This is a genomic window from Chitinophaga barathri, assembly GCF_003807585.1.
Taxonomy (GTDB): domain Bacteria; phylum Bacteroidota; class Bacteroidia; order Chitinophagales; family Chitinophagaceae; genus Chitinophaga; species Chitinophaga barathri.
The window spans coordinates 115,344-230,686 of record NZ_RMBX01000014.1 but is presented as its reverse complement, the minus strand read 5'-3'; the positions used below and the strand labels follow the sequence as shown (position 1 = coordinate 230,686).

Annotated in this window: 98 protein-coding genes and 1 tRNA gene (2 of these 99 cut by a window edge); 57 read left to right on the top strand and 42 right to left on the bottom strand. The window is 51.6% G+C overall.

The window, feature by feature from the left end:
• The 10 genes from EG028_RS23695 to EG028_RS23650 form a co-directional block, all read left to right on the top strand.
• Positions 1-189: the final stretch of an ABC transporter ATP-binding protein gene (locus tag EG028_RS23695; protein ID WP_120518684.1), read on the top strand. The gene continues 1,575 nt to the left of window position 1, outside the view; 189 of the gene's 1,764 nt are visible here — the last part of the coding sequence; its start codon lies off the left edge, out of view; it ends in the stop codon at positions 187-189.
• A gap of 288 nt (positions 190-477) precedes the next feature.
• A complete protein-coding gene (gene atpB / locus EG028_RS23690; RefSeq protein ID WP_120518685.1) occupies positions 478-1,623 on the top strand; it encodes a F0F1 ATP synthase subunit A in 1,146 nt (381 codons plus the stop codon).
• 66 nt (positions 1,624-1,689) lie between these two features.
• Positions 1,690-1,953 carry an ATP synthase F0 subunit C gene (gene atpE / locus EG028_RS23685; RefSeq protein WP_120518686.1) on the top strand — a complete coding sequence of 88 codons (264 nt, stop codon included), beginning with the start codon at positions 1,690-1,692 and terminating at the stop codon, positions 1,951-1,953.
• 88 nt (positions 1,954-2,041) lie between these two features.
• The gene (atpF, locus tag EG028_RS23680) at positions 2,042-2,536 is read left to right on the top strand and encodes a F0F1 ATP synthase subunit B (protein ID WP_120518687.1); all 495 of its coding nucleotides are present in this window, start codon (positions 2,042-2,044) and stop codon (positions 2,534-2,536) included.
• A gap of 22 nt (positions 2,537-2,558) precedes the next feature.
• Positions 2,559-3,119 (top strand): ATP synthase F1 subunit delta, encoded by a 561-nt coding sequence (atpH, locus tag EG028_RS23675; RefSeq protein WP_120518688.1) that lies wholly within the window; start codon positions 2,559-2,561, stop codon positions 3,117-3,119.
• Positions 3,120-3,209: 90 nt separating this feature from the next.
• The gene (gene atpA, locus EG028_RS23670; protein WP_120518689.1) at positions 3,210-4,787 is read left to right on the top strand and encodes a F0F1 ATP synthase subunit alpha; all 1,578 of its coding nucleotides are present in this window, start codon (positions 3,210-3,212) and stop codon (positions 4,785-4,787) included.
• 491 nt (positions 4,788-5,278) lie between these two features.
• Positions 5,279-7,435, top strand: coding sequence for a TonB-dependent receptor (locus tag EG028_RS23665; RefSeq protein WP_120518690.1), 2,157 nt, complete (start codon positions 5,279-5,281; stop codon positions 7,433-7,435).
• A gap of 20 nt (positions 7,436-7,455) precedes the next feature.
• A complete protein-coding gene (locus EG028_RS23660; protein ID WP_123864776.1) occupies positions 7,456-8,103 on the top strand; it encodes a hypothetical protein in 648 nt (215 codons plus the stop codon).
• Between the two features lie 64 nt (positions 8,104-8,167).
• Positions 8,168-8,467: a winged helix-turn-helix domain-containing protein gene (locus EG028_RS23655; RefSeq protein WP_120518692.1), complete on the top strand. Its 300-nt coding sequence runs from the start codon at positions 8,168-8,170 to the stop codon at positions 8,465-8,467.
• 91 nt (positions 8,468-8,558) lie between these two features.
• Complete coding sequence (locus tag EG028_RS23650; RefSeq protein ID WP_120518693.1) at positions 8,559-9,404, top strand: class I SAM-dependent methyltransferase; 846 nt, start codon at positions 8,559-8,561, stop codon at positions 9,402-9,404.
• A gap of 1 nt (position 9,405) precedes the next feature.
• On the opposite strand, the gene pdxA is transcribed toward EG028_RS23650, so the two are convergent.
• The gene (gene pdxA / locus EG028_RS23645) at positions 9,406-10,485 is read right to left on the bottom strand and encodes a 4-hydroxythreonine-4-phosphate dehydrogenase PdxA (protein ID WP_120518694.1); all 1,080 of its coding nucleotides are present in this window, start codon (positions 10,483-10,485) and stop codon (positions 9,406-9,408) included.
• A gap of 108 nt (positions 10,486-10,593) precedes the next feature.
• On the opposite strand from pdxA, the gene rsmA reads away from it, so the two are divergent.
• The 4 genes from rsmA (at position 10,594) to EG028_RS23625 (ending at position 13,381) form a co-directional block, all read left to right on the top strand.
• A complete protein-coding gene (rsmA, locus tag EG028_RS23640) occupies positions 10,594-11,343 on the top strand; it encodes a 16S rRNA (adenine(1518)-N(6)/adenine(1519)-N(6))-dimethyltransferase RsmA (RefSeq protein WP_120518695.1) in 750 nt (249 codons plus the stop codon).
• Positions 11,340-12,266 carry an NAD(P)-dependent oxidoreductase gene (locus tag EG028_RS23635; protein ID WP_120518696.1) on the top strand — a complete coding sequence of 309 codons (927 nt, stop codon included), beginning with the start codon at positions 11,340-11,342 and terminating at the stop codon, positions 12,264-12,266. The genes rsmA and EG028_RS23635 overlap by 4 nt, the downstream gene beginning before the upstream one ends.
• Positions 12,267-12,426: 160 nt before the next feature.
• Entirely contained in the window at positions 12,427-12,900 is a 474-nt protein-coding gene (gene greA / locus EG028_RS23630) for a transcription elongation factor GreA (RefSeq protein ID WP_120518697.1), read from the top strand.
• Between the two features lie 91 nt (positions 12,901-12,991).
• Complete coding sequence (locus tag EG028_RS23625; RefSeq protein WP_120518698.1) at positions 12,992-13,381, top strand: HIT family protein; 390 nt, start codon at positions 12,992-12,994, stop codon at positions 13,379-13,381.
• A 1-nt stretch (position 13,382) separates the two neighbouring features.
• Here the strand turns inward: EG028_RS23625 and EG028_RS23620 are convergent, their stop codons facing one another.
• Positions 13,383-14,084 carry a response regulator transcription factor gene (locus EG028_RS23620; RefSeq protein WP_120518699.1) on the bottom strand — a complete coding sequence of 234 codons (702 nt, stop codon included), beginning with the start codon at positions 14,082-14,084 and terminating at the stop codon, positions 13,383-13,385.
• 162 nt (positions 14,085-14,246) lie between these two features.
• Positions 14,247-14,810, bottom strand: a complete 564-nt coding sequence (ruvC, locus tag EG028_RS23615) for a crossover junction endodeoxyribonuclease RuvC (protein WP_120518700.1) — start codon at positions 14,808-14,810, stop codon at positions 14,247-14,249.
• 66 nt (positions 14,811-14,876) lie between these two features.
• Here ruvC and EG028_RS23610 point away from each other — a divergent pair, with 66 nt between their 5' ends.
• Genes EG028_RS23610 through EG028_RS23600 form a run of 3 tightly spaced genes read left to right on the top strand, consistent with a single transcriptional unit; the run spans position 14,877 to position 17,399 of the window.
• Entirely contained in the window at positions 14,877-15,833 is a 957-nt protein-coding gene (locus EG028_RS23610; protein ID WP_162946611.1) for a lysylphosphatidylglycerol synthase domain-containing protein, read from the top strand.
• 10 nt (positions 15,834-15,843) lie between these two features.
• Entirely contained in the window at positions 15,844-16,638 is a 795-nt protein-coding gene (locus tag EG028_RS23605; protein WP_120518702.1) for a DUF3108 domain-containing protein, read from the top strand.
• A 59-nt stretch (positions 16,639-16,697) separates the two neighbouring features.
• Positions 16,698-17,399, top strand: coding sequence for a response regulator transcription factor (locus EG028_RS23600; RefSeq protein WP_120518703.1), 702 nt, complete (start codon positions 16,698-16,700; stop codon positions 17,397-17,399).
• Positions 17,400-17,473: 74 nt separating this feature from the next.
• On the opposite strand, the gene ruvB is transcribed toward EG028_RS23600, so the two are convergent.
• Entirely contained in the window at positions 17,474-18,502 is a 1,029-nt protein-coding gene (gene ruvB / locus EG028_RS23595) for a Holliday junction branch migration DNA helicase RuvB (RefSeq protein WP_120518852.1), read from the bottom strand.
• Between the two features lie 79 nt (positions 18,503-18,581).
• Between ruvB and EG028_RS23590 the strand changes: the two genes are divergently transcribed.
• The gene (locus EG028_RS23590; protein ID WP_120518704.1) at positions 18,582-19,562 is read left to right on the top strand and encodes a M20/M25/M40 family metallo-hydrolase; all 981 of its coding nucleotides are present in this window, start codon (positions 18,582-18,584) and stop codon (positions 19,560-19,562) included.
• Positions 19,563-19,596: 34 nt separating this feature from the next.
• On the opposite strand, the gene EG028_RS23585 is transcribed toward EG028_RS23590, so the two are convergent.
• Entirely contained in the window at positions 19,597-20,451 is an 855-nt protein-coding gene (locus tag EG028_RS23585) for an endonuclease/exonuclease/phosphatase family protein (protein ID WP_120518705.1), read from the bottom strand.
• Between the two features lie 143 nt (positions 20,452-20,594).
• On the opposite strand from EG028_RS23585, the gene EG028_RS23580 reads away from it, so the two are divergent.
• On the top strand, positions 20,595-20,975 hold the full coding sequence (locus EG028_RS23580) for a hypothetical protein (RefSeq protein ID WP_120518706.1): 381 nt from the start codon (positions 20,595-20,597) through the stop codon (positions 20,973-20,975).
• 36 nt (positions 20,976-21,011) lie between these two features.
• Positions 21,012-21,257 carry a hypothetical protein gene (locus EG028_RS23575; protein WP_120518707.1) on the top strand — a complete coding sequence of 82 codons (246 nt, stop codon included), beginning with the start codon at positions 21,012-21,014 and terminating at the stop codon, positions 21,255-21,257.
• A 151-nt stretch (positions 21,258-21,408) separates the two neighbouring features.
• On the opposite strand, the gene EG028_RS23570 is transcribed toward EG028_RS23575, so the two are convergent.
• The 4 genes from EG028_RS23570 to EG028_RS23555 all read right to left on the bottom strand — a co-directional run bounded on the left by EG028_RS23570 (position 21,409) and on the right by EG028_RS23555 (position 28,197).
• On the bottom strand, positions 21,409-22,908 hold the full coding sequence (locus EG028_RS23570; protein WP_120518708.1) for a serine hydrolase: 1,500 nt from the start codon (positions 22,906-22,908) through the stop codon (positions 21,409-21,411).
• A 148-nt stretch (positions 22,909-23,056) separates the two neighbouring features.
• Positions 23,057-26,194 carry a S41 family peptidase gene (locus EG028_RS23565; RefSeq protein WP_120518709.1) on the bottom strand — a complete coding sequence of 1,046 codons (3,138 nt, stop codon included), beginning with the start codon at positions 26,192-26,194 and terminating at the stop codon, positions 23,057-23,059.
• 122 nt (positions 26,195-26,316) lie between these two features.
• Positions 26,317-27,036: a LytR/AlgR family response regulator transcription factor gene (locus tag EG028_RS23560; RefSeq protein ID WP_120518710.1), complete on the bottom strand. Its 720-nt coding sequence runs from the start codon at positions 27,034-27,036 to the stop codon at positions 26,317-26,319.
• A 57-nt stretch (positions 27,037-27,093) separates the two neighbouring features.
• A complete protein-coding gene (locus EG028_RS23555) occupies positions 27,094-28,197 on the bottom strand; it encodes a sensor histidine kinase (protein ID WP_120518711.1) in 1,104 nt (367 codons plus the stop codon).
• A 202-nt stretch (positions 28,198-28,399) separates the two neighbouring features.
• On the opposite strand from EG028_RS23555, the gene EG028_RS23550 reads away from it, so the two are divergent.
• Positions 28,400-30,781, top strand: a complete 2,382-nt coding sequence (locus tag EG028_RS23550) for an outer membrane beta-barrel family protein (RefSeq protein ID WP_120518712.1) — start codon at positions 28,400-28,402, stop codon at positions 30,779-30,781.
• Positions 30,782-30,877: 96 nt separating this feature from the next.
• On the opposite strand, the gene leuS is transcribed toward EG028_RS23550, so the two are convergent.
• A complete protein-coding gene (leuS, locus tag EG028_RS23545) occupies positions 30,878-33,655 on the bottom strand; it encodes a leucine--tRNA ligase (protein WP_120518713.1) in 2,778 nt (925 codons plus the stop codon).
• 170 nt (positions 33,656-33,825) lie between these two features.
• Between leuS and EG028_RS23540 the strand changes: the two genes are divergently transcribed.
• The 4 genes from EG028_RS23540 (at position 33,826) to EG028_RS23525 (ending at position 37,093) form a co-directional block, all read left to right on the top strand.
• Positions 33,826-34,698, top strand: a complete 873-nt coding sequence (locus tag EG028_RS23540; RefSeq protein ID WP_123864774.1) for a cell division protein FtsX — start codon at positions 33,826-33,828, stop codon at positions 34,696-34,698.
• Positions 34,699-34,718: 20 nt separating this feature from the next.
• Positions 34,719-34,967 (top strand): DUF3098 domain-containing protein, encoded by a 249-nt coding sequence (locus EG028_RS23535; protein ID WP_120518715.1) that lies wholly within the window; start codon positions 34,719-34,721, stop codon positions 34,965-34,967.
• Positions 34,968-35,034: 67 nt separating this feature from the next.
• On the top strand, positions 35,035-35,829 hold the full coding sequence (locus EG028_RS23530) for an undecaprenyl-diphosphate phosphatase (RefSeq protein ID WP_120518716.1): 795 nt from the start codon (positions 35,035-35,037) through the stop codon (positions 35,827-35,829).
• Positions 35,830-35,848: 19 nt separating this feature from the next.
• Entirely contained in the window at positions 35,849-37,093 is a 1,245-nt protein-coding gene (locus tag EG028_RS23525; RefSeq protein ID WP_120518717.1) for an outer membrane beta-barrel protein, read from the top strand.
• Positions 37,094-37,096: 3 nt separating this feature from the next.
• Here EG028_RS23525 and EG028_RS23520 read toward each other — a convergent pair whose 3' ends face one another.
• Both EG028_RS23520 and tsaE read right to left on the bottom strand, forming a co-directional pair.
• Complete coding sequence (locus tag EG028_RS23520) at positions 37,097-38,314, bottom strand: alanine dehydrogenase (RefSeq protein ID WP_120518718.1); 1,218 nt, start codon at positions 38,312-38,314, stop codon at positions 37,097-37,099.
• Between the two features lie 47 nt (positions 38,315-38,361).
• Complete coding sequence (tsaE, locus tag EG028_RS23515) at positions 38,362-38,823, bottom strand: tRNA (adenosine(37)-N6)-threonylcarbamoyltransferase complex ATPase subunit type 1 TsaE (protein WP_120518719.1); 462 nt, start codon at positions 38,821-38,823, stop codon at positions 38,362-38,364.
• A gap of 297 nt (positions 38,824-39,120) precedes the next feature.
• Between tsaE and EG028_RS23510 the strand changes: the two genes are divergently transcribed.
• Genes EG028_RS23510 through EG028_RS23500 form a run of 3 tightly spaced genes read left to right on the top strand, consistent with a single transcriptional unit; the run spans position 39,121 to position 43,776 of the window.
• The gene (locus tag EG028_RS23510; protein WP_120518720.1) at positions 39,121-41,229 is read left to right on the top strand and encodes a heavy metal translocating P-type ATPase; all 2,109 of its coding nucleotides are present in this window, start codon (positions 39,121-39,123) and stop codon (positions 41,227-41,229) included.
• Between the two features lie 39 nt (positions 41,230-41,268).
• Positions 41,269-41,874 (top strand): trimeric intracellular cation channel family protein, encoded by a 606-nt coding sequence (locus tag EG028_RS23505; protein ID WP_120518721.1) that lies wholly within the window; start codon positions 41,269-41,271, stop codon positions 41,872-41,874.
• Positions 41,875-41,877: 3 nt separating this feature from the next.
• Complete coding sequence (locus EG028_RS23500) at positions 41,878-43,776, top strand: RecQ family ATP-dependent DNA helicase (protein ID WP_120518722.1); 1,899 nt, start codon at positions 41,878-41,880, stop codon at positions 43,774-43,776.
• 37 nt (positions 43,777-43,813) lie between these two features.
• Here EG028_RS23500 and EG028_RS23495 read toward each other — a convergent pair whose 3' ends face one another.
• From EG028_RS23495 to EG028_RS23445, 11 genes are all read right to left on the bottom strand, one after another.
• Complete coding sequence (locus EG028_RS23495) at positions 43,814-44,860, bottom strand: Gfo/Idh/MocA family oxidoreductase (protein ID WP_120518723.1); 1,047 nt, start codon at positions 44,858-44,860, stop codon at positions 43,814-43,816.
• A 7-nt stretch (positions 44,861-44,867) separates the two neighbouring features.
• A complete protein-coding gene (locus EG028_RS23490) occupies positions 44,868-45,236 on the bottom strand; it encodes an SdpI family protein (RefSeq protein WP_120518724.1) in 369 nt (122 codons plus the stop codon).
• A 308-nt stretch (positions 45,237-45,544) separates the two neighbouring features.
• Positions 45,545-47,101, bottom strand: a complete 1,557-nt coding sequence (locus tag EG028_RS23485) for a helicase HerA-like domain-containing protein (RefSeq protein WP_120518725.1) — start codon at positions 47,099-47,101, stop codon at positions 45,545-45,547.
• Between the two features lie 32 nt (positions 47,102-47,133).
• A complete protein-coding gene (locus EG028_RS23480) occupies positions 47,134-47,580 on the bottom strand; it encodes a hypothetical protein (RefSeq protein WP_120518726.1) in 447 nt (148 codons plus the stop codon).
• Between the two features lie 22 nt (positions 47,581-47,602).
• Entirely contained in the window at positions 47,603-48,442 is an 840-nt protein-coding gene (locus EG028_RS23475) for an MBL fold metallo-hydrolase (RefSeq protein WP_120518727.1), read from the bottom strand.
• A 141-nt stretch (positions 48,443-48,583) separates the two neighbouring features.
• Positions 48,584-49,918: an MFS transporter gene (locus EG028_RS23470; protein ID WP_120518728.1), complete on the bottom strand. Its 1,335-nt coding sequence runs from the start codon at positions 49,916-49,918 to the stop codon at positions 48,584-48,586.
• Between the two features lie 37 nt (positions 49,919-49,955).
• A complete protein-coding gene (locus EG028_RS23465) occupies positions 49,956-50,573 on the bottom strand; it encodes an ABC transporter ATP-binding protein (RefSeq protein WP_120518729.1) in 618 nt (205 codons plus the stop codon).
• Positions 50,557-51,357 carry an acyl-ACP--UDP-N-acetylglucosamine O-acyltransferase gene (lpxA, locus tag EG028_RS23460; RefSeq protein WP_120518730.1) on the bottom strand — a complete coding sequence of 267 codons (801 nt, stop codon included), beginning with the start codon at positions 51,355-51,357 and terminating at the stop codon, positions 50,557-50,559. The genes EG028_RS23465 and lpxA overlap by 17 nt, the downstream gene beginning before the upstream one ends.
• Before the next feature lie 4 nt (positions 51,358-51,361).
• Positions 51,362-52,777 carry a bifunctional UDP-3-O-[3-hydroxymyristoyl] N-acetylglucosamine deacetylase/3-hydroxyacyl-ACP dehydratase gene (locus EG028_RS23455; protein WP_241559203.1) on the bottom strand — a complete coding sequence of 472 codons (1,416 nt, stop codon included), beginning with the start codon at positions 52,775-52,777 and terminating at the stop codon, positions 51,362-51,364.
• Positions 52,778-52,845: 68 nt separating this feature from the next.
• A complete protein-coding gene (lpxD, locus tag EG028_RS23450) occupies positions 52,846-53,901 on the bottom strand; it encodes a UDP-3-O-(3-hydroxymyristoyl)glucosamine N-acyltransferase (RefSeq protein ID WP_120518731.1) in 1,056 nt (351 codons plus the stop codon).
• A 91-nt stretch (positions 53,902-53,992) separates the two neighbouring features.
• Positions 53,993-55,219: an HD domain-containing protein gene (locus EG028_RS23445; RefSeq protein WP_120518732.1), complete on the bottom strand. Its 1,227-nt coding sequence runs from the start codon at positions 55,217-55,219 to the stop codon at positions 53,993-53,995.
• A gap of 275 nt (positions 55,220-55,494) precedes the next feature.
• Here EG028_RS23445 and porX point away from each other — a divergent pair, with 275 nt between their 5' ends.
• From porX to EG028_RS23415, 6 genes are all read left to right on the top strand, one after another.
• Positions 55,495-57,048: a T9SS response regulator signal transducer PorX gene (gene porX, locus EG028_RS23440; protein WP_120518733.1), complete on the top strand. Its 1,554-nt coding sequence runs from the start codon at positions 55,495-55,497 to the stop codon at positions 57,046-57,048.
• Positions 57,049-57,065: 17 nt separating this feature from the next.
• The gene (locus EG028_RS23435; RefSeq protein WP_120518734.1) at positions 57,066-57,383 is read left to right on the top strand and encodes a hypothetical protein; all 318 of its coding nucleotides are present in this window, start codon (positions 57,066-57,068) and stop codon (positions 57,381-57,383) included.
• A gap of 6 nt (positions 57,384-57,389) precedes the next feature.
• A complete protein-coding gene (locus EG028_RS23430) occupies positions 57,390-58,151 on the top strand; it encodes an MBL fold metallo-hydrolase (RefSeq protein WP_120518735.1) in 762 nt (253 codons plus the stop codon).
• A gap of 76 nt (positions 58,152-58,227) precedes the next feature.
• Positions 58,228-59,091 carry a ComEA family DNA-binding protein gene (locus EG028_RS23425; RefSeq protein ID WP_123864773.1) on the top strand — a complete coding sequence of 288 codons (864 nt, stop codon included), beginning with the start codon at positions 58,228-58,230 and terminating at the stop codon, positions 59,089-59,091.
• Between the two features lie 15 nt (positions 59,092-59,106).
• Positions 59,107-60,249, top strand: a complete 1,143-nt coding sequence (locus EG028_RS23420) for an acyl-CoA dehydrogenase (RefSeq protein ID WP_120518737.1) — start codon at positions 59,107-59,109, stop codon at positions 60,247-60,249.
• Positions 60,250-60,560: 311 nt separating this feature from the next.
• Entirely contained in the window at positions 60,561-62,189 is a 1,629-nt protein-coding gene (locus EG028_RS23415; protein WP_120518738.1) for an NADP-dependent glyceraldehyde-3-phosphate dehydrogenase, read from the top strand.
• Between the two features lie 232 nt (positions 62,190-62,421).
• Here the strand turns inward: EG028_RS23415 and EG028_RS23410 are convergent, their stop codons facing one another.
• Positions 62,422-62,928: a helix-turn-helix domain-containing protein gene (locus tag EG028_RS23410; RefSeq protein WP_120518739.1), complete on the bottom strand. Its 507-nt coding sequence runs from the start codon at positions 62,926-62,928 to the stop codon at positions 62,422-62,424.
• Positions 62,929-63,025: 97 nt separating this feature from the next.
• Between EG028_RS23410 and EG028_RS23405 the strand changes: the two genes are divergently transcribed.
• Both EG028_RS23405 and EG028_RS23400 read left to right on the top strand, forming a co-directional pair.
• Positions 63,026-63,901, top strand: coding sequence for a c-type cytochrome (locus tag EG028_RS23405; protein WP_120518740.1), 876 nt, complete (start codon positions 63,026-63,028; stop codon positions 63,899-63,901).
• Positions 63,902-63,928: 27 nt separating this feature from the next.
• Positions 63,929-64,504 carry a cupin domain-containing protein gene (locus EG028_RS23400; RefSeq protein ID WP_120518741.1) on the top strand — a complete coding sequence of 192 codons (576 nt, stop codon included), beginning with the start codon at positions 63,929-63,931 and terminating at the stop codon, positions 64,502-64,504.
• Positions 64,505-64,623: 119 nt separating this feature from the next.
• Here EG028_RS23400 and EG028_RS27795 read toward each other — a convergent pair whose 3' ends face one another.
• The 6 genes from EG028_RS27795 to EG028_RS23370 form a co-directional block, all read right to left on the bottom strand.
• Positions 64,624-64,821 carry a DUF2267 domain-containing protein gene (locus tag EG028_RS27795; RefSeq protein ID WP_185096830.1) on the bottom strand — a complete coding sequence of 66 codons (198 nt, stop codon included), beginning with the start codon at positions 64,819-64,821 and terminating at the stop codon, positions 64,624-64,626.
• 10 nt (positions 64,822-64,831) lie between these two features.
• Complete coding sequence (clpX, locus tag EG028_RS23390; RefSeq protein WP_120518742.1) at positions 64,832-66,073, bottom strand: ATP-dependent Clp protease ATP-binding subunit ClpX; 1,242 nt, start codon at positions 66,071-66,073, stop codon at positions 64,832-64,834.
• A gap of 203 nt (positions 66,074-66,276) precedes the next feature.
• A complete protein-coding gene (clpP, locus tag EG028_RS23385; RefSeq protein WP_120518744.1) occupies positions 66,277-66,993 on the bottom strand; it encodes an ATP-dependent Clp endopeptidase proteolytic subunit ClpP in 717 nt (238 codons plus the stop codon).
• Positions 66,983-68,353, bottom strand: coding sequence for a trigger factor (locus EG028_RS23380; RefSeq protein ID WP_120518745.1), 1,371 nt, complete (start codon positions 68,351-68,353; stop codon positions 66,983-66,985). The genes clpP and EG028_RS23380 overlap by 11 nt, the downstream gene beginning before the upstream one ends.
• A gap of 533 nt (positions 68,354-68,886) precedes the next feature.
• Complete coding sequence (locus EG028_RS23375; protein ID WP_120518746.1) at positions 68,887-70,050, bottom strand: hypothetical protein; 1,164 nt, start codon at positions 70,048-70,050, stop codon at positions 68,887-68,889.
• 2 nt (positions 70,051-70,052) lie between these two features.
• Positions 70,053-70,451, bottom strand: coding sequence for a hypothetical protein (locus tag EG028_RS23370; protein ID WP_120518747.1), 399 nt, complete (start codon positions 70,449-70,451; stop codon positions 70,053-70,055).
• A 372-nt stretch (positions 70,452-70,823) separates the two neighbouring features.
• On the opposite strand from EG028_RS23370, the gene EG028_RS23365 reads away from it, so the two are divergent.
• The 10 genes from EG028_RS23365 (at position 70,824) to EG028_RS23320 (ending at position 86,340) form a co-directional block, all read left to right on the top strand.
• A complete protein-coding gene (locus EG028_RS23365) occupies positions 70,824-71,426 on the top strand; it encodes an RNA polymerase sigma factor (protein WP_162946613.1) in 603 nt (200 codons plus the stop codon).
• A 73-nt stretch (positions 71,427-71,499) separates the two neighbouring features.
• On the top strand, positions 71,500-72,681 hold the full coding sequence (locus EG028_RS23360; RefSeq protein ID WP_120518749.1) for a FecR family protein: 1,182 nt from the start codon (positions 71,500-71,502) through the stop codon (positions 72,679-72,681).
• A gap of 343 nt (positions 72,682-73,024) precedes the next feature.
• On the top strand, positions 73,025-76,417 hold the full coding sequence (locus EG028_RS23355; RefSeq protein WP_120518750.1) for a TonB-dependent receptor: 3,393 nt from the start codon (positions 73,025-73,027) through the stop codon (positions 76,415-76,417).
• Between the two features lie 14 nt (positions 76,418-76,431).
• On the top strand, positions 76,432-78,459 hold the full coding sequence (locus EG028_RS23350; protein ID WP_120518751.1) for a RagB/SusD family nutrient uptake outer membrane protein: 2,028 nt from the start codon (positions 76,432-76,434) through the stop codon (positions 78,457-78,459).
• Positions 78,460-78,479: 20 nt separating this feature from the next.
• Positions 78,480-79,202 (top strand): DUF3823 domain-containing protein, encoded by a 723-nt coding sequence (locus EG028_RS23345; protein ID WP_162946614.1) that lies wholly within the window; start codon positions 78,480-78,482, stop codon positions 79,200-79,202.
• 71 nt (positions 79,203-79,273) lie between these two features.
• The gene (locus EG028_RS23340) at positions 79,274-80,551 is read left to right on the top strand and encodes a glycoside hydrolase family 71/99-like protein (protein ID WP_120518753.1); all 1,278 of its coding nucleotides are present in this window, start codon (positions 79,274-79,276) and stop codon (positions 80,549-80,551) included.
• A gap of 12 nt (positions 80,552-80,563) precedes the next feature.
• Positions 80,564-82,795 carry a GH92 family glycosyl hydrolase gene (locus EG028_RS23335; RefSeq protein ID WP_241559204.1) on the top strand — a complete coding sequence of 744 codons (2,232 nt, stop codon included), beginning with the start codon at positions 80,564-80,566 and terminating at the stop codon, positions 82,793-82,795.
• Positions 82,796-82,812: 17 nt separating this feature from the next.
• A complete protein-coding gene (locus EG028_RS23330; RefSeq protein ID WP_120518755.1) occupies positions 82,813-84,831 on the top strand; it encodes an alginate lyase family protein in 2,019 nt (672 codons plus the stop codon).
• On the top strand, positions 84,828-86,045 hold the full coding sequence (locus EG028_RS23325; protein ID WP_120518756.1) for an alpha/beta hydrolase family protein: 1,218 nt from the start codon (positions 84,828-84,830) through the stop codon (positions 86,043-86,045). The genes EG028_RS23330 and EG028_RS23325 overlap by 4 nt, the downstream gene beginning before the upstream one ends.
• Positions 86,046-86,106: 61 nt before the next feature.
• Entirely contained in the window at positions 86,107-86,340 is a 234-nt protein-coding gene (locus EG028_RS23320) for a hypothetical protein (RefSeq protein ID WP_120518757.1), read from the top strand.
• 248 nt (positions 86,341-86,588) lie between these two features.
• Here the strand turns inward: EG028_RS23320 and EG028_RS23315 are convergent, their stop codons facing one another.
• The 10 genes from EG028_RS23315 to EG028_RS23270 form a co-directional block, all read right to left on the bottom strand.
• Complete coding sequence (locus EG028_RS23315) at positions 86,589-88,829, bottom strand: DUF4838 domain-containing protein (RefSeq protein WP_185096829.1); 2,241 nt, start codon at positions 88,827-88,829, stop codon at positions 86,589-86,591.
• Positions 88,830-88,837: 8 nt separating this feature from the next.
• A complete protein-coding gene (locus tag EG028_RS23310) occupies positions 88,838-91,708 on the bottom strand; it encodes a tetratricopeptide repeat protein (protein ID WP_162946615.1) in 2,871 nt (956 codons plus the stop codon).
• A 74-nt stretch (positions 91,709-91,782) separates the two neighbouring features.
• Complete coding sequence (locus EG028_RS23305) at positions 91,783-93,282, bottom strand: glycosyltransferase family 2 protein (protein ID WP_120518760.1); 1,500 nt, start codon at positions 93,280-93,282, stop codon at positions 91,783-91,785.
• Positions 93,283-93,304: 22 nt separating this feature from the next.
• Positions 93,305-94,747 (bottom strand): glycosyltransferase family 2 protein, encoded by a 1,443-nt coding sequence (locus EG028_RS23300; RefSeq protein WP_241559205.1) that lies wholly within the window; start codon positions 94,745-94,747, stop codon positions 93,305-93,307.
• The gene (locus EG028_RS23295) at positions 94,747-95,898 is read right to left on the bottom strand and encodes a HEAT repeat domain-containing protein (protein ID WP_120518761.1); all 1,152 of its coding nucleotides are present in this window, start codon (positions 95,896-95,898) and stop codon (positions 94,747-94,749) included. Before EG028_RS23295 ends, EG028_RS23300 begins: the two co-directional genes overlap by 1 nt.
• Positions 95,899-95,953: 55 nt before the next feature.
• Positions 95,954-96,334, bottom strand: coding sequence for a response regulator transcription factor (locus tag EG028_RS23290; RefSeq protein ID WP_120518762.1), 381 nt, complete (start codon positions 96,332-96,334; stop codon positions 95,954-95,956).
• A gap of 211 nt (positions 96,335-96,545) precedes the next feature.
• Positions 96,546-97,793 (bottom strand): OmpA family protein, encoded by a 1,248-nt coding sequence (locus tag EG028_RS23285; protein ID WP_120518763.1) that lies wholly within the window; start codon positions 97,791-97,793, stop codon positions 96,546-96,548.
• Positions 97,794-97,804: 11 nt separating this feature from the next.
• Positions 97,805-98,725, bottom strand: a complete 921-nt coding sequence (locus EG028_RS23280; RefSeq protein ID WP_120518764.1) for a hypothetical protein — start codon at positions 98,723-98,725, stop codon at positions 97,805-97,807.
• 82 nt (positions 98,726-98,807) lie between these two features.
• On the bottom strand, positions 98,808-99,632 hold the full coding sequence (locus EG028_RS23275) for a helix-turn-helix domain-containing protein (RefSeq protein ID WP_123864771.1): 825 nt from the start codon (positions 99,630-99,632) through the stop codon (positions 98,808-98,810).
• A gap of 237 nt (positions 99,633-99,869) precedes the next feature.
• A tRNA-Leu gene (locus tag EG028_RS23270) sits at positions 99,870-99,951 on the bottom strand.
• Positions 99,952-100,389: 438 nt separating this feature from the next.
• Between EG028_RS23270 and EG028_RS23265 the strand changes: the two genes are divergently transcribed.
• The 4 genes from EG028_RS23265 (at position 100,390) to EG028_RS23250 (ending at position 105,893) form a co-directional block, all read left to right on the top strand.
• A complete protein-coding gene (locus tag EG028_RS23265) occupies positions 100,390-102,624 on the top strand; it encodes a RelA/SpoT family protein (protein WP_120518766.1) in 2,235 nt (744 codons plus the stop codon).
• Positions 102,625-102,695: 71 nt separating this feature from the next.
• Positions 102,696-103,958 (top strand): adenylosuccinate synthase, encoded by a 1,263-nt coding sequence (locus EG028_RS23260; RefSeq protein ID WP_120518767.1) that lies wholly within the window; start codon positions 102,696-102,698, stop codon positions 103,956-103,958.
• Between the two features lie 96 nt (positions 103,959-104,054).
• Positions 104,055-104,594, top strand: a complete 540-nt coding sequence (locus EG028_RS27790) for a hypothetical protein (RefSeq protein ID WP_162946616.1) — start codon at positions 104,055-104,057, stop codon at positions 104,592-104,594.
• A 99-nt stretch (positions 104,595-104,693) separates the two neighbouring features.
• Positions 104,694-105,893, top strand: coding sequence for an anthranilate synthase component I family protein (locus EG028_RS23250; RefSeq protein ID WP_241559206.1), 1,200 nt, complete (start codon positions 104,694-104,696; stop codon positions 105,891-105,893).
• A 53-nt stretch (positions 105,894-105,946) separates the two neighbouring features.
• Here the strand turns inward: EG028_RS23250 and EG028_RS23245 are convergent, their stop codons facing one another.
• Positions 105,947-106,867, bottom strand: a complete 921-nt coding sequence (locus EG028_RS23245; RefSeq protein WP_241559207.1) for a TIGR01777 family oxidoreductase — start codon at positions 106,865-106,867, stop codon at positions 105,947-105,949.
• 158 nt (positions 106,868-107,025) lie between these two features.
• Here EG028_RS23245 and EG028_RS23240 point away from each other — a divergent pair, with 158 nt between their 5' ends.
• The 5 genes from EG028_RS23240 to EG028_RS23220 all read left to right on the top strand — a co-directional run bounded on the left by EG028_RS23240 (position 107,026) and on the right by EG028_RS23220 (position 113,040).
• Positions 107,026-108,540: a hypothetical protein gene (locus EG028_RS23240; RefSeq protein ID WP_123864770.1), complete on the top strand. Its 1,515-nt coding sequence runs from the start codon at positions 107,026-107,028 to the stop codon at positions 108,538-108,540.
• A gap of 15 nt (positions 108,541-108,555) precedes the next feature.
• On the top strand, positions 108,556-109,536 hold the full coding sequence (locus tag EG028_RS23235; RefSeq protein WP_120518770.1) for a DUF6427 family protein: 981 nt from the start codon (positions 108,556-108,558) through the stop codon (positions 109,534-109,536).
• Positions 109,537-109,735: 199 nt separating this feature from the next.
• Positions 109,736-110,428 (top strand): phosphoribosylformylglycinamidine synthase subunit PurQ, encoded by a 693-nt coding sequence (gene purQ, locus EG028_RS23230; RefSeq protein ID WP_120518771.1) that lies wholly within the window; start codon positions 109,736-109,738, stop codon positions 110,426-110,428.
• 55 nt (positions 110,429-110,483) lie between these two features.
• Entirely contained in the window at positions 110,484-110,933 is a 450-nt protein-coding gene (locus EG028_RS23225) for a protein-disulfide reductase DsbD domain-containing protein (protein ID WP_120518772.1), read from the top strand.
• Between the two features lie 100 nt (positions 110,934-111,033).
• Positions 111,034-113,040 carry a protein-disulfide reductase DsbD family protein gene (locus tag EG028_RS23220; RefSeq protein WP_120518773.1) on the top strand — a complete coding sequence of 669 codons (2,007 nt, stop codon included), beginning with the start codon at positions 111,034-111,036 and terminating at the stop codon, positions 113,038-113,040.
• A gap of 97 nt (positions 113,041-113,137) precedes the next feature.
• On the opposite strand, the gene EG028_RS23215 is transcribed toward EG028_RS23220, so the two are convergent.
• Positions 113,138-114,046, bottom strand: a complete 909-nt coding sequence (locus EG028_RS23215) for a hypothetical protein (RefSeq protein ID WP_120518774.1) — start codon at positions 114,044-114,046, stop codon at positions 113,138-113,140.
• A 157-nt stretch (positions 114,047-114,203) separates the two neighbouring features.
• Here EG028_RS23215 and EG028_RS23210 point away from each other — a divergent pair, with 157 nt between their 5' ends.
• Together EG028_RS23210 and EG028_RS23205 are read left to right on the top strand one after the other, a co-directional pair.
• Positions 114,204-114,887 (top strand): response regulator transcription factor, encoded by a 684-nt coding sequence (locus tag EG028_RS23210; RefSeq protein ID WP_120518775.1) that lies wholly within the window; start codon positions 114,204-114,206, stop codon positions 114,885-114,887.
• Positions 114,888-115,098: 211 nt separating this feature from the next.
• A protein-coding gene (locus EG028_RS23205) for a sensor histidine kinase (RefSeq protein WP_120518776.1) crosses the window boundary here: on the top strand, positions 115,099-115,343 show its 5' end (the start). 1,084 nt of this gene lie beyond the right edge of the window; 245 of the gene's 1,329 nt are visible here — the first part of the coding sequence; it begins with the start codon at positions 115,099-115,101; its stop codon lies off the right edge, out of view.

Genomic DNA, 115,343 nt, shown 5'->3' with positions numbered 1-115,343 from the left:
AAACTGATCGCCGGCCGCACCGCCATCGTGATCGCGCACCGGCTGAGCACGATCAGCAAAGCGGACCAGATCATTGTGCTGGATAAAGGGGAGATCCGGGAAATGGGGAACCATGAGGAGCTGTTGCGGATGGAGGGGTATTATCATAAACTGTACACGATGCAGTTTCAGAAAACCCAAAGTGTATAATTCCTGAGTGTGTATCTTCTACACTAAGTTTGAAGCGCCTGTTATGTTTGGCGAAAACCCAAAGTGTGTATCTCCTACGCTAAGTTGATTGCATATTATAATATCTTAATAGGAAGAGTGTTTGCCGGCTGGTATGCTGCGGGCCGCTCCTCGTTGGACGGCCTAAGATGCTGATGTATAGCCCTTTAGCAGTGGTCGCATAATTCCACATGATCCTCGTCAGTTTTTTCATTCCCCGCTACTATTTAATATAAAATCGGTTACCTTTGCACAAAATTTCAGAAAACGGTGATTTCCTTGACTCGGTTCAAATATAAGCTGGTAGCCCTGATAACGGTGTTTTTAATGGCCGTTTCCGGCGCATTTGCCACGGCCAATGAAGGCCATGACCCCCATGCTGAAGGCGGGCACGAAGAAAAGAAAGGTTTTAACGCGAAGGAGGTGATCCTTGGCCACGTAAAGGACGCGCACGACTGGCACCTGCTGAGCGTGGGCGATTTCCACCTTACCATGCCCCTGCCGGTGATCATTTACAACCCCGCACGCGGTACTTCCATGTTTTCTTCCTCCAAATTTGAGCATGGTCATAAATCCTACGAGGGTTACCGTATAGTGGACGCCCACTACCTGGAAGCTAATCACCTGAGCCCCAAGCTGTATACCGAAGGCAAGATCATCGCGGTGGACGCAAATGACCAGCCTACCGGCGAAAAGATCTACGATCTGTCCATGACCAAAAATATTACCTCCATGATACTGGCGGCCCTGCTGCTGGTGATCCTGATGCTGAATGTGGCCAAAGCCTATAAGCTGCGCGGCAGCCGCCAGGCGCCCAAAGGCTTCCAGAGCCTCATTGAGCCGGTGATCATTTTCATGAGGGACGAAGTGGTAAAACCGAACATCCCCGGTGGTAAAGCCGACAGGTATGTTCCTTTTATCCTCACCATCTTCTTTTTTATCCTGATCAACAACCTGCTGGGCCTGCTGCCGGGCTCCGCGAACGTGACCGGTAATATCGCCGTTACCTTCGCGCTGGCGCTCATCAGCTTTGTAGCCATGATGGCTGCTACCAACAGGCATTTCTGGGGCCACATCTTCAACCCCCCGGTACCTGGTTTCGTGAAACCGATCCTGGCGCCCGTGGAGCTGATCGGTGTGTTCACCAAACCCATATCACTGATGGTCAGGCTGTTTGCCAACATCCTGGCGGGCCACATCATCATCCTGAGTATCATTTCACTGGTGTTCATCTTCGGTACGCTGAACAGGGGCATCGGTTACGGCTTCCTGCCCGTAACAATCGCGTTCAACATCGTGATGATGCTGCTGGAACTGCTGGTGGCGTTTATCCAGGCTTTTATCTTTGCGAACCTTACCGCGGTATTCATCGGCCAGGCAATGGAGCACACCGGGCATCATGACGAACATCACTAGTCAATAGTGACGGGCATCATACACTGACAACTGTTTAATCTTTAATTTCAAATACACAATTTCATTATGGCACTTTTAACTGTTTTAATGCAGGCTACTGAAGCTGCTTCTACAGGTCTGGCACAGGCTGGTGGCGCAATCGGCGCTGGTATCGCTGCTATCGCTGCTGGTATCGGTGTAGGTAACATCGGTAAGAGCGCACTGGAATCCATCGCTCGTCAGCCCGAAGCTGCTAACGACATCCGTGCGAACATGATCCTGGCAGCTGCGCTGGTAGAGGGTGTTGCCCTCTTCGGTGTAATCGCTGGTCTGCTGGCGGTAGTTCTGTAAGAACAAACTTATTACTGCATCCGGCGCACAGGGCAATGGATGCAGTAATTCTTATCATTCGTAAAGAATAAAACTTAAATACTGATATATGGATTTGTTGATGCCTGAATTAGGCTTATTCTCCATTTCACTGCTGATCTTCATTATCGTTTTCCTGATCCTGAAGAAGTTTGCCTGGAAACCCATCCTCGCCACCCTGAAGGAGCGTGAAGATTCTATCACAGATTCCATCGCTACCGCTGAGCGCGTGAAAGAGGAAATGGCACAGATGAAAGCCGAGCACGAACACGTACTGGCCGAGGCAAAAGCAGAACGCAGCAAGATATTAAAAGAAGCGAAGGAGCTGAAAGACCAGATCATCAGCGAAGCCAAAGCGCAAGCACAGGCTGAAGCCAAAAAGATCGTACAGGACGCTTCCGTTGCTATCGAAAACCAGAAACTGGCGGCCCTCACCGAAGTGAAGAACCAGGTGGGCAACCTAGTGATCGAAGTGGCGGAGAAAGTACTGCGCAAAGAACTGTCAGACAAAAAAGCACAGGAAGCCTATATCGGTCAACTGGCGTCTGAAATCAAAATGAACTAATTAACCGGCTGAATAAAACATTATGCAGAATCCCCGTTTAGCAACCAGATACGCTAAATCGCTGATAGACCTGGCGGTGGAGAGGAACGAGCTGGATGCAGTGCACAGCGATATACTGCTGTTGCAGGCGATCACCCGCAGCAATGCGGACGTGGTGGCTTTGCTGAGAAGCCCGGTAATTAAAGCCGATAAAAAAATAAAGATACTGGGCGCCATCCTGGATGGCAAGATCAGCGGTATTACCACTGGTTTTATCCGCCTGCTGGCGATCAAAGGAAGGGAAGCAGTACTGGCTGAAATAGCCGGTGAGTTCATCAGGCAATACAATGCGATCAAACAGATCACACAGGTAAAACTGACCTCCGCCGCTCCCCTGGAGCCCGCATTGCTCAACATGATCCGCGAGAAAGTAGAAACATCCACAGGGCGCAAGATACAGCTGGAAACAGCCGTAAATCCCGACCTGATCGGCGGTTTTGTACTGGAGACAGGCAACAACCTGTTCGACGCTTCTGTGCTCCGCGACCTGATGGACATTAAGAAACAGTTCCTCAAGAACATCTACGTGCCCGAGATCAGATAATTGTATTTAACAGCAGCCGCTGCGTATCCGCAAAGCTGTTGTCGTTATATTTAGTTTAAACCTTAACGACTCTTTTAAAAAAGCATAACAATGGTTGACATTAAGCCAGATGAAATTTCGGCGATATTACGCCAGCAACTGAGCAACTTCAACGCCTCCGCAGAACTGGAAGAAGTTGGTACCGTGCTGTCAGTAGGTGACGGTATCGCCCGTGTATATGGTCTCAACAACGTACGCTCCGGTGAGCTGGTTGAATTCGAGAACGGTGTAAAAGCCATCGTGTTGAACCTGGAAGAAGACAACGTGGGTGTGGTATTGATGGGTTCTTCCGCAGGTATCAAAGAAGGCGCCACCGTACGCCGCACCAGGCAGATCGCTTCCATCAAAGTGGGCGAAGGCATGGTAGGCCGCGTGGTGAACACCCTCGGCGAACCGATCGATGGTAAAGGCCCCATCTCTGGCGAATTATATGAAATGCCCCTGGAACGTAAAGCTCCCGGTGTAATCTACCGCGAACCCGTAAAGGAACCGCTGCAGACAGGTATCAAAGCGATCGACGCGATGATCCCCATCGGCCGTGGCCAGCGTGAGCTGGTGATCGGTGACCGCCAGACCGGTAAAACCGCCATCTGCGTGGATGCTATCATCAACCAGAAAGAATTCTTCGAAGCCGGCAAACCGGTTTATTGCATATACGTAGCGATCGGCCAGAAAGCATCCACCATCGCAGGTGTGATGAAAACCCTGGCAGACAACGGCGCTCTGGCTTATACCGTGATCGTAGCCGCTTCTGCATCTGAGCCCGCTCCGCTGCAGTTCTACGCTCCGTTCGCCGGCGCAGCCATCGGTGAGTTCTTCCGCGACACCGGCCGTCCCGCACTGATCATCTATGATGACCTGTCCAAACAAGCCGTGGCTTACCGTGAGGTATCCCTGCTGCTCCGCCGCCCCCCCGGCCGTGAAGCATATCCCGGTGACGTATTCTACCTGCATAGCCGCCTGCTCGAACGCGCCGCGAAGATCATCGCGCGTGACGACATCGCTCAGCAGATGAACGATTGCCCCGAATCTATCAAACACCTCGTGAAAGGCGGTGGTTCCCTGACGGCCCTGCCGATCATCGAGACACAGGCCGGCGACGTATCCGCATACATCCCCACCAACGTGATCTCCATTACCGACGGCCAGATATTCCTGGAAGGTAACCTGTTCAACGCAGGTATCCGCCCGGCTATCAACGTAGGTATCTCCGTAAGCCGCGTAGGTGGTAACGCACAGATCAAATCCATGAAAAAAGTATCCGGTACCCTGAAACTGGACCAGGCGCTTTACCGTGAAATGGAAGCGTTCTCCAAATTCGGCGGTGACCTGGATGCGGCTACCAAATCCGTACTGGACAAAGGTGCCCGTAACGTGGAAATCCTGAAACAACCCCAGTTCAGCCCGTTCAGCGTTGAGAAACAGGTAGCTATCATCTACCTGGGTACTAACGGTCTGCTGCGTGAAGTGCCCGTGAAAAACATCCGCGCTTTCGAAGATGCCTTCCAACACGAAATGGAAGTGCGCCTGCCGGAAGTACTGGGTGAATTCAAAAAAGGCAACCTGCCCGAAGATGGCATCAAAAAAATGATCGCCCTGGCAGACGAACTGAAACCCAGATTCGCTTAATAGCATTTTTGCTGTCAATATTAAAAGCCTCCCGCGCAAACGGGAGGCTTTTTTGTACCCCCCAAGCCCCGTTTTTCCTGAAATATCTAAAAAACAGTTTTACTCTTATAAATGTATGGTCTGCCTACCTGTATTTGAGATAATAAATTCATAATCAATTACAAATACTTTACTCTCCTTTCTACTAATCTACTGACATCCTACTGCCATCCTCCGACGATCCTCCGACCGTGTTCGGTCGTAGCAAGGGTTTGAGGTACTTTGGTCGGAGGATCGTCGGAGGATGGTCGGAGGATGGCCGGAGGATGGGCGAGGTTTTCGCTGATCCTTCCGCCGTTTTCACCGGGTTTTTGCCCCCGTTTACCTAATAGTTCACCCGAAACTATTTGATAATCAATGCCAGCCTGTTTTCACTACCCGCCGGTTTTAACAGATCGTTAGGTTTATATTATAAACTAGTCTACTTTTGATATGCCATTTAATCTAACTGTATGCTCAAGCCATTTGCCATTTGTTTCCTCATTCTTCTCCCTATATTTTTACGGGCCCAATCGGTCACCGTAAAAGGGAAGATCACCGATGCCAAAAAACGGCCCCTCGCCGGTGTCAACATCGCCATTAAAGGTTCCTACGACGGCACCACCTCTGCCAAAGACGGCAGTTTTTCCTTTACCACCTCCGCCACCGGGGAACGCATCATCACCGCTTCCCTCACCGGCTTCCAGACGCTTGAAATCAAAGCAGAACTGGGCGCCCTCCAGGACTTTAACCTCGTACTGAAAGAAACCGTGAACGAACTGAAAATGGTGACCATCTCCGCCGGCAGCTTCGAAGCCAGCGACGAAAAGAAAAACACCATGCTCAAACCCCTGGACATCGTGACCACCGCGGGGGCAAACGGCGATATCGTAAGCGCGCTTAAAACCCTGCCCGGCGCACAGCAGGTAGGGGAAAAAGAAGGGCTCTTCGTGCGCGGCGGCACTGGTACGGAAACGCAGACCTTCATTGACGGTATGCTGGTGCGGAATCCTTTCTCCACCGGTATGCCGGACTTTGCCGCCCGCGGCCGTTTTTCGCCCTTTCTTTTTAAAGGCACTACCTTCAGCAGCGGCGGTTATTCCTCGCTCTACGGCCAGGGCCTCTCCAGCGCGCTGATCCTCGAATCCACCGATCTGCCCGAGCGCTCATCCTATTCACTCGGCGTGATGACCATCGGCGGCAGCGTGGGTGTGGACAAACTTTCCAACGATAAAAAGAAAGCATACGGCTTTGAAGTGGACTACGCGAACCTCAGCCCGTATTTTAAACTGGTAAAACAGAAACAGGAGCCCGTGGTAGCCCCCCAGAGCCTCAACTTCTCCACCAATTACCGCCTGAAAACCTCGAAGACCGGTATGCTGAAACTTTTTGTGACCGGCAGCTGGAACAAATTCGGCTTCCTCGGCGAAAGCCTGGAGTACCCGGGGGAAAAGGAAGAATTCAGGGTCGAGAACAAATACATTTACACGAACGTAAGCTGGAAAGAAAGCCTGGGCAACGGCTGGCGCATCCAGCTGGGCAGCTCTTTCAGCACAAACCGCGACAAGATCTACATGGACACGATCAACAAATCGCCGCAACCCAGCCGTGTGAACGCACGCCAGGACTTCTCTCAGTTCAGGGCAGTGCTCAGCAAAAACCTCGGCAAGTTCTCCATGCTGCGCGTGGGCAGCGAGTTCCAGTATGCGGATGAAAGAAGCGCGCTGAACAATATGCACGCGGACTATGTGGACAGCTACAGCGCCACTTTCGCGGAAGCGGATATTTATTTCACGCCGCGTTTTGTAGGCCGCTTTGGTACCCGCTTTGAATATACTTCCGTGCTGAAAGCCGCGAACATCGCGCCGCGCGCGTCCCTTGCCTACAAGCTGGACGCGAAAAGCCAGGTGGCCTTCGCCTACGGCGAGTTTTACCAGAAACCGGAGCAGCAGTACCTGCGTTTTTTCCGTGACCTGAACTACCAGCGGGCTACGCACTACATTGCCAGCTACCAGCGCGTAACGGAGTTTTTCACCTTCAGGGGTGAAGTGTTTTACAAAGAATATCACGACCTGCTTAAAACCGTTCCTTCTTTCAACAATAACGGTACCGGCTATGCGAAAGGCGCGGAGCTGTTCTGGAGGGACCGGAAAAGTATTAAGAACGTGGACTACTGGGTGTCTTACTCCTACCTGGACACCAAACGCGATTACCTCAATTATCCGTACGAAGTACAGCCGGACTTTGCCGCCAATCATACCGCATCGCTGGTGTACAAACATTATATTCCTTCCGTGCAGCTGAATATCGGCGCCACGTATACATTCGCCACCGGCAGGCCGTATTACAATCCAAACCGCCCCCGGAGCGAGTTCATGCAGGACCGCACGCGTACGCTGAACACACTGGGCCTGAACGTGAACTATCTCACCACTATCGGGAAAGGGTTTACGGTATTTGTGCTGAGCATTACGAACGTGCTGGGCAACGACCAGGAGTATGGTTTCCGTTATTCTTCAGACGGCCTGAGAAGAAACATGGTAGGCCCGATGGCGCCGCGTTTCTTTTTTGTGGGCATGTTCATGAGTTTTGGTATAGACCGCAGGCAGGAAACGATCGACAGACAATAACATCTTAAAACCCGACTAATATGAAAAGGATCCTTTTTTCTTTAATGGCTGTGGCCGGCACCATCTTTACCGTACAGGCGCAGAGCGACCAGTACAAAAGCGCCATGAAACAGCAGGTAGCTTTGCTGGACAGTAACAGTACGTTTACCGTAGGCGGCATGCAGCAGCTGGCCAATACTTTTGAGCGCATTGCGGAAGCCGAAAAGACACAATGGCTGCCTTATTACTATGCCGCTTATTGCCGCGTGAACGAGGCGTTTATGACTGAAAACAAAAGCAAAACAGACGAGATCATCGACAAATCCGTGCTGAATATCGAAAAAGCGCAGGCGTTAAAAGGCCCTGATTCCGAGATCTCCTGCATCCTTTCCCTGATCGCATCCGCCCGCATTGGGGTGGACCCGATGACCCGCGGTATGAAATACGGCCCCGAATCCGCAGAGCTGCTGGAAACCGCGCAGAAACAAAACCCGGAAAATCCCCGTGTGTTCGTATTGAAAGGCCAGAGCGCGATGTACACGCCTGAAGCATTTGGCGGCAGCAAAACAAGGGCGAAAGAGATGTTTGACATCGCGCTGAAAAAATTCGCCACTTTCAAACCCGAAAGCGACATCGCGCCAAACTGGGGCGAAGGATATGTAAAAGAGCTGATCAAACAGGTCCAATAATTTTATTACTTTACGGGCAGTACAACCTACTGCCCGTAATTTTCATAACACCAAACAACTGTTGATGGACTTTAAAGAACTGGACCCGGTATTACATTCCCAATTGAGGCTGGCAGTGATGTCTGTACTGATCAGTGAGCAGGAAGCGGAATTCACCTACCTGAAGGAAAAGACAAACGCTACGGCGGGCAATCTCAGCGTGCAGATCAACAAGCTGAAAGAAGCTGAATATATCGAAGTGATCAAACAGTTCCGCGACAATTACCCGCAGACCATTTGTAAGATCACGCCCAAAGGCGAAGCGGCATTCCAGGCATACGTTAATTCCATTCAATCTTATCTATACGCAGGCAAAAGAAAGTAATCGTGTTCCATAACTGAAAACGGGATGCAGCGCAGTTTGTTAACTTCATCGTCCGCGCGGCGCATATTTGTATACCCATAAAGGACACAGGATGGAACTACTTGATCAAAAACTCAAAGTGGCGCCCACAGCTGCTGTAGTGCTGTTACAGGCCCGCCCGCTCTACACCTCGGGGCTTACCGCCCAATACTTCTCCATGCTCGATTTCGGGGACGTCCAGGAAATTTCAGGAGAGATCGGCAAGATCTTCAAAGACTTTACGGAAATAGTGATCTACCGCAAAAAGTTCGTCCGTCACCTGCTGGATCAATATCTACAGGATGGCGTGCCGGTGCAGGTATGCATCATGGGCGCCGGGCTGGACCCGCTTTCCCTCTGGCTCCAGGAAAACTACCGCGCAGCCATCAGCGGCATCTACGAGGTGGACAGCTCGCATCTTGATTTAAAATCATCGTTATACAACAGGCTTTTGCCTGATCCATCCATTGTTCATTTCATTCAGGCGGATATCACAGATACCCTGCATCTGCTGGATAAGCTCCGGGATGCGGGGTATTCTCCCGATAAGCCCACCATTATTGTATTTGAGGGGCTTATCCATTACATCCCGGATGAGCTTTTCCTGAACACGATGCAGGTGTTCCGCACGCCGAACAAGACCAATGTGGTGGTGATGGATTACATGTTGCCGGAAGATTATATCCCGGAGCATACGCTGCCCATGTATGGGGCGGTGAAGGCCAAAATAGAAGCTTTTATAGACGGGAAGTTCTATACCTACAGCAGGCCGCAGGTGTTCCGCCTTATTTCCGTATTACGCGGCGATGTAGCGGGAGTGGATTCCCTGCAGGACATTGAATTTAAGCTGAACGGCCGCAACGAGCTGTTCTATGAGGAAGGGGAAGGATTTATGGAAATGGTTTCTTTTTACCTCTAGTTTATACCGCGCCTTTTTCGGAGATCAGTTCTGTTTTCTTCAGCGGGTTACGGGTATTTTCCGCGTATGTTCTCCGCTTTTCGATCACATCGAGGCAGGTGAATACCGCCTGTCTGAAAGAAGCTTCGTCCGCGGTGTTTTTACCGGCGATATCGAAAGCCGTGCCATGGTCCGGGGAGGTGCGCACGATGGGCAGGCCCGCCGTGTAGTTCACGCCTTCGCCGTTTGCCAGTGATTTGAATGGGATCAGGCCCTGATCGTGATACATGGCCAGCACGGCGTCAAAGCTGGTGAACATTTCGCGGGCAAAAAACGCATCGGCGCTGTAGGGGCCGAAGGCGAGGATGCCGTTATGTTTGGCCTGCCTGATAGCGGGCGTGATGTGTTTGATCTCTTCGTCGCCTATCAGCCCTTCGTCTCCCGCATGCGGGTTCAGCCCCAGCACGGCGATCCTCGGGTTATCTATGCCAAAGTCCTTCACCAGGCTGTCTTTCATGATATTCAGCTTGCTGAGGATGTTTTCTTTAGTAACATACTTCGCTATTTCGGCAACGGGTACGTGCTCGGTAAGCAGGCCCACGCGCATGTTTTCGGCGGTCATGAACATCAGCACGTCTTTGCTCTGGAAAGCGTTCTGGAGGTAAGGGGTATGACCGGTGAAGTCAAAATCCTTGCTCTGGATGTTCTTTTTGTGGATGGGGGCGGTCACGAGACCTTCTACCTGCCCGTCTTTCAGGCATTCGATGGCTACGGCCAGCGAGCGGGCGGCGTATTTGCCACCGGTCTCGTTCAGGATGCCCGGGATGATCTGCACTTCTTCCTCCCAGCAGTTGAACACGCTCACCTGTTTGGGATTGAGGCGGGTGAAGTCCTTTATGGACTGGTAATTGAAGTTGTTTTCATTGAGCAGCTTCCGGTAAAAATTGATCGTTTTGTTCGAGGCAAAGATCACCGGCGTACAAAGTTCGAGCATTCGGTTGTCCGCGAAGGTCTTGATGATGATCTCCATGCCGATGCTGTTCAGGTCTCCAACTGATATCCCGATCACGGGGCGGTTCGTATGTGAAGTGGCTGTGCTCATATGTTGTACGGGTAAAAGTATCAGACAAATATACGGTGAATAGTTGACAGATTACCGGGCGGGGGCAAACTGGCAAGGATTCCTTAAATTTGCAGCTTATTCCATTTCATGTATACGCTCAAGAAGTCATTAGGTCAGCATTTCCTCCGGGATGAGAACATGTGCAGGCAGATTGTGGATGCCCTGCCCGTAGAGGAAGGCATGCAGCTGCTGGAGGTAGGCCCCGGTGCGGGCGCCATCACGAAATACCTGCTTGAATTGCCCGTGCAGTTCAAGGCAGTGGAGCTGGATGCGGAAAAGGTGCGGTACCTGGAGCAGACCTATCCCGCTATCCACGGGAAGCTGATCAATGAAAATTTTCTCGAGATGAAACCTCCCTACGAAGGGCAGTTTTCCGTCATCGGCAACTTTCCTTACAATATCTCCACGCAGATCATGTTCCAGGTATTGGAATGGAAAAGCCAGGTGCCGGTGGTAGTGGGCATGTTCCAGAAAGAGGTGGCGCAGCGTATTGCGGCCAGCCATGGGAATAAAGAATACGGTATCCTGAGCGTACTGCTCCAGGTGTACTACAAAATAGAATACCTGTTTGAAGTACATGAAAACTGCTTCAACCCGCCGCCAAAGGTCAAAAGCGCCGTCATCAGGCTCACGAGGCTGGAGAAACCGCACGAGGTGAAGAACGAAAAGAAGTTCAAACTGCTGGTAAAAACCGCGTTCGGCCAACGCCGCAAACAGCTGCGCAACCCGCTGAAAGGCCATTTCAACAAAGAATATTTACAGGAACCGATATTTACAAAAAGGGCAGAAGAACTTTCCGTAGCGGATTTTGTAGCCCTGGCTGAACACATGTTATGAGCAAAAAAGTATTAATCACCGCCAAAGTTCACGAATACCTGATCAACGAACTGGAGGCCAAAGGTTACACTGTCAACTACCAGCCTTCCATTACCTACAACGAAGTGCTGCAATCCATTCACGATGTGAACGGCCTGATCGTTACCACCCGCATTAAAGTAGACAAAGCTGTGATAGACCGCGCCGGCCCGCTGGAGTGGATCGGCCGCCTGGGCTCGGGCATGGAGCTGATAGACGTGGAATACGCCGAAAGCAAAGGCATTCATTGCGCCAGCAGCCCCGAGGGCAACCGGGAAACGGTGGGGGAGCAGGCAGTGGGCATGCTCGTCATGCTGATGCACAACCTGCTGAAAAGCAGCCTGGAATTGCGGGAGAACATCTGGGAGCGGGATGGCAACCGGGCCTGGGAGCTGGGTGGCAAAACCGTTGCCATCATCGGCTACGGCCATACCGGCAGCGCCTTTGCGCGCAAGCTGCGCGGCTTCGACATGCGCATCCTGGCTTATGATAAATACAAGAAGGATTTCGGGAACGAATCCGTGGAAGAGGCGGATATCGAAACGGTGTTCCGCGAAGCGGATGTGGTGAGTTTTCACCTGCCGCTGAACGACGAAACGCGGCATATGGGGAACCTGGAGTTTTTCAGTTCCTTTGCCAAGCCCATATACCTGCTCAATACTTCCCGCGGCAAAGTGGTAAGCACGGCGGACGTGATTGCGGCACTGGAAAACGGGACGCTGGCAGGCGCCGGGCTGGATGTGCTGGAGAATGAAAAGCTGGACACTTTCGGGGAAACGGAGAAACAGCAGTTCCGTTTTCTGCTGGACCATCCGCGGGTGGTGATCACTCCTCATATCGCGGGTTATTCGCATGAAGCGAGTATCAAAATGGCGAAAGTGGTGCTGGAAAAGCTAAACGTTTAGCAGGCCGGGAAGTCTCTATATTAGCGATTTTTATATGTGAAACAGGGTGTAGAGGCTACAACATATTTTCGTTATATTTGCGATAATCATACTGAATTGACGTCTTTGCGCAAGCGGGGGCGTTAATTTTTTTTTCTTTATACTAAATCAAAACAAGGTTATGTCTGGCGTAAATTATGTAACCAAAGAATCCCTTGAGCAAATGAGGACTGAGCTTACGCAACTCAAAACCAAAGGCAGGGCTGAGATTGCCAAGGCAATTTCTGAAGCGAGGGAAAAGGGGGACTTGAAGGAAAATGCTGAATATGATGCTGCCAAAGAGGCGCAAGGTCTTCACGAGGCTAAGATCGCCGTACTGGAAAATGTTATTGCCAACGCCAGGGTAGTGGAGGCCGATGAGATTGATACCTCTAAGGTTTCCGTTTTGTGTAAGGTGACCATTACCAACCTGGGTACCAAAAAAACGATGACCTACCAGCTGGTGTCCGAAAAAGAAGCGGACCTGAAGCTGGGTAAAATTTCCGTGACCTCACCTATCGGCAAGGGGCTGCTGGGCAAAAAGGTAGGAGAAGAAGCGGATGTGGTGGCGCCGAATGGTACCATGAAGTTTAAGATCGATAACATCACCGTATAGACGTACGGCGCTGAATATTGAAAAGGCCCCGTTTGGGGCCTTTTTTTATGGGGATTTATAACGTAGCTTAGTTGTTGCTTAATCAATTATCATGACCATTTTTTCCAAGATCATCAAAGGCGAGATACCGAGTTACCGCATTGCAGAAAACGATCACTTCTACGCCTTCCTGGATATCTTTCCGCTCATGGAGGGTCATACGCTGATCGTGCCCAAAGTGGAAACCGATAAGTTTTTTGACGTAAGCGACGAGCTGATGGCCGAGTGGCTGTTGTTTGCCAAACCCATTGCCAAAGCCATAGAAAAGGCGGTGCCCTGCAATCGTGTAGGCATGTGTGTGGTAGGCCTTGAAGTGCCGCATGCGCATATGCACCTGGTGCCCATCAATTCTGCTGATGATCTGAACTTTACGCGTGCCAAACTGAAATTGAGCCCGGAGGAGTTTAAGCAGGTACAGGAGCGGATAATAGCGGGATTGTAATTTACAAGGTCGTTACATAGAATTTGAAACCGATGCCGTGGAGTGTCTCCAGCTTCACGTCCTTATCGTCCAGGAAGTGTTTTCTGATCTTGGTGATAAAAACGTCCATACTCCTTCCCAGGAAATAATCGTCTTTACCCCAGACATGGTACAGGATCTCTTCGCGTTTGAGGGTTTTGTTGGCATTTTCACAAAAGAACTTCAGCAGGTCCGCTTCTTTCTGGGTGAGGCTGGCTTTGAGTTTGCCGGCTTTATCCATGAGTTTCAGCTCTCCGTAATCGAATGTGGTTTTGCCCACGGTGAAGGTGGTGCGTTTGTCTGCGTTCAGGGGTCGGGTACGTTTGAGGAAAACCTCTATGCGCAGCAGGAGTTCCTGCATGCTGAAAGGTTTTGTTACATAGTCATCCGCGCCATGTTTGAATCCGCTGATCTTGTCTTCGTCCTGTGATTTGGAGGTCAGGAAAAGAATAGGAATAAGGTCGTTACGCTGCCTGATCTGTTTGGCCAGTTCAAACCCGTTCTTTTTGGGCATCACTACATCCAGCAGGCATATGTCGTACAGGCTTTTTTGAAACGTTTTCCAGGCAATTTCACCATCAGAGCAATGCGTCACTTCGTATCCCGATTCTTCCAAACGTTTTTTGGTAATTGCACCCAGGTTATAATCATCCTCCACTAGTAATATTCTAGCCTTCGTATCCATCTACGAAAAATATTAGGGGTGATAAAAGGAATAAAATTTCATTTGTAACGTTGCAGTTTGCGCTTTACGGTACTTTTAAAGCGCCTCAGCCTTAATTTAGTTCAAAATAAGTACATTTTCTCAATTAACAAACATCGGCCTCCCTCTTTTGTTCAATTGATGCTACGGCTTGCAAACCCTTTCCGGATGCTGCTGAAGGAATTTATCCCAGCCTTTTGATTTGCTGGCAGTTGCGAGCGGGCTGGTTTCCTGGAAGTGATGACACACCGCTACAGCCAAAGCATCCGTGGCATCAAGGTATTCGGGTTGCTCACTGAATTTGAGTATCCGCTGCAGCATCTGCCAGACCTGCTCCTTATTAGCATTACCATTACCGGTAATCGATTGTTTAACTTTTTTGGGGGAATATTCAGACACGCTCAGCCCCGCCTGCATGGCCGAGGCAATCGCCACGCCCTGGGCTCTCCCGAGCTTGAGCATACTCTGCACGTTTTTTCCAAAGAAGGGAGCTTCGATAGCGCAACTAACAGGTTTGTGTTGGCCGATGAGACTGATCATCCGGTTGTGAATAGCCTGGAGCCGCTCGTAATGGTCTTTCTTGGGATTCATTTTAAGCACGCCCATTTCAATGATCACCAGCTGCTGCCCCGTAACGGCAATCAATCCATATCCCATGATGATGGTCCCGGGATCTATGCCAAGAATTATTTTCGTATTGTTTGCCAAGCGGAGACTATTTTTGCCAAAACTCTGAAACGTCTGAACAAAAGTACCAAAATAATCCTCAATTACGTGCTGGGCGGAGCGTTGTGCATCTGGTTAACCTTCGCCATCTACCAACAGGTGCAGAACCAGCAGAACCTGCCTGCGGCCTGGACCCATATGAAGGAAATGGTACTGGAACGGGGCTGGAAGCTGCTGATACTGGTGGTGATCATGATGTTTGCCAACTGGGGGATCGAGGCCCGGAAGTGGCAATTGCTGGTAAAACCCCTGGAGGAGGTTCCGTTCAGAATAGCTTTCAGCGCCATCCTGAGCGGCGTTTCCCTTTCGGTGAACACCCCGAACCGTATCGGGGAGTATGGCGGGCGCATCCTTTACCTCCGCAATCCCAACAAACTGAAAGCCATTGCGGCCACCATCGTGGGCAGCTTCTCCCAGTTGATCATCACCATCGTTTTCGGGATGATAGGGTTTATTTATTATATTAATAAATATGGACTTACTGGCCGGAGCGGGTATTTTAAGCCTGAAACGGCTGAGAAATTACTGTTAAGTATACTCACGGTCATTTGTGTGCTCGTTTTTATCCTTTATTTTCGGTTGCGGATTATTGTTACCCTGGTGGACAAAATACCCTGGCTCCGGAAGATAAAGGTGTTCATACAGATCATTGCCCGATATTCCCCGAAAGAACTGGAGAAGCTGCTGCTCCTGAGCGCAGTGCGTTACCTGGTGTTCTCGGCACAATATTTGATTTTATTATATGCGTTGGGCGTGTCATTTGTATGGTGGCAGGGCTTCCTGATGATCAACGTGATCTATATTGTAATGGCGGTGTTACCCACTATCGCCATCGCGGAGATCGGGCTCAGGGGAAGCGTCAGCCTCCATTTTCTGGGGATGCTGAGCACCAACACTGCCGGTATTCTGGCCGCCACCGTAGCCATTTGGCTGATAAACCTGGTATTACCCGCTGCCATCGGCAGTATTTTGCTGCTGGGGGTAAAAATTTTCAAGGACAAATAGCGATCGATCGATGAAGTATTTTCTATTGTTATTTTGCGGGTTAACTTTTTTAGCCACAGGCGCAGCCGCGCAGGACAACTTCTGCGGCATCTCCAATACCAGCTTCAAAGCGGGGGAATCCATCACATTCAAGGTATTCTACAACCTCGGCAGCGTTTTCGTAGGCGCCGGCGAAGCCACCTTTACCTCCAAACTGGAAAAGTATAACGGGAAAGACGCCTATCACGTAGTAGGCGAAGGCCGCACCTACCGCACTTACGACTGGATCTTCAAAGTGCGCGACAAATACGAAAGTTATATCGATACGGCCACCATGCTGCCGATGCGTTTTATCCGCAATGTGAGCGAGGGCGGCCATACGATCTACAACAACGTGGGTTTCAACCGCGAATCCAACACGGCCACCAGCACAAACGGCACCTTTAAAGTGCCCAATTGTATCCAGGACGTGATCAGCGCCATCTATTACGCCCGGAACATCGATTTCTCCAAATACAAACCGGAAGATAAAATACCCTTCACCATGTTCCTGGACGATGAAGTGTATAATATCTATATCCGCTACCTCGGCAAGGAAGAAGTAGCCACCCGCTACGGCACCTTCAGGGCCATCAAATTCAAGCCCCTGCTCATCAAAGGCACCATCTTCGAGGGCGGGGAGCAGATGACCGTATGGGTGAGCGACGACGGGAACAAGATACCCCTGCGGGTGGACAGCCCCATCTCCGTGGGCAGCATCAAGGTGGACATGATCAACTACAGCAACCTCCGGCATGCCATGAGCTCCCTTGTCAAGAAAAGATAGCCCGGAACCGGGTTTCATCTTTATCCGTTATATTTGTTGCAGCTTAAAATCATTTAGATATGGAAGAACGCAAACCAAAGATCCTGCTGGCGGAAGACGATACCAACCTCGGCATGGTATTGAAAAATTACCTGGAGCTGAACGATTACGACGTGGAATTGTGCAGGGACGGCATCCTGGCGCTCGCCGCTTTCCGCCGCGAGAAGTTCGACATCTGCCTGTTGGATATCATGATGCCCAATATGGACGGTTTTAAGCTGGCCGAAGAGATCCGTGATGTGGACCCCGATATCCCCCTTTTCTTCCTTTCCGCCAAAACCATGAAGGAAGACATCATACAGGGTTACAAGCTCGGGGCGGACGATTATATCTCCAAACCCTTCGACAGTGAGCTGCTGCTCCTCAAAATAAAAGCCATCCTGAAACGCAACCAGGAGCTGAACAATAAGGAAGAAGAGCAGTTCGAGTTTAAGATCGGGCAATATCATTTTAATTCAAGGCTCCGCACCCTCAGCAAAGCCACGGACAGCCATACGCTTTCCCCCAAGGAAAACGAGCTGCTGCATATGCTCTGCGAGCACAAAAACGACCTGCTGCCGCGCGAAGTGGCCCTCAAGAAGATCTGGGGCAGCGACACCTATTTCAACGGCAGAAGCATGGACGTATACATCGCCAAGCTTCGGAAATACCTGAAAGACGACTCAAATATCGAAATCGTGAATATACACGGCAATGGCTTCAGGCTGGTCGTGAAAGATTAAGAGAGAAAGAAGTTTAAAAGAAAAAAGCACCGGAACTCCGGTGCTTTTTTTATGTCTTTATAGGAAGTGCTCCTTTAGAACAAAAGGTTCGATCCGCCTTTCAGCGGGGTCTTACCCAGGTGCGTATACGCTTTTTCCGTCACCTCGCGCCCGCGGGGCGTACGTTTGATAAACCCTTCCTGTATCAGGAACGGCTCGTACACTTCTTCCAGCGTGCCGGCTTCTTCCCCCACGGCCGTGGCGATGGTGGTAATGCCTACCGGGCCGCCTTTAAAGTTTTCGATGATAGTATTCAGGATGCGGTTGTCCATTTCATCCAGTCCATATTCGTCCACGCTCAGCGCTTTGAGGCTGAACTGGGCAATTTCCAGGTCTATCACCCCATTGCCTACCACCTGGGCAAAGTCGCGCACGCGGCGCAGCAGGCCGTTTGCTATACGTGGTGTGCCACGGGAGCGGCGCGCTATTTCAGCCGCGGCATCGGAGGTGATCTTAGAGCCCAGCAGCCCGGCGGCGCGCCAGAGTATCTTTTGAAGCGTAGCGGCGGTGTAATATTCCAGGCGGCTTTTGATGCCAAAACGGCTCAGGAGGGGTGCTGTGAGCAGGCCGGAACGGGTGGTGGCGCCCACGAGGGTGAAAGGGTGGAGGTTGATCTGAACGGAACGGGCGTTGGGGCCTGAATCGATCATGATATCTATGCGGTAATCCTCCATGGCGGAGTACAGGTATTCTTCCACGACGGTGCTCAGGCGGTGTATCTCATCCACGAATAACACGTCATTTGTTTCCAGGTTGGTGAGCAGCCCGGCGAGATCCCCGGGTTTTTCTATCACCGGGCCTGAAGTTTCGCGGATATTTACGCCCAGCTCGTTTGCCACAATACGGGAAAGGGTGGTCTTGCCCAGGCCGGGAGGGCCGTGGAACAGGATGTGATCCAGCGCTTCGCCGCGCATTTTAGCTGCTTTGATGAAAATTCTGAGGTTCTCAATGATCTGCTCCTGCCCGGAGAAATCCTCGATCTCTTTCGGCCGGATACTGTTCTCGAATTCCTTCTCAGCAGCACTCAGCCGGTTCTCATCGGGTCTTAGGTTTGAATTGGACATATCTTGGCCTTTCATCTTCAAAAGTAATGAGAAATTGTAGAGGATATTTCCATTATTTTTATCGAAATCTTTATCAGCCATGAAATTAAGCGCACTATGCCTCTTAGGCGCCCTGGCGGCGGGAATCATGCCCGCACAGGCGCAAAAGATCAGCGAAACGGAAGTGAGCCGCATCATCAGCACTTTAGCCGCAGATAGTATGCAGGGCCGCATGACCTACACACCGGGAATAGAAAAAGCATCCCTGTTTATAGAAGATGAATTCAAAAAAGCAGGCCTGCAGCCGCTTCCCGGCGAAAAAGACTTCCGCCAGCGGTTTGCCACCAGCGGCCGGAAGGTAGTTTCACTGGATTCCGCCGCCGCCGCGACCGACCCGAAGTTTCTCCACAACGTGGCCGGGATGATCAAAGGCAGCAGCAAACCGGATGAATACGTAATCTTCTCCGGTCACTACGATCACATCGGTATCCAGAAAGCCGTGGAGGAAGACAGCATTGCCAACGGCGCGGACGATGATGCATCGGGCGTTACGGCGGTGATCCTCCTGGCGAATTATTTTAAAGAACATGCGCCTGAGCGCAGCGTGATATTTGTGGCGTTCACAGCCGAGGAGATCGGCGGTTTCGGCTCCCGTTATTTTTCCAAACAGCTCGATCCTGCAAAGATCGTGGCGATGTTTAATATTGAAATGATCGGGAAAGAGTCCAAGTTTGGCCGCAACAGTGCATTTATCACCGGTTTTGAAAGATCCGATTTCGGGAAGATATTGCAGGAAAACCTGAAAGGCTCCAGCTTCCAGTTCCACCCGGACCCCTACCCGGAGCAAAGGCTCTTTTACCGGTCGGACAATGCTACGCTCGCGCGCCTCGGGGTGCCCGCCCACACTATTTCCACCACGCAGATAGATAAGGATACGCTGTACCACAGCGTGAACGATGAAGTGGAATCGCTGGACATGAAAAATATCGCGGATATTATTGAAGCAATTGCCATCAGCTCCGGCACTATTGTAGGAGGGAAGGATGCGCCGACGCGGATTGCGGAAGAAAAGAAGGATTAAAAAAAAGCCCCGGCATATCGCCGGGGCTTTTTCTTTATAAGGTGAGATTGGCAAATATCGAGTAGTGGTCCGAAGCGAACAGGCCTTTCCAGGTTTGTGTGATGGTGGCATGTTGCAGCACTTTCCAGGGGCCTTTCAGGAAAATGTAGTCGATCGGGTCTTCGGCGGTTTCATGCGCCTTGAAGCTGTTGAACGTGCAGTCCGGGCCGTAATGCGGTATTTTGCTGAGCGGTTTTGAATCTTTCAGGTGCAGCGGGTTCTGTTCATCCGTGATCACGCGGATGGGCTCGTCCGCCGGTGTGGCGTTGAAGTCGCCTGTGATCACCACGGGCAGTTTGCCGCTGATCTTTGCAATTTTTTCCAGCAGCAGTTTGGCGCTTTCGCGGCGCGCGATTTTACCGATGTGATCAAAGTGGGTATTGAAGTGGTAGAATTCTTTTTTGGTAATCCTGTCGCGGAAGCGGGCATAGGTTACGATGCGGCAGATGGCGGCGTCCCAGCCTTTGCTGCCGGTCACTTCCGGGGTTTCGGAGAGCCAGAAGGTATGTGATTGCAGCAGTTGGAGGCGGGTAGTATCATAAAAGATTGCGGAAAATTCGCCTTTTTTCTGCCCGTCGTCGCGGCCTACTCCTACAAATTTATATTGCGGAAGCCTTTGCGCGAGGTCATCCATCTGGTCCCAGAGGGCTTCCTGGACGCCCAGGAGCACGGGCTGGTGGAACAGTACCTGGGAGGCTACCTTATCTTTCCTGTTGGGCCAGGCGTTGATGCTGTCTTTCGGGTTGTTGTAACGTATGTTGAAAGACATTACGCGGATGTTGCGGTCTTGCGCCAGCACGGTGGTGGCGGCAAAGAGGCAAAGCAGCAGTGCTGAGGTGATCCTTTTCATGGGGGCCAAGTTAATAATTATACTTTTCAGAATCCATTCAAAAACCTGAGATATTATATAATTAACACGAGAAAGTCTCAGGGTAATTTTTGCGTGTCAATTCGGGAAGTCTTTAGTTTTGGCAGAGTGAAAAAATTCATCTTATGGAGAGATTTTCGTTTGACCTGCCGGCCAAGGATTATTGCCCGGTAAAGATCCAGGGCTACACATTTGAGGACGACCAGGGTTGTTTTCATGCGCACCTGCCCGGGTTGGACCTCACTGGTTACGGCGCTTCCAGACGGGAGGCCAAAGATTGCCTGGAGGTGGTGCTCCGGGCGTATTTTAAGGACATGCTGGAGAAAGGCTTGCTGGAGGAAGACCTTGCCGTCCGCGGCTGGACTTTCGGGGATGAACTGATCTGGCCGCCGCTGGATGACAATACCGGGCTGGAAGATATGCTGGAGCTGATCAAAAGCGGCTCGCCGGTACGCGGGTTCACCTGCACCCTTGATATGCCGCAACCGCAGGCATATGTTTCCTGAGCATTTAACCATTAGATCACCAAAACAATCATTACCATGAACAACCTTTCTTCATCCGGCGTCAGCCTGGATACCTTCCGTTCGTTCTTATTATCGAAGGGCTTTCAGTTCCGGTTTATTCCCGGCGGGTTTGAGAAATGGGCCCGCCCGGGGAAAGACAGGCCGGTTATCATCCGCATGTACCAGGACCCGGTGCCGCAGTTCATCGTGAGAACGGCATTGCGGGGCATATTGCTGCGGCAGGAAGAATTGCAGGCATTTATCGACCAGGAGCTGGCATAAAAAAAGGACTGCTTCAAAAGTAAAAACGAATGGGATTGATCATCGCTTAAATAAAAAATCGCGCCACCAGGTGCCCGAATAAATTAAGGTAAAAATTACTTTTGAGGCAGCCCTTTTTCAGGAACAATACGACCAGCATCTTGTTGACCGTTTAGTAATTGCTTTTTACAAAAACAATATCTTTTACCTCCGGCTCAAGGGCCGCTGCCATAGATATTATTCTCCCTTCTTTATTCATTTGAAAACGTAACCTGCCGCCAGGCACGCCGGCTCTGAATATGTCATAATTATAATGCCTGAAAAGTATAGGCTCATCATTATGGGCAGCCCGCAATGTATCGTTTGATAATGTGACCTGGACTTTTCCATAAGCGGGATGAATATATATCCCGGTATAGTCTGTCAATGGATGTGACAAGGGAACGACCGTTATTTCCGGTGCAGGCGCGGGCTTGTTCCCGCTGTTGTTGCGCTGGTACAGGGCAAGAAGTTCTTTGTTCCAATCTTTAAAAGGCAGCGTTAATAATTTATCGGCAATATAGTCACGGATGATCTCTGAAATAGTGGCGTCGAATTTATTAACCAGCACAACAATACCGATGCTATCGGTTGGATATAACGCGGTGGTGGATGAAAAAAGTGGAAGGTCGCCACCGTGCGTAGCCAAATAATGTCCGCGGTACGAACAAAGGTTCCAGCCATATCCGTAATCGCCAAAATAAATGTCCGGGTAGGCGGGCAAGCCCGGCCTGGGCCTGGACGGGTTGCTCACCTGGGGTGACGTGGCTTCTCTTATAAAACGGGCGGGTATGACCTGTTTATCCCTGTATTTCCCTTCGTGTATCAACGCAATCAGCCATTGCGCCATATCGTTGACAGAAGAATTGATACTGCCAGCGGGATTTGCGCCTGAATTGCTCATTTTACCGGGAATGATGGTATCATTTCTTACGGTATATCCTTTTGAATATTCAACCGCATTCTTCAGATCGGATATAAGGCAGGTAGTGTTGCGCATGCCCAGTGGATCAAGTATCTTTTCTTTCATACTTTGCTCCCACGATTTACCGGTAACTTTTTGCACAAAGCCGCCCAAAGCAGTATACATCAGGTTGCAATACTGGAATTTTTCCCGAAAGCCTGCGGAGGGTTCTAAAAACCGGATGCGGTACACAATACTGTCTATCGGTATGTCTTGCTTTGAATGTGTTAACCAGTCATGTCTCGGCAAACCGGTACGGTGTGCCAGCATATCCTTTATCGTTACATAACTGCTAAGCTGTTCGTTGTAAAATTCCAAAGCAGGAAAATAATTTCGTACGGGCCTGTTGATATCTATCTTATTTTCCTCCGCCAAAATACCGATGAGGCCCGCAGTCATCGCCTTTGTGCAGGATGCGATGGAGAATACGGTATTGGGGGTGACCGGAAGTTTGTTTTCATAGTCCCTGTATCCAAAACCTTTTAAATAGATCACTTTGTCTTTTTCTACGACAGCTACCGCAAGGCCGGCAACATGCCAGTCTTTCATGACGCGGGCTACTAAAGTGTCCAGCCCTTTTAACCTTTTGTCAATTTCGTTTTTTTGTGCAACCGAAATTTGGGAACAAATTAAAAGGCAGAACAAAAGTGAAAAAGTAAGTTTACTCATAACAATATCTCCTGAAGGTTATCGATAAATGTAAACATAAGCGCACCCTGTAGTGCCGCCCTTCTAAAGGCGTTGAATGAAATATGTGAATGGCCTGAATGCTTCACTGCCAACATTTCTGCAGGCACATTCATTCAAGCGCCCTGTTCTATTTCAGGTCTTTGAGTACTTCCTGTACGGCTCTTTCCAGCTGTGGGTCTTTGTTTTCCAGCCTGTCCGCAAAGGTGGTTTTTACATAAATGTCCGGGGCAACGCCTTCTTTTTCGAGGTTCTTGCCGTCGAGCGTGTAGCAGCCCCAGGATGGGAGGCGGTAGAAAGAACCGTCCACCAGGCCTTTGCCGGAAGTAAAAATGATCCAGCGGTAAGATTCTGTACCGATGATCTTGCCCAGCTTCAGCGCTTTGAAACCGGCGGCGGTCATTTCCGCGTCACTGAGAGATTGTTCGTTGATCAGGAGCACGATCGGTTTGCCGGCAGGTGCGAAGTTTGGCTGTGGTGACAGTTTTCCTTCACGGTATTGCCATTGCAGGTAGGGGCGTTGTGAGAGGAATTTCAGCACTTCATCATGTACGTTGCCACCGGTGTTGTAACGTAGGTCGAGAATGAGCGCATCTTTACTGCCCAGCTTGGCCGCCATATCGATGAGGAATTTTTCCAGCTCGAAAGTACCCATGTTTTTCATGCAGGTATAAGCCACTTTGTTGCTGCTGAGCTGGTCCACCCGTTTTTCGTTGCCCGCGATCCATTCATCATAGAGCTGGTTGCCGATAAAATAAGAAGGCTGTGGGTGCAGCTTTACGTCAAAAGTTTTACCGCCGCGCTCGAAGGAGAGCACCATCTCTTTTTCGAAAGAAGGACGGGTGAAGTACTGGTCGCGGCAGAGATTGGTTTCTACTGCGGTGCCGTTCACTTTGGTAAGAACATCGCCGGGGCGGATGTCTATGCCATGTTTGTCTGCACTGCTATTGGTTACGATGCGGTTTACTTTGTAAGGCTGCTGATTGTCGAACTCGATACCCGTTTCCATGGTACGGTAGCTCAGCGTAATCTTTTCTTCATCGCCGGAGCTGTTAAAGCCAAGGTGCGAGGAGTTCAGTTCGCCCAGCAGGTCGTTCAGCAGAATGCGCAGGTCCCCGCGATTATTGATGTATGGAAGGTAGCGGCTGTAATCGTCGCGGAGCTTGGTCCAGTTGGTGCCGTGGAAGTCTGCGTTGTAGAAATTTTCTTCCACATTGGCCCAGGTTTCATAAAATATCTGGCGGAACTCGGTGCCGAGGTTCCGGTAGAAAGACATGTTGATGTTGATAGCATCCAGTTTGTTGGCGTCCGGGTTCAGTTTGTTGATATTGCCGCCGGAAAGCGCATACAGTTTTCCGTCCACTTCACAAATAGTAGAGGCGCCTCTTTCAGTGCCGGCGATCTTATCTGTTTTGTTCTCTTCAAAGGGTTCGATGACGGTTTTCCACAGCGCGCCTTTTCCGTCTGCGTGATTGGAAAAGAAATAAACGGTGGATTTATCTCCTTTCTGTGAAATATGGTAGGGACCATATTGGCCGCCGAAGTCGGGGCTGATCTGTTCCGTGCGTTGCATGATCCTGTCTGCGTCGATGGTAATGGAACCGGTGACGGGTTGAGTTTTGGCGGCGGTTTTGGAAGTATCTTTCTTTTCTTCTTTTTTGAAAAGCTCGTCGAATTTATCCGCGCGGTAAGGCTCGTCCAGCTTTTCCAGCGGAATGCGGTATACCTTGGCGTTGCTCATTCCAAAGGGATAAGAAGGTTTGGTGCGTGAAGAGGTGAAATAAATATATTTTCCGTCGGGGGACCAATAGGGTGTGGTTTCTGTAACACCGGTATTGGTGAGGTTGGTGGTGGTATTTTTTTTCAGGTTGTGAACCAGGATGTCTGATTCAAAGTTGCGGTATGCGGTAAATACAATGTATTCATCATTGGGAGAGAAGCGGGGATCGGCATTCTGGAAGGCCCAGATCTCATCTTTCACCGCAGTTTTAGACTCAAGGGTTTTGAGGTCCATTACCCGCACTTCATCGCGCCCGCTGAGATATACAGCCTGTGTACGGGTTTTGTTCATAGTCAGCTGACGGTTATTGCGTTTGTCGCCGGTGAGTTGTTTTGCCGTACCGCTGCCATCTGCGGGAATGGTATACCAGTTCAGGTAGCCGTTGAGTGTTTGGTTAAACAGGAGGGTGCGGTTGTCCGCCAGCCACTGCACCTGCATGGCGCGTTCCGCGGGGCGGGAAAGCTGGCGTACGAATTTGCCTTCAATGTCTGATACGAAGAGTTCGCCACGTGAGATGAAGGCCAGTTTTTTACCGTCCGGGGAAACGTCGAAGTGGCTGATCCTGTCTTTTACTTCAAAGCCTTGTTCCTTGGGGAGTACCGGATTGCGGAAGAGTTTGACGGGGAGTTTTTCCGCTTTGCCCGCGGCTACGTCGTAGATCCATACCTGGTAATCCTTTTCGAACACCACTTTGCCGCCATTGGCATTGGCAAAGGGTCTTTTGATGGAGGTAGGGAAGCTGGTCAGGGCTTTTTTAGCGCCGTTGGCGAATGTATAAAGGTTGTATTCGCCGTTGGCTTCATCCGACGTGAAATAGATGTTGCCTTTGCGGTCTATGGTAGTCCAGAGGTCTTTGCCGCGATAGTCCGTATACCGTTTGTATGCCTTGGTAGCGGGTATGTAGGATTGAATATCCGGGTTGAAGTCCCCTTTGTAACGTTTACGGTTTGCCTGGTTGCTGCTTTCCCAGGTATCGTTGAAGAAGAGCTCGCCTGAGGAGGGATGCTCCACTACGTTGTGAATGAGGTTAAAATAATGGGGGAATATGCGCACGGGCGTACCGCCGTCTATGCCTACTTTGTAGCTGGTAGCATTGCCGGCGCGGCCGGAGGTAAAGTATACCGAGCGGGAATCCCAGCTCCAGGACTCCATCTGGTCGGACGCTTCGTGCATGGTAAGTTGTCTTACTTCCCCGCCGTCTATCGGAATCAGGAAGACGTCCGCATTACCGAACTGGTACGCGGTGAATGCGATCCATTTGCCGTCGGGCGATACTTTGGGAAGCGTTTCGTTCCCCTGCATGGCGGTAAGGCGGGTGGCGTGCGGGTTCTGGATATCTGCCTTCCAAAGGTCGCCTTCGAAGCTGAAGATCACCGTCTGGCCGTCGGGGGTGAGGGTCGGGTATGTGGTAAAATAGGCTTCTGTGGTCTGGGCTTTTGCGGGCAGGTACAGAGAGGCCGCCAATAGGGCTGGGAATAGAACTCTCATAAAGCTGGGTGATTTTAGTTAACGGGAAATTAAGAAGGAATCGGCGGATGTGGAAACCTTTCATCATGAATATTTAGCCGGGTGCGTATTCCAGGCCGGTGGGGGGCGACGGTCAATCTGGTTTACCGCCCATGCTCTATCAGCTGGAAAAAAGCCTCCCGGTATGTGTCGCCCACCGGAATTACGTCCGGGCCGACAAAAAGGCGGTTCCGCTCTATGCTGTCGATCTTTTCAAGTGCTACCAGGTAGGATTTGTGAACCCTGGCAAAATGCGGCAGCGGCAGGATGCTCTCCATCCGCTTCATGTTCTGGAGGGTGATGATCGTGTCCGTCAGGGTGTGTATGGCTACATAATCCTTCAGCCCCTCCACGTACCTGATCTCTGAAAGCATCACTTTTACCATTTTGCTGTCGGTTTTGACGAAGATAAAAGGAGGGATTTCAGTAGGCGCCTTTTCCTGTGGAAATTCGGACTGCTGAGGGCGTATGAGTGCGAGTGCCTTTTGAGCTGATTTATAGAACCGGTCGAATGCAATAGGTTTCATCAGGTAATCGATGGCTTCGTGCTCGTAGGAATCTACGGCATATTGGGAGTATGCGGTGGTCAGGATAGCCCTGGCCTTGCCATGAATAAGCCTCATGAACTGGAGGCCGGTAAGCTGCGGCATTTGTATATCCAGGAAAACCAGTTCAACCTCGCCGCGTTCAATCGCAGGCAAAGCTTCCAGCACATGCTGGTAAGTGCCGCAAAGCTCCAGGAAAGGGATTTTCCGGATGTAATCTTCCATTACATCCAGGGCAAGCAGTTCGTCATCTATTGCGATGCATCGGATCTTTTGCATGTATGATCTGATTTGCTGTTGTATTAAGCGCGGGGCATAACCCGGTGTTTTCCTTTGTCACCTGGCGGCACTTTGATGGTTTGCTTGTGAGGCAGACAGGTCCAGCTCCAGTTCACAAATGTAATGCGTTGGCGTATTACGTATATCAAGCTGGTATTTACCTTCGTACATCAGCTCCAGCCTCCTTCGGATATTGGGCAGGCCAATCCCGCCGGCCTGGTCTTTTAACGTGTTGCTGATCCTGTTTTGGACTATGAGATGCAGGCGCTGGCCGTCAACATTCACCTGTATCAGCACGGGGTCTTTGGGATCATACAGCTCGCCATGTTTAAAAGCATTTTCCACGAAGGCGATCAGCAACACCGGCACTATCTGTTGTGTCGTAACACTACCGCTCACAAGGAGGTCCACATAAATGGTTTCCTTGAAGCGCGCTTTTTGCAGGTCCACAAAACTGTGAAGATATTGCAGCTCCTTCTCCAGGGGAACCAGGCGGCCCTCGGAGTCATACAACACATATCGCATAACCTCCGACAGCTTTAAAATAGCATCGGGAGCCTTGGGGGACTGCTGGTAGGCAAGCGAATAGATGCTGTTCAGGGTGTTGAATAAAAAATGCGGGTTCAGCTGGGATTTAAGCAGGGCGAGCTCGGCCTTCGTACGCTGTATCTCCAGCTGCTGCCGGTCCCTTTTCATGCGAAACCAGTCTTCGATGAAAGGAATGACCGTGCCGGCCACAACCCAGGGAATCAGCCAGTAGAAGTTATCAATGTTATATTCGATTTTGTTGTAGTCCGAAGGATAGTTGCTGTAATTGAACAACGCGGGGGAGATCACCTGTTCCACCAGGTAACGTACCAGCGTGGCGCCAAGCCATATGATTACTGCCCATAAGAGCCACAAGCCATATTTTCGCTGACGCATAAAGCGGGGATACAGCCAGAAATAACAAACAGAAAAAATAGCAAGTTTCAGCAACACATAGCTTATACCAAAAAGTGCCAGGTTGTCCGGATAGCTCAAGCTCACTTCCCAGCGGATATTCAATATAGCGGCACCTCCCCTGAAATTGAGGTGGAACTGGAAAGTGGTAAGTATGAGCAGGACTATCAACGGGACGTAGATTGCCAGCTTTTTCCAGTTGATCCTTCGTGTATGCATTTCGCTCAAGGTGCTGTGTTTTATGCAAAATAACCTCCTCCGGGAGGCTTTCAAAATGGAATTTCGACCAACCTCCCTTTTGATCCGACCAACCGGAGGCGATGGGAAAATAAGCAGTTAGTCGTATTACCGGCAGGGTTGGTATAATACCCAGGGCAAGCGTGAACGGCTTCCGCCAATTTTACGGCACAACGAATCCCATATGAAATTTTTATCCTCTCTCCTTCTAAGCATTGTCTGCTGTACTGCCGCATCCGCTCAATTCAGGATCACAGGGACTGTCAGGACCGGCCCGGGTATACCGGCTCCCTATGCCACCGTCATGCTGCTGAATGCGGCGGATTCTATGCTGATAAAAGGCGCCGTGTGTGACAGCACAGGTCACTACATTATGGAAGGCCTTGCCACGGGGCAATACCTGGTGGCTGTTTCACAGGCCGGGTTTGCCAAAACCTATAGCGGGAGAATTGAACTCAACGGACACCGCACCTTGCCGGAGCTGCAACTGAAGCAGGCCGCTTCGCTGAAAGAAGTGGAAGTGCTGGCGAAGAAGCCTTACATCGAGGTATTCGCGGATAAAATGGTGCTTAATGTGGAGAATAACATCATCGCCACGGGAAACAGCATCTTTGAAGTGTTGAAGCGGGCGCCAGGAATCCGTGCGGACCAGCAGGATAACCTCCTGCTGATGGGCGCGCCCGGCACCGCTATCTGGATAGACGGCCGCCCTTCAAATTTTACCGGGGAAACGCTTACGGCATGGCTGAAAAGCCAGCCAGCGGACATCGTGAGTAAGATCGAGATTATCACTACACCGTCTTCCCGTTATGATGCGGGCGGTTCTTCCGGGATCATCAATATCCGCCTGAAAAAGAACATCCAGCAGGGGCTGAACGGAAATATATTCCTCAGCGGCGGCATGGGCAAATATCCCAAGGCGGGTTCCGGCCTCAGCCTGAATTACCGCAAAGGCAGATTTAACCTGTATGGCAACTACAATTACTATTTTTCGGAATCTTACAACCTGCTTACGCTTAACAGCGCCAATAAAGAAGGCGGGGAGCTGTTAAGCGAGAATTACTGGCATCCGTTCAGAAATTCACATTCCTTCAGGGCAGGCGTGGATTATATGCCTGATGATAAAACAACGATCGGCATCATTGCCAATGTATACCTGAACAATACAAACAGCCAGTCTGAAGCGGTGACGATAGACAAAGATCAGCGGAAACCTGAATCATCCCTGCTAACGGCCCTTACAGACCGTGCGGAACGCACCGGCAGCTATCGCCTGAATGCCAACCTCCAGCGAAACCTGGACACATTGGGCAGTTCCATAGCTGTGGATGCGGATATGGCTATCTACAACAAAACATTGTATGAAGGGATCCTGAATGATCTGAACTACGAACGTCTCGCGCAGTTGCGGAACCAGGCGCCCACAGACCTGGCTATCGTTTCCCTCAAAGCGGATTATACCCGTTATTTTGGCAAGGCGCTTAAACTGGAGACCGGGGTCAAAGCAAGCTACGTGCGTTCGGACAATGATTTTCGTTATGACTCGCTGCTCCAGGCCAAATGGACACCTGACGGGCTTCGGTCCAATCATTTTCAATATACAGAGCAGATACAGGCGGCCTATGCCTCCCTGAGCTACGATACCAAAAAATGGAGCTTCCAGGCAGGGCTTCGTGTAGAGCGTACGGATGCACGCGGGCTGAGCGTTACGCTGGATTCGCTGGTGAGCAGCCGGTATACCAATCTTTTCCCCACGCTGTACGTTATGCGCAGGCTCACGGAAGACCAGCAGATCACCTTCAGCTATGGAAAACGTATCGGCCGGCCGTCTTATCAAACCCTCAATCCTTTTGTACGCGCCATTGATCCGTATACTTTCATTGAAGGAAATCCTTACCTGAAACCCCAGCTCAATCATGTGCTGCAGCTAAGGCATAACTTTCAGAACTGGCTCTATACCACTGCATACTATCGTTATACAGAACACTACAGTGAGTCCATTCTCACCAGCGACCCCGTTACCCGGGTGATCCGCAACAAGACCGAGAACATCGGACACGGAGTGTATACCTATCTTTCGGTAACCATCGCACTGCCGGTCACGAAATGGTGGGAAATTGAAACTAACGCGGGATTCGGGTATGCGGGGTACACATCGGTGCTGCCCGGCAAAGAGTTCAAAAATAACGGCACGGGTGCGGAATTCTCTACTAATATGACTTTCACACTGCCCAATAAATTCCGTGTGCAGATTGGTGGGGATTATTCAACGGCTCAGCCGCAGGGCCAGTATCACAATCAGCCTGCTTATGGTGTGGATTTCGGAGTGCAGAAAAGTTTCTTTAAAGACAAAGGGAGCATCCGCGTAAATCTCAACGATGCTTTTAATACCCGCCGTTTTCGCGCGAATATTTACACAGATGCGGCCAGCGTGCTCTGGATCAACCGTTGGGAAGCGCGAAGGCTTAATCTCCAGCTGTCATGGAAGTTCGGCAATCAGCAGATCAAAAGCGCAAGATCGAGGAACACAGGGTCCAAAGAAGAGGAGAACAGGGTAAATCTTTAAAGTGACCGCGGAATTGAGTTTTGTACATCACTGATCAAACATAAAAAATCCCGGCTGAAGATCTTTCGGCCGGGATCCGTATCATTTTAACCAGGATCAGATCACAATATTGATCATCTTGCCGGGTACAAAAACAATCTTTTTGATGGTTTGCCCTTCCACCCATTTTTGAACGACCTCGTTGGAAAGTGCAATCTGGTGCACTTCTTCAGCTCCGGCGTCCAGGGAGATGTTGATAGTGGTGCGGAGCTTGCCGTTTACTGAAACAGGGTATTCCTTGGCGCTTTCCACGACGTATTTTCCTTCAAATTCAGGGAAGGCGGCGTCAAGAATAGAACCGCTGTTACCAATTGTTTGCCACAGTTCTTCGCTGACGTGCGGAGCGTAAGGCGCGAGCAGGATGAGTATCTGTTCGAGCACTGCTTTTTTATGGCATTTAAGGTCTGTCAGTTCGTTCACGCATACCATAAAGGCACTCACCGCAGTGTTGTAAGACAGCCGCTCGGTATCTTCTTCGATCTTGCGGATGGTTTTATGCAGGGTCTTCAGTTCTTCCGCTGTGGGCGCATCATTTTTCACGATCAGGCCTTTCTGCTCATCCATGAAGAGGCGCCAGAGTTTTTTGAGGAAACGGTGTACGCCCTCTATGCCTTTGGTTTCCCAGGGTTTGCTCTGCTCCACCGGGCCGAGGAACATTTCATACATCCTGAATGTGTCCGCACCGAACTTATCCACGATCATATCCGGGTTTACGGTATTAAAAAGACGTTTGCTCATCTTTTCAGACAACGTTCCGCAGATGTATTTACCATCTTCAAGTATAAATTGCGCACTGGCAAAGTCCGACCGCCATTCGCGGAAAGCTTTCGTGTCCAGCTCCAGGCCATCCACAATGTTCACGTCCACATGCAGCTCGTCTGTTTCGTATTTGTCTTTGAGGCCTGCGGATACGTACTGGTTAGTGCCACGCACGCGATACACCAGCCTGCTGCTGCCGGTGATCATACCCTGGTTCACCAGTTTTTTATAAGGCTCGTCGAACCCGATGAACCCCAGATCATACAGGGCTTTGGTCCACATACGGGAATAAAGCAGGTGCCCTACGGCATGTTCCGTTCCGCCAATGTAAAGATCCACCTGGCCCCAGTAATCGGAAATCTTCCGGTCGCAGAAGGCGGTATCGTTTTGCGGGTCCATGTAGCGGAGGAAATACCAGCTGCTGCCGGCGTAACCGGGCATGGTATTGGTTTCCCGGCGAAGAGAAGTGCCTGCGGAAGAAGGCAGGTTTACCCAATCGGTCACATTGGCCAGTGGCCCTTCACCTTCCTCACCCGGACGGTAATTTTCCACGTGCGGCAGTTCCAGCGGCAGCTCTTCCGCCGGTAATGCTTCGGGAACGCCGTTGCGGAACACGATCGGGAAAGGCTCCCCCCAATAACGCTGGCGGCTGAAACCCGCATCGCGCATGCGGTAATTGATCTGTTTTTTACCGATACCGAGGTTTTCTATCTTGCTGATCACCGCTTCTGTGGCGTCTTTCATCTCCATGCCGGTGATAAAGTCACTGTTGTACAGCTTGCCTTCCTTGGTAGGATTGGCATCTTCGCCGTTGAACGCGGGCCCCAGGATGTTCGTAACAGGGATGCTGAAGTGTTTCGCGAAATTAAAATCACGTTGGTCACCGCAAGGCACCGCCATGATGGCGCCGGTGCCATAACCTGCCAGCACGTATTCAGAGATCCACACGGGTATCTTCCTGCCGTCAAAAGGGTTCACGGCATAAGCGCCGGTAAAACAACCGGTGATCTGTTTCACTTCGGCCATGCGCTCGCGCTCGGAGCGGCTTTGTACGTATTCTTTATAGGCATTTACGGCCTCATGTTGTTCTGATGTGGTAATGCGTTCCACCAGGTCGTGTTCCGGCGCTATCACCATAAAATCCACCCCGAAAATGGTATCCGGGCGGGTGGTGTACACCACGATATTTTCCATGGAACCGGCCACGTTGAACTTGATCTCCGCGCCCTGGCTCTTCCCGATCCAGTTGCGCTGCATGTCTTTCATGGCTTCGCTGAAGGTGATCTTCTCAAGTCCTTCCAGCAGCCTGTCCGCATATTCCGTGATGCGCAGGAACCACTGGCGCATCTTTTTCTTGATCACGGGATGGCCGCCGCGTTCGCTTACGCCGTTGATCACCTCGTCGTTTGCCAGCACCGTGCCCAATGCGGGGCACCAGTTCACCTCGGCATGGGCGAGATAAGCCAGGCGGTATTCCATCAGTATTTCCTGCTGTTCTTCATACGTATACCCGTTCCAGTCATCGGCGCTGAAGCGGATGTGGCGGTCGCCGGGGCATTCGTGATGGATGTTGCCATCCGCTTCAAAAATGCGCACGAGCGTTTCCATGGGCTCGGCTTTGCCGGCATGACGGTTATACCAGCTTTCGAACAGCTGGAGGAAGATAAATTGCGTCCATTTGTAATACGAAGGGTCGCTGGTACGGAATTCACGCTCCCAGTCGAAGCTAAACCCGATATTATCCAGCTGGCTGCGGAAGGAATTGATGTTTGCTTCCGTGGTCACAGCGGGGTGCTGGCCTGTTTCCAGGGCGTATTGTTCGGCCGGGAGGCCAAAAGCGTCGTACCCCATGGGGTGCAGCACATTAAATCCTTTGAGGCGTTTGAAGCGGGCGTATATGTCCGATGCGATATATCCCAGCGGATGGCCAACATGCAAACCCGCCCCGGAAGGGTATGGGAACATGTCCAATACGTAACACTTGGGCTTGTTGCTGCTGTTACTGACCCTGTAGGCATTGGTTTTTACCCAATGTTCCTGCCATTTCCGTTCGATCTGCCTGAAATTGTACTCCATATGCGTAAAAAGCCCGGATTTCCGGGCGGTTATAGTAATTTAAGATTTTGCGCGTCATTTTCCAACCGGCTACATTTCTATATAATAAAAAATGTTAAAATACCGTTTGGGATGGCAAATGTAAACATAACTCCTAATTTTTATTATTTTCGCCCATAAACTAAAGAGGAATGGCTCAATCAGGGAAATCATCAGCAAAGAAATCGAAGCCGTCGTATATCTATTCAATCATTGGTGTTACACTGGTATTGATACTGCTCGGCGTACTCGGCCTTTTTATGATCAATGCCCGGAACCTCAGCCGTTATTTCAAGGAAAGCATTGAGTTACAGGTGTTTCTGCGCGAGAGTGTGAAAGACCAGCAGGCTAATCTGCTCAAAGATTCGCTCGCTGTGATGCCGTTTGTAAAGCAGATCGAATATGTGTCCAAAGACATGGCCGCGGAAAGGTTCAAAAAGGAAAACCCCGAGGAAAACTTCGCCGTGCTGGGCTACAACCCGCTGGACGCAAGCATCGACATCACCCTGTACGAGCGTTATGTACATCCGGACAGCCTGAAAATGATCGAGGATCATATCAAAAACCGGGTGGCCGTGCGTGAGCTGAACTATCCCAAAGCCCTGGTGACCCAGGTGCTGGACAAAGTACAGAAGATCGGGATGGTGCTGCTGGTGATCAGTATCGTAATGGCGATAGTCGTGCTTTTCCTGATAGACAATACCATCCGCCTGGCAATGTATAGCAACCGTTTCCTGATCAAAACCATGCAAATGGTGGGAGCTACCCGCTGGTTCATTGCCAAACCCTTTGATATGCGCAGCATCATCAATGGCGCCATTAGCGCCATCCTGGCCATTGCCACCCTGATAGCGCTGATGTATATGGCGGAATCCGCCCTGCCGGAACTGAAAGGCATGCGGGACTACGTGATGACCAGCCTGCTGTTCCTGGGCCTCATCGCCATCGGCATCGTGATCTCCCTGCTGAGCACGCACCGCGCGGTGATGAAGTACCTCAAACTGAAACTGGACGATTTATATTGATCAAAAGTTAACTTACGATAATGGCTAAAGAAATCAAACAAGGCGAACAACAACAAAGCCTCTTCGGGAAAATGAATTATCAGCTGATGCTGGCGGGCGTTGCCCTGATCGTGATCGGCTTTTTGCTGATGATGGGTGGCAGCAGCGATCCCAACCGCTTCGCGCCTGAAGAAGTATACAGCTTCCGCCGCATCACCCTCGCGCCGATCGTTATCCTGCTTGGCCTGGCCGTAGAGGTGTACGCTATCATGCGCAAACCCAAACAATAAACAGCACAAAAATCATTCGATCATACAGCGATGAGTACCTCATCGCTTTTCTTATTTTTTCAACACCATGAGCATCTTAGAAGCGATCATTATTGCGATTGTAGAAGGCGTGACAGAATTCATCCCCGTTTCTTCCACCGGCCACATGATTATAGCCAGCAGCCTGATGGGGATCAATAAAGACGAATTTACCAAGCTTTTTGAGGTATGTATCCAGCTGGGGGCCATCCTGGCGGTAGTGGTGCTGTACTGGAAAAAGTTCTTCAATTTCGGTAAACCGCAGTTTTACCTGAAACTTTTCCTGGGCGTATTGCCTGCGCTCATCCTCGGTTACCTGCTCGGCGACGTGATAGACGGACTGCTCGAAAGGCCCGAAGTAGTGGGCATCACCCTGCTGCTGGGCGGTATTGTGCTGCTGTATGTGGACAAATGGTTCAACGCACCCACCATAAAATCAGACGAGGAGATGGACTATTTTAAAGCCATCCGCATCGGGCTGTTCCAGTGCCTGGCGCTCGTACCCGGCGTGAGCCGCAGCGCGGCCACCATCATTGGCGGTATGCAGCAGAAACTTACCCGCCATGCCGCAGCCGAATTTTCCTTCTTCCTGGCTGTGCCTACCATGGCCGCCGCCACGGGATACAAACTGCTCAAACACCGTGATCTCATCCTGGGTTCCGCCGAGAATATCAAACTGCTGGTGATCGGCAATATCGTGGCATTTATCGTCGCTATGCTGGCCATCAGGTTTTTTATCGGGGCATTGCAGAAGTTCGGTTTCAAGATGTGGGGTTATTACCGCATCGTGGTGGGCATCATTATCCTTGGCGCCTTTTTTATGGGCTACCAGATGGAAGCTTAACGGAATTTAAAAAATATACATGAAGTCCCTGTACCTCACCTGTGCCTGCCTGTTGGCAGCCCTTTCCCTTGCCGCGCAGCAAAATTTCATACCCGGCACTCTGCTGCTCCGCAATGGGGACAGCATCCGTGGCCTTATTGATTACCGGAAGTGGGATGTAAGCCCGTTGCAGATCGTTTTCCGTGAAAACGGGGGAACGGAGAAAAACTATAAACCGGGGGACATCAAAGGGTTCCGCGTAGCGGAGAACGAAGAGCTCCACCTCTCCATCTCAGCCGTGCTGGACGTTACGAACGAAACCGTGAACGAACTTTCCGCTTCTTCCGCCCGTGATACCATTACAGGTGAGCATTTCTTCCGCGTCATGATGGACGGCCCTGTAAAACTGTTGCTCTACACCGACAGGAACAGCCGGGAGCATTACGCGGTGATGGAAAACGGCGATGTTACCCAGCTTGTAAAAAAAGAGGTTTTTATCGACAACCCGGAATCCGTCGATTACCATAAACTGAAGACCCATAATTTCTACCGCCAGCAACTTGTTAATATCGTCGGAAAGTGTGTGCCGGAGCATAAAATGCTGCGTATGGATTATTCAGAAAAGGCCATCCGCAAAGTATTGCAGCAATATGTTGCCTGCCGTTATCCCGGCGAACAGGTTACATTCAGGAAAGAAGACCGTCAAACCCGCGCCACTCTTGGCGTGATGGGTGGTGGAAGCCTGAACTTCACCAGGTTCACCGGCAGTCACCCGCTGGCAAATGGTAAATATGGCGGTAAAATTTCTCCCGTGCTCGGCCTCTTCCTGGACATACCCATTTCCCGCAACCGCCAGAAATTCTCCTGGAACAATGAGGTGGTGTATACCAGCCGCGCTATGGCGTCCAACTTCATGCGCAATGGCCTGAACTATAGTGTGGATGTGGACTTACAGTATATCCAGGTGCAGACGATGGTGAAATATACTTATCCGAAAGGAAACCTCCGCCCGTATGTGAATGCAGGCGTGGCAGGCGCAATCTCCATTGGGGGAAAAGACGAGCTGAGAAGGACGGGAGAATTCAATTCTTATATTCCGCCTGCTGAAAAAGCGCTGGACGGTGGCCGGGAGTTCATGCTGCCATTAATGGCGGGCGTGGGTGTACGGTACAATAAACTGCATGCGGAAGCCAGATTTGTTCTCCCGCATAACATCAGCCCGTTCCTGGCTTTGGACTCCCAGATTACGGGCGTGCAGCTGCTGGTGAGGTATACGTTGTTTTGATTCTCACCCTTTCACCGCCAGCAGCAGTTCCAGGTCGGTGTACTTTAATTTGAATTTTTCGCTGAGGTGGTAATTGGTGAGGGCGCCTTTGTAAAGGTAAATGCCGTTGCGCACGCCGCGTTTGATCCATACAAGGTTTTCGAAGCCGCCGTCATCCGCGGCTTCCAGCAGCAGGGGCATCAATACGTTGCTGATGGCTTGTGAAGCGGTGCCTGCAAAACCGGAGGGGATATTGGGCACGCAATAGTGGATCACGTCGTATTTTTTGAAGACGGGGTTTTCGTGGGTGGTCACCTCAGAGGTTTCGAAGCAGCCGCCGCGGTCGATGCTGACGTCCACGATCACGGAGCCGGCCTTCATGTTACTCACCATGCTTTCGGATACCACGATGGGCGTTCTGCCGCTTTGAGAAGAGAGGGCGCCAACGGCTACATCCGCATTGCGCAATTGCTCCGCCAGCACTTTCGGCTGGATCACGGAGGTGAATACACGTACGCCGATGTTATTCTGAAGCCTTTTCAGCTTATAGATATTATTGTCGAATACTTTTACGGAAGAGCCCAGTGCAAGGGCCGTACGGGCCGCAAATTCCCCTACAATACCCGCGCCGATGATCACGACCTTGGTGGGCGGGATACCTGTAACGCCACCCAGCAGGATGCCTTTGCCTTTATTCGAATTGCTGAGGTATTGCCCGGCAATGAGCATCACGGCGCCTCCGGCTATTTCACTCATAGCCCTTACGATGGGGTAAGTGCCGGAATCGTCTTTCAGGTTCTCGAATGAAAGAAGGGTGATACGTTTGTCCATCATCTTTTGCAACTGCTCTGCTTTGAGCACGGAGAGGTGGATGGGGGAGATCACGATCTGGTGCGGGCGCAGCAGCTCGATCTCTTCGTCGTTGAGCGGTGCGGATTTCACGATGATGTCCGCTTTGAACACTTCTTTTTTATCGTACACGATCTCCGCCCCCGCTTCGGAGTAGTCAGTGTCGTAGAAGTGAGAGCCGTCGCCGGCTTTGTGCTCTACCACTATGTGATGGCCATTGTTGCTAAGAATGCTGACTGCATCGGGTGTAAGCGCGATGCGGCTTTCCTGGAAGGAAGTTTCTTTGGGGATACCGATGAACAGCCTGGAGTTTTTCAGGGGTATATCCAGCGTTTCTTCCAACGGGGAATATGTAAATCCGGCACTCACAACAGTTTTTTGCCTTGGCTCCATAATCGTAGAAAATTGAGTGTGTTAGGTGCTTTCAAAGATACATTTATTTATTGCAGGGAAGGCGTAAATTCCCCCGGGTCGGCCGATCCGGCGATCAGCTTCCTGCGCTGGTCCGCCGTTACAGACAGGTATACATATACCGTATTCCCTGGCAGCAACTGCGTCACCACGTCCGGCCATTCCACAAAACAGATAGCGTCCGGATGGTAAAGACAATCTTCTACTCCTGCTTCTATGGCTTCTTCCAGGCTTTTCAGCCGGTAGAGGTCCAGGTGGTAAATGATCTTTTCCCGTTTGCGGGCATCTGTATACCGGTATTCGTTGATAATGGAAAATGTGGGGCTGGCGGTGGAGTCTTCCACCCCTTTTGCTGCGCAAAGGGCTTTTACAAAAGTGGTTTTTCCCACACCCATATCGCCATTCAATGCAAAAACCTGCTCATTGACGTAAGTTTCCCAGAATTGCCGGGCCGTTTCCGGCAGCTCCGCATGCGAAAAAGTAACTCTCATACGCTATAATCCCTGAATAAGCCATAAAATTAGCAATTCCGGCCCATTAATCCGTACGTCGTTCAACCGGCCTTTTAATTCCGTTTTTCCGGCAGTACGGCCCGCCCGGAATACCCGAAAAGCACCCTGGTTGCAATAATAATTCCCCTTTCGCGGAAGCCCCTCCCATGGCATTTCCTGCTATGGGAGGGGCTGTAAAAAGCACCGCCGTTGCAATAAAATCACTCCTTCTGAAGGGCGGTATGTGGTAATTTTGTATCGCATCCAGTTACCCCCGTGGAATAATTTGAAAAAGCTATGGAAACGATCAGTTGCAAAGTAAAAGGGATGAACTGCTCCAGCTGCGCCCTTACCATTTCCAAATACCTGGAGAAAAAAGGCATGGAAGATGTGGCCATCAGCGTGGCCACCGAGGAATTGAGCTTCAACGTTCCCCAGGGCGCCAATGCCGGGGACATCATCAACGGTATTAACAGTCTTGGCTACGAAGTAGTGCTGCCCAACCAGGGCGCGGGCACGAAGCCGTTTTATACTACGCTTGCGTTTAAATTCTGGTTCTGTCTTGTATTTACGGCCCCCCTGCTGTTGCACATGTGGGTGAGCTGGCACTGGCTGCACAATGCCTGGGTACAGCTGGCACTGACGCTGCCCGTATACATCGTGGGCATGCTCCATTTCGGCCGGAGCGCCTTCCGCTCCCTGCGCAACGGGATGGCCAATATGGACGTGCTGATCACCCTGGGCGCTACCGCGGCATTTGCGTATAGCCTTACGGGTACGCTCATGAACATGGGTGCGGATTATCTTTTCTACGAAACCGCTGCCGCCATTCTTACCCTGGTGTTCCTGGGCAACCTGCTGGAGGAAAGGTCCGTCAAATCCACTACCACCGCTATTGCGGAGCTGGCGAAGATGCAGCATACCGTGGCGAAAAAGATACATGTGAACGATAAAGGCCAGGAACACATAGACGAGGTGGACAACAGCGCCCTGCGTGTGGGCGACCGCGTACTGGTGAACACCGGCGACAAGATCCCCATGGACGGCACCATTTACTGGGGCAGCGGGCATGTGGACGAATCCATGATCACCGGCGAAAGCGGGCCCGTATCGCGGAATGAAAAAGAAAAGGTCATCGGCGGCACCATCCTGGACAGCGGCAGTATCAAGATGTATATTACCGCTACCGGCAAGGATACCGTGCTATCTTATATCATAGAACTGGTAAAACAGGCCCAGCACAACAAACCGCCCATGCAGAAGCTGGCGGACAAGATCAGCGGCATTTTTGTGCCCGCGGTGCTCGGTATTGCGCTGGTTACCTTCCTGGGCTGGTATTTTATCGGGGGCACAACGCTGGATGTAGCCATCATGCGCAGTGTAGCGGTGCTGGTCATTGCCTGCCCCTGCGCCATGGGCCTTGCCACTCCCGCGGCCGTGATGGTGGGCCTCGGCCGCGCCGCCCGCAATGGTATCCTCATCAAAGGGGCCAATACCCTGGAGTCTTTCCGGAATATCCGCCAGATCGTGTTCGACAAAACCGGCACGCTCACCACCGGCAAACTGCAGATAGGCCAATGGAAAACCATAGACCTGGAAGATGAAACCTTCCGTTCCCTGGTTTTCAGCCTCGAAAAATATTCTTCGCATCCCATTGCCCGCTCACTTACCGCTGCCTGGAAAGGGGTACCGGAAACGGCTTTACAGCAGGTGCGCGAACACAAAGGCGTGGGCATGGCCGCCAAAGACAAGGAGGGTAATGAATGGCGCCTGGGTTCCTACATTATGGCCAAAGACGCTACCACAGACGATACACACAGCATTTACCTGCTCCGCAACGACGCCCTGGCCGGCTGGGTCGATTTTATCGATGAGCTGAGACCGGAAGCGAAAAAAGTGATCGCGGACCTCAAAAACAGCGGTATCCGCACTATCCTCCTCAGCGGCGACATGCGGCGCAAATGTGAGCAACTGGCCGGTGAGCTGGGCATAGACGAAGTGTTCGCCGAGCAATCGCCGCAGCAGAAACTGCAAAAGATAGACGAGCTGATGTTATCCGCGCCTACCGCTATGGTGGGGGACGGCATCAACGATGCGCCCGCACTGGCAAAGGCTACCATCGGCATATCGCTGAGCGATTCCACACAGGTAGCCATGCAGAGCGCAAACGTGATATTGCTGAACAACCACCTGGGCGCATTGCCGCTGGCAATGGGGTTGGGCAAACATACTTATCTCACCATCAAACAGAACCTGTTCTGGGCCTTTATCTACAATGTGGTGGCCATTCCCGTGGCGGCGCTCGGTTTCCTGAACCCCATCGTGGGCGCGCTGATCATGGGATTGTCCGACGTTGTACTGGCCATTAACTCCGTCCGTCTCCGCTTCAAAAACGTAAGCCATTAAAATTTGTCGTTAATTCGTATATCATAATCGGTTTGCTGAATGATATACTGGTTTGACCTTATCGGTACGTTTGTATTCGCCATATCAGGGGCTTTGGCCGCCTGGGATAAAAAGATGTACCACGACATTTTTGGCGTGAGTTTCACCGCCTTCGTCACGTCCATCGGCGGCGGCACCATGCGCGACCTCATCCTGGGCGTACGCCCGGTGTGGGTAGGCGATAAGAACTACATCATTGCGATAGCCCTCGGCGTACTGGTCACGGTACTGTTCCGCGCGCGGCTGCTGCGTTTCCGCCGCTCCATCTTCCTGTTCGATACCATTGGGATAGGGTTTTACACGGTGATCGGTTTGCAGAAAGCGCTGCTGTACGGCGTGCATCCATGGGCCGCGGTCATCCTCGGCATGATCTCCGCTATTTTCGGCGGGGTGATCAGGGATATGATGGTGAACGAAATACCGCTTATCTTCAGCCGCCAGATTTACGCCACGGCCTGCCTCGCGGGTGCGGCGCTTTATATCGGCTTGCGGCATATCGGTGTGGATGAGGACTGGAATATGATCGCCAGCATTCTGCTGGTTATCGCGATCCGTTTAACCGCATTAAAAAAAGGCTGGTCTTTACCCTATTTACAGAAACATTGATCCATGGCTTCGGCACTTTCCATATTACACCGCTTCTGGGGTTTCCAGCAGTTCAGGCCCTTGCAGGACGAGATCGTTGCATCCGTTGCCGGTGGCCGCGATACGCTGGCATTGTTGCCCACAGGCGGGGGAAAGTCCATCTGTTTCCAGGTGCCGGCGATGATGAACGACGGGCTTTGCCTCGTGATCACCCCGCTGATCGCGCTGATGAAGGACCAGGTGGAAAACCTCAACAAACGCGGCATCCCGGCATTTGCCATCTACGCGGGCATGCAGGCGCGTGATGTGGAAAAGGTGCTGGCCCTGGCGCGTGAAGGGGAGATCAAATTCCTGTATGTGTCGCCGGAGCGGCTGCAAAGCCGCCGTTTCCGCTGGTATTGCGAAGTGCTGCCCGTAAAACTGATAGCCGTAGACGAAGCGCATTGTATTTCCCAATGGGGGTATGATTTCAGGCCGGCTTATCTGCAGATCGCCAGCATCCGCGAACAGTTTCCCGATGCGCCTATACTGGCCCTCACGGCCACGGCTACGCCAAAAGTAAAAGAAGATATCTGCGAAAAGCTCCAGCTGCGCGACCCGGCAGTGTTTGTGAAAAGTTTTGCACGGGCGAACCTTTCCTACAGCGTCTCTGAAGGTGAAAACAAACTCACCCGCATCCGGCAGATACTGGACCGTGTGCCCGGCTCCGCCATCGTTTATTGCCGGAACCGGCGGCAGACAAAAGAAGTAGCCAATCATCTTGCCGGGCAGGGCATCGCGGCGAGTTATTACCACGCCGGCCTCAGCAGCGCCGAGCGCTCCGCCCGCCAGGAATCCTGGATAAAAAACGACATACGCGTAATGGTCTGCACAAATGCCTTCGGCATGGGGATAGACAAACCGGACGTACGGATGGTCATTCATGAAGACCTGCCGGACAGCATCGAGGCCTATTACCAGGAAGCAGGCCGCGCGGGCCGCGATGAACAAAAAGCCTATGCCGTGATGCTGTATTCCGAGAGGGACATCACGGAGCTGGAAGCCCGCATCCCGCTTCAGTTCCCGGGTCTCGACGAGATCCGCGAAGTATTCCAGGCGGTAGTGAATTACCTGCAGGTGCCCAAAGGAACCGAAGGCGTGTATTACGATTTCGATATCAATGAATTTGTAAAACGTTTTTCCCTCAATATCACCACCACATTCAGCGTGCTGCGCATCCTGGAGCAGGAAGGCGTCTGGCAGCTCAGCGAAAGCGTGTATATCCCTTCAAGGGTTGAATTTGTAACCAACCGCGATGCGATGTACGAATATGAAACGGCCAATCCGCCCATGGAGCCGCTCATAAAAACGCTGCTACGTACCTACGAAGGCATCATTGACAATGCCGTTCCCGTCTTCGAAAAACAGATCGCGCGGATCATGCGCATAGACGAGCAGGACGTGATCCATGACCTTCAACTGCTGCACCGGCAGGCGATTATCCGGTATTATCCCCGCAAAGACAATCCCCAACTCAATTTCCTGGAAGAAAGAGTGGGTGCGCAGTTTTTACAGGTGAACATGGCCCGTGTGGAAGCCAGGAAAAAAGTAATGGAAACACGGATCGCCGCCACCGCCGCCTATGCGCGTAACAGCAATACCTGCCGCACACAGCAGCTGGTGGCTTATTTCGGAGAGAATGACGCAAAGCCCTGCGGCGTATGTGATGTATGCGTAAAAAGGTCGAAAGGGGAGGTGAAGGAAGGGGAATTCGGGAGACTGACCGCCGCCATCCTTGAAGCCCTGGAGGAAAAAAGAACCGTGCAGGCGCTGGTGGACCGGATAGATGCGGAGGAAAGCAGGGTGTTGGCCACCCTGCAGTTCCTGATCGCAGAAGGTTGTGTGTTGCGCGACGGAGATGGTATACTCTCCCTGAGAACCTGATCGCGCAAATGATATATTTTGCCGGGGCAATCGCGCTCTACAGCTCGATCACACGGCCTTCTTCGCTGCTTTTGAAGACAGCTTCAATTACTTTTACCACATTCAGACCGTCTTCCGGCGTTACCGGGTTCGGTTTGTTTTCGCGCAGCGCGGCATAAATGCCCTGGTAATAATCCAGGTAATTGCCATTGCCTCCCGGGAGGTATTCTTTTACGGTTTTGCCGTCTATTTCAGTGTGCAGCAATCCCCACTCGGCCGGTGATTCAGCGCCCCAGTCCGGCGTATCGGGCAGCACGCCCTTCATCAGCAGCGCTTCCTGGATGTCGGATTTGGATTTGATAAAAGAGCCTTTCCGGCCGTGAAGGATATATGCCGGCAGCGATTCCCTCACCAGGTAGCTGGATTTCAGGCGCACGCGCAGGGTGTCATAATACATCAGCATTTCAAAATAATCGTCCACCACGGAGTCTTTACGGATGATGCGCACATCGCCGAAAACGGCTTTGGGCATGCCGAAGATCGTGAGCGCCTGGTCGATGAGGTGGGAGCCGAGGTCGTACAATCCGCCGGTGCCTTTGGAGGCCACTTCTTTATGTGCTTTGTAGCTCAGTTCTTCCTTGAAGCGGTCGTAGTGGAACTCCACTTCCAGGATATCACCCAGCAGTCCGTCGTCCACTACTTTTTTCACGATCTTGTAATCGCTGTCGTAGCGGCGGTTTTGATACACGCTCAGCAGCAGTTTTTTAGAAGCCGCCAGCTGTATCAGCTCTTCGCCTTCCGCGGAAGTAACAGTGAATGGTTTCTCCACGATCACGTTCTTCCCGGCCATTAATGCGGCTTTGGAGTATTCGTAGTGTGTATAGTTGGGCGTATTCACCACAATCAGTTCCAGGTTCGGGTCCTTGAACAGGGATTGTACATCCGGGTATATTTTCACATACGGGTAACGCTGCTGCGTAAGATGTTTGCTTCGCTCCACCACTGCGGTGAGCTCAAAGCCCGGGTGCACGTGAATGAACGGGGCATGGAATGCGTACCCGCTGTGGCCGTAGGAGCATAAACCTGTTTTGATCGGTGCTGACATATCTGGATTATTTTTTCGGATTCCCTTCGTTATCAAAAAGTGATTTTAGTTTTCGCTCTGTAAAATAGATAGGAATTATGGTAGCTGCAAGTACCGGGAAAAGAGGAAGCAATACAATGAGTGCGGGATTGAGTGTATCGAAGTTGTACCCGGAAAACCAGAACAGGGGCGTTACCACCAGCATCATCACCAAACCGCTGATACACATGAGCCTGCCGGAGTATACCTGTGCAAAGTCCCACGCAGCCTGGCTTTTCATGGACCGTGGTGAACGGTAGCCGGCCAGTCGATTGATCCTCCGTGGAGGTTTTTTCCACATCCAGGCGCCAATGCCGCTGAAGACTAAGCCCAGCCCGACGATAAAAAGGATGATCATAACGATGTTTTTTTTGCTGAAAATGACGTTTTGTCCCCGCTTTGAAACCCTTCCTCAGCACGCCATACATCGGGCGGCTGATAGCATATTAACCGGGTCAACTCCGGATCAAGTCCGCCTCATCTCCACCTCAGCTCCGCCTTGCCTATATCTCTCCTATAGCTACCATAGCTGGTTCCCGGTATTACGGGGTAATTTCACAGTTATTCAGGTGCAAAAACGCAAAATACTATTATGTTAGTGATGCGGACCTTCTTAAACTATTGATCTTTAGTAGATTCCGAATAGCGAAAAGTTGTGTTTTTTGCTTAAAACCAGCTACTTTTTTTCCTGCTTTTCCCGCCAAGGCCCAAAGCACCCAGCAGGCTCCGGGTAATCACATTGGCGGCGGTCCTGCCGGCCTGCCTTGCGGCGGAGCTGGTTATAATCGTCTCCAGGAGGCCTTTTTCCTCTTTTGCCCTGCCTTTTTTGGCGGGGGCTTCCTCTTCTTCCGCTTTGGTACGCTCAGCAGCTTCTTCCAGTTTGGCGTTGAGTATCTCGTACGCGCTTTCGCTGTCTACTTCCGTGTTGTATTTTTTGACGAGTTTGGAATTGTTCACCAGCCCGTCCAGTTCGGAATCGTTGAGAATATCCATCCGGGAGCGGGGGCTTACCAGCATAGTGGCGGCCAGTGGCGTGGGCGTGCCTTTTTCGCTCAGGCAGGTGACCAGCGCTTCGCCGATTCCGATCTGGGTGAGCAATTCATCGGTTTTGTAGAAGTCGGAGAGGGGATAGTTTTCCGCCGTTTGTTTGATGGCCTTCCGGTCGTTTGCCGTAAAGGCGCGGAGGGCGTGCTGTACTTTCAGGCCCAGCTGCCCCAGCACGGATGCGGGCACGTCCATCGGGTTTTGTGTGCAGAAAAAGATGCCTACGCCTTTGGAGCGGATCAGTTTGATGATGGTTTCGATCTGCTGTAGCAGCGCATCGCTCGCTTCCTGGAAGATGAGGTGCGCTTCGTCTATGAACATCACCAGCTTCGGTTTATCCATATCGCCTTCTTCCGGCAGGGTGGCGTACAATTCAGCCAGCAGGCTGAGCATAAAGGTGGAAAAGAGTTTCGGGCGGTCCTGTATGTCCGTTACGCGCACAATGGAGATCTTCCCGCGCCCGTCTTCGCCGATATGCATCAGGTCGTCCACTTCAAAGGATTTTTCCCCGAAGAATACCGTTGCACCCTGCTGCTCCAGCTCAATCACTTTCCGCAGGATGGTGCCGGTGGAAGTGGTGGATATTTTCCCGTAGTCTTTTTCAAGTTCCTTTTTGCCCTCATCGCTCACGAACTGCAATACTTTTTTGAAGTCTTTCAGGTCGAGCAGGGGCAATTTGTTATCGTCGCAATATTTGAAGATCATGGCTACCAGGCCGGCCTGTGTATCATTCAGCTCCAGTATCTTGGAAAGCAGCACCGGGCCAAATTCCGTTACCGTGGCACGAAGGCGCACCCCTTTTTCATGGCTGAGGCTCAGCAGCTCCACGGGATAACCCGCGGCAGACCATGTGCCGCCGATCTTTGCATAACGCTCCTCTATTTTTGCATTGGAGGTACCGGGTGCGGCGATGCCGCTAAGGTCTCCTTTAATATCCATGAGCATAACGGGCACGCTGGCATCGCTGAGGCCCTCCGCGATCACCTGCAGGGTCTTGGTTTTGCCGGTACCGGTAGCGCCGGCGATCAGGCCGTGACGGTTCAGGGTTTTGAGCGGCAGCATTACATCCGCGCCCGTCACCACTTCGCCGTTCAGCATGGCGCAGCCCAGTCTAAAATGTTCGCCTTTGAAGGTATAGCCGTTTTTGATGTATTCGAGAAATGCTTCCTGGTTAGCCATGTGGACAGATTTTCAGTAATTAAGATAGGGAACTATTCTTCTTTCAGCAAGGTTTTGGCGCCTTTGATCGTGTTCTGCATCAGGTCCTGTACGTCGGTGATCTTCTTTTTCTCGGCTTCGAGATAGGCTTTTTTCTCGGGAGCGTTTTTATCCTTCAGCTCCATATCATAACCGGTCATCCAGGTGTTCATGGCGGCGGTGGCGCTGTCCAGCATTTTGCCGGTGGTGAAATATGCGGTGGTATCGGCTTTTTTGGCGGCAAGACTGTCTTTTATTTCATCCACGCGGGTTTTCAGCCTGCGGATGGTCATCATCTTGGCCATGCCTTCGTCGTGAATGGTCATTACCACGGCGGACAGCGAATCGATTTCCAGGGAGTCCTTCAGGGCTGCGGCGTTGGTTGCGGTGTTTCCGCCCTGGCAGGCGGCGAGTGCCATCACTGCGGCTACTGGCAGGATGCGGATGAGTAATTTTTGCATGGTTAAATGTTTTATGGGTGAATTACAATGAGCTTAACGGGAACGATTCCTTCAGCCGGATGCCTTTTTCTGTGCTTGACAGTGTACAGCATTCAATAGCGGGATCGTGTTCGAAATAAAGGACATACTGCCGCTCGTTTGCTTCCATGAGGAAACGTTTTTTTTCTTCGAGGGTGGTGAGCGGGAACATGTCGTAGGCCATTACATAAGGCAGCGGAATGTGCGCCGCTGAGGGCAGCAGGTCCGCCATATATACCAGCGTATGGCCGTTGTAGCGGATCTCGGGCAGCATCATGGCGTCCGTATGGCCAAAGGCGAAACGCACGCGCATGTGATCTGTAAAGGAAACGCCATCTTTTTCTTCAATGAAGTTCAACTGGCCGCTCTGCTGGATGGGCAGGATATTTTCTTTCAGGAAAGACGCTTTTTCCCTGTCATTAGGATTGGTTGCCCATTTCCAGTGAGATTCGTTGCTCCAGTAGGTAGCCTTTTTAAAAGCGGGAACGAGTTTGTCGCCCTGCCGTTCTATACTGCCGCCGCAATGATCGAAATGAAGATGGGTGAGGAATACGTCCGTGATGTCATCGCGGTGATAGCCGAGGGCTTTCAGTGATTTGTCCAGCGTATCGTCCCCATGGAGATAATAATGGCTGAAGAATTTTTCGTCCTGTTTATTGCCGATGCCGTTGTCTATGAGGATAAGGCGGTTGTTTTCTTCCATCAGCAGGCAGCGCATGGCCCAGGTGCAGAGGTTGTTCGCATCGGGCGGGTTCAGCTTCTGCCAGAGCGTTTTGGGTACTACGCCGAACATGGCGCCGCCATCCAGTTTAAAAAGGCCGGTATTGATCGTATGTAACTTCATCTGTTCAAGCTTATTTCCCGAAGGCCAAAATGGAACCTCCGGTTTCATCTGTTCAGGTTTATCCCGCGGGTGTTTGTCTGTTAATTCGTCCCGATGGACCTTTCGTCGGTCTGTCTCAAGGTCTTCGGATGGAATCTCGCGTTAAAGCTGCTCGGTTTCGTATACCGGCGCCTGCGGTTTTCCGTTTGCTAATCTACGTTGTTTCTGCAAAGCAGAAAAAAGCCAGATGAGCCCGATTGTGAAAAAGCCGATCAGCACCAGCACGGACGTACGCATGTTGTTCGTCATGTGCTCGATATAACCGAAGCTGAACACGCCGATGGCGATGGCCATTTTTTCGGTCACGTCGTAATAGGAGAAAAACGAAGCGGTATCGCGGGTTTCGGGTATCAGTTTGGCATAAGTGGAGCGGCTGAGCGACTGGATGCCGCCCATTACCAGCCCTACGGCCATGGCGAGGATATAGAACTGGCTTTCGGTGGTGATGTAATAAGCGCACAGGCATACGCCTATCCACAGTATCACGGTACAGATCAGCACTTTGAAGTTGCCAAAGCGGCCTGAAAGGCGCGCCATGCCCCAGGCGCCAAGGATGGCTACCAGCTGGATGAGCACCACGCAGATAATGAGGTTGGTGGATTCCATTTTCAGTTCCACGGAAGCGAAAATAACGGCCACCATCATCACGGTCTGCACGCCCATGCTGTAAAAGAAAAATGCGCGCAGGAACCGTTTCAGAACGGGCATTACGCGCACCTGCGCATATACTTTTTTCAGCTCAACAAAACCGTCTTTGAATACGCTGCCGGTATGCTCGCTGATGGCGGGTTTGGAAGCGGGAAGGCGTTTGAAGGTGATCTGCGCGAAGCCGAACCACCATACACCCACCAGCAGGAACGTGATCCTAACCGCCTGGGCGTCGTCCGGTATGCCAAAAGGCAGGAATGTTACCAGTGCGAAGCCGACCAATTGCATGAGCACGCTGCCCAGGTAACCAAAAGAAAACCCGCGCGCACTCACGCGGTCCTGGTATTCCGGCGTTGCGATCTCGGGAAGGTAGGAGTTATAGAATACAAGCCCGCCCCAAAAACCAATGGCTGCAAGCATTATGGAGAGCATTCCCGGTTCCAGCGGGTTGTCTTTTGTAAAAAAGAAAAGGGACGCGCAGGCCATCGAGCCCAGGTAACAGAAGAACCGCAGGAAGTTCTTTTTATTCCCCCTCGTGTCCGCAATGGAAGAGAGGATGGGAAGGCTGATGGCTATAATGAGGTAAGCGGCGGAGAGTACATAATCGTAGAGCACGGAGTTTTTCAGGGTTTTGCCGAAAAACACGACATCGTCTCCCCCGAATTTGGCACGGGTAACGCCGAGGTAATAAATAGGGAAAAACGTGGTAGTGATAACAAGGTTATACACAGAGTTGGCCCAGTCATACATGGCCCAGCCATTCACTACTTTTTTGTTTGGAATGCTCATAGGGAATTTTTAGTATTCACATGAATGATTAAAAGTACTATTTATAATCACTGATCTGTATACGTTCTTTGCAAAATCCATATTCGGCCTCATCGTTGGAGCTTACGATCACGAGCCGGTTGCCGCAGTATTCGCTTACCAGCCGCTGGTACAGCGCGATGCCGGAGGCGTCGAGGTTGGTGCAGGGCTCATCGAGGAGGAGCACCTGTACGTCTGAGAAAATAGCCAATGCAAGGCGGGCGCGCTGTTTCATCCCGGAGGAAAAATTGCGTACCTGTTTGCGCCAGGCTTTATCCAGCCCGACGATATCGGCGATTTCCCGGCTTTTGAAGCCGGGGAGGAAAGATTTGAAGTGGAGATGGAATTCGAAACATTCCTCCAGGGTAAATTCTTCCACCAGCTCCAGGTAGGGTGCCACGATGGCGCAATGGCGGAAGAATTGGTCCTGCGGGAGGATCTGTTCGTTAAAAAGGTATTGTACCTGGCCTTCGCTGTGGTGATGGTGGCCGCTCACGATCTGCAGCAAAGTGGATTTGCCGGACCCGTTCGGCCCCAGGATGGCGTAATGGCCTGTACCGGAGAATGTAAAGGTAAAACGACGGAATATCCAGTCGTAGTTGAACCGCTTGCCTACTTGGTTAAGCGAGATCGTCATTCGCCCTGGTGCTGTACCCTCTCATGATGCCGCGGCCGGAATCGCGGATGAAGGAGAGTATCTCGTCCCTTTCGTCCGTGGCCGGAAATTCGGCTTCAATGATGCGGATGGCCTTGGAAATATTGTTGCCTTTTACGAAAAGTATCCTGTAGATGTCCAGGATGTGGTTGATCTTGTCCAGCGAAAAACCGCGGCGTTTGAGGCCGATGGAATTTACGCCAACGTAGGACAGTGGTTCCCTTGCTGCTTTTACATAAGGGGGCACGTCTTTACGCACCAGCGAGCCGCCGGTTACAAAAGCGTGGTTGCCGATCTTGCAGAACTGCTGTACGGCTACCATTCCCGCCAGTACCACGTGATCGCCCACGGTGATGTGGCCCGCGAGGGTGGTGTTATTGGAGAAAACGCAGTAATCGCCAACGGTGCAATCGTGCGCAATATGACTGTAGGCCATGATCAGGCAGTTGTTGCCGATGGAGGTTTTCCAGCGGTCTTTGGTGCCCCTGTTCACGGTCACATATTCACGGATGGTGGTGTTATTACCAATTTCTACCAGGGTATCCTCGCCTTCAAATTTGAGATCCTGCGGAATGGCTGCTATCACCGCTCCCGGGAAGATGCGGCAGTTTTTGCCGATACGGGCGCCTTCCATCACGGTCACGTTGGACCCGATCCAGGTGCCTTCCCCGATCTCTACATTTTTATGAATAACAGTAAACGGATCAATTTTTACATTGGGCGCTACTTTGGCGTCCGGGTGGATGTATGTGAGCGGATGAATCATGCTGTTATTTTCCTTCGCGTTTAACAATTTGAGCAACCATGTCAGCTTCTGTGCATACCTTGTTGCCTACGAATGCCGTTCCTCTCATTTCCACCAGACCTCTGCGGATGGGGCTGAGCAGCTCCATTTTTAAAACCATCGTATCGCCGGGCAATACTTTCTGTTTGAATTTGCAGTTATCGATCTTCAGGAAGTAGGTATCATAGTTTTCGGGGTCCGGCATAGGGTTCAGCGCGAGGATTCCGCCTACCTGTGCGAGTGCTTCGCAGATCAGCACGCCCGGCATTACCGGGTTTCCGGGGAAGTGCCCCTGGAAGATCTGTTCATTGAAGGTTACGTTTTTCACGCCCACTACACGGGTATCGCTCAGCTCGATGATCTTATCTACCAGCAGCATCGGGTAACGGTGCGGCATGGTGCGCACGATCCGGTTGATATCATAGATCGGCGGCTGGTTAGGATCGTAAATGGGTACGTCCTTGTTGTGTTTGTTCTTTTTGATATATGCCTTGATCTTACGGGCAAACTCCACGTTGGAAGCGTGACCGGGACGGTTGGCAATGATATGCGCCTTGATGGGGTAACCGATCAGGGCAAGGTCTCCCACGATATCCAGCAGCTTGTGGCGCGCCGGTTCGTTGGGGAAGTGAAGTTCTGCGTTGTTGAGAATGCCTTCGCGCTGCTGTACCGCGATCTCTTCCCGGTCAAAAGCCTTGGCGAGGCGTTTCAGCTCTTCTTCTGAAATCGCCCTGTCCACCACCACGATCGCGTTGTTGATGTCTCCGCCTTTGATCAGGTTATTGGCCAGCAGGTATTCCAGCTCGTGCAGGAATACAAAGGTGCGGCAGGGGGCGATATCTTTTTTGAAGTCTTCGAGGCTCTTCAGGTTTGCGTGCTGGGTGCCCAGTACCTGCGAGTTGAAGTCGATCATGGCGGTGATGCGGTAGTCCACCGCGGGGAGGGCCACCATTTCCACTTTCTTTACTTCGTCGTAATAATTGATATTGGTGTCTATGGAATACCAGATCTTTTTGGCGTCCTGCTCCTGGATGCCCACTTCTTCGATCACTTCTATAAAAGGCATGGAACTTCCGTCCATGATGGGGATCTCGGGGCCGTTCAGCTCTATCAGCACGTTGTCCACACCTTTGCCCACCAGGGCGGCGAGGATATGCTCCACGGTGCTCACACGGGCGCCGTTGTGCTCCAGGGTAGTGCCGCGGGCGGTGTCTACCACGTAATCCACGTCAGCTTTTACGATCGGCTGGTCGGGGAGGTCTATACGTTGAAACTTGATCCCGAAGCCTGGCATTGCCGGCTTGAGCGTCATATTCACATGAGCGCCTGTGTGCAAACCAACACCTGATATGGTCACAGGACCTTGCAGGGTCTGTTGGTTCTGTTGCTGATTATCCATCATTATAACTTCGTATTCAATGCGTTAAAACTCCTTTCTATTCGCGAAATAGTCCAGGCGGAAAGCTTTGATTATACGCCGGCTTTTTCTGCCAGCAGTTGTTTCACCATGTCTTCCAGCTCTTTCACCCTTTTTTCAAGGTCCGGCAAATTTCTAAAAATTGCCTGACTTTTCAGTGAACTTTTATAATCGTAGGCGGGGGAACCCGTTAAAGACGTGTTGGGAGCGGTTATTGATTTTGAAAGGCCGCTTTGGGCGTTGATTTTGGTGCCGTCAGCTATCTGGATGTGGCCAACGATGCCTACCTGGCCGCCGATCACACAGTTTTTCCCAATCTTGGTGCTGCCTGAAACCCCTGTTTGCGCCGCAATTACGGTACTGTTGCCGATCTCCACGTTGTGGGCGATCTGGATCAGGTTGTCCAGCTTCACGCCGGAGTGGATCACGGTGGAGCCCATCGTGGCGCGGTCTATCGTGGTATTGGCGCCAATCTCCACATCGTCGTGGATGATCACGTTGCCCACCTGGGGCACTTTTTTGTAAGTACCGTCCGCCTGCGGGGCAAATCCAAAACCGTCCCCGCCGATCACGCAGCCGGCATGGAGGATCACGCGGTTGCCCGCCACACAGTTGTCATATACTTTCACACCGGGGTACAGCACGGAGCCGTTGCCGATCTTTACATTATCTCCAAGGTATACGCCGGGGTAGATCTTTACATTGTCTCCCAGCACCACGTTTTCACCGAGATAGGCGAAAGCGCCAATGAACACGTTCTGCCCCATTTTCACGGAAGCAGGCACATGGGAAGGCTGCTGGATGCCCGTTTTGGCTCCCGCGCCGACCATTTGCTGGTATTTCTCCAAAAGGAGGGCAAAAGCGCTGTAAGCATCCTTTACGCGGATGAGGGTAGGCTTGATGGCCCGCTCTATTTCAAGCGTATCGTTGACGATCAGGATCGAAGCCTGCGTGGTATAAATGAACTCCTCGTATTTGGGATTGGCGATGAAGCTGAGCATACCGTCCCCTGCCTCCTCTATCTTGGCGATATTGTGCACTTTCACTTCCGGGTCCCCTTCCAGCTTCCCGTTCAGTATGGTAGCCAGCTGTAATGCGCTAAATTGCATAATTATAAGTTGAAATGTTACCTTCCAGGCCGTCTCCGGATAATATGAATGTATTCCCTAACATGTTGAGTTCGTATAAAACGTTGTCAGCCTAGAATTTTGGATGACAAATGTAGAATTTTTTTATCGGTCTTGCCAAAGTATGCGATACAAGGGCATTATCGATAGAAGAAATGTCTCTCACTTGGCCATCCTTAAATAGAATGTTGATTTCCTCGTCGTCTGCGTCATAGGCTTTGAGGCTGGCGGTATCTGTAAAGACCAGATAATCCGCTTCCTCTTCCGTTAACCCCCAGCGTTTACGAACTTTTGCCCTATAATCCTCCACCAGCCCCGTTTCGAACGGCTCGTTGCTGAGTTGGACCTTAAAGAGCTCCCGGTTCACCAGCCAGCCGCAAAGGAGGCTGAGCACTCTGTCCGGGTGTTGGGTCCATACTTTGATGGCGCCCATGATATCATAGTCATCTAATAAGCAAAATTGGATCAGGCAATCCTGGTCTCTTTCAAATTCCTCCCGGCCAATGCGGTTATATAGAAAATAACGCAGGGCGGGGGATGCGAACAGTTCCGTACCTCTTCCGGCCAGTGTTTTGGCCCTCTGAAGCACTTTTACCAGCATACTTTCCGCGCTCAGCACGGTTTTATGAAGGTATACCTGCCAGTACATCAGCCGGCGGGCTACAATGAACTTTTCAATGGAATAGATCCCTTTTTCCTCCACCATCAGCTCCCCGTCATGAACGATAAGCATTTTGATGATCCGGTCGTAGCTGATCACTCCTTCGGACACCCCGGTATAAAAACTATCCCTGCTCAGGTAATCCATCCTGTCTACGTCCAATTGGCTGGAAACCAATTGATGCAGGAATTTTTTCGGGTACCGGTCGTTAAAGATCTCCAGGGTGAGGTCGAGCGCCCCTTTCATTTCCCCGTTCAGGGTCTGCATCAGCAGCTGGGAAATCTCCTCGTGCGATACACCCTCCACCAGCGTATGTTCCAGGGCATGGGAATATGGTCCGTGCCCGATGTCGTGCAATAATATAGCCATTTTCGCCGCCACTTCCTCTTCCCCGGTTATAACAACGCCCTTTCCCCTGAGTTCACTCAACGCGCAACTCATCAGGTGATAGGCGCCCATGCTATGATGAAAACGCGTATGCATGGCTCCAGGGTATACCAGGTGCGCCAGCGCCATCTGGTGGATACGCCGGAGGCGCTGATAGTATGGATGCGATATGAGGCTGAAAATCAATGGATGATCGATGGTTATGAACCCATATACCGGGTCATTCACGATCTTTCGTTTGCGGTCAGTCATTCGGATTTTTTATGAACAATCGGTACAAATCTACACCATTGAAGGTAACTTTTCCGATCACAAGGTATTACGTGACAGTTGATAATTTAACAAATTTTTTAATACACTGACGCGCGCCAGGGCCTTTACCCCTATCCAAACCCGCCTGTCGGGTACGATTTTTGACCAGTTTCAAATAAATCGCAATAAATCATAAATATATTCGTAATTCGTAATTGACAAACGGCACCCTGGCATTCCATATCAATCCGTTTCAACTTACGTAAAGGAACATCATGAATCAAATCAACATACTCTGGGTAGATGATGAAATAGAATCGCTCAAATCACAGATTATCTTCCTCGAAAGCAAAGGCTACCATGTTTCCGCCCTTACCAATGGCTACGACGCCCTCGAGTTCCTGAAGGAAAATATCGTGGACGTGGTGCTGCTGGACGAGTCCATGCCCGGAATTACCGGCCTGGAAACCCTCGGCAAGATCAAAGAAATGGACCAGCAGATACCGGTGGTGATGATCACGAAAAATGAGGCGGAAAACGTGATGGACGATGCTATCGGCTCCCAGATCACGGATTACCTGATCAAACCGGTGAATCCGAACCAGGTGCTCCTGAGTCTCAAAAAGATCATCGACAACAAACGGCTGGTGGCTGAAAAGACCACTACGGCTTATCAGCAGCAGTTCCGCACCCTTTTTATGGCCCTGAACGATAACCCGAACCATACAGAATGGGCGGACATCTATAAAAAACTGGTGTACTGGGAAATGGAAATGAGCAAAAGCGATGCGCCTGAAATGCTGGAAGTACTGCATTCGCAGAAAGCCGAAGCTAATACAGAGTTCGCCAAATTCATCAACCGTCACTACAGCAGCTGGATGCAGCCGAAAGCACAGGAAGCGCCGATAATGAGCCACACCCTCTTCAGCCAGAAGGTGGTGCCCCTGCTGGACCCTACCGTGCCCAACTTTTTTATCCTCATTGATAACCTGCGCTACGACCAGTGGAAGACCATCCAGCCTATCTTCGGCGAATCTTTCCGGCTCGTGGAGGAAGATACCTTTTACAGCATTCTCCCCACTTCCACCCAATACAGCCGCAATGCCATATTTGCCGGTATGCTGCCCATCGACATCGAAGCGAAATTCCCGGAGGAATGGAAAAACGATGACGAGGAAGGAGGGAAAAACCTGTACGAGGAAGCATTTTTCGCCGCACAGCTGGCCCGCCTGAAAATGGACCCGCGTTTTTCCTACACCAAAGTGACCAATCACGCGGACGGCCAGCATATGGTGAACAACATGCACAACCTGCTCAATTACCCGCTGAACGTAATCGTATACAACTTCGTGGATATGCTCAGCCATGCCCGTACAGAAATGGAAGTGCTCAAAGAGCTGGCGGGAGATGAAGTTTCCTACCGTTCCATCACGGCCAGCTGGTTCGAACACTCCCCGCTGCACCAGGCGCTCAAACGGCTGGCGGATAAAAAGATCAACCTGATCATCGCCACAGATCATGGCAGCGTACGGGTAAAAACGCCGGTAAAAGTGATCGGCGACAAACAAACGACGACCAACCTGCGTTATAAACACGGCCGCAACCTGAATTACGATCCCAAGGAAGTACTGGCCTTCCGGGATCCCCGCGATGCCGGGCTGCCGAAGCCGAATGTCAATTCTTCTTATATCTTTGCCCGCGAAGACGGGTATCTTTGCTATCCCAACAACTATAATTATTTCGTGAATTATTACCGCAACACCTTCCAGCACGGCGGTATTTCCCTCGAGGAGATGATTGTGCCGGTGGCGAGGATGGTAAGCAAATAGTATAAAAAGGAGACAATATGAATCTGAAGAGTACCCCCAACAACGTGGCGAAGCTGGAAAAGATATTTGAGGAGGCGAAGTATATTTTGCGGTACGAAAAAGGCACCTTCAATTCCGGCTTCTGTGTACTGGAGCACAAAAAAGTGGTGGTCATCAACAAATTCCTGAATATTGAAGGGCGCATCAACACGCTGATGGACATTCTCCCTTCCATTATTGTGGAAGAAGGTTTCCTGACACCGGAAAGCCAGAAACTGTACCGCCAGGTGATAGATAGCAAGACCGCCGGGGCAGCCGGTGAAGAAACTCCATCTTCAGAACCCGAAACAGAATAAGCAGCCGTGAAAGTTATTTTCCTTGGAACGGGCACCTCGCAGGGTGTGCCGGTGATAGCCTGCCCATGCAGCGTATGCGCCTCCCCGGACCCGCGGGACAAGCGCCTGCGCAGCAGCATCCTCATCCAGTCAGACGGGGGGAATATCGTGATAGATACCACGCCTGACTTCCGTTACCAGATGCTCCGCGCAGAGGTAAAACGCCTGGAAGCCGTCGTGATCACACATTCCCATAAAGATCATATCGCCGGCATGGACGATATCCGCGCCTTTAATTTTTTCCAGCAGCAGCCTATCGATATTTACGCGTCCGATTATTCGCAGAACGTGATCATCCGCGAATTTTCCTATGCTTTCGCGGATTTTAAATATCCCGGTATCCCGGAGCTGAACCTACGCACCATCCTCGACGATCCTTTTACGATCAATGACCTCACGTTTATCCCGATCAACGTGCTGCATCATAAAATGCCCGTGCTGGGCTTCCGCTTCGGCGATTTCACCTATATCACGGATGCTAATTACATTGCGCCGGAAGAAAAGGAAAAGATCCGCGGATCAAAGGTGCTGGTGCTGAACGCGCTGCGCCGTGAAAAACACATTTCCCATTTTACGCTCGAAGAAGCGATCGCATTGGGCAAAGAGCTGGAAGTGCCGCAGGTATACTTTACGCATATCAGCCACCAGCTTGGCTTGCATGCGGAGGTAGGCCCCACCTTGCCGGAAGGTATGGCGCTGGCGTATGATGGTTTGGAAGTGGAATTGTGAGATGATTTTTCTTCGCTGAAAATTTTTTCCGTTCAAAAATTAATCAGACATTCGGCGCAGATCAATACCATTGTTTGTGCCGAACCAATTTTTTGAATTCTCCAGGAAGGAGCGTTGGGGAATCGCCTGTTTGTTAAGCCTGATCCTGCTTGTACAGTTTTTACCTTCCGCATGGAATACCATTTTTTTTAAACCGCCTGTAGCGGATACTGCTGGTCTTAACCGCGTTGCCACGGAAGTGGCCGCATTGATGGAATCGGAGCGGGAAGCCGCCGCGATACAATACCGTACGAAGTGGAAGGACAGCAGCTACAGACGTGATCGCTGGAAAAACGATGCGCATTATGCCAGGTCCGGTTTTTACCGGGATGACGGAAGATTTGACAGGCGTAAGTTTTATCGCGACAGCGGGAGATTTCCCAATGGCGGTTATTATACAAAACGGCCGTATGAAAACCGTCCCTACGCAGCCCGGCATAATGGAGCCGGCAACAATTCATATGCAAACTCATACCGTTATCCCGACAAACGCTTACCTATCCCGGTGATCGATATCAACGCCGCGGATTCTGCGCAGTGGGAACGTTTGCCGGGCATCGGGCCAACGCTCGCAAAGAGGATTGTGGGCTTCAGGGACCGGCTCGGAGGCTTCTATTCTACCCGGCAGGTAGGGGAAGTGTATGGATTGGTGGATTCCGTATTTAATAAAATTCAACCGTTCCTCCGGCTGGGTGATGTTTCTCTAAGAAAGATCAGTCTCAACGATACAGATGATAAATCTTTGGCCCTACATCCATACATCAACACGAAACTGGCCCGGGTGATAGTACGGTATCGCAGTGCCCACGGGCCTTTCAGGGAGGTAGAAACGCTCCGTGCCCTCGCTTTGGTAGATGATTCCATTTATCGTAAAATTGAAAAATACTTAAAGATCAATTAAACCCAATTTCAGGTTATGAATTTTCAGCCCACGGACATGCAACAACAGATAGCCCAGGTGATCCGGGATTTCGGTAAAACTCATATCCAGCCCCACGTCCTGGAATGGGATGAAGAACAGATCTTCCCCAAAGAGCTTTTCAAAAAGATGGGTGAGCTGGGCCTCATGGGCGTGCTCGTGCCTGAACAATACGGTGGCTCCGGCCTCGGATACCTTGAATATGTGACCGTTATCAGCGAAATATCCCGTATCTGCGGCGCTATCGGGTTGAGTGTAGCCGCGCACAATTCACTTTGTACCGGCCACATCCTGCAATTCGGCAACGAAGAACAGCAACAAAAATACCTGCCCAAACTCGCCACCGCCGAATGGATCGGCGCCTGGGGGCTCACGGAGCCAAACACCGGCTCTGACGCTATGAATATGAAATGCGTGGCAAAAAAAGAAGGAGACGAATGGGTGATAAACGGTACTAAAAGCTGGATCACACATGGTAAAAGCGGTGATGTAGCCGTGGTGATCGCCCGCACCGGCGAAGTGCGGGACAGCCGGGGCATGAGTGCCTTCATCGTTGAAAGGGGTACGCCCGGTTTCAGCGGCGGCAAAAAAGAAAACAAACTCGGTATGCGTGCATCCGAAACCGCGGAAATGATCTTCGACAATTGCCGCATCCCGGCCGGAAACCTGGTCGGTAAAGAAGGAGAGGGTTTTATACAATCCATGAAAGTGCTGGACGGCGGGCGTATTTCCATTGCGGCGCTTTCCCTGGGCATCGCAAAAGGCGCGTTTGACGCATCCGTAAAATATTCCAAAGAACGCCACCAGTTCGATCAGCCGATCGCCAATTTCCAGGGCATATCTTTTAAGCTGGCAGATATGGCTACACAGATCGCCGCCGCCGAACTGCTTACCATGCAGGCGGCAGATATGAAAAACAGGCATCTGCCTATGACCAAACAAGCGGCCATGGCTAAATATTACGCTTCGGAAGTCGCGGTATCCGCCTCGAACGAAGCGGTGCAGATCTTCGGCGGGTACGGTTATACAAAGGATTTCCCGGTAGAAAAATTCTACCGCGATTCCAAATTGTGCACGATAGGCGAAGGTACTTCCGAGATACAGAAAATTGTTATTGCGCGGGAAGCGCTGAAAGAATAACGGGTTTATTGCAGCAATCAATAGTGGTCAAAATAAAAAAAGAGGGTTCGTCAGTAATGATGAACCCTCTTGTCGTTTACCCCTTCAGATTTTTTAAGCAGCCATGACAATTCGAATTGCTTGCTAATAAATAACCATGTAATTTGCAATCGGTTGCATGTTTCGGAATCAAAGCATTAACAAGTAAGAAAACAATATTAGTTTATCGTATCCAATATAAAATTGTTTAGCGCAAATTGTACTTTGCGACACATCATGAGCGCTGAATGCCAATAATATTATCCGTGATTTTTTATTAACTACCCTCGATTATGACCACTTTTGAAGAACAATTAGACCATCTTTTCCTAACCGAAGACGCCATTCCGGCGGAATTCAGGCTGCCGGCGGAGATTCACCAGCGGGAGTACCTTTCCGGCGGTGAAATGAAAACCTGGACCGGCGATGTGCACACCGTATTATCTCCCATCTGTATTAAAACCGCCAACGGTCTCGAACGAAAGGTGATCGGCTCGTATCCCCTCTGCGGCGAAGAAGAAGCCATGGCTTCCCTGAATGATGCTATCCTCGCTTACCGCGATGGCCGCGGGGAATGGCCCACCATGTCTGTAGCGGAACGTATTGCCTGCGTGGAAAAATTCACCGGTAAAATGATCGCCCAAAAACAGGAGGTCGTATCGCTGATCATGTGGGAGATCGGGAAATCCTACGCGGATTCTGTAAAGGAATTTGACCGCACCGTAGAATACATCCACGCCACCATCGATGCATTGAAGGACCTGGACCGCAAGTCCTCCGGTTTTGCCATAGAGCAGGGCATCATCGGCCAGATCCGGCGCAGCCCGCTCGGTGTGGTGCTGTGTATGGGCCCGTTCAACTACCCGCTGAATGAAACTTTCACCACGCTCATTCCCGCGCTTATCATGGGGAATACCCTGCTGTTCAAACCTCCGAAACACGGTACGTTATTGCATTACCCGCTGCTGGAAGCTTTCCGCGAATGTTTCCCGAAAGGCGTGGTGAATACCATCTATGGCCGCGGCAACGTGATCATTGCGCCGCTGATGGAATCGGGGAAGATCAATGTGCTTACGCTCATTGGTTCCAGCAAAGTGGCGAACCAGCTGAAAAAAATGCACCCGAAAGTGAACCGCCTGCGGGCCATCCTCGGCCTGGACGCTAAAAACGCCGCTATTATTACCGATAAGGCAGACATCGACCTGGCAGTGAAAGAATGTGTGCTGGGCTCGCTTTCTTTCAACGGGCAGCGCTGCACGGCCATCAAGATAATTTTCGTGCACAGCAGCGTGGCGGATGCCTTCCTGGAAAAAATGAGCGCAGCGGTAGGCAAACTGAAATTCGGTATGCCCTGGGAAAAAGACGTGTTCCTCACCCCGCTGCCGGAGCCACAGAAACCGGGTTATTTACAGAGTTGCGTGGCGGATGCGGTTGCCCATGGGGCGAAGGTGATAAACACGCATGGCGGGGCTGCAAATGCCTCTTTTGTGTATCCGGCCATCGTATATCCTGTGAACGAAAAGATGAAACTCTACCGCGAGGAGCAATTCGGACCGGTAATCCCCGTGATCCCGTTCGATAATATTGAAACGCCGATCAATTACCTGATTGAAGCGGATCACGGCCAGCAGGTGGCCCTCTTTTCCAACGACGCGGAAGAACTGGCGTCGCTGATAGACCCGCTGGTGAACCAGGTGAGCCGTGTGAACATCAATTGCCAGTGTCAGCGCGGGCCGGACATCTTCCCCTTCACCGGGAGAAAGGATTCCGCCGAGGCCACGCTCTCCGTTTTTGATGCGCTGAGGGCGTTCAGCATCCGTTCGCTGGTGGCTACCAAACAAACGGAAGAGAATAAAGCGCTGATCAATAAGATCGTCAGCGACCAATCCTCAAACTTTCTTTCAACAAAGTATATATTTTAATAAACTGTAAAGGCATTGGTTTGCTAACATTTAGCCGGCCAATGCCCTGTTTTTTGCATTTTTTTTGATATTTACACCTTAGTGTGATGGAAATGTGTAAACAGAAAGTTAAATTTGGGTTAATTACTTTCCTTACCAATTTATCAACCTAAACACAAAACAGAAAGATCGAGAAAATTTCTACTCCAAATGTGAAACCGCCTCAATCGAGGCGGTTTTCTATTGGGGGTGTTTAAGCCACTACGATGAATGCTTTCAGTTTTGCCGGAGGGTATCCGAACATCTTCTTAAACGCGGCGGAAAAATGATTGGGCGAGCTGTAGCCCAGGTGATCCGCCACCTCATTCACATTCAATCTTTTTTCCACCAGCATCCGCCGCGCAGCTTTCATTTTCATTTCCTGCACGAAACCAAATACGGTGTTTCCGAAAAGCTGCTTGAAGCCTCTCTTCAGTTTAAATTCATTCAGCCCGAAACGCCTGCATATCAGGCCCAGACTGAGTTCCGGGCACAGGTATTCCGTGCGCAGGTAATCTTTCACCGCCTGTAAGCGCTCTGCATCCACGATGGAAATGCGTTGCGTGCCGGCCGCCGTTACCTGGAAATGCATTAAAGCCTGCAGGGGGTCCCACAGCTCATTGTCTGATGTTTGTTCTTTGGTGAAGAGTGTAGCATGGTCTTTAAAGAACGCGTGGTTCGCGATCGCATTCAGCGCGTCGCGTTGTGTTTTTGGGGTCATAACTGTAAATCCGTTTTACGTATAATAATATCCGTTTGTCGTACTATCCACTGGGGTTGTGTGGTATAATTTTGACGCAACAAAAATAATCATAAACATGTTGCGGAAAATACTGAAATGGACGGGCGGCATCATCGGCGTATTGGTGGCGATCATTCTAATTTTTTATTTCACCATGTATATATTGGTGAATAACAAGAAAAGCAAACCGTACAACGTAGAAGTACGGATGATTGATATTCCTTCGGATTCCGCATCTGTGGCGGATGGAGCGCATATCTACGCTACAAAGGGCTGTGCGGACTGCCATGGTGACAATCTAGCCGGAAAAATTTTCATCGACGACGCCGCGCTCGGGATGTTGCCCGCGGCGAATCTCACCTTTGGTAAAGGCGGCCGCCCCGCATCTTATTCTGATCGTGAATGGCTGCTTGCAATGCGCCATGGGCTTAAGTCTGATGGCAAACCCCTGCTTATCATGCCTTCATATGAATTTTACAAAATGTCTGATCATGACCTCGCGAATCTTATTGCTTATCTCAAATCTGTGCCTGCAGTGGATCATGAATTGCCCGAACCTAAGCTGGGCCCGCTGGGCGTTGTATTGTCGGGTCTGGATAAACTTCCGCTGATACCGGCTGAAAAGATCGATCACCGGTATAAACCTACGCAGGCTGTGCAACGCGCCCCCACAGCGGAATACGGGCAATATCTTTCCATGTCCTGCACCGGCTGCCATACACCGGCTTTGAAGGGCGGCCCCAATCCTGTGCCGGGTGGTGTATACGCAAGGGATATCACTTCCACCGCGAACGTAGGTAAATGGTCGCTGAACGAATTCGTGACTGTGCTCCGTACGGGCAAAACGCCTGATGGCCGCGAGTTGCAGAACGAAGACATGCCCTGGAAAATGACGGCCAATTATACCGACGAAGAATTGCAGGCGCTGTATCTCTATCTCCAAACGCTGTAACCTCCCGGGGTTTTAAAACGTTCTATCATGGCTTTACCACGCACGATCAGTAATCCTTACATCGGAGACAAAGTAACTTTCCTCGAAACGACGGAAGAAACCGGCGGCTCGCACGTGACGGTGCTGGTGGAACTGGCGCCGGGCGGGAAAAACGGGCTGCATTACCATACCACCTTCACCGAACATTTTGAAGTAGTGGAAGGGGAGCTGGGCCTGCGGATAGGAAAAGAATTTCTTTTCCTGAGTAGGGGTGGCAGGGCGGATGTGCCGTTACACATACAACATCTCTTTTTTAACCCGAGCAGCAAACATCCGGTGGCTTTCAAAGTCACGATCAAACCGGCAAGGCAGTTCGAAGCCTGCCTGAGAGTTGCTTACGGGCTGGCGGTGGATGGGAAGGTGAATAAAAAAGGGATGCCTAAAAAGTTCAGTCACCTGGCGGTATTGCTGGAGTTGGGGGAAACTTACCTAACTTTCCTGCCGCATAAGCTCCAGGTATGGCTGTATAGTTTCCTTGCCAAAAGGGCGAAAAGGAAGGGTGCTTTTAAAGAACTGGAACAGTATTATAAACAACAAGAGACGCCCGAAGGCGTCTCTGCTTAAAAAATATATCAAATGCTTTTATTGATCATTTCTTTTTTGAGGAACCTGGGAGACCTGGTGTTTTGCTTCTTTTACGATGCATTCCGTTCCATCTTCCGGGCTGCCTAGCCTGATTGTTGTTAATCCAGGAAGTCGTCAGCAGCGTCCTGCTTTGATGCAGCGCTGCCTGCCATTCCTTCGAACCATGCATCCACATTGCCCGCGATCACAGGGGGCAATTTGCTTTTCACAAAATCCTTCACGGCTTCTATTGCTTTAACGGCCTGCTCGTCTGTAATGCCTGCCTTGTCTTTCAATTGTTGGATCAGCTCCTGCATGGGGTTTGTTTTAGGCTACTTTTAAGGTTACCAGTGTGCTCTTATCCAGTTTCTCCGCGCAATATTCGCGTGTGAGCACGAATGTTTTTTCGTTTGCCGAGGGAAGGTTGAACATCGCGTCCGCCAATACCACTTCGCAGATGGAACGGAGACCACGGGCGCCCAGCTTGTATTCCAGGGCCTTGTCCACGATATAGTCCACCGCGTCGGGTGTAATGGTCAGCTCGATGCCTTCTACCCTGAAAAGTTTTTTGTATTGTTTTACGAGGGCGTTGCGCGGTTCTGTCAGGATCGCGGCAAGGGCTTCCTTGTCCAGCGTATTCAGGTAGGTCACGATCGGCAGGCGGCCCAGCAGTTCGGGGATAAGGCCGAATTGTTTGAGGTCCTGTGAATTCACGTAACGGAGAATGTGCTTGCGCGCGTCTTCTTCCCTTTCTTTGTTCACGGTGAAGCCGATGGAGTGCGTCTGGATCCTGCGGGAAATGATACGGTCCACGCCGTCGAATGCGCCGCCGCAGATGAAGAGGATGTTCTGCGTATTCACCTTGATGAGCTTTTGCTCCGGGTGTTTACGGCCGCCTTGCGGGGGCACAAGTACTTCTGTGCCTTCCAGGAGTTTCAGCAGGCCCTGCTGTACGCCTTCGCCGCTAACGTCGCGGGTGATGGAAGGATTATCGCTTTTGCGGGCGATCTTGTCGATTTCGTCGATATACACAATGCCTCTTTCGGCTGCTTCCACATCGTAGTTGCACACCTGGAGGAGGCGGGTGAGAATGCTTTCAACGTCTTCGCCTACGTAACCGGCTTCGGTGAACACGGTGGCGTCCACGATGGTGAAGGGTACGTTCAGCAGCTTGGCGATGGATTTGGCCAGGAGGGTTTTACCCGTACCGGTTTCGCCCACCATGATCAGGTTGCTTTTTTCGATCTCCACATCATCGTCCGTAACTGTCTGATTGAGACGTTTGTAGTGGTTGTATACCGCTACAGCCAGTATCTTTTTGGCGTCATCCTGCCCGATCACATATTCATCCAGGAAGTGCTTGATCTCTACCGGCTTGGACACTTTGGGAACAAAATGGGAGGGAGTGGCCTTTTTGGTTTCTCCACCCGGGTTCAGTTCCTGTTCTATGATCTCCTGGGCGTTTGCCACGCAGTTTTCACAGATATGCCCTTCCGCACCGGCGATCAGTATTCTTACCTCGTCTTTGTTACGGTTACAGAAAGAACAGCGTATCTTGGATTCTTTCATCTAAATAATTTTAATATGAATGCTGAGTCCCTTACTGGGACCACAAATTTAAGCATTTTTTCGGGGGGAGTGCAAAAAGAAAACCCTATTCCCAGCAGGGGCAAAAATGGAATCAGGCATCTCCGGAAGGGCAGGAAAGGTATCATGACCGGTCCCCGGGAAGATGAAAATAAAACGTCCCGCCGGAGCGGGACGTTTCTGCATTATTGAGGATTATTTTCCGCGGCTTTTTTCTTCGGGTTCTTTTCCAGAACGTCGTCGATGATGCCGTATTCTTTGGCTTCGTCTGCGGTCATCCAGTAATCGCGGTCACCGTCTTTTTCCACACGTTTTACGGACTGGCCGCTGTGGGTGGCGATGATTTCGTTCAGCTCTTTTTTGAGTTTTACGAACTCGCGTGCGGTGATCTCGATATCGGAGGTCTGGCCTTCGGCACCGCCATGAGGCTGGTGGATCATCACACGGGCGTGTTTCAGCGCGGTGCGTTTGCCTTTGGTACCTGCCACGAGCAGTACGGCGCCGAAAGAGGCGGCCATACCGGTACAGATGGTAGCCACTTCGGGGCTGATGATCTGCATGGTATCATAGATGCCCAGGCCGGCGTATACGGAGCCACCAGGGCTGTTGATGTACATCTGGATGTCCCGGTTACGGTCGGCTGATTCCAGGAACAGCAGCTGGGCGGTGATCACGTTTGCCACGTAATCGTTGATAGGGTCGCCCAGGAAGATGATCCTGTCTGCCATGAGGCGGGAAAACACGTCCATCTGGGTAACGTTGAGCTGGCGCTCCTCGATAATATACGGCGTCAGAGAATTGATCTGATGTTGGTGGTGACGCGCGTAACTATCTACAACCAGGCTACTGATCCCTCTGTGCTGGATGGCATATTTCCTGAATTCGTTGTTATTAATGTTCATGATGGTGATGTTTATGAGGTAATTTAACAAAATCTTCGGCGGAAATTTCCTCTTCTTTTACGTTCACCTTGGTTTCAGCCCAATCAAACAGTTTTTGGGTGATCATTTCGCGATAGGTCTGATCCACATACTTTTCGTCCTGCAGGAGGCGCTCCAGGTAGCTGTCCAGCCACTCTGCCTGTTCGCCGCCGAGGCCGTAGTATCCCATGATCTTTGCACGGGCGCTTTCTTTCAGTTCCTCGAAGGAAACTTCCAGGGAATTATCGCGGATCAGTTTGTCGCTGATGAGGGTCCAGCGCAGCTGATGGTCGAAGCTCGGGTATTCGTGTTCGGCTTCCTCGGCTGTTTTCGGGTTTTCCCCGCCTTTCTGCAGCCAGCGTTTGAGGAATTCTTTAGGAAGCTCGATGGGTGTTTCGTGCACCAGGGTTTCGAACAGATCGTTGTGCATGTGGTTGGTAGCTTCCTGCTTCCAGTACTTGCCGATCTCTTCTCTTAGTTTTTCCCTGAATGCTTCTTCTGTTTTGATCTCCTGGCCGGGATATACTTCGTTGAAGAACTCTTCGTTCAGTTCTCTTTTTTCGATCAGCCCCACTTTGGTGATGGTGAGCTGGAAGTATTTGTCCAGGGCATCTTTATCAGTAGCCAGGCCCAGATCTTTCACGATGGCTTCGCCCTGTGTTTTATCAAAGGCTTTGGACAGCTGGATAACCAGGGTATCGCCGGCTTTTTTGCCCATCAGTTCTTTCTGGGTGGCTTCGGAGAAGGATTTTACCAGCAGGGAATTTTCTTTCTTTTCAGCGCCTTCGGCTACATGGCCTTTTGCGTCTGATTCCAGGAATTCCAGGCTGAGTACATTATTTTCTGAATCAATGTTTTCGGGATCGGACATTTTGCCGCCTTTCAGCTGCAGGCGCTCCAGCTCCTGGTTCACCACCACATCCGATACTACTACGTTATAGCGGGTGAGGGAAGTTTTGGAAAGAAGGGCGTTTACATCGAAAGAAGGCTTCAGGCCCACTTCAAACTCGAAATTATAGTCGGAAGGTGTCGCGTAATCAAGGGATTTGGCTTCTGTATCCAGAGACAGGGGCTGGGCGAAGATCTCCAGTTTTTCCTGCTGAAGGTAACCCATCAGTTCCTTTTCTACGGTTTTCAGCACCTCGTCCTGGAAAAGGGCCTGGCCGCTCATTTTTTTGATCATGCCGGCAGGAACCTGGCCTTTCCGGAACCCCGGAATGCTTGCATTCTTGGAAAAATGCTTTACAGCTTTCTCGAAATTGGGAAGGTAATCTTCCTGGCTCACTTTCACAGTGATCTTATCATTTAATAAACCAATGTTCTCTCTGGTTACGGTTGCCATTTGTTTTTTGTTAATATATTAAAACACAGAATAAATAAAGCTTGTTTATGGCTGTGAAGCACTAGTCTGCGAAGATTGTGCCACGGGGCCGGGAGCGGGAATTCCTGCCTTTTTAGCAGAAAACGTACGGGCGGGGGCAGACAAATTATCATTTTATGCCGGCCGGGAACCCGTTCCCCTGAGCTCCGCCGGTTGCTGTAAAGCGGTAGATATCAGCTGTTTGCAGAAAAATGCCACCACCGGCGAAGCGCGAAGATAGTGCGTTTATGCGAGATTTGAAGGGGGAAAAGGATTAGCGTAGCCTCCCTTCCTGCAGCCGGCAAGGGGCTAATGGAATATTAACCCGCATCAACTCCGGATCAAGTCCGCCTCATCTCCACCTCAAGTCCACCTTCCCTGTATCTCTCCTATAGCCACCATAGCAGGTTCCAACTACTACGCAGCAGAAATAAGGCTATTTAAAAATAGCAAGGCAAAATACTATCATGTCATGACCTCCCGTGCGACTGGTGGCGGCTTTCCGTATGTCGTTCCTAGTCCTTAAACGTCAGTTTTTCATTCCCAAAGCCCCAATTCAACCCAAAAAGCGCCAGGATCCTTGATTTATCCATCCCGAAATCACTGCCAAAGGCCCCGTTCAGGTAAAGGTCTTTGCCCACCCGGTAATTCAGGAACCCGATCACACGCTGCGATTGCAGATCGCCTTCCACCACGTAATTCCGGTGCACCGCCTCAAAACCAATGCTCAGCGGGTCAAATTCAAAGGACAGCCTGCCGCCCACATCAAAACTGTTGGAATTGGTGATAAAACCTTTTTCCGTGGTGTAGTTGTCATACATATACCGGGTATAGGCAGATATCGTCAGGTAGTTCTGTTTGGTGCTTTCGCCATGCGCGTTCAGCAGGAGGTTGAGCGACAGCGTGCTCCAGATGCCCACTCTCCCTGTTTTCCACGCCGTGTCCGCGATGCCGTAAGTGGCGTAAGCGCCCGCCAGGTCCCACTGAAAGGCCGGCTTCTGCGCGATATGATCTTCTATGGTCTGTCTCAGGGAATCGATCTTGTCGCCGGCCTCTTTTCTTTTCCTGGCGAAGTTCTTCGTGGCTTCGGCGATCTTTACCGGGTCGTCCCCCGCGGCTATAAAGTCCGGATCGTTCACCAGCGCGGCGATGCGCAACGACTGGTTTGCCCGGATATCGTTGATGATATTGTTCAGTTTTTCGCTGTGAGCCGATGAATAGAACCGGAGCAGCGTGGTCCTGAAACCGGCTGAAAATACTTTCTGCGTGGCGTCCGCGGTATCCGGCACCAGGTCTTTCTGCAAAAAGGCCACGGAGATATTCGTCATCTTCAGCGCGGAAAAAGGATTGGAGCGGTACACATCCGCTTTGGTAACGGGGTCTTCATGCCGGCGGATGCCCAGGAATTTATATGCATCCCTGTTCTTCGGCAAAGCCCACCAGTAAGGCGTAAACTCCGCCGAGTAATTCTGCGGCCAGCTGCTTCCTTTATCAAAGTTCTGCAAAATGCCCAGCCCGAACGCTTTTGGCGTAACGGGCGTTTCTATCAGGGTGGGAGAGATGTCCACGAGTTTAAACGCGCTGGATTGCGGCACAGCCTTATGGTCCGGTTCTTTTTCCTGCTGCGCGAAAAGCTGGCTGCCGCACATCAGCAGGAGCAGGGTGAATATTCTTTTCATGCTCAGCTCAGTTTAATGGTTTTGTGCAGCCAGATATCCGTGAAATCATCCAGCGCATCGATCTTCAGGTCTGCCTCGGGAAATTCTTTGTGGCCGTCTTTACCATCGTCCATCACATACCGCGCGGTGATCTTTTCAAATTCGATCTTGCGGGTTTCTTTGTCCGGCCAGAAAAGAAGGATATTGGTTACGATGAGCAGTTTATTGCCTTTGAGGCTGGCAGCGGAACCGATGGGCATCTGGATGATGTCTCCGGTAGCATCTTTGGATGCGCAGCCGGAAATAGGGAAACGGTCTGTGGAAGTGATGAGGAAACCGCGGGTGGTGGCAATGCCGTTGCTGGTAATGTCTACCGCGAGCCTGATCTGCTGCCCGCCGGTTCCTACTTTGTAAGAATCCATTTTGTAGGGTTTTATAGGTTGAAAGAAATTTAAAAAGAATATATCATATATATGCCGGTTGAAGGATTGGCGTGTACTTAACACACTTGTTGCTGAAGCCCGCTGGTGCCGGGAAAGGGTTACCGGGGTTAATCTTCCTGGCATATAAAGTTAATGATTTATAAGGTTTAAAGGGCTGCATTTACAGCTGCCGGCTGAATACCCACCTGTTGGTATTTTGACTTTTTTCCCTGATTTAGGTAAAAGGATTTAGCAAACCCTTGGTTGGTCAGTTCCTTTTATTTAGATTTACAACACAAGGGGATTTCTCCCTGTAATTCCATGTGACCAAAACGTATGCCGGGCCCGGCGATGGGCCTAAATTTCAACCAAATGAACAGTATCTCATCAGAATCGGCGTTATGCAGGCGGATGGCCGCTGGTGATGAATCGGCTTTCGCCAGCCTGTATGAACAATACCAGCCAAAACTGCATCTTTTTATTTATCCGCTTACCGGCTTTTCGCTGCCCGATACCCATGAAGTGATCCAGGATATTTTTATCAAACTCTGGCTCCGCAAAGAAACACTCGTGAACATCACGTCGCTGCAGGCGTACCTGTTCACCATGGCGCGCAACCGCCTGGCGGACCTCCGTACCCAACAGGCCCGGCAGCGCAAAGTGATCGGCTTGTTGCAACTGCAGCAGCCGGAAAGCCATTCGGACGTTCAGGAAAAACTCGAGCTACGCGAATATCACCGCATCGCGCGGGCCCTCATCAATAAACTGCCCAAACAGAAACGCCGCATCTTTATCCTCCGCAACGAAGAAGGCCTTTCGCTGGACGAGATCGCCGCCGAGCTGAACATCACCAAGTTCGCCGTGAAAAAACAGCTATACGAAGCCACCTGGTATCTCAAAGCCTGTCTCAGCACACATGCCGATCTGAAAATTCTTAGTATCATTCTCATATTCAGCATTTTACAAACACTCTGACACCGCTGGAAATTTTTTTTCCGCAAAAGGTGTTCTTTCTCTTTCCCCAACAGTCTTATTAGCAAGCAAGGTTATGAGCCAGGAAAAAATCATTTACTTACTGGACAGGTATGCTTCCGGCACAATGACCGAAGCAGAGCAAAAAGAACTGTCGATCTGTTTGCAGTCTATGGACGAGCCGGAGTTTAAGGCCGTAATGGACAGGTATGCGCAGACGGTGGAGCAGTCCGGTGTGCCCGGCCCTCCGGATGCTGTGCTCTTTGAGCAGATCAAGGAGCGGATCGCGGGCATGGAAGCGGAAATGCGTCCGGCCCGCCCACGTATACGTTACTGGGCTGCGGCGGCGGTGCTGCTGGTATTGCTGAGCGCAGGGGCTTACCTGCTTAACAGGCAACCGCAGCAGACCATCGCCGTGAAACCCGCCACGGACACCTTGCAGCACGAAATCGGCCCCGGTGGCAACAAAGCGGTGCTTACCCTGGCAAACGGCGCTACCATCTTGCTGGACGAAGCGGCGGACGGTACGCTGGCACAGCAGGGCGGCAGCAATGTCGTGAAGCTGGGCAACGGGCAGCTGGCTTACGTTGGCGGCACCGGTGAAACGGGCGGCAATATGTATAATGTCATTGCAACGCCCAGGGGCGGGCAATACCGCATTGCGCTGAGCGACGGTACGCAGGTATGGCTCAACGCGGCGTCTTCCATCCGTTACCCCGCCGTGTTCAGCGGAGACGAACGAAAAGTGGAGATCACCGGCGAAGCGTATTTTGAAGTGGCCAAAAACGAAAAGAAGCCATTTAAAGTGGCCATCAATAAATCAACAGAGATCAACGTCCTCGGCACGCACTTCAACGTAAATGCCTACGAGGACGAACAGGATATCAGGACCACCTTGCTGGAAGGTAAAGTGAGCATTTCCGTCTTTCAGAACCAGCAGGTGCTGAAGCCCGGCCAGCAGGGTACAGTGATCTACGGAAATACCGGCGGTTTCGTGAAAGTGCAGGACGTGGATACGGAAGAAGCTGTGGCCTGGAAAAAAGGTATGTTCTGTTTCAAAAATGCGGACCTGCGCACCGTGATGAGGCAGCTGAGCCGTTGGTACGATGTGGAAGTGGCTTACGAGGGCGGTAACAACGGAGCGGTGTTTGAAGGAAAGATACAAAGAGAATTAAACCTGTCCGACGTACTGGAAGCATTGCGGAAAAACAATGTGCAGTTTAGGATAGAAGGCAGGAGGATCATCGTAAAACAGTAATTATAAACCGATAAACGATACAAAAGCGTATTCCACTATTAGAGAAAAATTTGATCTAAAATCCAGTTATGAACCAATAATCATTTTCCACATCCGGCCTTATACGAAAAATCCGCCCCGTTATTAACGGGACGGACGGACCTTGTATGTTCTCAGCATACAGGGCCTGAAAGGCGTAAAAAAAGTCGCAAAACACATTTTTATCACCCAAATCGAAGTTATGAAATTAACTGCTTTGTGCCAAAACGAAGCCGGTGCGATATTCCAGTGTCTCAGACATGTTGCCGGCCTGTTCGTTGGGTCAACCAAAATGCTTCACAAGCGAAGTAAACTATGGGAGATTATGAAATTATCTTTTCTTCTGCTCACCGTCGCCTCATTGCAGGTTAGTGCCACCGGATTTTCGCAGCAGGTCACCTATTCCGGTAAGGACGTGCCTTTGAAGAAAGTATTCACGGCCATCGAAAAACAGGCCGGTTACGTTTTCTTTTACGATGCGGCCATCCTCGAAAATGCCAGGCCTGTTACCGTAAACGTAAAACAGGGAACCGTGGAAGCCCTGCTGGAAAACTGTTTCAGGGATCAGCCCCTGGAATATTTTATCAAACAGAAAACGGTATTCATCGTGCGCAAGCCGGAGGCGCCGGTATCCACTGCTTCTTCTCCTTCGCCGCCGGTAAAGATCACCGGTAAGGTAACGAGCGAAAAAGGCGAACCGTTGCCGGGCGTAACCGTACAGGTGAAAGGCACCGCCACCGGTGCGCTCACAGACGGGGAGGGCAACTTCTCCATCACCGCGCCCGACGCCAGAGCGACGCTGGTCATTTCTTTCATGGGATTCATTTCCCAGGAAGTGCCGGTAACCTCAGCTGCCCCGCTGGACATCGTATTGAAGGAAGACAATAAAAACCTCAACGAAGTAGTAGTGGTGGGTTACGGCCAGCAGCAGAAGGTGACCCTCACGGGCTCCGTCGCCACGGTGTCCAACAAAGAGATCGTGACCACCAAAAACCAGAATGTGCAGAACATGCTGACCGGTAAAGTACCCGGCCTGCGTGTGATACAGAATACATCCGAACCGGGTGACTTCACGAACCAGTTCGACATCCGTGGTTTCGGCGCTCCGCTTATCGTAATCGACGGTGTGCCGCGCGGAAACATCCAGCGGCTGGACCCCAATGAGATCGAAAGCATTTCCGTGCTGAAAGACGCTTCCGCGGCTGTGTATGGCGTGCGCGCGGCGAACGGTGTGGTGCTTATCACTACCAAAAGCGGCGGCACCAGCGGCAAAGCGCGCATAGATTACTCCATGTATTATGGCCTGCAGAAGCCCTCCGGTCTTCCCCGCCCGCTGGACGCCGTGGACCGTTTTACGATCTTCAACGAGCAGTCCATGCACAACGTGAACTCCCCCACCTGGGTGTTTCCCGAAGAGATCATCAAACCTTACCGCGACGGTACCAAACAAAGCACCGACTGGTACGGCGAAGTAATGCGCGATTATGCCCCGCAGTCTTATCACAACCTGAGCGTGAACGGCAACGCCGGCAAAAAGATCGATTATTTCATCAACCTTGGTTATACCCAGCAGGGCGGTTTCTGGAAAAGCAACAGCCTGAACTATAAAAGGTATAATCTGCGCACGAACCTGAATGCGCAGATCACAGACAGGCTCACCGCGTCGATCCGCCTGAACGCCATACTGGATCAGAAAGACAGCCCGTACCGCGATTCCTGGGAGATCTTCAAAAACCTCTGGCGCTCACATCCGGACGATCCTTATTACGCGAACAACGATCCGAAATATCTCTACCACAACCTCGCCGACTATCACCCCGGCGCGATTGCGGATGAAGAGCAGTCCGGGTTCAAAAAGCGTAATTCCAAAACCTTCATGAGCACTTTTTCCCTCGAATACAGGGTACCTTACATCGAAGGCCTGACGGCAAAAGGTATGTTCAGCTACGATGCCACCATCAACGACAATACCACCTATCAGAAAGAATTCTCTGTATACGAATACAACGACGCGGGCGGTATCTATGTTCCTTACAAGTATCACATCCCCAATACGCTGAACCGGAGTTACGCCATCCTGCCCGGCACGCTGATGCAGTTTTCACTGAACTACGTGAAAACACTCGCCAAGCTGCACAACATCTCCGTACTGGCGCTGTATGAAGAAAGCGAAGGCACGGGAGACAGCTTCTTTGCGCAACGCGAACTGACGATCCCTCTGCCTTATCTTTTTGCGGGCAACTCCGCTAACCAGATCGGTAATAACAATACCGGCAGCGTGTTCAAAAATGCGAACAGGGGCCTTGTAGGTAAAGTACACTACGATTACAACTCCAAATACCTGCTGGATTTCAGTTTCCGCTACGATGGTTCCTCCCGCTTCCCGCCCGGCAAACAATGGGGCTTTTTCCCCGCGGTATCCGCCGGCTGGCGTATTTCAGAGGAGGCATTTATGAAGAACAACAAATCGTTTGCTTTCATAGACAACCTGAAGATCCGTGGGTCTTACGGTGAAATGGGTGATGACGGCGCTTCTTCTTTCCAGTTCATCACCGGTTACGATTATCCCGCCAGCGGCGGTAACTCACAGGCGCTGGCCGCGGGTTACCTGTTTGGCGACAAATGGGTAAGCTCCCTGGGCTTCAGGAACTCACCGAATATGAACATCACCTGGTACAAAGTACGTACGCTCAACCTCGGCCTGGACGCGAATTTCTGGAAAGGCCTGCTGGGCGTATCCGTGGACGTGTTCCGCCGCGACCGCCAGGGCCTGCTGGCCAACAGGCTGCTGTCCCTGCCCGGTACCTTCGGCGCCAACCTGCCGCAGGAGAACCTGAACAGCGATATGAACAAAGGATTTGAGGTGATGCTGACGCATAACAATAACATCGGCCGCGACTTCAAATACAACCTGAGCGCAAACGTTGCCCTCACCCGCGCCATGCGCAAATACATCGAAAGGGCGAGAGACGGGAACTCCTACAGCAACTGGCGCAACAACTACACGAACCGTTACAACGACGTGTGGTTTGGCTGGGGCTATAATGGCCAGTACGGCTCTTACGAAGAGATCGCGAAATATCCCGTGTACACCGGCCGTTCCGTGCTGCCTGGCGATTACATCTACGAAGACTGGAATGGCGACGGCGTGATAGATGACATGGACCGTCACCCCATCGCGACCACGGTGAACCCGACCGCGGCAGACTTCATGGACAAGGACAGCTATCCGCTGATGACCTTCGGCCTCACCATGGGCGCTGAATACAAAGGTTTTGACCTGAACCTGTTATGGCAAGGCGGCGCCATGTCCTACGCCGCATTCGGTGAAATGTACCAGACCATTTCGCAGAACGCGCTGGACTTCTTTATGGACCGCTGGCATCCGGAAGACCCGACCATGGACCCCTACAATCCCAACACGAAATGGATTCCCGGTTACAATGCCTATACCGGCACTGTGTACGACATCAACTCCGAGCGCGGCATCCAGAACTGTAATTACCTGAGGCTGAAAACAGTGGAGGTGGGTTATTCCCTGCCCAAAAACTGGCTCGGCAGGATAGGCATACAGGACCTGCGCGTGTATGTGAACGGGTACAACATGCTCACGTTCACCAAAGCTATAGGAATTGACCCCGAACATCCCACTGACCTTTACGGGTATCTGTACCCGCTGAACAAAACGGTGAATTTCGGCGCCAGTATTCGATTCTAATAAATTCTGCAACCATGAAGAAATTAAAATATATAGCTGTTTTCCTGATCTGCGGTGCTACGTTTGGCTGCGTTAAGCTGGACATTCCGCCTGTGAATGTGCTGCAGGACCAGGATGTGTTTACCAACGACGCCGGCGTAATGGCCTATATGGCCGCTTTGTACAGCCGCATGCCGATCGAGGATTTTAAATACAGTACTGTGGAAGGAACCCAGGGCTTTAATACCTGGAACATCATCAACAGCCTGTCTATCAATACCGGCGAAAATGCAAACCGCAACAACGGCGGTTTTACCGATCCCGCCAGGGGTTATTGGGGAGAAGCATACGGTGTGATCCGCCAGGCGAACAACCTGATCCAAAATCTCCCGAAATATAGCACCGTATTGAGCCCGGATAAAGTGGGCCGCTGGGTGGGTGAAGCGCATTTTATCCGCGCGTACACTTACTTTGCGTTGGTAAAACGTTACGGCGGCGTGCCTATCGTGACCGAAGTGCAAAACTACGACGGCGGCGATGTATCACCTTTGCAGGTGCCGCGCAGCAGCGAGGAAGCCTGTTATGATTTCATCGGGCAGGACCTGGATTATGCCATCACGAACATGCGCCCTGCCAGTGAAAACTCCGGCCGTGCGAACAAAAACATTGCAGCGGCTTTTAAATCCCGTGTGATGTTGTTCGCCGGTTCCATCGCCCGCTACGGTACGCCATACTCTCCCAAAGGTGTCATGATCACCGGTATTCCCGCCGCTAAAGCGAACGAATATTTCAAAGCGGCTTTTGACGCGGCGAAAAGCGTGGAAGGGGTATACAGCCTTTACAAAAAGAAATGGTCCGCTACCGACAAAGTGGCTACCGCCGATAACTACGCCGATCTGTTCCTGGACAAAACCAGTACCGAAACCATTTTCAGCAAAGGGTATTCCTACCCCGAAGCGGTGCACAGCTGGGATGCGGTGAACGCTCCTCCGCATCTTACTTCCACCTACGGCGACCGTTTCTGCCCAACGCTGGACTTCGTGGAACTGTTCGACGGGCTGCCTAAAAATGCCAAAGGTCAGCTGAACACGCTGAACCCGGACGGTTCTTACAAAGTATTTAACAATGTAGGCGAACTGTGGGAAAATTGCGAGCCGAGGCTGAGAGGCACTGCGCTGCTGCCCGGTCAGAAGTTCAAGGACGGGTTTGTGGACATCCGCCGTGGTACGTTCATCGAAGCGGTGGACCCCGCTACGCCCATTAAGAAGTTTTATCCGGACGAAGACAAGACTGCTTATTCCCGCCTGCAATGGTACAAGGATAATGTAAAGGAATCCAGCGACTGGAAACCTACCGGGCAGGTGGCCATCACCCTGTCTACCGGTGAGAAAGTATATCCTGCCGGGCTGGACGGGCCTACCTCTACCAATGGCGCAACCGTTACCGGTTTCTGCGGCAGAAAGTACATGGACCCCGCACTGCCGTCCGCCGCTACGGCCCTTCACCGTTCTATCCAGACCTGGATAGAGATGCGGTATGCCGAAGTATTGCTGAACAGGGCCGAAGCCGCACTGGAACTGGCGCAGAACGGCGGCACCGTACCCGGTGTGGACCTCATGCAGGATGCGTTTAATTCCATCAACGCCATCCGCGAAAGAGCGGGCGCCACCCTGCTCACCGCTCCAACAGACCTCGCCGCGGGCGCTTCCATCCCGAAAGAACAGGGTGGTTATGTGCTCGCGCCTAACCGTGGCCTGCAGATAATTCGCATCGAAAGAAGGAAAGAGCTGGCATTTGAAAACAAATTGTACTGGGACATGAAACGCTGGAGGACCTTCGACCAGGAGGTGAATGCAAGGACATGGAGGAAATGCAACCCCTTCCTGTTTGCCAAAGGCGCGGATCCTGTTACGATCGATTATGTGGAAGGCAAATATATTTTTGATTGCCGTTTTGACGAACGTAACTCCGCTTTCACTTTCCAGGTAAGAATGTATTACGAACCGATACCCGGTGGTGAATTGACGAAGAACCCGCAACTGGTACAGAATTCCGGTTATTAATGGATTTTAAAACAAGCGTAATGAAAAAGATACTTTATAGCCTGTTATGCGTTGCCGCTATCGTTTCCAGCGGCGCCTGCAAAAAAGATAACTACGCACTGCCGGACGCCACGCTGGAAGGCTCACTGAACGACGGAAAGGGCAGTATGCAGCTGGAGCAGGGCGGAGGCAGCGTGCGCATCAAGCTGGACGAGCTGAGCTGGAGCGCCACGCCCATCCCTATGTTCCTCAACTTCCGGCAGGACGGCAGTTATATCAATACCAAACTTTTCCCGGGCCAATACCGCGTGACACCGGTAGAAGGTCCTTTTTATCCCATAGACAGCGCGGACATTAAGATCGTGGATCTTCGCTCAGGAGGCAGCACCCGTGCCGATTTTAACGTAGTGCCTTATGTGAACGTGGAGTGGGTGACGCCCCCGTCTGTAACCGCGGACAAAAAGGTGACCGCCACTTTCCGCTTCACCCGCACCACGCCGCCTCCGGGTAAAACGCAGCCCGCCCTGCTGGATTACCAGATGTTCATTTCCACAACGCAATACGTGGGTAACAACAACTGGGACAATACCGTGATAGGCGCCGCGCAGGCCGCACCCGGCAAGGAAGCGACAGACGTGGTGATCAAGTCCACCGCTCCCATGAAATACGCAACCACTTATTACATAAGGGTAGGCGTAAGGGTGAACGACAGTTTCAAAAAATATAACTACACCACTATCAGCACTGTCACGGTTGCGCCGTGATAACGCTTGTACCGGGGCCGGGTTCTCGCGGGCCCGCCCCGGTTTTCTTTTTATTATAAACGGATTCATGCATGAGCACTCTCAATAAAAAGCTAAGCGTGCTGCTGGCGGCCGTATGCATATGCGGCACAGCCACCGCGCAGCAGAAACACAGCAGGACATCGAATTATAAAAGTTATAAAGGCCTCGTGATGGCGGGTTACCAGGGATGGTTCAATACCCCTGAAGACGGTGCCAACCGCAACTGGAACCACTGGGTGGCCAAAGGCCAGCTGGAGCCGGGAAACATCAAAGTGGATCTCTGGCCGGAAACAAAAGAATACGGGAAGACATACAAAACGCCTTTCGTCCATGAAGATGGAAGCCCCGCTTATTTATTCAGTTCCTACGATGCTTCTACGGTAAACCTGCACTTCAAATGGATGAAGGACTATGACGTGGATGGCTTGTTTGTGCAGCGTTTCGTAGGGCAGGTGAGGGGAGGAGCGAACCGGCATCACAACAACCGGGTGATGCACCATGCGCTGGAAGCCTCCAAAAAATACAACCGCGCCATAGCAGTGATGTACGATCTTTCCGGGATGCGGGACAGTGTGGACGTGCCCATGCTGATCAACGACTGGAAGAACCTGGTGGACAGCCTGCATATGACAGACGGCGGCGATAAACAAACCTACCTCTACCATCGCGGCAAGCCACTGGTAGCTTTATGGGGCGTGGGCTTTTCCGGGAGGAACTACACTCTCCGCAGCATCGAACGGCTGATGAACTTCCTGCAAAACGACCCGGTGTACGGTGGATGCGCGGTCCTGCTGGGCGTGCCCGCGTACTGGCGCGACCTGGCCAAAGACGCGGCGAACGACCCGCACCTGCATGATGTGCTCAAAAGGGCGGACATCGTTCATCCCTGGGCCGTAGGCAGGTTTAAGACCGAAGAAGAATACGCAACCTACCTGCAACAGGTAAAAGGTGACATCGCCTGGTGCCGTGAAAACAAAGTGGATTACGTGCCCGTCGTGTTCCCGGGCTTCAGCTGGACGAACATGTACCCGCGTTTCCCGCTGAACCAGATACCGAGGAACAACGGCTCTTTTTATTGGAAACAGATTTCCGGTGCGATAGGCGCGGGCGCTGAAATGCTCTACGTCGCTATGTTCGACGAAGTAGACGAAGCCACCGCCATCTTCAAACTATCCAAAAACCCGCCTGTAGGCAAAAGCCCGTTTGTAAAACTGGCCGATGACGAACCTTCCGACCACTACCTGCAGCTCACCGGCTACGCGGCAAAGATGCTGCGAAAGGAAGTGCCATTCCGTGAACAGATCCCCGCCGCCAAACCGGGAAAATAAAATAACATGTGTATGTTTTTAAAAACCGCAATAAAGAGCCTGTTGCTGCTGGCTGTTATCAATCCGGCGTGCGCGCAGAAGCTCACCGGCTACGTGGACCCTTACATCGGGTCCGGCGGGCACGGGCATGTGTTTGTAGGTGCCAATGTACCCTTTGGCGCTGTGCAGGCCGGGCCCATGAACTATTATAAAGGCTGGGACTGGCTCTCGGGATATAACTATACAGACAGTACGCTCATCGGCTTTACCCACCTGCACCTGAGCGGCACCGGCATCGGCGATCTCGGGGATGTGCTCATCATGCCATTTACCGGCAGCATCCGCACGGGCAAAAGCAAGCAGGAGACTTACCGGCAGGGTTATGGTTCGAAGTATGTGCATGAGCATGAAAAAGTAAAGCCGGGATATTACGCCGTAAAGCTGGAAGATCACGGTATTGACGCGGAGCTGACGGCCACCGAAAGGGTCGGTTACCAACGCTACCGCTTCCCGCAGGGCAAAGATGCGCATGTGATCATTGACCTGAAAGAAGGCATGCAGGACAAAAGTTATGAAACCTATATCGAACAAACGGATGCGGTAACGCTGAAAGGATACCGTTATTCACGCGGCTGGGCAAAGGACCAGCGGGTGTATTTTGCTGTCCGTTTATCCCGCCCTATGGACAAATTTGCGGTGTATGAAGAGGACTCTTTGCTCACAGGCAACAAGGCGCAGGGCGTATCCATCAAAGGGCTGATCAGTTTTAATACACCGCCGGAGATACTGGAACTGAAAGTGGGGCTGTCTCCCGTTAGCGCGGACAATGCGCTGGCGAACATCGAAGCGGAAATACCCGGCTGGAACTTTGATGAAATAGCCCGGCAGGCTGATGATAAGTGGGAGAAAGAATTATCTGTTATCAGTATCAGGACCAAAGACGAAGCGCAGAAACGCATCTTTTATACCGCGCTGTATCACACCATGATCAACCCCAGCCTGTTCAACGATCACGACAAAAGCTACAGGGGCGCGGACAAAAAGGTGGTGGAGAAAGCCGGGTTCGATCATTATTCCGTGTTTTCCCTTTGGGATACTTACAGGGCGGTGCACCCGCTTTATACGCTTACACAGCCGCAACGCGTGAATGAGATGGTTAACTCCATGCTGGCCATTTACGACCAGCAGGGCAAGCTGCCCATCTGGCACCTGGTGGGCTGGGAAACCGGCACCATGGTGGGTATCAGCAGCGTGCAGGTGATCGCGGAAGCATACCTGAAAGGTTACCGGGGCTTTGATGCGGATCGCGCCTGGAACGCCATAAAAGCAACGTTGATGTCCGATACGCTGGGCCTGGGTTACGTCCGTGATTTAAAACCTATTCCTTCAGATGTGAAGATCTTCCGCCCGGTGGCCCGCGCCCTGGAATACGCCATTGGCGACGGCAGCGTGGCCCTCATGGCCCAGGCAATGGGCAAAAAAGAAGAGGCGGAATACTTCAGTAAAAGAGCAAAAAACTACAAACTGTATTACGACCCGGCCACGATGTTCATCCGCGGCAAGATGGCGGACGGCAGCTGGAACCCGGTGTTTGATCCCGTAAAATCGTACCGCCCCTGGGCCTCTGATTATGCGGAAGGCAATTCCTGGCAATATCTTTGGCTGGCCCCGCAGGATGTGCATGGGCTGAAAGATATGCTGGGCGGCGAAAAGATGTTCCTCAACAAACTGGATACCTTCTTTACCCTTGAGCCCCCGCCCGATCCGCAGGCGCTGATAGACCTTACCGGCGGTATCGGGCAGTATGCGCATGGAAACGAACCGAGTCACCATATTGCTTACCTGTACGCTTACGGCGGGCAGCAGTGGAAAACGGCGGAGAGAGTGCGGCAGATCATGACGGAGTTTTACCACGACAAACCCGATGGCATTATCGGCAACGAGGATTGCGGGCAGATGTCCGCCTGGTATATTTTTTCCTCCCTCGGCTTTTACCCTGTATTCCCGGCCGGTGGCGCCTACGTGATCGGCAGCCCGCTGTTCGACGAAGCGGTGATCCATTTGCCTGAAGGCCGTGATTTTAAAGTGACCGTGAGCAACAACAGCGCGGAGAACAAATACGTGCAGGAAGTGTACATGCGGGGAAAGAAGTATGAAAAGAGTTACATCCTTCATAGCGATATCATGAAAGGAGGAGAGATGAAGATCGTGATGGGCGGCAAACCGAACCATGCCTTTGGTGCAAAAGCCGCCAACAGGCCCTGAACCCAATAATTCCACTTATGAAAAGAATATTGACCGTATTGCTCCTGCTGTTGGCAGGCGCTTCGTTTGCACAGAAGGCCGGAAAACCTTTTGTGCATCCCGGTATGATGCAGAACCGGGAAGACCTCGAATATATGAAGCAGCAAGTCCTTTCGGGTAAACAGCCCTGGAAGGACGCGTTTGCCAAGCTGAAACAACGCACATCCACTGACTTTAAACCGGAACCGCGCGCCCACATCTCCGTAGGGCCATATGGCGCGAACAGCAGCGGCGGAAGAGAATTGTCCGCCAGCGCCAATGCGGTATATAATCACGCGCTGATGTGGTACATCACCGGCGATAAAACGTATGCTGCAAAATCGATTGAGATACTGAACGCCTGGGCTTACACGCTTTGGGATTTTGATGATAACAACGCCAAACTGAGCGTGGCGCTCACCGCATATTATTTCCTGAACGCCGCGGAAATAATGAAATATACAGCGTCTGGCTGGCAAGCTAAGGATATCGATCAGTTCAAACGTATGATGCTGACGGTGTATTATCCCACCGTAAAGGATTTTTTCACAGAAGCCAATGGCAACTGGGATGCCGCCATCATTAATACCTTGCTGTGCATCGGCGTATTCACGGACAACCGTGAGATATACGACGCGGCGGTGGAGAGGTATTACCGTGGCCCGGGCAATTCCGGGATCACGAAATACATCTATCCAAACGGGCAGATACAGGAAACCACGCGCGACTGGGATCATGTGCAGTTGGGCATTGGCGAGTTCGCCAAAGCGGCGCAGGTAGCCTGGACGCAGGGAGAGGATTTTTACGGAGCGGCCGGTAACAGGCTGGCATTGGGTTTTGAATATACCTCGAAATTTATGCTGGGAGGGGAAGTGCCTGTGTACGGCATCCTGTCTCACCGTGCAAAAGAACGGTACCGCGATATTTACGAAAGCATTTACCATCACTATCACGAAGTGAAGGGGCTGGATATGCCTTTTACAAAAAGAGTGATGACAGAACATACCCGCAAGGATTCCTCGCTGGATGTACTGACGGCCATCCGCGCGCCGATGAAACGGCAGCCGGGCAAAACGAAGTTCCTTCCCTATGCTGACCTGCGCGGCGCTTTGGAGACGCCCACAGCGGAAGCTCCCGCATCGTCGGTGCTCATTGCTCCGGGCGGCAACATCCAGGAAGCATTGGATGCCGCTGCCGGCACCGGTAAATGGGTGGTGCTGGACAAAGGTGTGCACGTACTGAAAGCGCCTTTAAAGATGCGCAGCGGCGTAACACTGGCGGGCAAAGGCAATGTATCCATCCTGGTGCTCTCACCAGAACTGAGAACAAGAACCATCGTAAATGCGGACACCACACTGCACGATGTGACCATCCGGGACCTGCTGATAGAAGGGGCGGTGAACCCGGTGCCCAATACAGACCCGAATGCGGACCGGAGGAACCGGTCTTACATGAGCGCTCCCAGCCGCGAAGGCATTCTTTTCCAGGCGGAGCGTGAAGGACAGCTGCGCAATATTAGTCTTGTCCGTCTCACGGTACAGAACTTCACCAAAAACGGCGTGTCCGTACGCGGCGCGGTAAACGTGACCGTGGATAATTGCGATTTCAGTGACAACGGCGCTTCCGTGGTGCCGGGCGCCGGTTTTCATCACAACCTTCACCTGGCCCATGTGCAAGGCATTGCTGTTAAAAACAGCCGTTTCGATACATCGCCCTGGGGTAGCGGCATGGACCTCTCTTTCTGTTCGGATGCTGTCATTAAAGGCAATGAAACCGCGAGGAACAAACTTTCCGGCATACACTGCACCGAAAGCAAAAACGTTATTGTCAAAGGAAACCTAGCCGAAGGGAACGACGAAAACGGCATCAGGCTGGATGCGTGGATGGATGGCGTGAAGGGCTTTACTGTGCAGGATAATAAGGCGCAGTACAACGGAAAGGAAGGTATTTATATCAGTCAACCTGCTGCAGGCAGGCTCAGTAAAAATTCAGAACAAGGCAACGGCATCAAAAAATGAAACAGCTTTTTCTTTTCCTGCAATTACTCTGGTTAGTGCCGGCAAAGGGGCAGGACCCATTCAAGGCCTATCTATCCAGCGTTCCGGAAATCGCGACCGTCATCAGCGACACGCTCACCGGTGAAGGCGCGGAAGCGATCGTTACCCGCAAGATCACTTTCCGTTCCAGGAACGGCGCGAACAGGGTGTATGCTGTGATGGCATTCCCGCGTACGGAAGGTAAATACCCCGGTATGCTTTTCCTGCATGGAGGCGGCAGCCGCGCGGAGGATATGCTTGACCGCGTGCAGGAATACGCCCGCCGCGGTTATGTAGCGCTGGCGCCGGACCTGCCTGGTATTTGCGGCAATGGTAAAACTCCGTATTCCACTGGCGCATGGAAAAGCCGCCCCGGCGGTGAAGCGCCCCGTTTCGATCTTACGAACGGACCGGAAAGCAGCACCTTAACGGACGCGATCGTTGCGGGCCTGGAGGCATTTAATCTTCTGCGCTGCCGCCCCGACGTGGATGTATCGCATATGGGCATTACGGGTTTTTCCTGGGGCGGATATTCCACGACGATGCTCTCCGGCCTGCTGGGCAACAAAGTACAGGCGGCTTATTCCGTATTTGGAAGCGGGTATTACGAGCTGGGCTCTTTCTGGAAAGAGATCATCGCCAGACTCCCCGAAGCGGACCGCAAAGCCTGGCTGCAATACTTCGACGCCGGCCGCCGCGCACAGCACATCAAAGCGCCGTTTTTTATGGAAGCAGCTTCCAACGACACCTTTTTCTGGCCAGAAGCCGTTATGGCTACGCTTGGCCGGATCAAAGGCACTAAGAACCTCGTATGGGGGCCAAACATCAATCACAAACAGATACCGGGCGGCAGTAAAATGCAGGAGCTTTATTTCGACTATTACCTCAAAGGTAAAGGCCAACCCTTCGGAAGGGTGGAAGCAGCCCGTAAATCGCCCGAAAATGTGGAAATAGTGGTGCATATGCCACAGGGTATCAGGGCAGATTCGGTCATGCTCTATTACAGCGAACCTTCCGCCAGCTGGCAGGACAGGAACTGGATAGCGGTGCCTGCGGAGAAGACAGGTGAGAAATTTAATGCAGTGATTCCCGCCGCGGTGGCAGGGAAAGAAATTTATTTCTTTGGATATGCGAGGGATTCAAGGGGTGTGGCGCTGGCCAGTTTGATGTATGGGCCTGGGCTTAAGCAGGAATGATTCTTTATGACAGTAATGGCATGGCACGGTTTTTCGTCCGTTTTATTCAAAATACCCTATCATGACAGACAAAGAAAAACTGGAAAAGAAGGCGGAAGAAGAAGCAAAAAAACAAGGCGCATCCATCCAGCCTGACCCTGAAACCCTGGGTCCGGATCCGCAGGAGAAGATGGAAGGGCCTGTTTCTTCCATTGTTAAAAATATCGCTGAAGCGGGAGACGAAGAAGAGATGGACGAAGAGGACATAGATGAAGCAAAGGACATAGAAAAAAGAGAAGAAAAGGACAAAAAATAACTAAAAAGACCGCGATGTATCACGACATCGCGGTCTTTTTTTATTGATGATAAAAGTCGCCGTTGGTTGCCGCAGATAGTTTTTTATAGGTCCGGACATTCAATAACTGAATGGCTTTTTTATCCGGGCGGTCAGTTTGCAAGCCGGAGATATACAGGTTGTCCACATCGTCCGCGATCACAGGTATGCGCGGGTCAGCTGCCAGTGATCGGAGCAAAATATTATGCAGGTCGAGGGAGTTGGAATGACTAATTCACAAAGATCTCATCACAACAAACCGCTGGTTTTTTGTCGTTACCTCTCCATGCCGGCATCTGCGGCAAACAGTGCGCCGTTACCCTCACAAATCTTGCATTCGCCCGGGCCGCGAGTTTATATGTTTCCACATGCGCGCTGAAATCTTCTTCCGCTACGGCTCCAACGGCCTGCCGGGCAGCCGGTTGAAAGGATTGCCCGTCCGTGGACACTTCAATAATAATCGCTGTGGGGAGGAAAATATTATGCCTTGCATCCTGTAAAAAATTGAGCTGAATGCCACCGATCTTTTGCGCCTGCCCGAGATCGATAGTAGCCACCAGATCATTGCCGTAGGTGTACAGCCAGTTCAATGAAAAATCTTTTCCGCCCGTAAGCCCGTCTGTAAGCGTCGCTTCTTTTTTTGCGGTGTATTCCGGCGTAAAGGGATGCAAAAGCGTTACCTTTTTACGAAAGGCTAGGCTGGGAAGCCAGGGCCGGGCCAGCAACTGTTCCCATTCCTGCCCGTACGCTTCCGGACTGAGGCCGCCTTCCGCAAGCTCCGTTACACCGGCTTTCTGCGCCTGCTGTACAAATCTTTTTACTCTTTCCGCCCATTTCGGGTTCGGCACAAAACTATTACCGGACGGCACGAGGTAACCGTATTTTTCTGTTCCATACAGCCGAGACTGCTGCAATACGGTGTATTCCAGCGGAAGCCGCGCCTTGTAGACCTTTTCCGCCAGCGCGGTATTATCCCCCGCGGCTTTTTCGGCCTGGTCGAGTAAAGTGGAGTATTCATCGATGGCAGCGGGGGAGAGATAGTCCGTATGATTGTTTACCGGGCTGCCGTAAATGTCCAGCGGTACTTTGGCGGATTGAAGGTTACGCGCGAGCGCCTGGAGGTACTTTGTGATAAAAGGTGCGGCCGGACCGTAGTAGCCGTTCATGAAATCGCTGAAAGTGTTATCTATGCCTGCTTTCGGCTGCCACAATATTTTCGCCTGCAAATATGCATTCAGTTCCGCCATGTCCGAATAAGTAGCGCCGCTGCCCTGGGAAAATACACCGCTCACGCCATTGTCCGCAAAATATTGCAGGTTCTGCTGTAGCAGGAAATAGTCCGGGAAGGGCGCGAGGTAATTGGTGAACTGCGTGGTATAGTCCCAGATGAAGATGCTGGCGGAAACTTTTTTCCAGTCCGCGAGCGCCTTGCGGAAAACAGCAGCGGAAGGAGCACTGGCCAGGGGCTGGTTACGGTAAGCGTCTATGCTGCTGAGCATGATGATCACATTGGCGGCCGGACGCGTGCGGGCCGGTGGTTGCAGCGTGTAGGTGTACGCCAGCGTGGTGAATTGCTGAGCCGGGAATTGTGCGGCCACCCGGTTTACAAAACGGATCAGTGAGCCGGAATGACTGCCTTCTTCCTTGTCTGCCAGGCTGCATCGGTCGCAGGTACAATAGCCCGTGCCGTCTTCGGGTGAAATGCTCCAGTAAATGGCATCAGGATTGTCTGCAATGGCTTTGCGGAAATAGTCCGTTACGATCCGGAATACCTGATCGTTGCTCAGGCATAGCTGGGAAGCCTGCCGTTTGCCGTTCACCAGTGCGTAATATTCGGGATGCCCGGAAAAGTATTGTCCGGGCGGTACTAGTTTAAAAAAAGAATGCCCCCAAAGCCCCCAGAGATCTTCAAAGCTGTGCAGTTTGTGCCATTCCTGGTATTCCGCATCCAGCGGGGCGGGGTAGTAGGTTTCGCGGTAAACGAATTGTGGTTCCTGCTGGTCTGTGATCAGCGGCCGTATTCCGATCGTTTTTTTTGAAGGAGTGCATGCGGGCCCGGCGGCGTATTTGCGGCATCCAAAATATTGTTCCAGCAGGGTGTATACGCCATACACTACACCCTTGCCGCTTCCGCCGCGGATGTACAGGTGTTTGTCATCTGTGGCAATCAGGAATCCTTCTCCTTTGATCTTCTCCTCACCGAATTTTTCGGTGTGCCCCGTATTGCCGATAAAGATGGCGGCATCGCCTTCGCGGTAAGCATTTTCACTGACCTGGCGGAATGTGGCGCCTGACATTTTCGTAAGATGATCCCGCAATATGCCCGCAGCACGTTTTTCAGCGGGCGTGGCTTCGGCAGGCAGTACGATCTGGTGACGGGCTTTACCATTCTCCACCAGCACAATGTCTTTGGCCGAATTGCAGCCTGGGTGAAGGAAAAGCATGAGCGTACAAAAGAAAGTGTTTATCATGTTTTCCATTAGAATTTACGTTGTACCGTGATATAGATATCGTATTGATTCTGGAACTGGTTATCCCCGATCTTTTGATTGATCCATGTGCCGAAGAGCCCCAGCGTGGTGCGGTAACGGATCGTTTTCTGGTATCCCGCCGCGATGCTGCGGGTAAGCAGGCCTGTTAGCTCCGGGAACTGTACCAGGCGGCTGCGGTCATCCGGCGAGGTGCCCAGCCCGGCTATGAGGGCGAGGTAATCCTGCCGCCTGTTCATGTAATACCGGGTAGTAAGGTTAAACGAGGTGTTAAAATCCCCTTCCTCGCTGATAAAATAGGCGCGCAGGTTCACCCAGAAATCTCCGAACGGTTTGGCGATGGAGGTGACGCCGGTAACGGAGTTTGTACTGTCTGTCATAAGATAACGGGCGCCCAGTTCTCCTTCAATTTCATGATTGAACGTTTTGAAGATGGAGTAGGCAAGCCGCAGCTGCGGGAATACGATCTTGTTGCCATAGGCGGCCAGTGCGTAGGAGTACAGGCTTTTGCTGTGCGTGTAATACAGTTCGGCTTCGCCCATCAGCCCGGTCCCTTCTTCCCGCCCGGCATAGTTGGCCCTTGCGGCCCAGGAACCTTTTTTAAAGAAACGGCGGTATTCAACGGTGGCAATATTGTAATTGCTGCTGGCGTAATCGTAATTGGAATTGAGGTAAAACAGGCCGAACTGGTTTTTCAGCCCTTTAGATGCCATAAGGTCCGCATAATCTTTGTTGTCCGCCGAGGGAAACCGCCTTGCCAGCGTATCCGCGGCACGCGCAGCGGCTTCGTAGTCCTGGAGGCCCTCCAGGTTCAGCGCGCGCCGTTGTAGGAAGTTTTCACTTTCCGGGTAATACCTGAGCGCTTCGTTGGCGTACACCAGCGCGCTATCATAAGACTTCCGCGCATACAGGATGTTCATGCTGTTCAGCAGCGCGAGGGAATCTTTTTTATCGATCGCCAGCGCCTGCTGAAATATGGGGAAAGCACTGTCCGGCCGGTTATTCCGCCAATGAGCGAGCGCTTCCGCCACCAGTCCTTCCACGTAGGCGGTGCGGTATTTTACGGTGTAGGGGTAACGTTGCATCAGCTGGTAGTTGATGGTATTGGCGTCTGCATATCGTTTCATATCCGTGTACACGGAGGCTTTTTTGAGCAACATTTCTTTGTTGTCCGGTTGTAGCCGCAGGGCAATGTCCGCGTAATAGATAGCGCTGTCGTATTGCTGCCTGGCGGATTCCAGGTTCACCAGGTAGTTGAGCGCTTCCATGTTATCCGGGTCATTGTCCAGCACGAGGGAAAACTGGCCTTTGGCCAGCGTGTATTCTTCCGCCTGCATAAATTGCCGGCCGGCGGTGAGGTGCATGTCTGTGATGAGGTCCGTGTATCGGTGATTGCCGGGGAACCGCGTCTGTAAGCTCCTGGCAATATCCGCCGCTTCGTCGTACTGCCCGGTTTCCGCCAGCACGGATGCTTTTTTCATGAGGAAACGTGCGTTCGAAGGATGGGCCGCCAGCGCGGAGTTGAGCACGTCCAGCGCGCGGGGGTAATCTTTTTGGGTGATGTAGGTATTGGCCGTCATATCCAGCGCCGCGGTATCCGAGGGGCTTTCGCGGAGGGCGCTTTCAAATTCGGCAAGGGCGAGGTCGTATTGTTGCTGGGCAAGGTAATCGCGGCCGGAGGCTACTCTCAGGGCGATGTACCGCTGGCGTTTTTCGGCGGAGGGTGCGCTGCGCAGCAGCTTTTCAGCAAGTATCGCCGCCTCACCGAATTTGCGGTCGCTTTCCAGCACGTCCAGTTTGAGGGACTGAAGGCGCTGGTCGCCCGGGCTGCTTTTCAGGCCTGTGTTGATCCAGGCGAGCGCTTCGCGGTAGGCGCCACGCGCCAGGCTGATGCCTATTACTTTATCCAGCGCTTCCCTGTTACCGGGATTTTTTTCCAATATACCGGTGTACAACATATATGGATCGGTATTGGTATACCAGGAAGCGGCTTCCATGCGCAGCGAAAGGTCCAGGCCGCGTGCTTTGGCGTCGCCGGGGTGGTTTTTGAGAACCTGTTGCAATACGTTCAGGGCTTCCGGGTAGTTGTGCATATCCTGGAGCAGGCCCAGTTTGCGCATCAGCAGGTCGTACGAGCCGGGATTGCCCGCCAGCTCGCTGTTCACCTGTTCCAGCGCGCGTTCATAGCTGCCGCTTTTCAGGTGCATGTTCATAATGGAACTGCTGGCTTCCTGGTTGCCCGGCTGCATGGCGAGCGCTTTTTCGTAATGCTGCTCTGCCAGCGAAGGGATGCCGCGCTGGCGGTAGAAGTGGCCGGCCATCAGGTAGTGGCCCACATAGGCTTTGCGTACGGAAGTGTCACCGGTGAATTTTTCCAGCAGGTCTTCCGCATACACGTTGCCACTCTGGAAACGTTCGGTCACGTCCAGGATGCCCAGTTTTTTCAGCATAAATTCTTTATCGCCCGGGAATTGTTTCAACGCGTCATTCACATATTTTTCCGCCTGGGCATATTGCCGGGTCAGCATTTCGATATTCACCGCGTACAGGTAGGCATCGCGGTAGTTAGGGCTTTTTTTGATCACTTTGTGCACATACATCCGGGCGGCGGGATAGTTGTTCGTGAGCATATACAGGCGGCCGAGCAGCAGCTCCTGGTCGGTAAAGTCGGGCCGTATCTTCAGTGCCTGCTGGCTAAGGGCGATGGCTTTCTGGTATTGCCCGGCGCGGGTAGCCTGCACGGCCTCGGCGTATAGCTCGTCCGCATCTTTGTTCTTTTTGGTGTTGAATATCTGCGCCTGCACCCCGGCGGCGAGGCAAAGCAAAAGTGCTGTAAGTATGCAGCTGACCGTTCTTTTCATCCGTACAAAAGGTGTTTTAAAAGGTCTGATGGAACCCCGCTGTTTCATATGCTGATATGGATAAGTATGGTAAATCATGCTGTCTGTACTGTTCTCCGCTGGCCGAATCCCTGCCGCTGCATATTGCCCCAGTTGGATTTTTTGCCGGTGATAAAAAACCAGTATCCTCTCAGCGCGAAGAACACGATGAGCGGATGATAGAGGATCGGCTCGAGGAAGGCCATCAGGGCCAGGCCGATCACTTCGCGCCATGTTTTATAATACCGCAGCGTCAGCTGGTCCCAGCAGATGGCCAGGGTGGTGATCATGACCGAATAGAGGTACACGAATGCCAGCAGGATGAGCGCGTAGTCCCAGTTGATGCTGTTGGTGGCGATCAGGTAGATATAGTACAGCAGGCCGGTAAATTCAATGATGGGGGCGAGGAATTCGAACAGGAGGCTGCAGGGCAGTACTACCAGGCCCATTCTTTTGTACCGCGGGTTGAAGATCATTTTCCGGTGTATGGTGATGATCTCCGCCATGCCCCGGCCCCAGCGGGTACGTTGGCGGCTGAATACCTTCATGGTGGGCGGCCCTTCCGTCCAGCATTGCGTGGTGGGGATGTAACGCACGGCGTAACGGAGCTTGTTGTCTATCATGTACTGGCACATGCGGGTCACGATGTCCATGTCTTCCGCGAAAGATTTGTGGTCATAACCGCCGGCTTTGATGGCGATCTCTTTGTCGAACAGGCCGAGGCCGCCGGAGACGTTCGGCACGCAGTTGATCATGCTCCAGCCCATTTTACCGAGCACATAAGCGCGGATGTATTCCATTTCCTGGAAGCGGGGCAGCAGTTTGCGCGGCGGCCTTACGCGCACGATCACGCCCTGGTCTATCTCGCAATCGTTCGCCAGGCGAAGGGTGGCCCCGGCGGCTATTACCCGCACCCCTTCTTCCACGATGTGCACATAACCGCATTCCGGGCAAGGCTCACCGATCTGCTGCACCTTTTTATATTCCTCTTCCATAAAGGGTTTGATGAGGCGCAGCAGCGTATCTTTTTCGATGATACAATCCACGTCCGTGCAAAGGAAATAATCGTAAGACGCGGCGTTGATACCGGCATTGGAGGCATCCGCCTTGCTTTTCCCGTTCACTTTATCTATCACCAGCAGTTTGTCGTAAGCGACGTTCACGGATTTGAACAGCCTTTTTACCGGTTGTGTTTTGATGCGTTCGTTGTAAGCAAAGTCTATTTCCCGCAGCTCGAATTCCCGGATCAGTTTATCCAGCGTATCGTCCGTACTGCCGTCGTTGACGATGATCACTTCAAAGCGGGAATAGTTCAGGGTAAGCAGGGAACGTACATTGGAGATGATGGTCACGCCTTCGTTGAAGGCCGGGGCGATCACGGAAATGCCCGGTGCCAGCACGGAGTTGAGCATGCAGGTGTAATCCGTGTTTTCGTCCTTCCGTTTGAAGCGGATCACGCCGCGGAAGGAGAGCAGCGCCAGCAGGGCGTACATGATCAGCATGGCAAGGCCATAAAAAAAGATCGATCCTTCGTATATATTCCTGAACAGTTCCATGCGCTGTTGTTAAGGTTAAAAACTAGGCGGGCCGGTTGGGTGCCACCTGGAAGCCGCGGCGCTGCATATTGCCCCAGCCCGATTTTTTGCCGGTCAAAAAGAAATAATACCCGCGGAGCGAGAAAAACACGATCAACGGATGATACAGGAAAAACTCCAGGAACGGTGTGAGGCAAAGCAATGCCACGTCGCGCCAGGAATTGTAATACCGGAATGTGATCTGGTCGTACAGGATGGCCAGCGTGGTGATCATGATCGAATACGTATACACGAACACCAGCAGTACGATGGCCGTCGGCCAGTTGATGAGCCCCATGGCCACCATCGCGATGTAATACACGATGCCGGCAAATTCGATGATGGGTGCCAGCAGCTCAAAGAAAAAATTATACGGGAACACCACCAGTCCCATTTTCCCGTATTTCGGCTTGAGGAACATACTGAAGTGGGCATGCATCAGTTGCGCCAGGCCCCTGGCCCAGCGGGTGCGCTGCCTGCCGAATACTTTGACGGTAGACGGCACTTCGGTCCAGCAAAGGGTTTTGGGGATGTAACGGATGGCGTACGGTATCTTGTTGTCCAATGCATAACGGCACATGCGGGTCATGAGTTCCATGTCTTCGCCAAAAGAAGTATGGTCGTATCCGCCGCAGCGGATGGCGATCTCTTTGTCGAACAGGCCGAGGCCGCCGGATACGTTGGGCACGCAGTTCAGGAGCGTCCATCCCATTTTGCCGAGCACGAACGCGCGGATATACTCTACTTCCTGGAATCGTGGCAGCAGCTGTGCCGGCGGCCGCACGCCCACCATTACGCCCTGGTCGAACACATTGGAGTTGGCGATGCGCAGCGTGGCGCCGATGGCGATTACCCGTTTGTTTTTTTCCTTCATCACGGGTTTGATCAGCTCGATGATCGTGTTTTCGTCCAGGATGCAGTCTACGTCTGTACATACAAAGTGATCGTACGCGGCGGCATTGATGCCGGCATTCACCGCATCGGCCTTGCTTTTCCCGTTCACCTTATCGATGATGGTGAGTTTGGAGTAGACAGGGTCCGTGGATTTATAGATCTTTTTCACCGGCCGCGTCTGGATCTTGGCGTTGTAAGCGAAATCTACCGGCACCAGGCTGAATTCCCGGATCAGCTGTTCCATGCTGTTGTCCGTACTGCCGTCATTCACCACGATGATCTCGTACCGTACATATTTTAAAGTGAGCAGGGACCGTACATTGTAAATGATGGTAAGCCCTTCGTTGTAGGCCGGTGCGATCACGGAAATGCCCGGGGCCAGCGGGGAGGTGAGCAATACATCGCCGCCCTGGTATTTTTCGGACATCACCCACCTGCGCACCGCTATCAGCGAGCAGATGGCCAGCGCGGCGTAGGACACGAGCAATACGGAGCCGTATATGAATACGGTCGATTCGAAGATATTACCTGCTATTTCCCAGATCCGCTGCATCAGAATTTGATTAATGGGTTCATGCAATGTTTGAGGATCAGTTTGTTTTCCGCGGAGGAGGTTTCCAGCAGTTCCGTTATCAGTTCGCTGCCGGGCGGTTCGCTGTTGGTGAGCGATTTTGCGGCGTGTTTGCGAAGCTCAAAATCCGTAGAGAGCTGGAACTCCTGTTTCAGGAATTCGGTATGTTTCCCGCTGCCGATGCGGCCGAGGGCTTTTAATATTTCTATCTGGCAGTTGAGCGGCTGATTATTGTAGATGTATGCGAGTTTGTCTTCCGCATCGGCTATTTTCATCTTGCCCAGGCAGTTGATGGCTTCGGCGCGCAGCAGGTGGTCTTTGGTGTCCAGCAGTTTCAGCACGGCGGGTATGGCTTTCAGCTGGTGATAATGCACGACGAGTTTCAGGCAGAAGGAGATCACGCTTTTGTTGTTGGAATAGGTGATCCACTGCGCGAAGTTGGGTATGGCGATGTGGTTTGTGGTGGTGATGATGCGGAACAGTTCTACCTGGTCCCAAAGCAGGAGGGGCTCGGTGGCGAGGTCGAAGAATTTGAACGGTTCGTTTTTGGATAGTTTGATGTATGCATGCCGGGCGGCGGCACGCAGCTCACGGTTCCGTGAGTTGGTAAGCGGCAGGATGATTACGTCCGCCACGCCAATTTCCATATTGCTTAGCTCGTTCAGGGCGCGCACTTTGCGGTTCCATTTACGGGATTTGAGTTTTTTAAAGCTGTCTTTATCCAGTTCCAGCAGCAGGTAAAGGGTGCGTATTTCGTCACCCATGGCGCCGCGGACGTTGTTACGGTAGTTCAGCAGGCGGTCTATGAGCACCTGGCGGCCCCGGCGTTTGGAGAATTGCGGCAGGTGAAAGGCCTGGGCGGCCGTTTCTGCTGTTTGACCGGGTGTTTCAACGCTTTCGGGATCCTGGGACAGTACGTTGTCTATCAGCAGTTCGTCTATCAGTTCGTTCAGCCTGGCCACGTTTTTGTCGCGCCGGAAGCCGCGGAAGCGGCGGCGGAGGATGGAAAAGTAAGCCACCAGGGTAAGGCTTATAGCCACAAATACGAACAGGATCGCTACCTGTATGATCAGCGGTGCATAGCGGAATTCAAAAAAAATGCTCTCCAGGAAGTCTAGCAGAGAAAAGTTCATATATGCGTTTTTCAGTAGGGTGGTGCGGTGTGCGCGTGGAATGGCGGGGCGCGGTTCAGGAAACTTCTTTATTCAGCAGCCGCCGTATCCGCATCAGCAGTTCGGCCGGCAGTACGGGTTTTTTGAGGAAGTCGTCCGCCCCGAGTTTGAGGCCTTCCTGGATCATATCGTCCATGCCGGCGTTGGACAGCAGTATCACGGGCAACTGTCTGCCGTCCGGGATGTTCCTCACTTTGCTCAGGATCTCAAAACCATTGGCGTACGGCATCATGATATCGGTGATGATCAGGTCGTAGCCATACCCGGTGTGTTCCAGTATTTCAAATGCCTCCTTTCCGTTTCGTACGTGGTCAACCTGGTATTCGGCCTTTTGAAGAATTCTTTTGACGATGGTGGACATTACCTCATCGTCTTCGATCAGGAGGATTTTACTCATATCATTTAGGTTTATCGGCGCGGCCTTTCATTGCATAACAAATATGCCCTATAATTAGGTTTGACTCTCTTTATAAATATATGCCTATCAACAGGATATATCAAAAATAAGATGTTATTATGTGATTGCGGCAATTTGCCGAAGAAATTTACGGGGAAGGGGGGTAGTTGGGAAGTAGGTATTTAGATAATTAGCTCGATGCTGGAAGATTTTACAAGCCTGCTGCGGGAGTTGCTATAAATTCCACGCGCCGGTTTTCCGCCTTTCCGCTGGTAGTGTTGTTGTCGGCTACCGGCGCAGATTCACCTTTGCCTTCTGTTTGCAGGCGTGAAAGGTCAATGCCGTATTGTTTCTTTAATGCAGTTTTGATGGCGTCCGCTCTTCGTCTGGATAGTTCCAGGTTGGCATTGTCGGGCCCGTCGCTGTCCGTATGACCGGTGATATTGAGGTGCATTTCTTTATTTTCCTGCAGGATCATACCGATCTCCCGGATGATACCATATGACTGTGGTTTGATGCTCGCTGCATTTACATCAAAAAGTATCGCCGTTGTAGATACTTTTTCACCCGCCAGCAGCCTGCTTCTGAAATCCACACTTCCCTCCGCTACACGGAGGTTGCCGATAAAAAACGACTCTTTGGCTGCAGGCAGTATTTCCGCTGCCCTGAAATGAAAATTGGAGCGCAGTATAGTGGGCTCAAATCCACGCGGCAGATCGAACACCTTCTCCTGTTCAAGATATAAACGGATGCGTGTTTTATTTACGCTGATGCTGACCCTGACAGGTTTATTGGCCATGCTGTTTACCGGATATGATTTGTTATCCTCACGGCCTGAATAAATGCTGGTACTGCTGCCTACGAGATTTTTTACATGGTCGATCCTGAAATAGAACAGCTTTTTATAGGCCAGTTTATTTTTAACTGGATTGGCGTTTTCCGAAAACCCAAATGTAATGGGCGGCCGTGTGTTGCCTTCCGGGTAGAACAGGTCGAATTCGATGGTGAAGTTCTCCGGCAGAACTTTATTTATTTCCGGGTAGGTAATGGTATTGTGTGGAATTTTCAACCATTTTTCCGGTTGCCCATTCAGGGTAACCACCTCGCCGGAGCCATTGGTATTCCACCGGGAGGGGAAATCACCGATCTTGTCCGCCGTAAGATCATCGCTGAACAGTACTTTTTCACCTGCTATGAAATCATACCGGGAATCGATCGTCGTGACCGGTGATGCAGTTTGAACGCCCCCGTTCGATTTGAGGGGCTTGTCCTTTTTTGGGGCGGTAGCATCGTCAATTCCCTTTTCTGCTTTATCCAATCCCTTGTCTATTGTTTTATCAACTTTACGATCTACCCGGTTTTTTACTTTTCTTTCTATTCTGTCCAGTATCTGTGCATTGCTTTCCAAGGCGTTGATCAACAGTAAGCCCAATGGTATCAGCAGATGTAATGGTTTCATGAGCGGGTATTTTATTCGATGGTGACAGCATCATCGTCGCTGATACCGAAGGCTGCTTTTACAGCGTCATAATTTTTAAGGTCAACGGGGACGCTTTTCCGTGAAATGAAGTTGACTTCATCTGCCGGGATCAGTAACACTCTCAGCTTTGTGACATTTGGAGGATTAGTACCCGCAGGCAGATCCGACCCATCTTCGTTATAAGCGGCTATCCTGATATATGAAGGCGCTACGCGTACGCCGACGAAATAATAATTCACGGCGGGATTGGCTAAAAATATGTGCCCGGGGATCTGGTGCCAGGTATCGATGGTGCTCGTTCCACGGATTACGATGTATGTTAGAACGACGCCGTTTGTCCTGATGTCTGCCGGGACCGGCAGCAGCGTGTTGCTGATGTCCAGCAGATGGGAAGCATTCCAGGCCAGCTCAGCGGGTCTGGTAACGACATACGATATAACGCGTGAAATGCGGAGCGGCACTCCGTCACCCCAACCGGCGTCGGATTTCGGGCCATACATGACTGCCGCCAGCTTGTCAAAATAAAAATCGCCGTTAACCCCGGATGCGGGCGGGGGAGGCGCGATACCGCTAAGTATCCTTGCGCCGTTCGTACCATTTGCGCCAGTGGCGCCGGTAGCACCGGCCGGACCTCTTAAAGCAACGGCGGCGCCCCAGTCGGCAGCAGTTTTAGGGCCATATAATTGTGCAGTGCTTAGATTCACGTAATAATCGCCCGCTGCGCCAAGGTTAGCTGCAGGTACGGTAGTGCCATTGAGTATTTTAGATCCGGGTAAGCCAGCCGGGCCTGCAATGCCTTGTTCCCCCTGCGGGCCAGCGGGGCCTTGTCCTCCTGTTGCACCGTCTTTACCGCATTGTATACCGGTAGCGGAGAGTAAAAGGATGAAGGACAGGGATCGTGCCTTTTTCATGCTGCGTGATAGTGTATTCATCCTGCAAGCTTAACACTTCCCGGCAACGTGGGATTGTAAAAAAGACGCAAATTTTAAAGGGTCAATGGGCTATATTGGTCAGGATCTCGTCGTTGGTTGAATAGGCAGTTGGGGTTTTGCCGTAGAATAATTTGAATTCCTTAATGAAATGCGCCTGGTCATAATATCCGAACTGGTACGCTATTTCCGTCCAGGGGCGGCGATCCGCTTGTTGTTGTATGTGTGACAGCATTGCATTAAACCGGGCTATACGCTGAAACTGTTTCGGTCCCATGCCTACGATCTCCTTCATCTGACGTTCCAGCTTGCTTTTGGATACGCCTTCCTCCCTGCACATTTTTTTTACAAGCAACGGCTCCTGGCTTTCCCTCTTGATCTTTTTACTGATTTCATCAAATTGCCGGACCATGTCCGTGTTTTTTTGCTGAAGAAGGCGCTGCAGCAGGAATTGTTCGATGATAGAGCGGGTTTTGCGTGCTGTAGTACTGTCCTCCAGTTGCTGGCGCAGATTCCGTGCCACCTTGCCGCCGAGCAGATCGGAAAGATTGAACATATCATTCACACAACCATGCTGGCCTGCACCCAGTAATTGAAAGGCACCGCAAGGCTTGAATATCACAAAAAAGACATCAAACCGGTCGTTGATACTTATCTTTCTGAAATAGGTGCCCTGGCCGGAAAAAGCAACGGATTCGAATTTTCGGGCTGGCTCGTCATCTGCTTTTAACCAGACTTCCCTTCCTCCCATTGTCACAGGTAAAGCAGTGCATCCGGGTGGCACCATACCAAAATCAGACCATTGACCGGCTACACCAACACAAGTATAGACATAATGATGGATAAAAGGTTGTAAAGCAGGATGTGGAGGCAGTAGAACGGGATACATAGTTGTTCGTTGGGGTATGAGGAGTGCACTCAATCTTCAGTCAGGTTGAAAATACGATTTTCCGTTCATAATAGGCAGCAATAAAATTTGTCATCTGAGGGATTTAAAAGGATTACCTGGATGCCCAGTTCTTTAATTTCTTCCATTTTCACAATTGCTTGCAAATTGTTTGCAAATTTTGAGCAAAACAGAAAAGGCCGCCGAAGCAGCCTTTTCAACAAATTGAAAATCAATCTGTGCGGATGATAGGACTCGAACCTACATACCTCGCGGCACCAGATCCTAAGTCTGGCGTGTCTACCAATTTCACCACATCCGCGTTTTTTAGGACTGCAAAGGTATCGTTTTTCCAGAATTATAAAAATTATTGATAGATCGCCCGGAAGGCGAACCCCCTGGTACTATTTTATCATGCCTTCACCGCGGCTCTCCTATACCTCTCGTATACCTATCCTATACGTACCGTATACTTTGGCTATAGGAGAATATATCATCACTTTCCGGATACAATACCTGTACTTTAGCGGTACTTAAAGCATATCAAAAGCATAGCAAGAGCATATCAAAAGCGTATCAAAAGCATACTTACCCCCACCCGCTGCCATTTTGATCGTCCTTTTAGGCAAAAATGGCAGCCTTTCCTTGTGTCGGCTCCCAACTCCTTTGGACCCGCCATTTTCCCCGCCTTCCCGGCCCCAAATCCGGCACAACGGCAGTATTCCAATTACTGGTGCTCTTTTTGTATTTTTGATACTGCATGGAAACTGTGACCGTTCAAAAATATAACCTCGACGAAGAGCAGGAGAAAAAAGAGATCGTCCGCCACTACCGCGCCCTGTTGCGCGCGCTCAAACCCCGTTTGAAAAAAGGCGACCGTGAGCTCGTCCGTACCGCTTTCGAAATGGCCGCCGAAGCCCACCGGGATATGCGCCGCAAATCCGGAGAACCCTACATTCTCCACCCCCTGGCCGTAGCCCAGATCACCGTGGAAGAAATAGGCCTCGGCGTACGTTCCGCCATCTGCGCCCTGCTGCACGATACCGTGGAAGATACCGAAGTCACCCTCGAAGACGTGGAACGTGAATTCGGCACCGAAATAGCCCATATCGTGGACGGGCTGACCAAGATATCCACCGTGATCGATTCCAATACCAGCACCATGCAGGCGGAGAATTTCAAGAAGATCCTCCTCACTCTGGCCGATGACCCCCGCGTGATCCTCATCAAACTGGCGGACAGGCTGCACAACATGCGCACCCTGGACAGTATGAGCCGCGAAAAACAGCTCAAAATATCCTCCGAAACCGTGTTTATCTACGCCCCGCTCGCCCACCGCCTTGGTTTGTATACTATCAAGAGCGAGCTGGAAGACCTGGCCATGAAATACACGGAGCAGGACAAATACCGCGAAATAGCCCGCCGCCTCAAAGAAACCAAACGCGAGCGCACCCGCTATATCAACGAATTCATCAAACCTATCAAGGAAGTGCTCCAGGAAGAGGGCTTCAATTTCGAGATGATCGGCCGCCCCAAGTCCATCCACTCCATCTGGAACAAGATCAAGACCAAAGGCGTACAGTTTGAAGAAGTATACGACCTTTTCGCCATCCGCATCATCCTGGATTCCGCCGTGGAAAAGGAAAAAGCGGACTGCTGGAAGGTGTATTCCATCATCACGGACTTTTACCACCCCAGCCCCGAACGTACCCGCGACTGGCTCAGCAACCCGAAAAGCAACGGCTATGAAGCCCTGCACGTGACGGTAATGGGGCCAAGCGGCAAGTGGGTGGAAGTCCAGATCCGCTCCAAACGCATGAATGACTATGCCGAAAAAGGCGTAGCCGCCCACTGGCGCTATAAAGAAGGGAATTCTACCGTACAGGAATCCAAGTTCGAACAATGGTTCAGCCAGATCAGGGAGATACTGAACAGCCCGGATTCCAATACCCTGGACTTCCTGGCGGATTTTAAAAGCAACCTTTTCACCGAGGAAATATATGTGTACACCCCCAAAGGGGACCTGAAAATACTGCCCGTAGGCTCTACCGCGCTGGATTTCGCCTATTCCATCCACAGCGCCGTGGGCAACAAATGCATTGGCGCCAAAGTGAACTACAAGCTGGTGCCCCTCAGCCACAAGCTGCGCAGCGGGGACCAGGTGGAGATCATCACCTCGAACAAACAAAAACCCTCGGAAGACTGGCTGAACATCGTGCTCACGGCCAAAGCCAAAAGCAAGATCAAGGACGCGCTGAAAGAAGAAAAACGAAAAGTGGCCATGGACGGCAAGGAGATACTCGAGCGCAAGCTGGAGCACGTCAAAGCCTCCGCCAGCCAGTACAATATCAACGAGCTGGTGCAGTTCTACAAACAGCCCAGCCCGCTGGACCTGTATTACCAGATCGCCGTCAAAAACATAGACCTGAAGGAGCTGAAATCCTTCCATGTGCTGGGAGACAAGCTGGAGCCGCCCAAACCGGTAAAAGTGGTGGAGCCGGTGGTGGACGAGGCCCTGCACAAGCAGCCGTCCAAAAAGGACGCGGAACTGATCATTTTCGGGGAAAGTTCGGACAAGATCGCTTACAAACTCGCGAACTGCTGCCGCCCCATCCCGGGAGACGACGTATTTGGATTTATCACCGCCAGCGAAGGCCTCAAGATACACCGGACGAACTGCCCCAATGCCGCGCAGCTGCTGGCCCACTACGGCCACCGCGTGGTAAAGACCAAATGGGTGAAAAACCGCGAGATTTCCTTCCTCACCGGCCTGAAAATAGTAGGGATGGACGATGTGGGCGTGATCCACAAGATCACCAATATCATCTCCGGGGAGCTCAGGATCAACATTGCCGGGCTCACCATCGAGTCCAAGGAAGGCCTGTTCGAAGGGCTTATCAAGGTGTTTGTGCACGATAAAGACGAACTGGAAGAATTGTTTGAACGCCTGAAGGCGCTGGACGGCATCCAGAGCATCAGCCGGCTGGAAGATTAAATATTCTCCAACTTTTCATTCAATCGCCTTATTTTTGCCTCTTCTTTAAAACATAAAATCACATATCAACAATGGTAGATGTTCTGCTGGGGCTGCAATGGGGCGATGAAGGGAAAGGCAAGATAGTAGATTATTTTGCGGGTAAATATGACGTTATTGCCCGTTTCCAGGGAGGCCCCAATGCCGGGCACACCTTGTATGTCAATGGCCAGAAAGTGGTGTTGCACACAATCCCTTCCGGTGTATTCCACACCAATACCCTGAACCTCATCGGCAACGGTGTGGTGCTGGACCCCGTTACTTTCAAAAAAGAATGCGAAAAAGTGGCCGCCCTGGGCATAGACCTCGGTAAAAACCTCTTTATCGCTGAAAAGACGCATATCATTGTGCCTACCCACCGCGCGCTGGATAAAGCCTCAGAACTGTCCAAAGGACAGGAAAAGATCGGCTCCACGCTGAAAGGGATCGGCCCCGCATACATGGACAAGACCGGCCGCAACGGCCTCCGCGTGGGGGACGTGATGAATGCCGACTTCAAAAACTCATACGAAAAACTCAAAGCCAAACATCTCCAGCTGCTGGCTAACTATAATTTCAGCGAGGATATCGCCGAATGGGAAGCTGAATTCTGGGATGCCATCGACTTCCTGCGTACAATGAACGTCGTGCGCGGCGAATACTGGCTGAACGAACACCTGAAAGCCGGTAAAGAAGTACTGGCGGAAGGCGCGCAGGGCAGCATGCTGGACGTGGATTTCGGTACTTACCCCTTTGTCACCTCTTCCAACACCATTTCAGCCGGCGTTTGCACCGGCCTGGGCCTTGCTCCCAAATGGATCCGCGAAGTGATCGGCGTTACCAAAGCTTACTGCACACGCGTAGGCGGCGGGCCGTTCCCCACCGAGCTGGAAGATGAGACGGGCGAACAGCTGCGCAAAGCCGGCCATGAATTTGGCGCTACCACAGGCCGCCCCCGCCGTTGCGGCTGGATAGACCTCGTGGCGCTGGATTATACCTGCATGCTCAGCGGCGTTACCCAGCTGGTAATGACAAAAAGCGACGTGCTGGACGAATTCTCCGAGGTACAGGCCTGCACCGCCTATGAGATTGACGGACAACAGACTAAGGAGATGCCTTTCAATATCTGCGGAGTACCTATCAAACCGATACTCGAAAGTTTTCCCGGCTGGTCCGAGCCTACCGCAAAAAGCAACAGCTACGGAACATTACCTAAGGAAATGAAAAATTTCTTATCTTTTGTGGAAAGCTATCTGGGCGTGCCCGTACAGTACGTGTCCAACGGTCCTGGCAGGGATCAGATACTCGAAAAGTAAAGTCAAAAAAATACAAAAAAAACAGTCAAAAAAAAATTTGGCGAATCAAAAAAACTGTTAAAACTTTACCTTAGAATCTAATAGTAACGTACCATTATGAAATCAAAATCTGATAAAGAAAAAGAGACTAAAAAGACTACTTCGCCTAAGACTGACAAAGCTTCTGAAAAGAAAACCAGTGCCAAGCCTAAGAAAGAAGTAGACGAGGATGAGGATGAGGACGAGGAGGAATCTCCCCGTAAGTCTGCTGCTTCTAAAAAATCAGATAAGCTTACGGCAAAATCCAAAAAGACAGAGGAGGATGATGACGATGACGAAGAAGGTGACGATGATGATGCTCCCAAAAGAGGCCGCCCGGCTAAAGCAGCCACCAGGAAGAAAAAGGACGATGACGATGATTCCGACGATGCGGATGATGACGACGAATCCGACGATGATGATGCCTGGGAAAAAGGAGAAGACGAAGACTACGATCCTGACTTCGAGGAGTTCGATATGCCTAAGCCTAAAAACAAACGCGGCCGCCCCAGCACCAAAAAAGGCGCTGACGACGATGACCTGGATATAGACGACGACTTCAAGGACATGGGCATGTTCAACGACCGTTTTGATGATGACGATGATGATGATTTCTAAGCCATAAACGTGCTATCATACAGTTTTCCTGTTGAAAATATAAGCGCATTTAAACAGCAAATGTTGAGCTGGGGTAACCGGTTCAACATTTGTTGTTTTTTGGACAATAACGATTACCGGCTCACCGGCTCGGGCGCTGAAGCACTGCTCGCCGCGGATGCCGTGGAAGTGCTGCAATGCAGCGCCGGTACCGCGTTTCAACAATTAAAGGAATTCCATTCCGCCCGCCCCGGCTGGCTTTTCGGCCACCTGGGCTACGATCTTAAAAACGAAACCGAAAAACTCCGCTCCACCCACCCGGACGGTGTCGGTTTCCCGGATATGGCCTTTTTCAGGCCCCGCTACCTCCTCCAGCTCCGGCAAAATGAGCTGCACATCAGCGGCCCCTCCCTCACGGAAAAAGAAGCACAGGAAATATACTCTGACTGCCTCAGGCAGGAGGCCCCTTCTTTGGCCAATACCAGCCCCGTATCTGCCCTCGACGCTCACCTGGGGCGCACAGCCTACCTGGATGCGGTGAGGGCCTTACGGGAGCATATCCGCAAGGGAGATTGTTATGAGGTGAACTTCTGCCGCGAACAATTCGCAAGGGCGCCCATTGCGGACCCGCTGGCCCTGTTCCTCCGGCTGAACGTCCTGAACCCTTCGCCCTTCGCGGCTTATTACCGCCTCGGCCTCCGCAGCCTCGCCTGCTCCAGCCCGGAAAGGTTCCTGCGCAAAAAAGGCAATACCATCATCAGCCAGCCCATCAAAGGCACCGCCCGCCGCGCCGCGGACACGCAGGCAGATGCGGCCCTGCGGCAGGGCCTCCGCAACAGCCCGAAAGAACAGTCCGAAAATGTGATGATCGTGGACCTCGTGCGAAACGACCTGTCCAAAACCGCCGTACAGGGCTCTGTAAAAGTGGAAGAACTTTTCGGCATCTACACCTTCCCGCAGGTACATCATATGATCTCCACGGTGACGGCTATACTCAGCCCTGAACACCATTTCACGGACGCGATCAGGCACGCCTTTCCCATGGGCTCTATGACCGGCGCGCCCAAACTGCGCGTGATGGAACTGATCGAACAATATGAAAGAACCAGGCGGGGATTGTTTTCCGGCGCGGTAGGTTATATTACACCGGAAGGTGATTTTGATTTTAACGTGGTGATACGAAGTATCCTCTACAATGCGGAAACCCCATACATCTCCATCCAGACGGGCTCCGCCATCACATTCTACAGCGATCCGGAAAAGGAATGGGAGGAATGCCTGCTGAAAGCCAAAGCCCTGCAGGCGGCCCTGGGAGCTTAAATACTATCGCCTTACAATCAGTGAATACCAGTATTGGACAAGGAAAAAGACGGTCAGGGATTGGATACGATCTGTTTGATAGCGCTTTCCACGTCGGGGTAGGAGAACACAAAACCCGTCTGTTGTATTTTTTCAGAAGAGACTTTCACGCTTTTTAAGACTTCGACGCTCATCTCGCCCAGCGCCACTTTCAGCGCAAAGACCGGTATATGCACCGTGATGAAACTGTTGCCTTTTACAGCGCGGGCCAGCGTAAGCACCAGCTCCCGGTTCGTCACCGGGCGGGGGGCCACTGCGTTATAAGCGCCGTGCAGCTGGTCGTTCAGCAGCGCGTTGAAGTACAAACGCACCAGGTCCTGCAGGTGTATCCAGCTCACAAACTGGTCGCCATTGCCCATCACTGTGGCGAAGCCGAGCTTCACGGGCTTGTGGAATTCCCTGAGGGCGCTGCCTTTCAGGCTCAGTACAATGCCTGTGCGGAGGATGACCACTGTTTTGCCCAGCGTTTCCATCTGGCGCACACTGTCTTCCCAGGCTTTGCAGGTAGTGCCCAGGAAATCGCTGGCGGGGGGATCGTTTTCGGTGAACACCTTGCCTGTATATTGGCCGTAGTAGCCGGTGGCGGAGGCGCTGATCACTTTCCGGACCTTGTTCGGGTGCTGGCGGAGGCTGTCGTAGAGGAGGTTGCTGCTTTCCACCCGGCTGTCCAGTATCTCCTGTTTGCGTTTTTTGGTCCAGCGGCCGTCTGCCACGTTTGCACCGGCCAGGTGAATGATATGGTCCGCCGCCTGCAGCGCCGTGATATCCAGCGATTTGCGGGCAGGGTCCCACTGCGCGAAACGCAGGTTGGGGTGGGAAGAAGTTCTTTTGCCGCGGGTGAGCACGATCACATGGTAGCCTTTCTCCAGCAGCAAAGCCGTCAAAGCCTGCCCCACCAGGCCCGTGCCACCCGTAACTAATACCGTATCCATCATAATAACGCCAACGTTTTGCCAATAAAATTACACAATAAATTGCGCCCCGTTCTTAGTGCTTTGCAATAACGTAATTTTCGTGTAGGTTTGAAAGCAGAACTATGCATAAAACTGATACATTCAACGTTTATCCTGTATCTAACCTTAAATAATTGTCCATGCGCATTCGTCATATCGTGCAAATTTGTGTGCTGTTGCTGTGCAGTGCGGTAGCCAACGCCCAGAAGATTACTTACTCAGAGCCGGAAAGGGATGATTACAAAACCACCGAATTCGAAATTATCGGCAGGATGGCCGGTAACATTCTGGTTTACAAGGCAGACCGTGGAGAATATAATATTTCCGTATACGACAACGCCATGCAGCTGAAAGACCGCGTGAAGCTGGACTTCCTGCCTAAAAAGCTGATCAGCGTGGACTTTGTGGCCTACCCGGACAGGGCTTTTATGATCTACCAGTTCCAGCGCAGGGACGCAGTGTACAGCTTCGTGGGAGAAGTAACTCCAAACGGGACCTTCACCTCCGCCCCTGTAATGGTGGATTCCACCCGCATCGGCAACTTTTCAAAAGAGAACAAGATATATTCCGTGGAAGTGTCTGAAGACAAAAACCGGATCCTCGTATACAAGATCAACCAGGACAAGGAGAACGACAACGTGTTTTACACCTTCCTGTACGACAGCTCCTTCAACCTTGTGAACAACAGCCGCGTATCCCTGCCCATGGAAGGGAAACGCCAGTTCCTCAGCAATTTCACCCTGAACAACGAGGGCGACCTGCTCTTTACCAAACTGGACCGCACTACCAACCGGGATTATATCGTGAACGGCGAAGTGGTGATCAAAAGGGCGGTAGTGGATTCCTTTGAAACCGCGCACTTCGAAACCAAAAACCTGCTGCTGGATGAAGTGAAACTGAAGCTGGATAACCAGGACAAACAGGTGCTGGTGACGGCCTTTTTCTACAAACAGAAACGCGGCAACGTGGACGGGCTGTACGTAATGCGCCTGGATTACGGCAAACGGGAACGCATGTTTGAAAAACTGACACCCTTCAGCCCCGAACTGAAACAGAGCGCCCGCGGCGATGCTTCCACCTCCGCCGCTTTCAACGATTATTTTATCCGCAGGATCGTGAATACGGCAAACGGGGGCTTCCTGCTCACCGCCGAGTCTTATTACACTACTTCCCGCAGCCAGCCCTGGAACCGCTGGAACTATATGTACGGCGGGTATGGCGGGTACAATCCTTATTATTATTCACCCTATTCCCCGTACTATTATAACCCCTACGGCTGGAACGACGGACAGGGCACCCGTTATCACTACGACAATGTGGCCATCCTGAGCTACGACGAAAACGGCGACCTGCAATACAGCAACTTCGTGCACAAAAGCCAGTTTGACGACGGGGCAGACCTTTACCTCAGTTATATGCTGGTGAACGTGGGCAGCGAGCTGCACTTCCTCTTCAACGAGCTGGACCGCCGGCAATACGTGCTCACCGAAAACACGATCGGGCCGGATGGCAAGGTGAACCGCAAGCCCACCCTCCGCAACCTGGACAAAGGTTTCTCCTGGATGCCCAGGTATGGCAAGCAGATCAGCGCCCGGAGCGTGCTGATACCCTGTATTTACAGAAACTACATCTGCTTTGCTAAAATTGACTTTTAATCACATCTTTGCATCGTGATAAAATTTTTCAGATCCGGCAATCCGCTGACGGTATTGTTGCTGTTCATCTACCTGCTGTTTGTCAAATTCTACTACCTTATCCACCCGGCCGTTTACCAGGCAGACGGTTCTGAAGGCCTGCTGTATACGGAGATCACGGGTTGGCTGGAGGGTATAGCCGGCAAAAGCGCCCTATTTTACACCTGCCTGGCACTGCTGCTGCAGTTCCTGCAAGCCCTGCTGTTCACCCGGATCATCAACAACCACCGGCTGTTTTCCAAAGACACTTACCTGCCCGCCATGTGTTTCCTGCTGTTCACCTCGCTGCTGGAAGGCTGGAACGTGTTTTCCCCCGCTCTTATCGTCAATACCGTGATGCTCTGGATATTTTCCAGCATTTCGGACCTCTATATGCGCTCTTCCGCCCGGGACGTGGCTTTTAACATGGGGTTCGCCCTGGGCCTCTGCGGGCTGGTATATTTCCCTTCCGTACTGTTCCTGGCGCTGCTGCTGCTGAGCCTGCTCATTATGCGCGCCTTCAGGCTGGCGGAATGGATCATCGGGCTGCTGGGCATCATCTGCCCGTTTTACCTGCTGGGCACCTACCTGTTCCTCACCAACCGCACGGAGCTGATCCTGGACATGCCGCGGATCAGTTTTCACCTCCCGATGATCACGGATTACAAGGTCTGGGGCGCCCTGATCACCAACCTGCTGTTTTTTGTGATCGGCTGGCTGATGCTGCAGCGGACATTTAAGAAAATGCTGATCCAGGGAAGAAAGATATGGGCCACTGTAGTGATCTATGTGCTGGTAGCCATGCTGATACCGCTTTTCAGCGGCCATTTCAGCCCCAATTATTGGGTGCTGGCGGTATTGCCCATCTCGCTGTTTGCCGGGAACGTGTTCTGGACGGTGACTAACAATACCATAGCTAACGTAATACACGTAATTCTTTTGGTTTATGTGATTGTGATGCAATACTTTTCCCACTAAGCCGATGGTGTTAGCGGAATCATAAATCTATGAGCGGTTATTGTATATTCACAAAGGCGTAGTAATTTTGTTGTTTCCTGGATAAATTAACGGAGGTGTTAATATGAGACGGCGTAAAACCGGTGCATAGCCTCTAAAAAAATAAATATGCAGATGAGATGAAATCCCATCTGGCCCGTAAAAAAATTAAACTGAACAGATGAAATTTGGAGTTGTTACTTTTCCCGGTTCAAACTGTGACCAAGACATGATCGATGCCCTGCGCAATGACCTGAACCAGGATGTGATTAACCTTTGGCACAAAGAAAAGGACCTGAGCATGTTTTCCACCGAAGACTGCATTTTGCTCCCCGGCGGTTTTTCTTATGGCGATTACCTGCGTTGCGGCGCGATTGCCAAGTTCAGCCCGATGATGCAAAGCGTGGTGGAATTCGCCAAAAAAGGCGGCCGCGTGATCGGCGTTTGCAACGGCTTCCAGATCCTGTGCGAAGCAGGCCTCCTTCCCGGCGCGCTGCTGAAAAACCAGAACCAGCAGTTCGTTTGCAAAAACATCTTCATGAAAAGCGAAAACACCCATACGTCCATCACCAAAGAAGTGACCGGCCGCCCCCTCATGATCCCCGTAGCCCACGGCGAAGGAAGGTATTATGCGGACGAAGCCACACTGGACGGGCTGTTTGCCAACAACCAGGTGCTTTTCCGCTATTGCGATGAATTTGGCAATATTGTTGATTCTGCTAACCCGAACGGCGCTATCCGCAATATCGCCGGTATATGCAATAAAGAAAGAAACGTATTTGGAATGATGCCGCACCCGGAAAGGGCTACCAGCGAAGTGCTCGGTAACCGCGACGGCCAGCTGATATTCCAGAGCCTGATCAATAACAACTAGGGGAAACACCGCCTGGTTCATCAAAACCACCAACCAACCAGCAAAAAAAGGAACTATGAAGAAATTACTCGTTGCATTGTGCCTGTTCGCACTGCCCGTACTGGCGGTAGCACAGGACCTCGACCCGGTAAAATGGGCGTTCAGCACCAAAAAGGTGAACGCTACGACTTATGATGTGATCGCTACCGCCACCATCGAAAAAGGATGGCACCTGTACGCACAGGAAGCCGGCGAAGGCCCGGTCCCCACTACGTTTAAATTTGCCAAAAACCCGCTGGTAGCTGCTACCGGTAAAGTAAAAGAAAACGGCAAACTGAAAAAAGCCTTCGACAAAAACTTCGATTCTGAACTGAAATACTACGAAAACAGCGTTTCTTTCGTTCAGCGGGTAACCGTAAAAGGTAAAGCTGCCACCAAATTCAAAGGTTCTGTGGAATTTATGGTCTGCGACGACCATCAGTGCCTGCCGCCAACGCAAGTGGACTTTGCCTTTGATCTGAAATAATTACCAATATTTTTTCAGCATATCAGGAACGAGTTCTTTCGCCCGAAAGAACTCGTTTTTGCTTTTATCTTTAATTCAATCTGTTAAGTCTATCATATATATGAAGAATCTTTTAACGTTGATAGCCGCCCTGTTCCTGCTGGCGCAGCCAAAGGCGCGGGCACAGGAGGCGGATTCCATCCCTAAACACCTGAAGTGGGAGTTTAAAGCCGAAAAGAAAGGGGAGAAGGAGTTTGTTTTACATTTTACCGCAAAGATCGATGCAGGGTGGAAAATTTTGTCGGTAGCCATGGGTGACGATGAGCTGAATACGCGCATCGTTTTCGACAGCCTTGCTGCTACCCGCGCGAAGATCGTTTCCCTTACCGAAGCCACCGCGCCGCAGGAAGGTTACGATTCGCTGCTGGAATCGAGTGTCAAATATCACCTGGACGAAGTTGAAATACTGGCCACCATACGCTTCAACGATTCCGTAAAGGACCTCCGCGGGATGGTGAGCGCATATATCGCAAATACAACAGAAGTATACCAGGAAGACAATCTCTTCACCTTCTCCGCCGATGCCGCCGGCAACCTTACCGGTGAGCAGGGAGGTCTGAAAGCGAACGCTGATGCGGCCGCAAGCCTCAAACGTGAGAAGATCGACATGAAGAACCCCGTAATGCGCGTTGGCGGCATTGGCACGGAAGGGCAGACCAATCCCTGGTTTATCTTCCTGCTGGGTTTCCTGGGCGGCCTCGTGGCGCTGGTGACGCCCTGCGTGTTCCCGATGATCCCGCTCACGGTGTCTTTTTTCACCAAATCCGCCCAGGACAAGAAAAAAGGCATCTTCAACGCCACGATGTACGGCTTCTTTATCTTCCTGATCTATGTGCTCTTCAGCGTGCCTTTCCATGTGGCGGGCCTGGCGGAGCCGGAGATCTTCAATAACATTTCCACGAACGTATGGCTGAACGTCATCTTCTTCGCGATATTCCTCGTATTTGCCCTGTCTTTCTTCGGCCTGTTTGAGATCACGCTGCCCAGCGGCCTGGCCAGCAAAGCGGATTCCAAGGCGAATAAAGGTACGCTCGTAGGCATCTTTTTTATGGCGCTCACCCTGGTGGTAGTGTCCTTCTCCTGCACAGGCCCCATCCTGGGCTCGCTGCTGGCGGGATCGCTGAACTCAGATGGTGGCGCATGGCTGCTCACGGCTGGTATGGCAGGCTTCGGCGTATCGCTGGCACTGCCCTTCGCGCTCTTCGCCCTGTTCCCGAACTGGCTTAGCTCCCTGCCTAAATCAGGTGGCTGGCTTACTTCCGTAAAAGTGGTGCTGGGCTTCGTGGAGCTGGCGCTGGCGGTGAAATTCCTGTCCAATGCGGACCTCGTGACGCACTGGGGCATCCTGGACAGGGAAACGTTTTTCCTCATCTGGATCATCATCGGCATCCTCACCACGCTGTACCTGTTCGGCCTCATCCGTTTCCCGCACGACAGCCCCGTGAAAAAACTCGGCCCCGTGCGCATCATTTTCGGGCTGCTCTTCGGCCTGTTCACGCTCTATCTCATACCCGGCATCACCAATACCAAATATGCCCGCCTGAAACTCATGAGCGGCTTCGCACCCCCGATGAGCTACAGCTGGTACGGCAATACCGCGCATGAAAGAGGCTCCGTGGAGCCGGACGTGATCAACGATTACGACAAGGCGTTGCAGATGGCGAAAGAGAAGGGCAAACCCATCCTGATCGACTTTACGGGCTGGGCCTGCGTGAACTGCCGCAACATGGAAGAAAACGTATGGACGGACCCCGAGGTGCATGACCTGATCAAAGACAAATACATCCTGGTGTCGCTGTATACGGATGACCGTAAGAAACTGCCGGAAGACCAGCAGTTCAAATACGTGTCCCCTGAAGGCAAACCTAAAAATATCGTAACGATCGGTGACAAGTTTGCCACGATGCAGACTGTGAATTTCACCAATCAGAGCCAGCCTCTTTACGCGCTTATAACGCCGGACGAGCAGCTGCTCACCTGGCCGGTAGCCTATACGCCTGATATCCAGACGTATGCGGACTGGCTGAGAGCGGGGCTTGAAGGCTGGGAAAAAGTGAAAAAGAAATAGCGGGTATCTTCAACAACGCGAAAGGCCACCGGTTCCGGTGGCCTTTCTTTTTTGGGTAAGTGTATTCGGAACGGTGGTTTCCGCTTATAAAATATCTTTAGAACAGGGACTGTCCGCAACCGCGAAGCACTTTCCCATCCAGTTTCAGGGTAACGGTGCCGGGGCTCTTTTTGCCGGCATCGTCCGTGCATACTTTATTTTCAAAAGTGATATCGAGCGTATGCCCGTCCGCTGAAGTGCTGAATATAGAGGCGTCGTTATCTCCTTTCTGCGCCTGTGCCGGGGGGAATTCTATTTTCTGCTCCCCGTAATTGCCGGTGTACAGGATCTTTTTGTAAGGAATGATGGCCAGCGACCAGCCGGGCTCGTTGCCGGTAGCCCAATGCGAGGCGCCCATTTTGCGCGCATCGTTTGCACCGGGGCTGAGGTCGCGGCGGGTAATGGTGAGAGCGATGGAAGCACGTTGCGCCAGGTCGTTCACTTCCTGCGGGTCAAAGCGGAAGTCCGTATGCCCGTATGGAGAGGTGTATGGAACAATTTCAGCACTGTCCAGCGAGGCCAGGTCCGGTGCTTTGCGGGATTCCGACTGCAGCAGCGTATCCGCGTCGAAATAAAAACTGTTTTCTATCACGCCGGATTTGGTGGTGATGATCTCCCGCATCAGTTTCACGGCCACCGTTACGGTATCCAGGTAAAACCAGGTTTCGCTGGAAGTATCCGGCTGATTGCCTTCGGGGAAGATGTAAAGGCGGATGGGCGTGTTTTTGTCGGAGAATACGCCGACAACGCCGGAGGTATTATCCCCCTGGTTGAAATTATGCGCAGCCATGATCTTGTTGCCGCTGGAGGCTTTTACATCGATGCTGGTGGCATAATTGCTGATCGTGGAAATGGCGGCGGACAGTTCATCGGTTTCTTCGCTCTCTTCGGCCTTTTTTTCGGAGGATGGCCCCGCACAGGCGGCAAAAAGTACACACACCAGGATTACAATAGAATATGGTTTCATATTTATAGGTTTACGGCCGTTACTATACAAATCACCTGCCAGAATTGGGAATGACTGTAATTCAATCAGTTAATCTGTTTTTTATAACGCCGGGAGGCCCCAAGGGGTTGCGTTACTTCAAGATTGCTTCAAATTTCTGCGTAATTTGCATGGTCATATGAAAGTGTTGCTGATTGAAGACAATGTGGAACTGGCCAGCAGTATCTCCGAATTCCTGGCCAGGGAGGGCTATATCTGCGAGGTGAGCTACAACATCCGCGATGCCCAGGACCGGCTGATCTCTTTCCAGTACGACTGCGTACTGCTGGACATCATGCTGCCGGATGGCAATGGCCTGGACATACTTTCATTCATGCGCATGGAACGCATCCAGAGCAGCATCCTCATCCTTTCCGCCAAAAACTCGCTGGACGATAAGGTCATCGGGCTGGAAGAAGGAGCGGACGACTATCTCACCAAACCTTTCCACCTGCCTGAGCTACACGCCCGCCTGAGGGCTATTTACAGGCGCAAAAAGCTCAACGGCAGTAACATCATCGCCTTTAACGAGATCAGCCTCAATATAGATACCCTGGAAGCCAGGGTGAACGATATCCTGCTGGATATGACCCGCAAGGAGTTCGACCTCCTCCTTTATTTCATCGTGAACAAAAACAGGGTGCTCTCCCGCCAGAGCATCGCGGCGCACCTTTGGGGGGATTATACAGATAATCTCGCTAATTTTGACTTCGTATACCAGCATGTAAAGAACATCAGGAAAAAGATCAGCGCGGCAAACGGAACGGATTATATCGGAACAGTATACGGCCTGGGATACAAATTTAATACCTCTAAACAGTAACCTTGTTTATACCGATACAGGGAAAGCATCATTACGAGGGGAGCACGTCATTGCGAGGAGCAGCAGAGCCAAAGCGGGAAGGGCGACGAAGCAATCTCCTTCATGGCAGTGATGTACTCCAATATTGGGAGATTGCTTCGTCGCGGCTCCTGCACACTCCTTCGCTGCTCCTCGCAATGACGTGCTTTGTTTGCATTAATAATATTATCAAATGAAACTTGTTGACAGATTTACTTTGTGGTTCCTGGGCGTTACGCTCCTGATCATTGTGCCCATCAACAGTTACATCACTTACGTGAGCATCCGCCATGAGATCGACAAGTCCGCGGTGGAGCGGCTGAAACATGTGAATCAGCGGGTAGGTGAAGTGTTGAACAGGGGAGAGGAACCGGGTGAATTCACCCAGGGCTGCCGCATCAAAGTGGTGCCGGTGAGCGATACCAAACCCGCGGATTA

What these genes read in the sequence shown, in the direction of transcription:
- EG028_RS23260 (WP_120518767.1), top strand. Translation starts at nt 102,696, where the DNA reads ATGGTAGATGTTCTGCTGGGGCTGCAATGGGGCGATGAAGGGAAAGGC.
- atpE (WP_120518686.1), top strand. Translation starts at nt 1,690, where the DNA reads ATGGCACTTTTAACTGTTTTAATGCAGGCTACTGAAGCTGCTTCTACA.
- atpF (WP_120518687.1), top strand. Translation starts at nt 2,042, where the DNA reads ATGGATTTGTTGATGCCTGAATTAGGCTTATTCTCCATTTCACTGCTG.
- EG028_RS23470 (WP_120518728.1), bottom strand. Translation starts at nt 49,918, where the DNA reads ATGAGCATTCCAAACAAAAAAGTAGTGAATGGCTGGGCCATGTATGAC.
- EG028_RS23445 (WP_120518732.1), bottom strand. Translation starts at nt 55,219, where the DNA reads ATGACTGACCGCAAACGAAAGATCGTGAATGACCCGGTATATGGGTTC.
- EG028_RS23320 (WP_120518757.1), top strand. Translation starts at nt 86,107, where the DNA reads ATGACAGACAAAGAAAAACTGGAAAAGAAGGCGGAAGAAGAAGCAAAA.
- EG028_RS23535 (WP_120518715.1), top strand. Translation starts at nt 34,719, where the DNA reads ATGGCTAAAGAAATCAAACAAGGCGAACAACAACAAAGCCTCTTCGGG.
- EG028_RS27795 (WP_185096830.1), bottom strand. Translation starts at nt 64,821, where the DNA reads ATGCAGGAGCTGATCCAACAATTGAAAGACAAGGCAGGCATTACAGAC.
- EG028_RS23605 (WP_120518702.1), top strand. Translation starts at nt 15,844, where the DNA reads ATGAAGTATTTTCTATTGTTATTTTGCGGGTTAACTTTTTTAGCCACA.
- EG028_RS23560 (WP_120518710.1), bottom strand. Translation starts at nt 27,036, where the DNA reads ATGCAAAAGATCCGATGCATCGCAATAGATGACGAACTGCTTGCCCTG.
- EG028_RS23530 (WP_120518716.1), top strand. Translation starts at nt 35,035, where the DNA reads ATGAGCATCTTAGAAGCGATCATTATTGCGATTGTAGAAGGCGTGACA.
- EG028_RS23570 (WP_120518708.1), bottom strand. Translation starts at nt 22,908, where the DNA reads ATGAGTAAACTTACTTTTTCACTTTTGTTCTGCCTTTTAATTTGTTCC.
- EG028_RS23290 (WP_120518762.1), bottom strand. Translation starts at nt 96,334, where the DNA reads ATGAGTAAAATCCTCCTGATCGAAGACGATGAGGTAATGTCCACCATC.
- EG028_RS23455 (WP_241559203.1), bottom strand. Translation starts at nt 52,777, where the DNA reads ATGATGGATAATCAGCAACAGAACCAACAGACCCTGCAAGGTCCTGTG.
- EG028_RS23325 (WP_120518756.1), top strand. Translation starts at nt 84,828, where the DNA reads ATGAAACAGCTTTTTCTTTTCCTGCAATTACTCTGGTTAGTGCCGGCA.
- EG028_RS23435 (WP_120518734.1), top strand. Translation starts at nt 57,066, where the DNA reads ATGAATCTGAAGAGTACCCCCAACAACGTGGCGAAGCTGGAAAAGATA.
- EG028_RS23415 (WP_120518738.1), top strand. Translation starts at nt 60,561, where the DNA reads ATGACCACTTTTGAAGAACAATTAGACCATCTTTTCCTAACCGAAGAC.
- EG028_RS23295 (WP_120518761.1), bottom strand. Translation starts at nt 95,898, where the DNA reads ATGAACTTTTCTCTGCTAGACTTCCTGGAGAGCATTTTTTTTGAATTC.
- EG028_RS23475 (WP_120518727.1), bottom strand. Translation starts at nt 48,442, where the DNA reads ATGAAGTTACATACGATCAATACCGGCCTTTTTAAACTGGATGGCGGC.
- tsaE (WP_120518719.1), bottom strand. Translation starts at nt 38,823, where the DNA reads ATGAGAGTTACTTTTTCGCATGCGGAGCTGCCGGAAACGGCCCGGCAA.
- EG028_RS23650 (WP_120518693.1), top strand. Translation starts at nt 8,559, where the DNA reads ATGGAACTACTTGATCAAAAACTCAAAGTGGCGCCCACAGCTGCTGTA.
- EG028_RS23220 (WP_120518773.1), top strand. Translation starts at nt 111,034, where the DNA reads ATGAAGAATCTTTTAACGTTGATAGCCGCCCTGTTCCTGCTGGCGCAG.
- EG028_RS23350 (WP_120518751.1), top strand. Translation starts at nt 76,432, where the DNA reads ATGAAGAAATTAAAATATATAGCTGTTTTCCTGATCTGCGGTGCTACG.
- purQ (WP_120518771.1), top strand. Translation starts at nt 109,736, where the DNA reads ATGAAATTTGGAGTTGTTACTTTTCCCGGTTCAAACTGTGACCAAGAC.
- EG028_RS23665 (WP_120518690.1), top strand. Translation starts at nt 5,279, where the DNA reads ATGCTCAAGCCATTTGCCATTTGTTTCCTCATTCTTCTCCCTATATTT.
- EG028_RS23480 (WP_120518726.1), bottom strand. Translation starts at nt 47,580, where the DNA reads ATGCAAAAATTACTCATCCGCATCCTGCCAGTAGCCGCAGTGATGGCA.
- EG028_RS23635 (WP_120518696.1), top strand. Translation starts at nt 11,340, where the DNA reads ATGAGCAAAAAAGTATTAATCACCGCCAAAGTTCACGAATACCTGATC.
- lpxD (WP_120518731.1), bottom strand. Translation starts at nt 53,901, where the DNA reads ATGCAATTTAGCGCATTACAGCTGGCTACCATACTGAACGGGAAGCTG.
- EG028_RS23340 (WP_120518753.1), top strand. Translation starts at nt 79,274, where the DNA reads ATGAGCACTCTCAATAAAAAGCTAAGCGTGCTGCTGGCGGCCGTATGC.
- EG028_RS23485 (WP_120518725.1), bottom strand. Translation starts at nt 47,101, where the DNA reads ATGGCTAACCAGGAAGCATTTCTCGAATACATCAAAAACGGCTATACC.
- EG028_RS23495 (WP_120518723.1), bottom strand. Translation starts at nt 44,860, where the DNA reads ATGTCAGCACCGATCAAAACAGGTTTATGCTCCTACGGCCACAGCGGG.
- EG028_RS23575 (WP_120518707.1), top strand. Translation starts at nt 21,012, where the DNA reads ATGAACAACCTTTCTTCATCCGGCGTCAGCCTGGATACCTTCCGTTCG.
- EG028_RS23620 (WP_120518699.1), bottom strand. Translation starts at nt 14,084, where the DNA reads ATGGATACGAAGGCTAGAATATTACTAGTGGAGGATGATTATAACCTG.
- EG028_RS23555 (WP_120518711.1), bottom strand. Translation starts at nt 28,197, where the DNA reads ATGCATACACGAAGGATCAACTGGAAAAAGCTGGCAATCTACGTCCCG.
- EG028_RS23580 (WP_120518706.1), top strand. Translation starts at nt 20,595, where the DNA reads ATGGAGAGATTTTCGTTTGACCTGCCGGCCAAGGATTATTGCCCGGTA.
- EG028_RS23525 (WP_120518717.1), top strand. Translation starts at nt 35,849, where the DNA reads ATGAAGTCCCTGTACCTCACCTGTGCCTGCCTGTTGGCAGCCCTTTCC.
- atpA (WP_120518689.1), top strand. Translation starts at nt 3,210, where the DNA reads ATGGTTGACATTAAGCCAGATGAAATTTCGGCGATATTACGCCAGCAA.
- EG028_RS23490 (WP_120518724.1), bottom strand. Translation starts at nt 45,236, where the DNA reads ATGATCATCCTTTTTATCGTCGGGCTGGGCTTAGTCTTCAGCGGCATT.
- EG028_RS23310 (WP_162946615.1), bottom strand. Translation starts at nt 91,708, where the DNA reads ATGAAAAGAACGGTCAGCTGCATACTTACAGCACTTTTGCTTTGCCTC.
- EG028_RS23655 (WP_120518692.1), top strand. Translation starts at nt 8,168, where the DNA reads ATGGACTTTAAAGAACTGGACCCGGTATTACATTCCCAATTGAGGCTG.
- EG028_RS23315 (WP_185096829.1), bottom strand. Translation starts at nt 88,829, where the DNA reads ATGATAAACACTTTCTTTTGTACGCTCATGCTTTTCCTTCACCCAGGC.
- EG028_RS23405 (WP_120518740.1), top strand. Translation starts at nt 63,026, where the DNA reads ATGTTGCGGAAAATACTGAAATGGACGGGCGGCATCATCGGCGTATTG.
- EG028_RS23305 (WP_120518760.1), bottom strand. Translation starts at nt 93,282, where the DNA reads ATGGAACTGTTCAGGAATATATACGAAGGATCGATCTTTTTTTATGGC.
- pdxA (WP_120518694.1), bottom strand. Translation starts at nt 10,485, where the DNA reads ATGAGCACAGCCACTTCACATACGAACCGCCCCGTGATCGGGATATCA.
- EG028_RS23520 (WP_120518718.1), bottom strand. Translation starts at nt 38,314, where the DNA reads ATGGAGCCAAGGCAAAAAACTGTTGTGAGTGCCGGATTTACATATTCC.
- EG028_RS23590 (WP_120518704.1), top strand. Translation starts at nt 18,582, where the DNA reads ATGAAATTAAGCGCACTATGCCTCTTAGGCGCCCTGGCGGCGGGAATC.
- EG028_RS23360 (WP_120518749.1), top strand. Translation starts at nt 71,500, where the DNA reads ATGAGCCAGGAAAAAATCATTTACTTACTGGACAGGTATGCTTCCGGC.
- EG028_RS23300 (WP_241559205.1), bottom strand. Translation starts at nt 94,747, where the DNA reads ATGCAGCGGATCTGGGAAATAGCAGGTAATATCTTCGAATCGACCGTA.
- EG028_RS23375 (WP_120518746.1), bottom strand. Translation starts at nt 70,050, where the DNA reads ATGAAAAGAATATTCACCCTGCTCCTGCTGATGTGCGGCAGCCAGCTT.
- EG028_RS23540 (WP_123864774.1), top strand. Translation starts at nt 33,826, where the DNA reads ATGGCTCAATCAGGGAAATCATCAGCAAAGAAATCGAAGCCGTCGTAT.
- EG028_RS23510 (WP_120518720.1), top strand. Translation starts at nt 39,121, where the DNA reads ATGGAAACGATCAGTTGCAAAGTAAAAGGGATGAACTGCTCCAGCTGC.
- ruvB (WP_120518852.1), bottom strand. Translation starts at nt 18,502, where the DNA reads ATGTCCAATTCAAACCTAAGACCCGATGAGAACCGGCTGAGTGCTGCT.
- EG028_RS23400 (WP_120518741.1), top strand. Translation starts at nt 63,929, where the DNA reads ATGGCTTTACCACGCACGATCAGTAATCCTTACATCGGAGACAAAGTA.
- EG028_RS23225 (WP_120518772.1), top strand. Translation starts at nt 110,484, where the DNA reads ATGAAGAAATTACTCGTTGCATTGTGCCTGTTCGCACTGCCCGTACTG.
- EG028_RS23240 (WP_123864770.1), top strand. Translation starts at nt 107,026, where the DNA reads ATGCGCATTCGTCATATCGTGCAAATTTGTGTGCTGTTGCTGTGCAGT.
- EG028_RS23365 (WP_162946613.1), top strand. Translation starts at nt 70,824, where the DNA reads ATGAACAGTATCTCATCAGAATCGGCGTTATGCAGGCGGATGGCCGCT.
- EG028_RS23215 (WP_120518774.1), bottom strand. Translation starts at nt 114,046, where the DNA reads ATGAAACCATATTCTATTGTAATCCTGGTGTGTGTACTTTTTGCCGCC.
- porX (WP_120518733.1), top strand. Translation starts at nt 55,495, where the DNA reads ATGAATCAAATCAACATACTCTGGGTAGATGATGAAATAGAATCGCTC.
- EG028_RS23280 (WP_120518764.1), bottom strand. Translation starts at nt 98,725, where the DNA reads ATGAAAAAGGCACGATCCCTGTCCTTCATCCTTTTACTCTCCGCTACC.
- EG028_RS23550 (WP_120518712.1), top strand. Translation starts at nt 28,400, where the DNA reads ATGAAATTTTTATCCTCTCTCCTTCTAAGCATTGTCTGCTGTACTGCC.
- lpxA (WP_120518730.1), bottom strand. Translation starts at nt 51,357, where the DNA reads ATGATTCATCCGCTCACATACATCCACCCGGACGCCAAAGTAGCGCCC.
- EG028_RS23500 (WP_120518722.1), top strand. Translation starts at nt 41,878, where the DNA reads ATGGCTTCGGCACTTTCCATATTACACCGCTTCTGGGGTTTCCAGCAG.
- EG028_RS23585 (WP_120518705.1), bottom strand. Translation starts at nt 20,451, where the DNA reads ATGAAAAGGATCACCTCAGCACTGCTGCTTTGCCTCTTTGCCGCCACC.
- EG028_RS23285 (WP_120518763.1), bottom strand. Translation starts at nt 97,793, where the DNA reads ATGAAACCATTACATCTGCTGATACCATTGGGCTTACTGTTGATCAAC.
- EG028_RS23420 (WP_120518737.1), top strand. Translation starts at nt 59,107, where the DNA reads ATGAATTTTCAGCCCACGGACATGCAACAACAGATAGCCCAGGTGATC.
- clpP (WP_120518744.1), bottom strand. Translation starts at nt 66,993, where the DNA reads ATGAACATTAATAACAACGAATTCAGGAAATATGCCATCCAGCACAGA.
- EG028_RS23370 (WP_120518747.1), bottom strand. Translation starts at nt 70,451, where the DNA reads ATGGATTCTTACAAAGTAGGAACCGGCGGGCAGCAGATCAGGCTCGCG.
- EG028_RS23265 (WP_120518766.1), top strand. Translation starts at nt 100,390, where the DNA reads ATGGAAACTGTGACCGTTCAAAAATATAACCTCGACGAAGAGCAGGAG.
- leuS (WP_120518713.1), bottom strand. Translation starts at nt 33,655, where the DNA reads ATGGAGTACAATTTCAGGCAGATCGAACGGAAATGGCAGGAACATTGG.
- EG028_RS23355 (WP_120518750.1), top strand. Translation starts at nt 73,025, where the DNA reads ATGAAATTATCTTTTCTTCTGCTCACCGTCGCCTCATTGCAGGTTAGT.
- rsmA (WP_120518695.1), top strand. Translation starts at nt 10,594, where the DNA reads ATGTATACGCTCAAGAAGTCATTAGGTCAGCATTTCCTCCGGGATGAG.
- EG028_RS23465 (WP_120518729.1), bottom strand. Translation starts at nt 50,573, where the DNA reads ATGACGATCTCGCTTAACCAAGTAGGCAAGCGGTTCAACTACGACTGG.
- EG028_RS23345 (WP_162946614.1), top strand. Translation starts at nt 78,480, where the DNA reads ATGAAAAAGATACTTTATAGCCTGTTATGCGTTGCCGCTATCGTTTCC.
- EG028_RS23505 (WP_120518721.1), top strand. Translation starts at nt 41,269, where the DNA reads ATGATATACTGGTTTGACCTTATCGGTACGTTTGTATTCGCCATATCA.
- EG028_RS23335 (WP_241559204.1), top strand. Translation starts at nt 80,564, where the DNA reads ATGTTTTTAAAAACCGCAATAAAGAGCCTGTTGCTGCTGGCTGTTATC.
- EG028_RS23210 (WP_120518775.1), top strand. Translation starts at nt 114,204, where the DNA reads ATGAAAGTGTTGCTGATTGAAGACAATGTGGAACTGGCCAGCAGTATC.
- atpH (WP_120518688.1), top strand. Translation starts at nt 2,559, where the DNA reads ATGCAGAATCCCCGTTTAGCAACCAGATACGCTAAATCGCTGATAGAC.
- EG028_RS23380 (WP_120518745.1), bottom strand. Translation starts at nt 68,353, where the DNA reads ATGGCAACCGTAACCAGAGAGAACATTGGTTTATTAAATGATAAGATC.
- EG028_RS23275 (WP_123864771.1), bottom strand. Translation starts at nt 99,632, where the DNA reads ATGTATCCCGTTCTACTGCCTCCACATCCTGCTTTACAACCTTTTATC.
- EG028_RS27790 (WP_162946616.1), top strand. Translation starts at nt 104,055, where the DNA reads ATGAAATCAAAATCTGATAAAGAAAAAGAGACTAAAAAGACTACTTCG.
- greA (WP_120518697.1), top strand. Translation starts at nt 12,427, where the DNA reads ATGTCTGGCGTAAATTATGTAACCAAAGAATCCCTTGAGCAAATGAGG.
- EG028_RS23330 (WP_120518755.1), top strand. Translation starts at nt 82,813, where the DNA reads ATGAAAAGAATATTGACCGTATTGCTCCTGCTGTTGGCAGGCGCTTCG.
- clpX (WP_120518742.1), bottom strand. Translation starts at nt 66,073, where the DNA reads ATGAAAGAATCCAAGATACGCTGTTCTTTCTGTAACCGTAACAAAGAC.
- EG028_RS23565 (WP_120518709.1), bottom strand. Translation starts at nt 26,194, where the DNA reads ATGAGAGTTCTATTCCCAGCCCTATTGGCGGCCTCTCTGTACCTGCCC.
- EG028_RS23660 (WP_123864776.1), top strand. Translation starts at nt 7,456, where the DNA reads ATGAAAAGGATCCTTTTTTCTTTAATGGCTGTGGCCGGCACCATCTTT.
- EG028_RS23600 (WP_120518703.1), top strand. Translation starts at nt 16,698, where the DNA reads ATGGAAGAACGCAAACCAAAGATCCTGCTGGCGGAAGACGATACCAAC.
- EG028_RS23245 (WP_241559207.1), bottom strand. Translation starts at nt 106,867, where the DNA reads ATGATGGATACGGTATTAGTTACGGGTGGCACGGGCCTGGTGGGGCAG.
- EG028_RS23410 (WP_120518739.1), bottom strand. Translation starts at nt 62,928, where the DNA reads ATGACCCCAAAAACACAACGCGACGCGCTGAATGCGATCGCGAACCAC.
- EG028_RS23625 (WP_120518698.1), top strand. Translation starts at nt 12,992, where the DNA reads ATGACCATTTTTTCCAAGATCATCAAAGGCGAGATACCGAGTTACCGC.